The 115,025-nt window shown below is 55.1% G+C and carries 119 protein-coding genes and 1 pseudogene (1 of these 120 running past the window's edge); 4 read left to right on the top strand and 116 right to left on the bottom strand.

What is annotated here, in order from left to right:
* The 6 genes from GZ1_RS02450 to dpaA all read right to left on the bottom strand — a co-directional run.
* Positions 1–352 (bottom strand): MBL fold metallo-hydrolase (locus GZ1_RS02450; protein WP_157074353.1); only part of this gene is annotated, 352 nt, incomplete at its 3' end.
* A gap of 167 nt (positions 353–519) precedes the next feature.
* The gene (gene dapA, locus GZ1_RS02455) at positions 520–1,395 is read right to left on the bottom strand and encodes a 4-hydroxy-tetrahydrodipicolinate synthase (protein ID WP_015374437.1); all 876 of its coding nucleotides are present in this window, start codon (positions 1,393–1,395) and stop codon (positions 520–522) included.
* A 5-nt stretch (positions 1,396–1,400) separates the two neighbouring features.
* A complete protein-coding gene (gene dapG / locus GZ1_RS02460) occupies positions 1,401–2,654 on the bottom strand; it encodes an aspartate kinase (RefSeq protein ID WP_013145719.1) in 1,254 nt (417 codons plus the stop codon).
* 20 nt (positions 2,655–2,674) lie between these two features.
* Positions 2,675–3,718, bottom strand: coding sequence for an aspartate-semialdehyde dehydrogenase (gene asd / locus GZ1_RS02465; RefSeq protein ID WP_013145720.1), 1,044 nt, complete (start codon positions 3,716–3,718; stop codon positions 2,675–2,677).
* Positions 3,719–3,829: 111 nt separating this feature from the next.
* Positions 3,830–4,435, bottom strand: a complete 606-nt coding sequence (locus GZ1_RS02470) for a dipicolinate synthase subunit B (RefSeq protein WP_013145721.1) — start codon at positions 4,433–4,435, stop codon at positions 3,830–3,832.
* Positions 4,432–5,337 (bottom strand): dipicolinic acid synthetase subunit A, encoded by a 906-nt coding sequence (gene dpaA, locus GZ1_RS02475; protein WP_060787821.1) that lies wholly within the window; start codon positions 5,335–5,337, stop codon positions 4,432–4,434. The genes GZ1_RS02470 and dpaA overlap by 4 nt, the downstream gene beginning before the upstream one ends.
* Before the next feature lie 192 nt (positions 5,338–5,529).
* Between dpaA and GZ1_RS02480 the strand changes: the two genes are divergently transcribed.
* Entirely contained in the window at positions 5,530–5,772 is a 243-nt protein-coding gene (locus GZ1_RS02480) for a YlmC/YmxH family sporulation protein (RefSeq protein WP_011230772.1), read from the top strand.
* A gap of 62 nt (positions 5,773–5,834) precedes the next feature.
* Here the strand turns inward: GZ1_RS02480 and GZ1_RS02485 are convergent, their stop codons facing one another.
* The 90 genes from GZ1_RS02485 to GZ1_RS02930 form a co-directional block, all read right to left on the bottom strand.
* On the bottom strand, positions 5,835–7,082 hold the full coding sequence (locus GZ1_RS02485; protein WP_014195480.1) for a M16 family metallopeptidase: 1,248 nt from the start codon (positions 7,080–7,082) through the stop codon (positions 5,835–5,837).
* A complete protein-coding gene (locus tag GZ1_RS02490; RefSeq protein WP_015374435.1) occupies positions 7,069–8,052 on the bottom strand; it encodes a polysaccharide deacetylase family protein in 984 nt (327 codons plus the stop codon). The genes GZ1_RS02485 and GZ1_RS02490 overlap by 14 nt, the downstream gene beginning before the upstream one ends.
* A gap of 87 nt (positions 8,053–8,139) precedes the next feature.
* A complete protein-coding gene (gene pnp, locus GZ1_RS02495) occupies positions 8,140–10,311 on the bottom strand; it encodes a polyribonucleotide nucleotidyltransferase (RefSeq protein WP_015374434.1) in 2,172 nt (723 codons plus the stop codon).
* A 140-nt stretch (positions 10,312–10,451) separates the two neighbouring features.
* The gene (gene rpsO, locus GZ1_RS02500; protein ID WP_011230768.1) at positions 10,452–10,721 is read right to left on the bottom strand and encodes a 30S ribosomal protein S15; all 270 of its coding nucleotides are present in this window, start codon (positions 10,719–10,721) and stop codon (positions 10,452–10,454) included.
* An 87-nt stretch (positions 10,722–10,808) separates the two neighbouring features.
* A complete protein-coding gene (gene ribF / locus GZ1_RS02505; protein WP_060787844.1) occupies positions 10,809–11,789 on the bottom strand; it encodes a bifunctional riboflavin kinase/FAD synthetase in 981 nt (326 codons plus the stop codon).
* Between the two features lie 43 nt (positions 11,790–11,832).
* Positions 11,833–12,741, bottom strand: coding sequence for a tRNA pseudouridine(55) synthase TruB (gene truB / locus GZ1_RS02510; protein WP_013523418.1), 909 nt, complete (start codon positions 12,739–12,741; stop codon positions 11,833–11,835).
* 54 nt (positions 12,742–12,795) lie between these two features.
* Positions 12,796–13,179 (bottom strand): 30S ribosome-binding factor RbfA, encoded by a 384-nt coding sequence (gene rbfA, locus GZ1_RS02515; protein ID WP_015374432.1) that lies wholly within the window; start codon positions 13,177–13,179, stop codon positions 12,796–12,798.
* A gap of 15 nt (positions 13,180–13,194) precedes the next feature.
* On the bottom strand, positions 13,195–13,473 hold the full coding sequence (locus GZ1_RS02520; protein WP_015374431.1) for a DUF503 domain-containing protein: 279 nt from the start codon (positions 13,471–13,473) through the stop codon (positions 13,195–13,197).
* On the bottom strand, positions 13,470–15,689 hold the full coding sequence (gene infB / locus GZ1_RS02525; protein ID WP_015374430.1) for a translation initiation factor IF-2: 2,220 nt from the start codon (positions 15,687–15,689) through the stop codon (positions 13,470–13,472). Before infB ends, GZ1_RS02520 begins: the two co-directional genes overlap by 4 nt.
* A 19-nt stretch (positions 15,690–15,708) precedes the next feature.
* Positions 15,709–16,011, bottom strand: a complete 303-nt coding sequence (locus GZ1_RS02530) for a YlxQ family RNA-binding protein (RefSeq protein ID WP_015374429.1) — start codon at positions 16,009–16,011, stop codon at positions 15,709–15,711.
* Complete coding sequence (gene rnpM, locus GZ1_RS02535; protein ID WP_011230761.1) at positions 16,001–16,291, bottom strand: RNase P modulator RnpM; 291 nt, start codon at positions 16,289–16,291, stop codon at positions 16,001–16,003. Before rnpM ends, GZ1_RS02530 begins: the two co-directional genes overlap by 11 nt.
* A gap of 13 nt (positions 16,292–16,304) precedes the next feature.
* Positions 16,305–17,456: a transcription termination factor NusA gene (gene nusA, locus GZ1_RS02540; protein WP_015374428.1), complete on the bottom strand. Its 1,152-nt coding sequence runs from the start codon at positions 17,454–17,456 to the stop codon at positions 16,305–16,307.
* A gap of 24 nt (positions 17,457–17,480) precedes the next feature.
* Positions 17,481–17,954 (bottom strand): ribosome maturation factor RimP, encoded by a 474-nt coding sequence (gene rimP, locus GZ1_RS02545; RefSeq protein WP_015374427.1) that lies wholly within the window; start codon positions 17,952–17,954, stop codon positions 17,481–17,483.
* Positions 17,955–18,198: 244 nt separating this feature from the next.
* On the bottom strand, positions 18,199–22,503 hold the full coding sequence (locus tag GZ1_RS02550) for a PolC-type DNA polymerase III (RefSeq protein WP_060787845.1): 4,305 nt from the start codon (positions 22,501–22,503) through the stop codon (positions 18,199–18,201).
* 102 nt (positions 22,504–22,605) lie between these two features.
* Positions 22,606–24,309, bottom strand: a complete 1,704-nt coding sequence (locus GZ1_RS02555; RefSeq protein ID WP_011230757.1) for a proline--tRNA ligase — start codon at positions 24,307–24,309, stop codon at positions 22,606–22,608.
* A gap of 23 nt (positions 24,310–24,332) precedes the next feature.
* Complete coding sequence (gene rseP / locus GZ1_RS02560) at positions 24,333–25,598, bottom strand: RIP metalloprotease RseP (RefSeq protein WP_011230756.1); 1,266 nt, start codon at positions 25,596–25,598, stop codon at positions 24,333–24,335.
* Positions 25,599–25,600: 2 nt separating this feature from the next.
* On the bottom strand, positions 25,601–26,749 hold the full coding sequence (dxr, locus tag GZ1_RS02565; RefSeq protein WP_011230755.1) for a 1-deoxy-D-xylulose-5-phosphate reductoisomerase: 1,149 nt from the start codon (positions 26,747–26,749) through the stop codon (positions 25,601–25,603).
* A gap of 20 nt (positions 26,750–26,769) precedes the next feature.
* Positions 26,770–27,564, bottom strand: coding sequence for a phosphatidate cytidylyltransferase (locus GZ1_RS02570; protein ID WP_011230754.1), 795 nt, complete (start codon positions 27,562–27,564; stop codon positions 26,770–26,772).
* Positions 27,561–28,334 (bottom strand): undecaprenyl pyrophosphate synthase, encoded by a 774-nt coding sequence (gene uppS / locus GZ1_RS02575; RefSeq protein ID WP_011230753.1) that lies wholly within the window; start codon positions 28,332–28,334, stop codon positions 27,561–27,563. Before uppS ends, GZ1_RS02570 begins: the two co-directional genes overlap by 4 nt.
* Positions 28,335–28,416: 82 nt before the next feature.
* Positions 28,417–28,974 (bottom strand): ribosome recycling factor, encoded by a 558-nt coding sequence (gene frr / locus GZ1_RS02580; RefSeq protein ID WP_011230752.1) that lies wholly within the window; start codon positions 28,972–28,974, stop codon positions 28,417–28,419.
* Positions 28,975–28,976: 2 nt separating this feature from the next.
* Positions 28,977–29,699, bottom strand: coding sequence for a UMP kinase (gene pyrH, locus GZ1_RS02585; RefSeq protein ID WP_011230751.1), 723 nt, complete (start codon positions 29,697–29,699; stop codon positions 28,977–28,979).
* A gap of 68 nt (positions 29,700–29,767) precedes the next feature.
* Positions 29,768–30,652, bottom strand: coding sequence for a translation elongation factor Ts (gene tsf / locus GZ1_RS02590; protein WP_060787822.1), 885 nt, complete (start codon positions 30,650–30,652; stop codon positions 29,768–29,770).
* 157 nt (positions 30,653–30,809) lie between these two features.
* The gene (gene rpsB / locus GZ1_RS02595) at positions 30,810–31,517 is read right to left on the bottom strand and encodes a 30S ribosomal protein S2 (protein ID WP_013145737.1); all 708 of its coding nucleotides are present in this window, start codon (positions 31,515–31,517) and stop codon (positions 30,810–30,812) included.
* A 162-nt stretch (positions 31,518–31,679) separates the two neighbouring features.
* Positions 31,680–32,297 (bottom strand): hypothetical protein, encoded by a 618-nt coding sequence (locus GZ1_RS02600; RefSeq protein WP_060787846.1) that lies wholly within the window; start codon positions 32,295–32,297, stop codon positions 31,680–31,682.
* An 8-nt stretch (positions 32,298–32,305) separates the two neighbouring features.
* Complete coding sequence (locus GZ1_RS02605) at positions 32,306–32,551, bottom strand: hypothetical protein (protein ID WP_015374422.1); 246 nt, start codon at positions 32,549–32,551, stop codon at positions 32,306–32,308.
* Between the two features lie 16 nt (positions 32,552–32,567).
* A complete protein-coding gene (locus tag GZ1_RS02610) occupies positions 32,568–33,323 on the bottom strand; it encodes a FliA/WhiG family RNA polymerase sigma factor (RefSeq protein ID WP_033005278.1) in 756 nt (251 codons plus the stop codon).
* A 38-nt stretch (positions 33,324–33,361) separates the two neighbouring features.
* The gene (locus GZ1_RS02615) at positions 33,362–33,859 is read right to left on the bottom strand and encodes a chemotaxis protein CheD (RefSeq protein WP_011230745.1); all 498 of its coding nucleotides are present in this window, start codon (positions 33,857–33,859) and stop codon (positions 33,362–33,364) included.
* Positions 33,856–34,488, bottom strand: a complete 633-nt coding sequence (locus GZ1_RS02620; RefSeq protein ID WP_011230744.1) for a chemotaxis protein CheC — start codon at positions 34,486–34,488, stop codon at positions 33,856–33,858. The genes GZ1_RS02615 and GZ1_RS02620 overlap by 4 nt, the downstream gene beginning before the upstream one ends.
* 22 nt (positions 34,489–34,510) lie before the next feature.
* Positions 34,511–34,948, bottom strand: a complete 438-nt coding sequence (locus GZ1_RS02625) for a chemotaxis protein CheW (RefSeq protein WP_011230743.1) — start codon at positions 34,946–34,948, stop codon at positions 34,511–34,513.
* A gap of 83 nt (positions 34,949–35,031) precedes the next feature.
* The gene (locus GZ1_RS02630; RefSeq protein WP_015374419.1) at positions 35,032–37,032 is read right to left on the bottom strand and encodes a chemotaxis protein CheA; all 2,001 of its coding nucleotides are present in this window, start codon (positions 37,030–37,032) and stop codon (positions 35,032–35,034) included.
* 12 nt (positions 37,033–37,044) lie between these two features.
* Positions 37,045–38,094: a protein-glutamate methylesterase/protein-glutamine glutaminase gene (locus tag GZ1_RS02635; protein ID WP_015374418.1), complete on the bottom strand. Its 1,050-nt coding sequence runs from the start codon at positions 38,092–38,094 to the stop codon at positions 37,045–37,047.
* Between the two features lie 9 nt (positions 38,095–38,103).
* A complete protein-coding gene (locus GZ1_RS02640; RefSeq protein ID WP_060787823.1) occupies positions 38,104–38,970 on the bottom strand; it encodes a MinD/ParA family protein in 867 nt (288 codons plus the stop codon).
* Positions 38,964–40,166, bottom strand: a complete 1,203-nt coding sequence (flhF, locus tag GZ1_RS02645; protein WP_060787824.1) for a flagellar biosynthesis GTPase FlhF — start codon at positions 40,164–40,166, stop codon at positions 38,964–38,966. Before flhF ends, GZ1_RS02640 begins: the two co-directional genes overlap by 7 nt.
* Positions 40,163–42,208: a flagellar biosynthesis protein FlhA gene (flhA, locus tag GZ1_RS02650; protein WP_015374415.1), complete on the bottom strand. Its 2,046-nt coding sequence runs from the start codon at positions 42,206–42,208 to the stop codon at positions 40,163–40,165. Before flhA ends, flhF begins: the two co-directional genes overlap by 4 nt.
* Positions 42,209–42,226: 18 nt before the next feature.
* Entirely contained in the window at positions 42,227–43,309 is a 1,083-nt protein-coding gene (gene flhB / locus GZ1_RS02655; RefSeq protein WP_013523406.1) for a flagellar biosynthesis protein FlhB, read from the bottom strand.
* A gap of 1 nt (position 43,310) precedes the next feature.
* Complete coding sequence (gene fliR / locus GZ1_RS02660) at positions 43,311–44,084, bottom strand: flagellar biosynthetic protein FliR (protein ID WP_013523405.1); 774 nt, start codon at positions 44,082–44,084, stop codon at positions 43,311–43,313.
* A gap of 6 nt (positions 44,085–44,090) precedes the next feature.
* Entirely contained in the window at positions 44,091–44,360 is a 270-nt protein-coding gene (fliQ, locus tag GZ1_RS02665) for a flagellar biosynthesis protein FliQ (protein WP_011230735.1), read from the bottom strand.
* Positions 44,361–44,375: 15 nt separating this feature from the next.
* Complete coding sequence (gene fliP, locus GZ1_RS02670) at positions 44,376–45,044, bottom strand: flagellar type III secretion system pore protein FliP (RefSeq protein ID WP_020754637.1); 669 nt, start codon at positions 45,042–45,044, stop codon at positions 44,376–44,378.
* The gene (gene fliZ / locus GZ1_RS02675) at positions 45,037–45,693 is read right to left on the bottom strand and encodes a flagella biosynthesis regulatory protein FliZ (RefSeq protein WP_015374413.1); all 657 of its coding nucleotides are present in this window, start codon (positions 45,691–45,693) and stop codon (positions 45,037–45,039) included. Before fliZ ends, fliP begins: the two co-directional genes overlap by 8 nt.
* Before the next feature lie 19 nt (positions 45,694–45,712).
* Positions 45,713–46,072, bottom strand: coding sequence for a response regulator (locus GZ1_RS02680; RefSeq protein ID WP_013145750.1), 360 nt, complete (start codon positions 46,070–46,072; stop codon positions 45,713–45,715).
* Positions 46,073–46,097: 25 nt separating this feature from the next.
* Positions 46,098–47,279, bottom strand: a complete 1,182-nt coding sequence (fliY, locus tag GZ1_RS02685; protein ID WP_020754640.1) for a flagellar motor switch phosphatase FliY — start codon at positions 47,277–47,279, stop codon at positions 46,098–46,100.
* Positions 47,269–48,273 carry a flagellar motor switch protein FliM gene (fliM, locus tag GZ1_RS02690; protein WP_011230730.1) on the bottom strand — a complete coding sequence of 335 codons (1,005 nt, stop codon included), beginning with the start codon at positions 48,271–48,273 and terminating at the stop codon, positions 47,269–47,271. Before fliM ends, fliY begins: the two co-directional genes overlap by 11 nt.
* 28 nt (positions 48,274–48,301) lie before the next feature.
* The gene (gene fliL, locus GZ1_RS02695; RefSeq protein ID WP_011230729.1) at positions 48,302–48,730 is read right to left on the bottom strand and encodes a flagellar basal body-associated protein FliL; all 429 of its coding nucleotides are present in this window, start codon (positions 48,728–48,730) and stop codon (positions 48,302–48,304) included.
* Complete coding sequence (locus GZ1_RS02700) at positions 48,717–48,941, bottom strand: flagellar FlbD family protein (protein WP_014195456.1); 225 nt, start codon at positions 48,939–48,941, stop codon at positions 48,717–48,719. The genes fliL and GZ1_RS02700 overlap by 14 nt, the downstream gene beginning before the upstream one ends.
* 43 nt (positions 48,942–48,984) lie before the next feature.
* Positions 48,985–49,785, bottom strand: coding sequence for a flagellar basal body rod protein FlgG (flgG, locus tag GZ1_RS02705; RefSeq protein ID WP_060787825.1), 801 nt, complete (start codon positions 49,783–49,785; stop codon positions 48,985–48,987).
* 18 nt (positions 49,786–49,803) lie between these two features.
* Complete coding sequence (flgD, locus tag GZ1_RS02710; RefSeq protein ID WP_060787826.1) at positions 49,804–50,232, bottom strand: flagellar hook assembly protein FlgD; 429 nt, start codon at positions 50,230–50,232, stop codon at positions 49,804–49,806.
* Positions 50,233–50,249: 17 nt separating this feature from the next.
* Entirely contained in the window at positions 50,250–51,440 is a 1,191-nt protein-coding gene (locus GZ1_RS02715; RefSeq protein WP_060787827.1) for a flagellar hook-length control protein FliK, read from the bottom strand.
* A complete protein-coding gene (locus GZ1_RS02720) occupies positions 51,437–52,048 on the bottom strand; it encodes a MotE family protein (protein WP_015374410.1) in 612 nt (203 codons plus the stop codon). Before GZ1_RS02720 ends, GZ1_RS02715 begins: the two co-directional genes overlap by 4 nt.
* Positions 52,049–52,495: a flagellar export protein FliJ gene (fliJ, locus tag GZ1_RS02725; RefSeq protein WP_014195451.1), complete on the bottom strand. Its 447-nt coding sequence runs from the start codon at positions 52,493–52,495 to the stop codon at positions 52,049–52,051.
* Between the two features lie 42 nt (positions 52,496–52,537).
* Complete coding sequence (gene fliI, locus GZ1_RS02730; RefSeq protein ID WP_081132402.1) at positions 52,538–53,848, bottom strand: flagellar protein export ATPase FliI; 1,311 nt, start codon at positions 53,846–53,848, stop codon at positions 52,538–52,540.
* On the bottom strand, positions 53,826–54,605 hold the full coding sequence (fliH, locus tag GZ1_RS02735) for a flagellar assembly protein FliH (RefSeq protein WP_015374408.1): 780 nt from the start codon (positions 54,603–54,605) through the stop codon (positions 53,826–53,828). The genes fliI and fliH overlap by 23 nt, the downstream gene beginning before the upstream one ends.
* Complete coding sequence (gene fliG, locus GZ1_RS02740) at positions 54,589–55,608, bottom strand: flagellar motor switch protein FliG (protein WP_015374407.1); 1,020 nt, start codon at positions 55,606–55,608, stop codon at positions 54,589–54,591. Before fliG ends, fliH begins: the two co-directional genes overlap by 17 nt.
* A gap of 12 nt (positions 55,609–55,620) precedes the next feature.
* Positions 55,621–57,207, bottom strand: coding sequence for a flagellar basal-body MS-ring/collar protein FliF (gene fliF / locus GZ1_RS02745; RefSeq protein WP_015374406.1), 1,587 nt, complete (start codon positions 57,205–57,207; stop codon positions 55,621–55,623).
* Between the two features lie 81 nt (positions 57,208–57,288).
* The gene (fliE, locus tag GZ1_RS02750; RefSeq protein ID WP_011230718.1) at positions 57,289–57,585 is read right to left on the bottom strand and encodes a flagellar hook-basal body complex protein FliE; all 297 of its coding nucleotides are present in this window, start codon (positions 57,583–57,585) and stop codon (positions 57,289–57,291) included.
* Between the two features lie 19 nt (positions 57,586–57,604).
* The gene (flgC, locus tag GZ1_RS02755) at positions 57,605–58,057 is read right to left on the bottom strand and encodes a flagellar basal body rod protein FlgC (RefSeq protein ID WP_060787828.1); all 453 of its coding nucleotides are present in this window, start codon (positions 58,055–58,057) and stop codon (positions 57,605–57,607) included.
* Between the two features lie 3 nt (positions 58,058–58,060).
* Complete coding sequence (flgB, locus tag GZ1_RS02760) at positions 58,061–58,450, bottom strand: flagellar basal body rod protein FlgB (protein WP_011230716.1); 390 nt, start codon at positions 58,448–58,450, stop codon at positions 58,061–58,063.
* Positions 58,451–58,647: 197 nt separating this feature from the next.
* Positions 58,648–59,427: a GTP-sensing pleiotropic transcriptional regulator CodY gene (gene codY, locus GZ1_RS02765; RefSeq protein WP_011230715.1), complete on the bottom strand. Its 780-nt coding sequence runs from the start codon at positions 59,425–59,427 to the stop codon at positions 58,648–58,650.
* A 16-nt stretch (positions 59,428–59,443) separates the two neighbouring features.
* Positions 59,444–60,838, bottom strand: a complete 1,395-nt coding sequence (hslU, locus tag GZ1_RS02770) for an ATP-dependent protease ATPase subunit HslU (RefSeq protein WP_015374405.1) — start codon at positions 60,836–60,838, stop codon at positions 59,444–59,446.
* Between the two features lie 17 nt (positions 60,839–60,855).
* On the bottom strand, positions 60,856–61,398 hold the full coding sequence (hslV, locus tag GZ1_RS02775) for an ATP-dependent protease subunit HslV (RefSeq protein ID WP_011230713.1): 543 nt from the start codon (positions 61,396–61,398) through the stop codon (positions 60,856–60,858).
* Between the two features lie 23 nt (positions 61,399–61,421).
* The gene (gene xerC / locus GZ1_RS02780; protein WP_021321701.1) at positions 61,422–62,324 is read right to left on the bottom strand and encodes a tyrosine recombinase XerC; all 903 of its coding nucleotides are present in this window, start codon (positions 62,322–62,324) and stop codon (positions 61,422–61,424) included.
* A 95-nt stretch (positions 62,325–62,419) separates the two neighbouring features.
* Complete coding sequence (topA, locus tag GZ1_RS02785; protein ID WP_015374403.1) at positions 62,420–64,495, bottom strand: type I DNA topoisomerase; 2,076 nt, start codon at positions 64,493–64,495, stop codon at positions 62,420–62,422.
* A 78-nt stretch (positions 64,496–64,573) separates the two neighbouring features.
* Entirely contained in the window at positions 64,574–65,455 is an 882-nt protein-coding gene (gene dprA, locus GZ1_RS02790; protein WP_015374402.1) for a DNA-processing protein DprA, read from the bottom strand.
* 322 nt (positions 65,456–65,777) lie between these two features.
* Positions 65,778–66,680 carry a succinate--CoA ligase subunit alpha gene (gene sucD, locus GZ1_RS02795; RefSeq protein WP_015374401.1) on the bottom strand — a complete coding sequence of 301 codons (903 nt, stop codon included), beginning with the start codon at positions 66,678–66,680 and terminating at the stop codon, positions 65,778–65,780.
* A gap of 17 nt (positions 66,681–66,697) precedes the next feature.
* Complete coding sequence (gene sucC, locus GZ1_RS02800; RefSeq protein ID WP_011230708.1) at positions 66,698–67,858, bottom strand: ADP-forming succinate--CoA ligase subunit beta; 1,161 nt, start codon at positions 67,856–67,858, stop codon at positions 66,698–66,700.
* Positions 67,859–67,973: 115 nt separating this feature from the next.
* Positions 67,974–68,261 carry an EscU/YscU/HrcU family type III secretion system export apparatus switch protein gene (locus GZ1_RS02805; RefSeq protein WP_033006714.1) on the bottom strand — a complete coding sequence of 96 codons (288 nt, stop codon included), beginning with the start codon at positions 68,259–68,261 and terminating at the stop codon, positions 67,974–67,976.
* Positions 68,258–69,805, bottom strand: a complete 1,548-nt coding sequence (locus tag GZ1_RS02810; protein ID WP_060787829.1) for a TP0910 N-terminal domain-containing protein — start codon at positions 69,803–69,805, stop codon at positions 68,258–68,260. The genes GZ1_RS02805 and GZ1_RS02810 overlap by 4 nt, the downstream gene beginning before the upstream one ends.
* 18 nt (positions 69,806–69,823) lie before the next feature.
* Positions 69,824–70,606 carry a ribonuclease HII gene (gene rnhB, locus GZ1_RS02815; protein ID WP_013523388.1) on the bottom strand — a complete coding sequence of 261 codons (783 nt, stop codon included), beginning with the start codon at positions 70,604–70,606 and terminating at the stop codon, positions 69,824–69,826.
* Between the two features lie 84 nt (positions 70,607–70,690).
* Positions 70,691–71,557 (bottom strand): ribosome biogenesis GTPase YlqF, encoded by an 867-nt coding sequence (ylqF, locus tag GZ1_RS02820; RefSeq protein WP_013145770.1) that lies wholly within the window; start codon positions 71,555–71,557, stop codon positions 70,691–70,693.
* Between the two features lie 12 nt (positions 71,558–71,569).
* A complete protein-coding gene (lepB, locus tag GZ1_RS02825; RefSeq protein WP_013145771.1) occupies positions 71,570–72,124 on the bottom strand; it encodes a signal peptidase I in 555 nt (184 codons plus the stop codon).
* 119 nt (positions 72,125–72,243) lie between these two features.
* Entirely contained in the window at positions 72,244–72,600 is a 357-nt protein-coding gene (gene rplS / locus GZ1_RS02830; protein WP_013145772.1) for a 50S ribosomal protein L19, read from the bottom strand.
* 135 nt (positions 72,601–72,735) lie between these two features.
* The gene (gene trmD, locus GZ1_RS02835; protein WP_011230701.1) at positions 72,736–73,470 is read right to left on the bottom strand and encodes a tRNA (guanosine(37)-N1)-methyltransferase TrmD; all 735 of its coding nucleotides are present in this window, start codon (positions 73,468–73,470) and stop codon (positions 72,736–72,738) included.
* Positions 73,470–73,988 carry a ribosome maturation factor RimM gene (gene rimM, locus GZ1_RS02840; RefSeq protein ID WP_015374399.1) on the bottom strand — a complete coding sequence of 173 codons (519 nt, stop codon included), beginning with the start codon at positions 73,986–73,988 and terminating at the stop codon, positions 73,470–73,472. The genes trmD and rimM overlap by 1 nt, the downstream gene beginning before the upstream one ends.
* Before the next feature lie 15 nt (positions 73,989–74,003).
* Positions 74,004–74,390, bottom strand: a complete 387-nt coding sequence (locus GZ1_RS02845) for a YlqD family protein (RefSeq protein WP_011230699.1) — start codon at positions 74,388–74,390, stop codon at positions 74,004–74,006.
* 88 nt (positions 74,391–74,478) lie between these two features.
* Positions 74,479–74,715 carry a KH domain-containing protein gene (locus GZ1_RS02850; RefSeq protein WP_011230698.1) on the bottom strand — a complete coding sequence of 79 codons (237 nt, stop codon included), beginning with the start codon at positions 74,713–74,715 and terminating at the stop codon, positions 74,479–74,481.
* 11 nt (positions 74,716–74,726) lie between these two features.
* The gene (rpsP, locus tag GZ1_RS02855; protein WP_011230697.1) at positions 74,727–74,999 is read right to left on the bottom strand and encodes a 30S ribosomal protein S16; all 273 of its coding nucleotides are present in this window, start codon (positions 74,997–74,999) and stop codon (positions 74,727–74,729) included.
* 94 nt (positions 75,000–75,093) lie between these two features.
* A complete protein-coding gene (gene ffh, locus GZ1_RS02860; RefSeq protein WP_011230696.1) occupies positions 75,094–76,434 on the bottom strand; it encodes a signal recognition particle protein in 1,341 nt (446 codons plus the stop codon).
* A gap of 17 nt (positions 76,435–76,451) precedes the next feature.
* Positions 76,452–76,784 carry a putative DNA-binding protein gene (locus GZ1_RS02865; protein WP_013523384.1) on the bottom strand — a complete coding sequence of 111 codons (333 nt, stop codon included), beginning with the start codon at positions 76,782–76,784 and terminating at the stop codon, positions 76,452–76,454.
* 172 nt (positions 76,785–76,956) lie between these two features.
* Positions 76,957–77,943 (bottom strand): signal recognition particle-docking protein FtsY, encoded by a 987-nt coding sequence (gene ftsY, locus GZ1_RS02870; protein WP_060787830.1) that lies wholly within the window; start codon positions 77,941–77,943, stop codon positions 76,957–76,959.
* 15 nt (positions 77,944–77,958) lie between these two features.
* Positions 77,959–81,522 carry a chromosome segregation protein SMC gene (gene smc / locus GZ1_RS02875; RefSeq protein WP_033006592.1) on the bottom strand — a complete coding sequence of 1,188 codons (3,564 nt, stop codon included), beginning with the start codon at positions 81,520–81,522 and terminating at the stop codon, positions 77,959–77,961.
* A 228-nt stretch (positions 81,523–81,750) separates the two neighbouring features.
* Positions 81,751–82,491 carry a ribonuclease III gene (gene rnc, locus GZ1_RS02880; protein ID WP_013523381.1) on the bottom strand — a complete coding sequence of 247 codons (741 nt, stop codon included), beginning with the start codon at positions 82,489–82,491 and terminating at the stop codon, positions 81,751–81,753.
* Between the two features lie 179 nt (positions 82,492–82,670).
* On the bottom strand, positions 82,671–82,904 hold the full coding sequence (locus GZ1_RS02885; protein WP_011230691.1) for an acyl carrier protein: 234 nt from the start codon (positions 82,902–82,904) through the stop codon (positions 82,671–82,673).
* 61 nt (positions 82,905–82,965) lie between these two features.
* On the bottom strand, positions 82,966–83,709 hold the full coding sequence (fabG, locus tag GZ1_RS02890) for a 3-oxoacyl-[acyl-carrier-protein] reductase (RefSeq protein ID WP_013523380.1): 744 nt from the start codon (positions 83,707–83,709) through the stop codon (positions 82,966–82,968).
* 4 nt (positions 83,710–83,713) lie between these two features.
* Positions 83,714–84,655: an ACP S-malonyltransferase gene (fabD, locus tag GZ1_RS02895; RefSeq protein WP_013523379.1), complete on the bottom strand. Its 942-nt coding sequence runs from the start codon at positions 84,653–84,655 to the stop codon at positions 83,714–83,716.
* 21 nt (positions 84,656–84,676) lie between these two features.
* On the bottom strand, positions 84,677–85,660 hold the full coding sequence (plsX, locus tag GZ1_RS02900; protein ID WP_015374397.1) for a phosphate acyltransferase PlsX: 984 nt from the start codon (positions 85,658–85,660) through the stop codon (positions 84,677–84,679).
* Positions 85,644–86,240, bottom strand: a complete 597-nt coding sequence (gene fapR / locus GZ1_RS02905; protein ID WP_011230687.1) for a transcription factor FapR — start codon at positions 86,238–86,240, stop codon at positions 85,644–85,646. The genes plsX and fapR overlap by 17 nt, the downstream gene beginning before the upstream one ends.
* Before the next feature lie 298 nt (positions 86,241–86,538).
* Positions 86,539–88,587: an ATP-dependent DNA helicase RecG gene (gene recG, locus GZ1_RS02910; RefSeq protein WP_015374396.1), complete on the bottom strand. Its 2,049-nt coding sequence runs from the start codon at positions 88,585–88,587 to the stop codon at positions 86,539–86,541.
* On the bottom strand, positions 88,584–89,468 hold the full coding sequence (gene sdaAA / locus GZ1_RS02915; RefSeq protein WP_015374395.1) for an L-serine ammonia-lyase, iron-sulfur-dependent, subunit alpha: 885 nt from the start codon (positions 89,466–89,468) through the stop codon (positions 88,584–88,586). The genes recG and sdaAA overlap by 4 nt, the downstream gene beginning before the upstream one ends.
* A 54-nt stretch (positions 89,469–89,522) precedes the next feature.
* Complete coding sequence (gene sdaAB, locus GZ1_RS02920) at positions 89,523–90,185, bottom strand: L-serine ammonia-lyase, iron-sulfur-dependent subunit beta (protein WP_060787831.1); 663 nt, start codon at positions 90,183–90,185, stop codon at positions 89,523–89,525.
* Positions 90,186–90,258: 73 nt separating this feature from the next.
* Entirely contained in the window at positions 90,259–91,929 is a 1,671-nt protein-coding gene (gene fakA / locus GZ1_RS02925; protein ID WP_060787832.1) for a DAK2 domain-containing protein, read from the bottom strand.
* Between the two features lie 17 nt (positions 91,930–91,946).
* Positions 91,947–92,309, bottom strand: a complete 363-nt coding sequence (locus GZ1_RS02930) for an Asp23/Gls24 family envelope stress response protein (protein ID WP_015374392.1) — start codon at positions 92,307–92,309, stop codon at positions 91,947–91,949.
* Between the two features lie 228 nt (positions 92,310–92,537).
* Here GZ1_RS02930 and rpmB point away from each other — a divergent pair, with 228 nt between their 5' ends.
* On the top strand, positions 92,538–92,723 hold the full coding sequence (gene rpmB / locus GZ1_RS02935) for a 50S ribosomal protein L28 (protein WP_011230681.1): 186 nt from the start codon (positions 92,538–92,540) through the stop codon (positions 92,721–92,723).
* 89 nt (positions 92,724–92,812) lie between these two features.
* Here the strand turns inward: rpmB and spoVM are convergent, their stop codons facing one another.
* The 17 genes from spoVM to GZ1_RS03020 all read right to left on the bottom strand — a co-directional run bounded on the left by spoVM (position 92,813) and on the right by GZ1_RS03020 (position 110,334).
* On the bottom strand, positions 92,813–92,893 hold the full coding sequence (spoVM, locus tag GZ1_RS02940; RefSeq protein ID WP_011230680.1) for a stage V sporulation protein SpoVM: 81 nt from the start codon (positions 92,891–92,893) through the stop codon (positions 92,813–92,815).
* Positions 92,894–92,974: 81 nt separating this feature from the next.
* Positions 92,975–93,625 (bottom strand): thiamine diphosphokinase, encoded by a 651-nt coding sequence (locus GZ1_RS02945; RefSeq protein WP_013145787.1) that lies wholly within the window; start codon positions 93,623–93,625, stop codon positions 92,975–92,977.
* A gap of 108 nt (positions 93,626–93,733) precedes the next feature.
* Positions 93,734–94,390, bottom strand: a complete 657-nt coding sequence (rpe, locus tag GZ1_RS02950) for a ribulose-phosphate 3-epimerase (protein ID WP_013523373.1) — start codon at positions 94,388–94,390, stop codon at positions 93,734–93,736.
* A gap of 2 nt (positions 94,391–94,392) precedes the next feature.
* Complete coding sequence (rsgA, locus tag GZ1_RS02955) at positions 94,393–95,274, bottom strand: ribosome small subunit-dependent GTPase A (protein ID WP_015374391.1); 882 nt, start codon at positions 95,272–95,274, stop codon at positions 94,393–94,395.
* A 4-nt stretch (positions 95,275–95,278) separates the two neighbouring features.
* Positions 95,279–97,249, bottom strand: a complete 1,971-nt coding sequence (pknB, locus tag GZ1_RS02960) for a Stk1 family PASTA domain-containing Ser/Thr kinase (protein WP_015374390.1) — start codon at positions 97,247–97,249, stop codon at positions 95,279–95,281.
* 5 nt (positions 97,250–97,254) lie between these two features.
* A complete protein-coding gene (locus GZ1_RS02965; protein WP_033006246.1) occupies positions 97,255–98,004 on the bottom strand; it encodes a Stp1/IreP family PP2C-type Ser/Thr phosphatase in 750 nt (249 codons plus the stop codon).
* A 5-nt stretch (positions 98,005–98,009) separates the two neighbouring features.
* Positions 98,010–99,107 carry a dual-specificity RNA methyltransferase RlmN gene (rlmN, locus tag GZ1_RS02970; RefSeq protein ID WP_011230674.1) on the bottom strand — a complete coding sequence of 366 codons (1,098 nt, stop codon included), beginning with the start codon at positions 99,105–99,107 and terminating at the stop codon, positions 98,010–98,012.
* A 4-nt stretch (positions 99,108–99,111) separates the two neighbouring features.
* Positions 99,112–100,446 carry a 16S rRNA (cytosine(967)-C(5))-methyltransferase RsmB gene (gene rsmB / locus GZ1_RS02975; RefSeq protein WP_060787833.1) on the bottom strand — a complete coding sequence of 445 codons (1,335 nt, stop codon included), beginning with the start codon at positions 100,444–100,446 and terminating at the stop codon, positions 99,112–99,114.
* Positions 100,433–101,392 carry a methionyl-tRNA formyltransferase gene (gene fmt, locus GZ1_RS02980; protein WP_015374387.1) on the bottom strand — a complete coding sequence of 320 codons (960 nt, stop codon included), beginning with the start codon at positions 101,390–101,392 and terminating at the stop codon, positions 100,433–100,435. The genes rsmB and fmt overlap by 14 nt, the downstream gene beginning before the upstream one ends.
* A 6-nt stretch (positions 101,393–101,398) precedes the next feature.
* Entirely contained in the window at positions 101,399–101,872 is a 474-nt protein-coding gene (gene def / locus GZ1_RS02985) for a peptide deformylase (protein ID WP_015374386.1), read from the bottom strand.
* 16 nt (positions 101,873–101,888) lie between these two features.
* Complete coding sequence (gene priA / locus GZ1_RS02990) at positions 101,889–104,294, bottom strand: primosomal protein N' (RefSeq protein ID WP_060787834.1); 2,406 nt, start codon at positions 104,292–104,294, stop codon at positions 101,889–101,891.
* Positions 104,291–105,496, bottom strand: coding sequence for a bifunctional phosphopantothenoylcysteine decarboxylase/phosphopantothenate--cysteine ligase CoaBC (gene coaBC, locus GZ1_RS02995; RefSeq protein ID WP_015374384.1), 1,206 nt, complete (start codon positions 105,494–105,496; stop codon positions 104,291–104,293). Before coaBC ends, priA begins: the two co-directional genes overlap by 4 nt.
* A 49-nt stretch (positions 105,497–105,545) precedes the next feature.
* Complete coding sequence (rpoZ, locus tag GZ1_RS03000) at positions 105,546–105,746, bottom strand: DNA-directed RNA polymerase subunit omega (protein ID WP_011230668.1); 201 nt, start codon at positions 105,744–105,746, stop codon at positions 105,546–105,548.
* A gap of 2 nt (positions 105,747–105,748) precedes the next feature.
* Positions 105,749–106,366, bottom strand: coding sequence for a guanylate kinase (gene gmk, locus GZ1_RS03005; RefSeq protein ID WP_011230667.1), 618 nt, complete (start codon positions 106,364–106,366; stop codon positions 105,749–105,751).
* Positions 106,367–106,377: 11 nt separating this feature from the next.
* Positions 106,378–106,641: an extracellular matrix/biofilm regulator RemA gene (remA, locus tag GZ1_RS03010; RefSeq protein WP_011230666.1), complete on the bottom strand. Its 264-nt coding sequence runs from the start codon at positions 106,639–106,641 to the stop codon at positions 106,378–106,380.
* 56 nt (positions 106,642–106,697) lie between these two features.
* Positions 106,698–107,573 (bottom strand): YicC/YloC family endoribonuclease, encoded by an 876-nt coding sequence (locus tag GZ1_RS03015; protein ID WP_020756039.1) that lies wholly within the window; start codon positions 107,571–107,573, stop codon positions 106,698–106,700.
* 88 nt (positions 107,574–107,661) lie between these two features.
* Positions 107,662–110,334 (bottom strand): cation-translocating P-type ATPase, encoded by a 2,673-nt coding sequence (locus GZ1_RS03020; RefSeq protein WP_060787835.1) that lies wholly within the window; start codon positions 110,332–110,334, stop codon positions 107,662–107,664.
* Positions 110,335–110,648: 314 nt separating this feature from the next.
* On the opposite strand from GZ1_RS03020, the gene GZ1_RS03025 reads away from it, so the two are divergent.
* The gene (locus GZ1_RS03025) at positions 110,649–112,388 is read left to right on the top strand and encodes an Rqc2 family fibronectin-binding protein (RefSeq protein ID WP_060787836.1); all 1,740 of its coding nucleotides are present in this window, start codon (positions 110,649–110,651) and stop codon (positions 112,386–112,388) included.
* A 248-nt stretch (positions 112,389–112,636) separates the two neighbouring features.
* The gene (locus GZ1_RS03030; RefSeq protein ID WP_033005106.1) at positions 112,637–113,197 is read left to right on the top strand and encodes a Uma2 family endonuclease; all 561 of its coding nucleotides are present in this window, start codon (positions 112,637–112,639) and stop codon (positions 113,195–113,197) included.
* 15 nt (positions 113,198–113,212) lie between these two features.
* Here the strand turns inward: GZ1_RS03030 and GZ1_RS19520 are convergent.
* The 3 genes and pseudogenes from GZ1_RS19520 to pyrF all read right to left on the bottom strand — a co-directional run.
* Positions 113,213–113,388 (bottom strand): annotated as a pseudogene (locus tag GZ1_RS19520) (IS1634 family transposase); the annotation flags it as partial.
* A gap of 978 nt (positions 113,389–114,366) precedes the next feature.
* Positions 114,367–114,990: an orotate phosphoribosyltransferase gene (gene pyrE, locus GZ1_RS03040; RefSeq protein ID WP_033005802.1), complete on the bottom strand. Its 624-nt coding sequence runs from the start codon at positions 114,988–114,990 to the stop codon at positions 114,367–114,369.
* Positions 114,987–115,025: the 3' end of an orotidine-5'-phosphate decarboxylase gene (gene pyrF / locus GZ1_RS03045; protein WP_020755317.1), read on the bottom strand. Its footprint extends 681 nt past the window's final position; the window shows 39 of its 720 coding nt (coding positions 682–720); the start codon falls outside the window, past its right edge; the stop codon is at positions 114,987–114,989. Before pyrF ends, pyrE begins: the two co-directional genes overlap by 4 nt.

Here is a 115,025-nt window from a genome sequence, read left to right on the forward strand (position 1 = left end):
GGCCCGACACCCCTTGTTCTTTTAACAGCGCCTCCGCCAACCCGAGCGTCAGCTTCGTTCCGTATACCGGCACAGACAGCTGCTTGAGCACGTAGGCGATCGCCCCCATATGCTCCTCGTGCCCGTGGGTGAGAAAAATGGCCTGAATGCGATGCTGCCGTTCAATCAAATAGGTGATGTCCGGGATCACTTTGTCGATGCCGAGCATTTCGTCTTCCGGAAACATCACCCCGGCGTCGATGACAAAAATGTCCTCGTCCAATTCGACAACATACATGTTTTTGCCGATTTCTCCGACTCCCCCAAGGGCAAAAATGCGTATTTTCTCTACCGGCTTTATTTTCGATTTCAAGGCTGCGTCCTCCCAATTGTGATGCTAACCCGCTCAAAGTCACTTGCTTTTATTATAACGAATCGATGCTGAAAAACACAAGATGGTTCATTCACCAGCCAATGGATTTCACAGCCAAGGCAAAAAAAGGCCCCAACGCGCAAGCAAAGCGTTGGGGAATCGTTTCGTTACGACAGCGCATCGAGCAGGCGGCTTAGCTCCTTCCGCTCTTGTTCGGCAAGCGGCACAAGCGGAAGGCGCACCGAACCAACGTCCAGCCCGCGCAGCTGCAGCGCCGTTTTCACCGGCACCGGGCTTGGGGCGGCAAACAAGCCTTTCATGAGCGGCAGCCATTTTCGATGCAGCGCCGCCGCCTTCTGATGATCGCCCGCTAAAAAGGAACGAATCATTTCCTGCATTTCATTGCCAATGATGTGCGAAGCGACCGAGACGACGCCATTACCGCCGATCGCTAGCACTGGAAGCGTCAAGCTGTCGTCGCCGCTGTAGAGCAAAAAGTCGTCCGGCGTACGCTCAATGATTTCCGCCATGGCGTCCAAATTGCCGCCCGCTTCCTTGACAGCGACAATGTTCGGAACTTCGGACAGCCGGATGACCGTCTCCGGAGCAAGACTCACCGACGTGCGCCCTGGAACGTTATACAGCATCACCGGCAGCGATGTGCTTTCGGCAATCGCTTTGAAATGTTGATACAGCCCTTCTTGGTTCGGCTTGTTGTAATACGGCGCCACAAGCATGACAGCATCGACGCCCGCCTCTTCCGCCTTTTTCGTCAGCTCGATCGACGCGCGCGTATCGTTCGTGCCCGTTCCAGCAATGACCGGCGCCCGGCCGTTGACGACGGAGACGACATGGCGAAAAAGCGCGATTTTTTCCTCGGTCGTCAACGTCGGCGACTCGCCGGTCGTGCCGGCGACAACGAGCGCATCTGTGCCATTGTCAAGCAAATAGTTGACAAGCTCCGTTGTTTTTGCCAAGTCGAGATTCCCTTTTCGGTCAAATGGCGTAACCATCGCCGTTATGATGTTCCCGAACTGAACCACGGTTTTCACTCCTCGCTCCCAATCGCTTCATCTTCGCCCGCATCCGCCTCGGATAAACAGAAGGCGTCATGCAGAGCGTTGACCGCCTTTTCCATATCGTCTTGCTTCACTAGCACCCAAATCGTCGTATGGCTGTCGGCGGACTGCAAAATTTGAATGCCTTGCTCCGACAAGGCAGTGACGATTTTCGCCGTCACCCCCGGTACGCCGGCAATGCCGGCGCCGACGACCGACACTTTGGCGCATCGGGGCGTCACGGCCGGTTCGTAGCCGATGCGGCGCAGGGCGGCCACCGCTTTTTCCGTCATGTCGCCGCTCACGGTGTACACAACACCGTACGGGGAAATGTTGATAAAGTCCACGCTGATCCCTTCATGGGCCATCGCTTGAAACACGTCAGACTGCAGCTCATAGTGGCCTTCTTTCGCCAGCACTTTGATTTGTGTGACGTCGGCGACGTACGTAATGCCGGTGACAAGCCGCTCTTTCACATCGCTTCCTTTTCGGCCGCGCACCGATGAAGTGACGAGCGTCCCGGGGGCATCGGAGTACGTCGAGCGAATGCGCAGCGGCACTTTCGCCTGCATGGCGATCTCCACCGCGCGCGGATGGATCACTTTCGCCCCTTGGTACGCCATGTTGCAAATTTCCGTATACGTAACGACGTCAAGCGGCCGGGCGCTCTCAACGATGCGCGGGTCGGCGGTCATGACGCCGTCGACATCGGTGAAAATATCAACCCACTCCGCGTTTAACGCCGCGCCGAGCGCTGCCGCCGACGTGTCGCTCCCGCCGCGGCCGAGCGTTGTTATGTCGCCGTTTTCCGCCATGCCTTGAAAGCCGGCGACAACGACGACGTCGTATTGCCGAAGCGCCTCAAGGAGGCGGTCGCAGCGCATTTCGAGAATTTTCGCGTTCGTATGATCGCTGTTCGTGCAAAATCCTGCCTGGGCGCCGGTGAACGCCGTCGCTTTGATGCCGTGTTCGTTCAACAAGTTGCTGAACACAACGCTTGAGATGATTTCTCCGCACGCCATAAGCATATCTTGCTCTCGTTTTGTGACATGGTGATGAACGCCGCCGATCAAACTAAGCAGCGTATCGGTCGCATATGGATCGCCGGAACGTCCCATAGCCGATACGACGGCCACGACTTTATAGCCATCTTCCAACGCCCGTTCAATATGGCGGCGCGCCAAGTTCCGCCCGCGCTCGTCGCGGACGGACGTGCCGCCGAACTTTTGAACAATGAGTTTCATGCTAACACCTCGATGCTTTTTCAAATGAGCCCGAGCTTCAACAAACTTTCTGCGATTTGCACCGAGTTCGAGGCTGCACCTTTTAGCAAGTTGTCAGCGACAATCCATAGATGGAAGCCGCGGCGGTTGTCCAAATCGCGGCGGATGCGGCCGACAAACACGTCGTACTTACCGACGCAATTGGCCGGCATCGGATACAACTGTTCGCTCGGATCATCTTGAAGCACGACGCCCGGCGCTTCGCGGAGCACCGCCTGCAAGTCAGAGGCGGTGACGCCGTCTTGTTCAATTTCGATGTACACCGATTCCGAATGGCCGCTCGCCACCGGAATGCGCACGCACGTCGCCGCCACTTTCAGCTCAGGCATATGCATGATTTTTTTTGTTTCATTGATCATTTTCATCTCTTCAAACGTGAATCCATTGTCTTGAAACTTATCGATCTGCGGAATGGCGTTGAACGCAATTGGGTAATGCTTCCGGTCCGATTTCACTGGCAAAATGTTCGCCTCAACCGGTTTGCCTTCGAGCACGGCTTTCGTCTGCTCGTTGAGCTCTTCAATGGCCTGCGCTCCCGCCCCGGAGACGGCCTGGTACGTCGAGACGATGACGCGCTCTAAGCCAAACGCTTTTCGAATCGGCTCCAACGCCACGACCATTTGAATCGTCGAGCAGTTCGGATTGGCGATAATGCCGTTATGCCACGTCAAATCGCTTTCGTTCACTTCCGGAACGACAAGCGGCACGTTTTCCTCCATCCGAAACGCGCTCGTATTGTCGATCACGATCGCCCCGCGCCGCACCGCTTCCGGCGCCAGCGCTTTCGATACGGCGCCGCCGGCGCTGAACAAGGCGATGTCGACCCCGTTAAAGCGCTCGGGCGATGCCGCCTGCACTTCGATCTCCTCGCTGCGAAAGCGCATTTTTTTGCCGGCTGACCGCTCCGATGACAACAAAGTCAATTTTCCAACCGGGAAGTTCCGGTCTTCAAGCGTCCGCACCATTTGCTGCCCAACTGCCCCCGTTGCTCCGACGACAGCGACATGATATTGTTTTTGAGCCATCAACCATTCTCCTTCCACATCGTCACTCTAAGAAGTGAATTCATAGTCTTTATTTTATCACATTCCGCTGTGGACGAGAGAACATTTTTATGCGGAACATTGATTTTTGATTCAGTTGTAGCGGAACCGCTCGATAATGACCGGCTGCAGCTGCTTCCCTTCAAGCGCGGCGAGAATCGTATCGCGCAAAAGCGGCATGTAGGCGACCATGGAGTTCGGCTTCGCCTGCGGGGCGTCTTGGCCGAACGGGATGAAATAAATGTTTTTTGCTGCCATAAGCCGCATTAGATTGACGCCGTTTAAGCCGAGCGCATCGTTCGTGGAGATGCCAAGCACGACCGGGCGGTGGTTGCGCATCGTCGCTTTCGCTGCCATCAGCACGGGGGAATCCGTCATGGCATTGGCCAGCTTGCTCATCGAGTTGCCGGTGAGCGGGGCGATCACCATGCAGTCGAGCGGGATTTTCGGTCCGAGAGGTTCTGCTTTGACGATCGTATCGATCACCTCGTTTCCGGTCAGTTGCTCCAGTTTTTTCACCCATTCTTCCCCTTCCCCGAAGCGGGTGTTCGTCGTTTTCACCGTATAGGTGACGATCGGCAGCACCTCCGCTCCTTCGTTGACAAGCTTCTCGATCTCCGGGAACACCGCATCATATGTGCAATGCGACCCGGTGAGGCCAAAGCCGATCCGTTTTCCTTTCAAGCTGTTTCCGCTCATGCATGATTCTCCTCCCGTTTTTGTAAATCTGCATATAACAGCTGCGCCAAGACGTTGGCGATGATTTGCCCAGCTGTCTTCGGCGCGACGACCCCCGGCAGCCCAGGCGCCAAGATGGCTTTCACTCCGCGCTTTTCAGCATAGCGGAAATCGGTGCCGCCCGGTTTTGACGCCAAATCGATAATCAGCGTATGGGGCGGCATTTTGGCGATGACGCTCGCCGTCACGATGAGATGAGGCACGGTGTTGATGCAGACGTCAATGTCACGCACTTCTTTTTCCAAATCATTTAAATGAAACGGTTCAAGCCCCATTTCCGTAATGCGGGCGAGATGCTCCGACCGGCGCGCCCCGACTTTCACTTTTGCCCCCAAAGCGGCAAATGTCCGGGCGACGGTCATGCCAACGCGTCCAAGCCCCAAGACGGCAACGCATGAGCCGTGGATCGTAAAATCCGTATGCTGAATGACCATCATCACCGTGCCTTCCGCGGTCGGAATGGAGTTGTAAATGGCGACATCGTCGCGCTCAAACAACTGCACGTGCTTGCGCCCTGTTTTTTTCACCAATTCGTCCAAATACGCGTTGCTGATGCCGGAATAAATCGTGCATTGCCGCGCCGTTTTTTGCACCATCTCTTCTGTAAACGGAATCGGTTCGTGGGCAAACACGCTGTTGACGTTTCCGTCCAGCGTCGTGCCGTGAACCGGCAAAATGATCGCATCCAAATCGGCAAAATCGACTTCGCCAATCGGCAGCTTCATCGCCCCGGTGAAATGATGGGCGAGCTGGTCGAAGCCGACAAGCGACAACTTCGCGTCGAGTTCAACGAGTTTGCGGATGACTTCAAGCTGCCTAGCATCGCCGCCGATGATGGCGACATGCATTCCTGTCAGCATCATATGTCCTCGTCACCTTCTTTACTGGCAAACTGCTCCGTTTCTTTTCCCATCTTATGTTGGAAGGAAAATATAGGTGAATATCCTTGCAGGAAAAAATGGGCGATATGCGCCCAAAGCTGACAAGAGGCAGTCATTTTTTCTGTTTTTGTTCCTTACATATAAAGTAAAGAAGCGAAAAAGGAGGAAACCAGCATGAGGCTGAGCGAATTAAGCGGAAAAGAAATTGTCGATGTAAGCCGAGCCGAGCGGCTCGGGGTGCTCGGGCAGACCGATTTGGAAATCAACGAGCAAACGGGGCAGATCGAGGCGCTGCTCATTCCAACGGGAAAATGGTTCGGGTTTCGCAAAGACGGACAGGAAATTCGCGTGCCGTGGAAATATATTCGCAAAATCGGCGCCGATATGGTGATGATCGACGTCCCCGAGGAAGGGTGAAAGAGGCGGAAACGAAAAAGCTAACAACCTAGCGAAAGGTCGTTAGCTTTTTTGAGCTCGGTCTATGAACGGAGCGGGCGCGGCAGCACGCCGTCCGGGCTGATTAAGGCGAGCGCGTAATCGTCCGTGAAAACCGTGCGCGCTAGTTCGTTTACTTTTTCCACCGTGACACTTTCAATCTCTTCAATGATCTCATCAAGCGAGCGGTGGCGGCCGAGAAGGAGTTCATTTTTGCCGTTGCGGCTCATCCGGCTGTTCGTGCTCTCGAGCCCAAGCATCAGGCTTCCTTTCATCTGCTCTTTGCTGTTATGCAACTCTTTTTCGGTCACTCCGTCCTCCTTCAGCTGGCGAATGGTGTGCTGGATCGTTTCGAACAGCACATCAAGCTGGCTGCTTCCTGTGCCGGCGTAAATGGCGAGCAGGCCGCTGTCTTGGTAGGCGGAATGGTACGAGAACACCGAATACGCCAATCCGCGCTGTTCGCGCACTTCCTGAAACAGCCGGCTGCTCATGCTGCCGCCTAAAATATTGTTCAAGATGAGGAGCGGGTACGCGTCCGGATGGCCGATCGGCAACCCGTTGAATCCGATGCATACGTGCGCCTGCTCAGTGTCCTTTTTGCGCGCGATCTTTTGCGGCACAAACGCCGGCGTCCCTGAAGAAGGCGGCTTGCTCTCTGCGGCAAACGAGCCGAAATAGCGCTCGACCTCATCAATAAACCGTTCGTCGACGTTGCCGGCGACCGAAATGACGACGCGATCCGGTGTATAGTAGTCCGCCATATATTGGCGCAGCGTGTCGCCAGTAAACGTGCGCAGCGTCTCTTCCGTGCCCAAAATCGGATAGCCGAGCGGATGACCCGCATAGCACGCTTTGCCGAGCAAATCGTGGACGATGTCATCCGGTGTATCTTCATACATTTTGATTTCCTCGAGCACGACGTTGCGCTCCTTTTGCAGCTCATCCTCCACAAATGTCGAGTGGAAAAACATATCGGCGAGCATTTCAAGCGCCAGCGGCGCGTGTTCATCCAACACTTTGGCGTAGTAACACGTATACTCCTTCGATGTAAAGGCGTTTACTTGCCCGCCGATGCTGTCGAATGCTTCCGCAATGTCCCGGGCCGTGCGCGTCGTTGTCCCCTTGAAAAACATATGCTCTAAAAAATGGGAAATGCCATTGGTTTGCTCCGTTTCATTGCGCGAGCCGGTCCCGATCCATATGCCGATGGCCACCGACCTTACAGTCGGAATTTGCTCGAGCACGATTCGCACACCGTTTTTGCACGTATATTTGTTAATCAACTCCATGTTCCTCCTGTTTGTTTGCCAGTCTTTTCTCATCGAATAAGGCCGTCAAGCTGCCTAGGGCGTAGCCTTTTTGCTTAATCGAGGTGATCAGCTCGTCAAGTGCAGCCGCCGTCGGCATCGTTGGGTGCATCAAAATGATGGCGCCAGGATGAACTTTCGATGTCACCCGTTTCACTATAACAGATGGCGACGGTTTTTGCCAATCAATTGTATCGACGCTCCATAGAATCGTTTTCATGCCGAGTTCCGCGGCGACCTCGACGACCTCGTCGCGGTAGCTGCCGCTTGGCGGGGCAAACCATTTGCATTTCACCGATGTCGCCGCCTTAATCACTTCGTTTGTTTTCTCGAGCTCGCGGCGGATGTCATCGACAGCGAGCGTTTTCATATCGGGATGGCTGTAGGAATGGTTGCCGATTTCATGGCCAGCGTCTGCTATCATTTTTGCCATCTCCGGGTGTTTTTTTACCCATCGTCCTTCCAAGAAGAACGTCGCCTTGACATTGTATTTTTTCATCGTCTCAAGCATGTCGGGGAGGTATTCTTCCCCCCAAGCGACATTGACCGCAAACGCCACCATCGGCTTGTCAGGATGGCCGCGGTAAATCGGCGCCGGCGGCAAATCGTCCAAATGGACGCGCGGGGGCACTTGACGGAACACGAGTTTTCGCTCATCAAACATCCCCGTTTTCTTCATGTTTTGATAGGAGGCGTCAATGTCGACGGCGAGCCCGTTGTAGCCGGGTGTCGCCTTCCATACTTTATCGATGACCGCATCTTGGGCGGGAATTTCATATTGCTTCGCTTGTTTGACGATCGTGTCGTACAGCTTGTCGCGCTCTTTCATCGCGGTTGTTTCCATCGGGCGCCAGCTCGCGATGTAATCGCCAACCGGAGGCCAATGAACCGCCGCCCAGGCGGCAAGAAACATGACCGCTAGCGCCATATAGCGGGCAATTCCGTTGTTCACCCTTGTCCCCCTCCTTTTTTACTACTACAACATATGTCTTAGGGGGACAGGATAGAACATAACAAAAGAGCCTTAAGAAACAAATTCCTAAGGCTTCATGCGATGGCGCTCCGGCCGTCTTCCTCGTTTTTCCCTAGATTCCCGCGGCAGTTCCCCTCCAATGTTGCGGGCATCGCGCAACACCGCTTTGCGCGACAGGTTGACGCGCCCTTGCTTATCGATTTCCGTTACTTTCACTAAAATTTCATCGCCAATCGAAACGACGTCTTCGACTTTGCCGACCCGCCCTTCAGCGAGCTCGGAAATATGGACAAGCCCGTCTTTGCCGTTGAACAACTCAACGAAGGCGCCGAATTTTTCAATCCGTTTCACTTTGCCTAAGTACACTTGGCCGACTTCGACTTCACGGACGATGTCTTCGATGATTTGCTTCGCTTTTTGGTTGGCTGCTTCATCCACAGACGAGATGAAAATCGTGCCGTCTTGTTCGATGTCGATTTTGACGCCGGTTTCGTCGATGATTTTGTTGATCTGCTTGCCGCTTGGTCCGATCACCTCCCGGATTTTGTCCGGGTTGATGTGCATGATCAAAATTTTCGGTGCATATTTGGACAGCTCTTTGCGCGGTTCGCTGAGCGTTTGCATCATATGATCCAAAATCTCGAGCCGCCCTTTGCGCGCTTGCATGAGCGCCTCTTCCAAAATCTCGCGCGTCAATCCTTTTATTTTAATGTCCATTTGCAATGCCGTCACGCCTTTTCTCGTGCCGGCGACTTTAAAGTCCATATCGCCAAGATGGTCTTCGATGCCTTGAATGTCCGTCAAAATCGTGTAATGGTCGTCGTTTTTCACAAGCCCCATGGCAATGCCGGCGACCGGTGCTTTAATCGGCACCCCAGCATCCATCATCGCCAGCGTGCTGGCGCAAATGCTGGCCTGCGATGTCGAGCCGTTCGACTCCAGCACTTCGGAAACGAGGCGGATCGTATACGGGAATTCGCGCTCCGACGGCACGACCGGCTCGAGCGCCCGTTCGCCAAGCGCCCCGTGTCCGATTTCACGACGCCCCGGCCCGCGCATCGGCCCGGTTTCCCCGACGGAAAACGGCGGGAAGTTGTAATGGTGCATAAACCGCTTCGATTCTTCAAGGTCAAGCCCGTCCAAAATTTGCACGTCGCCAAGCGCCCCAAGCGTACAAATGCTCAACACTTGCGTCTGCCCGCGCGTAAACAAACCGGAGCCGTGCGTGCGCGGCAGGACGCCGACCGCCGATGAAAGCGGACGGATTTCATCGACTTTGCGCCCGTCCGGACGGATTTTCTCGACCGTGATCAAACGGCGCACTTCCTCTTTTACGAGTTTATGCAAAATTTCCTGTACTTGCTTGAGCTTCTCCTCATCCGCTTCTTCCGCCTCATATTTGGCGATGACGCCAGCTTTCACATCTTCAATGGCAGCATCGCGCGCCAGTTTCTCCGGCACTTGCACCGCTCGCTTAATGTCCGCTTCAGCAAGCTGGCGGATTTCCGCCTCCAGCGCTGGATCCGGCTCGTAAAGGACGACTTCCATTTTTTCTTTGCCGACTTGGGCGGCGATTTCCTCTTGGAAGGCGATGAGCCGCTTCACTTCCTCATGGCCGAACATGATCGCTTCCAAAATCACTTCTTCCGGCACCTCATCTGCCCCGGCTTCCACCATGTTGATCGCATCTTTTGTGCCGGCGACGACAAGATGCAGATCGCTTTTTTCCATTTGCTCGACCGTCGGATTGATGACAAACTGGCCGTCGACGCGGCCGACGATGACACCGGCGATCGGCCCTTCAAACGGAATGTCGGAAATCGTCAGCGCCACCGACGAACCGATTAAGGCCGCTACTTCCGGCGCGCAGTCTTGATCAACGCTCATGACCATCGAGACGACTTGCACTTCGTTGCGGAATCCTTCGGCAAACAGCGGGCGAATCGGTCGGTCGATGAGACGGCTCACCAAAATGGCTTTCTCGCTCGGGCGACCTTCGCGCTTAATAAACCCGCCAGGAATTTTTCCAACCGCATACAACCGTTCCTCGTAGTTGACGGTGAGCGGGAAAAAGTCAACGTTTTTCGCCTCTCGCGACGCGGTGGCTGTGCTCAACACGACCGTATCGCCGTAGCGGACGAGCGCCGCGCCATTCGCCTGTTTCGCCAGCTCGCCGGTCTCAATGATGAGCGGCCGCCCGGCCACATCGATGGAAAACACGCGTTTCTCTTGTTCCATACAGACGAGTACTCCTCTCTATGTACAGATGAAATTATAGATCCGCTGATGATTAGTATAGACGAATTGGCACCATTGTTATCATCGCCGTGTCAATCACGCCTATAAACTAGCAAAAAAGCGGGAATGCTCCCGCTTTTTTATCGACGTAATCCAAGTTTCTCAATCAATTCACGGTAGCGCGCCACATCTTTCTTGCGCAAGTAGGCCAATAAGTTGCGGCGCTTCCCGACCATTTTCAGCAAGCCGCGCCGTGAATGATGGTCTTTTTTATGAATGCGCAAATGCTCGTTCAAGTTGTTGATTTGCTCCGTCAGGATCGCAACTTGCACTTCCGGAGAACCAGTGTCGTTCTCATGGATTTTAAACTGCTCGATGATTTCGCGTTTGCGCTCCTGCGTCAATGCCATCCTTGTTCACCTCCCTAGTCCTAGATCCCCGATTGCCGAGCGGGCGTCGGTGACTCGCCTAGCCAAGCAATGGTTCGCATACATTGATTAGAATACCTCTTTTTCCGGCAAAATGCAAGTCTTTTCGCTGAAACAGCGGAAATACTGCTCCGCCTCTTTCTTGTCGCGGGCGATTTGCGCCGTCAGTTCATCGACACTGGTAAACTTCTGCTCGCTCCGCAGACGGCGGTGCCACTCAATGGTCATCGTTTGTCCATAAAGATCGCCGGAAAACTCGAATAAGTGCACCTCAATATTCGGCAATCCTTCGCGCGTTTTATGGAACGTCGGTTTGTAGCCGACGTTCGCCACCCCTTCATATACTTGCCCGCCGATCACCGCCTTGACTGCATAGACGCCGACTGCCGGCAAGGCATAATCGCTGTTTAAAGCGATGTTCGCCGTTGGAAAGCCGATCATCCGCCCGCGCCGTTCCCCGGCAACGACCGTTCCTTCAAGCTCATAAAAGCGGCCGAGCAGGCGGGGAAGCTGTTCGACCGCCCCGTCTTCGAGCAGTTTCCGCACCCGGGACGAGCTCACTTTTTCCCCGTCGACCGCGAGCTTCGGAATGACCGTCTGTCCAAAGCGGCCGCGCGCATGAATCGGCATCGTCTCCATCGTTCCTTTTCCGAACCGCCCATAAGTGAAATCGAAGCCGGCGACGACATGTTTCACGTGCAACCCGTCCAAATATTGGTCAACGAACGCTTCTGGCGACAGCGCAGCAAACGTCGGCGTAAATTCAACGATGTACAGCCGGTTGAGGCCAAGTGATGCAATCAGCTGCTCCTTTTTGCCAAGCGGCGTGATCGAGCGCAGCTCGGACTGTTTGCCAAGCACAACGGACGGATGAGGATGAAACGTCATCACCGCGCTTTCGTACCCACGCTCGTTGGCGATCTCGACCGCGGTGCGGATCACTTTTTGATGGCCGAGGTGGATGCCGTCGAAATAGCCCAGCGCCATCACCGTCGGAGGGAGCGCCTGGCGTTCGAGACGGTGGGGATGCGAAAGAAACAGCGTTTCCATGTCCATGACCTACCTTCTTTATTTCCGCGCTGCACCCGCGGCGTTAACGAAACACTTTGAGCGGTTTCATCAAGCCGGGGCGCGCCGGATGCTTCACGTACAGGGCCAGCGCTTCCCGCTCGGGCGAAACAAGCACGACCGGCCCGTCAAGCTTCTCTAAAAAAGCGGGAAGCCGGAGCAGCGCCCCGTTTTTTACCTTCTCTGCTACTTTATCATTGATTTCATATTTCGGCAAATGAAAAAGCGCCCGCTCGATCGGGATGAGCAAGGCATCAGCCGTCCCGTCGGCCGCCCGGCGCTCAACGTCTTCAAACGTTACGCAATCTTCAAGCCGAAACGGCCCGGACGCCGTACGGATGAGGTCGGACATATGCGCCGGATAGCCGAGCCGCTCGCCGATCATCACCGCCAGCGTACGCACGTACGTGCCTTTGCTGCACGTGACGCGAAAGCGAAATGACACCGTTTCCCCAAAGAATTGTTCACGTTCATCAAGCAGTTCGAGCTCATAAATGGTCACGCGCCGCGTCGGACGTTCGACTTCGATGCCGGCGCGCGCGTATTCATACAGTTTTTTGCCGCCCACTTTCACCGCGGAGTACATCGGCGGCGTTTGCTCAATTTCTCCGGTCAAGCTGTCAAACACCGCTTCGATTTCCGCGCGCGCAATCGGCCGGTCAACCGGACGGGCGGCGATGATGTCGCCGTCCGCATCTTCGGTTGTCGTCGCGGCGCCCAGCGTCACTTTTCCTTCATACGTTTTCGTCGTCCCGGTCAAAAACTCGGCGATGCGCGTCGCCTTGCCAAGGCAAATGGGCAACACACCGGACACGTTTGGGTCAAGCGTGCCGGTGTGTCCCGCTTTTTTTACGCCAAGCAGACGGCGCACTTTGGCCACGCAGTCGTGAGACGTCATCCCTTTCGGTTTATTCAGCAGCAATACCCCGTCCATCGACGCACCCTTTCCGTTTCCATGATCATGAATGGAAATGGATAGACGGTTCGTCTATCCATTGTTCGGCTCCCCATCCGCCTCTTTCGCCGGGTGGTCATCGCTTGAAATTTGCCGGATCAGCTGTTCGATGCGGCTGCCGTATTCCATCGTTTCATCGATTTCAAAGAAAATTTCCGGCGTCTTGCGAAGGCGGATGCGCTGCCCGATTTCCGAACGGATAAACCCTTTCGCTTTCTCGAGCGCCTTCAACGTCTCTTCCCGCTGCTTGTCATCGCCAAGGATGCTGATGTACACTTTCGCCTGCTGCAAATCACCGGTGACCCGCACATCGGTCACCGTGACAAAGCCGATGCGCGGGTCTTTCAGCCTGCGGCTGATGATGTCGCTCAACTCTTTTTTCATTTGCTCGCCAACGCGAGTTGCCCGTATATTCATCACCCATCACCTCGGTTACAACCACTCGAATGATGTGGCCGCCCGCTCCAGCTCAGGGAACGAGTCGATCAAAGCAAGCGCCCGCTCGAGCTCCCGTTCGGTCGCCCGGCGGCTGGACGTAATGGCAACAAGGCCGATTTTGGCCCGCTGCCATGCGTCTTGATGATCAATTTCGGCCACAGAGACGTTATATTTTTGCCGGATTCTTGTCATGACCCGCTGCAGGACGGCCCGTTTATCCTTGAGAGAGCGGGCGTTGTAGATGATGCATTCGCACGCGGCGAAGCCGATCATGCCCGGGCCACTTCCTGCATGATGTATGCTTCGATGACATCTCCTTCTTTGATATCATTGAAGTTTTTGATCGTCAACCCGCATTCATACCCTTGCGCCACTTCGCGCACATCGTCTTTATACCGCTTGAGCGAATCGATTTCCCCTTCGTAGACGACGATGCCTTGGCGAATGAGGCGCACCTTGCTGTCGCGGGTAATTTTGCCGTCCGTGACATAGCAACCGGCGATCGTGCCGACTTTCGATACTTTGAACGTTTGCCGCACTTCCGCCTGACCGATCACTTTCTCTTCGTACTCCGGATCGAGCATCCCTTTCATCGCCGCTTCAATTTCCTCGATGACATTGTAAATGATGCGATGGAGGCGGATGTCGACTTTTTCCGATTCAGCGGCGCGCTTTGCGTTTGCATCCGGACGGACGTTAAATCCAATGACGATGGCGTTCGATGCCGTCGCCAGCGAAATATCCGATTCGGTGATGGCGCCGACAGCCGCGTGGATGATTTTCACCCGCACGCCTTCCACATCGATTTTTTGCAAGGCGGCGACAAGCGCCTCAACCGATCCTTGAACATCGGCTTTGACGATCAAATTCAGCTCTTTCATTTCGCCTTGCTTAATTTGTTCAAACAAATCATCCAAGCTGACGCGCGTTTTGGCGCTTCGCTGCTCCTGCAGCTGCCGCTGCGCCCGCGCCTCCGCGATTTGCCGCGCCTTTTTCTCATCCTCAAACACCATGAAGCGGTCGCCGGCTTGCGGCACTTCATGCAGCCCCGTAATTTCGACTGGCATGGACGGAGTCGCCTCTTTGACGCGCCGGCCGCTGTCGTTCACCATCGCGCGCACGCGCCCGTATGTTGTGCCGACGACAATCGGATCGCCGACACGCAACGTTCCCGCTTGAATCAAAAGCGTTGCCACCGGGCCACGCCCTTTATCAAGCTTCGCTTCGATCACCGTACCGACCGCACGCCGGTTCGGGTTGGCTTTTAATTCTTCCATCTCACTGACAAGCAAAATCATTTCCAAAAGATGATCAAGGCCCTCTTTCGTTTTCGCCGACAACTTGCAGAAAATCGTATCGCCGCCCCATTCCTCCGGAACGAGGTTGTATTCCATCAATTCTTGCATGACGCGGTCCGGGTTCGCTTCCGGCTTATCGATTTTGTTGATGGCGACAATAATCGGCACGTTTGCCGCCTTGGCGTGGTTGATCGCTTCCACCGTCTGCGGCATCACCCCGTCATCCGCGGCAACGACAAGAATGACGATATCGGTCACTTGCGCGCCGCGCGCCCGCATCGTTGTAAACGCTTCATGCCCCGGCGTATCGAGGAACGTAATTTTTTTGTCATTGACCGTCACTTGATACGCACCGATGTGTTGCGTAATACCGCCGGCTTCTTGCTCCGTCACTTTGGAGTGGCGGATCGCATCAAGCAACGTCGTTTTCCCGTGGTCGACGTGCCCCATGATCGTCACGACCGGCGGCCGTTCAACCAAATCTTCCGGCGCATCGACAATTTCGATCGCTTCAAAGTTCGTCTCATCGATCGTCACTTTTTCTTCGACTTCAACGCCGTAATCTGAGCAGATGAGCTCGATGGCGTCTTTGTCTAAATCTTGGTTGATTGTCGCCATCACGCCGAGCATAAACAGCTTCTTAATAATTTCCGACGGTTCGCGGCCAAGCTTTTTCGCCAGTTCGGCCACGGTAAGCGAGCCTTCAAACGTAATTTTTTTCGGCAGCTCTTTTTCTTTTTTCGCCGGCTGCGGCGCTTGTTTTGCGGCTGGTGCTGCCTGCTTTTTCCCTTTCGCCGGCCCTTTTCCTTTCTTTTTCGCCGCTTGGAGCAGTTTCTTTTCTTGCTGTTGCGCCTCGGTTTTTTTCGTTTCCTTCCCTTTTGGCGCTCCCTTTTTCTTCGCCGGTTTCATTTTCGCCTCTTCTTTGCTGTCGTCAAACATTTCCTCATCAGCAAAATCGGCCGCTTTCGCCGGCGTCGGCCGTTTCGGCTTCTCCGTTTTCTTTTCCGCTTTTTTCTCTTCTTTTTTCCCGGTGTTCGGGCGATATTGATGGTCGAGTTTTTCGACGACATCAGCCTCCAGCATCGCCATATGGTTGTTCACTTCAATGTTCATTTCTTTCAATTTATGAATGACGTCCTTGCTTGGAACGTTCTGTTTTTTCGCGTATTCATACACACGCATTTTCGACATACATTCACCCCCATTAAGATCAGTCGAGCATCGTTTGCAATTGGCGCGCAAACCCTTCGTCGATGACAGCGACAACGACGCGGGCGTCCTTGCCGATCGCGCCGCCAAGCACATACCGGTCCGGCACTTTGCAAAGCGGGACGCCATAAAACGTGCATTTGTCCGTCACTTTTTTTTCGGTGTTGACCGATGCGTCTTGCGAAAGCAAGACGAGCCGCGCCCGACCCCGCTGCACTTCTTTGACGACAAGCTCCTCGCCGGAGACGACTTTGCCCGCCCGCTGCGCCAATCCAAGCAGCGATGCCCAACGGTTATGCTTCATGTCCGGCCTGTTTCTCCTTTTCCGCCAAGGCGAGCAATTCGTCATAAATCGCATCATCGATGTCTGCTTTTAAATGGCGGGCCAAAATGTTTTTCTTTTTCGCCTGCAAAATGCATTCCGGATCAAGGGTAATATACGCGCCGCGCCCCGCCTTTTTGCCGGTTGGGTCGATCGACACTTCCCCCTCTTTCGAGCGGACGATGCGCACCATCTCCCGTTTCGGCTTCATCTCTCCAGTGACGACGCATTTGCGCAACGGAATTTTCTTTTGCGCTGCCATTTTTCATTCCCCCTCACTCGATTTCCGCTGATTGATCAAACGATGGGCCGTTTTCTTCGCTATTTTCATTATCGGCCGCCGCATCGCTGAAATCAAGCGAAGTGGATGGCGCATGCGGATCAATGCCCATCTCCCGCGCTTCCGATTCGCTTTTAATATCAATTTTCCAGCCGGTCAATTTCGCCGCCAGCCGCGCGTTTTGCCCGCGTTTGCCGATGGCGAGCGACAGCTGATAGTCCGGAACGATGACCGTCGTCGCCTTTTGCTCCTCGTTGACAATGACGCGCAACACTTTCGCCGGGCTTAACGCGTTGGCGACAAACTCCACCGGATCGGCCGACCAGCGGACGATATCGATTTTTTCTCCGTTCAGCTCATCAACAATGGCCTGCACGCGTTGCCCTCTCGGTCCGACGCATGCGCCGACCGGATCGACTTCCGGGTTGTCGGAGTGGACGGAAATTTTCGAACGGTCGCCGGCTTCGCGGGCGATCGATTTAATCTCGACCGTTCCGTCGTAAATTTCCGGCACTTCGAGCTCAAACAGCCGTTTCAACAGTCCCGGGTGGGTGCGGGAGACGAAAATTTGCGGCCCTTTTGTCGTTTTTTCCACTTTCGTAATGTATACTTTCAACCGGTCGTGCGGCTTATATGTTTCATTCGGCATTTGTTCGTTTGCCGGCAGGAGCGCCTCCGCCTTGCCGAGGCTGACGTAGACAAAGCGCGGGTCGACGCGCTGAACGATGCCGGTCATAATGTCCTCTTCACGGTCGACAAATTCGGCGTAGATGATGCTCCGCTCTGCCTCGCGCACGCGCTGGGTGACGACTTGCTTCGCCGTCTGTGCGGCGATGCGCCCGAAATCGCGCGGCGTCACTTCGAGCTCGACGACGTCGCCGATTTGATAATTCGGATTGATCCGCTGCGCCTCCTCAAGCGAAATTTCAAGGCGCGGATCGGCCACCTCTTCGACGACATCTTTGCGCGCGAACACGCGGATCGTGCCGGTGTCCATATTGAGATCGACGCGCACGTTTTGCGCCTGCCCGAAATTGCGTTTATACGCCGAAACGATCGCCGCTTCGATCGCTTCCATCACGACTTCTTTGCTGATGCCTTTTTCCCGCATCAGATCGGCTAACGCCTCAAGCAATTGCGTGTTCATGCAACAAAAATCCCCCTTTTGCGATTAGAAGAAAATGACGGCTAATCGGGCGCTTGCCACTTTTTCATACGGAATGGCGACCGTTTTTTGCCGTCCGCGGTCTTTGACCAACAGCGTCACGGTCGTTCCGTCAAAAGCGGTTAGTTCGCCTTCAAACTGCTTTTCTCCTTCAATGGGCTCATACGTTTTGATATATACATGTTTCCCAATGGCCTTGGCAAAATCTTTTGCCTTTTTCAGCGGCCGCTCCGCTCCGGGCGATGATACTTCCAAAAAATAGTTATGCGGAATCGGATCGACTTCATCGAGCTTTTCGCTCAATTTTTCGCTGACAGCACCGCATTGTTCAATATCGACGCCATCGTCAGAGTCAATGAAGACGCGCAAAAACCAATTTTTCCCTTCCTTCACATATTCAATATCGACGAGTTCAAGCCCCATTTCGTCTAAGATCGGTGTGACGAGTTGTTCGACCGTTTCTGTCACCTTTTTGCTCATTGTGTTCCTCCTTACCGAGCAAACGTGCATGCGTGGCATAATGAGAAAATCCCCTGCACAAGGCGGGGAATGAACGAGAGATGGGTGCCCATTCAAGACGAAAGAGTGGGTTTCCCCACTCTCTGCTTGCCATTATCTTTGCCAATTCCACTAAAACTATAACACATTGGGAAATATATTGCAACGGGAAACTGCCGCTCGGGCGAAAGAGCGCTGTCCGCTTCCTTCAGCGGCGGCGTTTCCACTAAAACAGCGACAGCTGGTTATGGTCTGGAAGCGAGTCAAGGCAGCCGCGGCTTTCTAGATACTCGAGCAGCGTTTTCGACAATTTGCCGCGCTGTTGCAAATCCTCCTTCGACAAAAACTCGCCTTCCTCGCGGGCGCGCACGATCGCCTGCGCCACGTTCGTCCCAAGCCCCGGAATGGCGTTGAACGGCGGAATGAGAGAATTGCCGTCAATGACGAATTCCGTCGCCTGCGAGCGGTACAAATCGATATTTTTAAAGGAAAAGCCGCGCTCGCACATCTCTAAGGCCACCTCAAGAACCGTGAGCAAGCTTTTTTCTTTCGCCGTCGCCTGAATGCCTTTGGCGTTGATTTCCTCAATCCGCTTGCGAATGGCGGCTGATCCTTTGATCATGGCGTCAAGATCAAAGTCCTCCGCCCGCACCGTAAAGTACGACGCGTAATACAAAAGCGGATGGTGCACCTTAAAGTAGGCGATGCGCACCGCCATTAACACGTAGGCGGCGGCGTGCGCTTTCGGGAACATGTACTTGATTTTTTTGCATGAATCGATGTACCACTCCGGCACGTCATGTTTGCGCATTTCTGCTTCAAACTCCGGCGTTAAGCCTTTTCCTTTGCGCACGGATTCCATGATTTTAAAAGCGAGCGACGGCTCGAGCCCGCGGTAAATCAAATAGACCATAATGTCGTCGCGGCAGCCGATGACTTCCGATAACGTACACGTGCCGTTTTGAATGAGCTCTTGCGCGTTGCCGAGCCACACATCGGTGCCGTGCGACAAGCCGGAAATTTGCACGAGTTCGGAAAACGTTTTTGGCCTTGTCTCTTCCAACATTTGCCGAACGAAGCGCGTGCCAAACTCCGGAATACCGATCGTGCCGACATTGCACATGATTTGCTCCGGCGTAACGCCAAGCGGCTCGGTGCTGCTGAAAATGCCCATCACATCCGGGTCGTCGGTCGGGATCGTTTTCGGATCGATGCCGCTTAAATCTTGCAGCATGCGAATGACCGTCGGATCGTCGTGCCCGAGAATATCGAGCTTCAACAAATTGTCGTGGATCGAATGGAAGTCGAAATGAGTCGTCCGCCATTCAGAGGACGTGTCATCGGCCGGATATTGAATCGGCGTAAAATCGTAAATTTCCATATAATCCGGGACGACGATGATGCCGCCCGGATGCTGCCCGGTCGTCCGCTTCACCCCGGTGCAGCCAGCCGCGAGCCGGTCGATTTCCGCGCCGCGCAGCTCTAAGTTATGGTCGCTCGCATACGCTTTGACAAATCCGTACGCCGTTTTGTCAGCGACCGTGCCAATCGTCCCGGCGCGGTAGACGTTGTCTTCGCCAAACAGCACTTTCGTATAGTTGTGGGCGCGCGGCTGGTATTCGCCGGAAAAGTTCAAGTCGATATCCGGCACTTTGTCGCCTTTAAAGCCGAGAAACGTCTCAAACGGGATGTCGTGCCCGTCTTTCTTGTATTTCGTTCCACATCGCGGGCAGTTTTTATCCGGCAAATCAAACCCTGAGCCGACTGAACCGTCGTTAAAGAACTCCGAATGCTTGCAGTTTGGGCAAACGTAATGCGGCGGCAGCGGATTGACCTCGGTGATTTCCGTCATCGTCGCGACAAACGACGAGCCGACCGATCCGCGCGACCCGACAAGGTAGCCGTCATCGAGCGATTTTTTCACAAGCTTGTGCGAGATCAAATAAATGACGGCAAAGCCATGGCCGATGATGCTTTTTAGCTCCTTCTCAAGCCGCTCTTCAACAAGTTTCGGCAACGGGTCGCCGTAAATTTCCTTCGCCCGCCGGTAGCTCATTTCCCTGATTTCCTCGTCCGCCCCTTCAATGCGCGGCGTATACAGCTCATCTTTGATCGGCTTGACATCGCCGATTAACGAAGCGATTTTTTGCGTGTTGTCAACGACGATTTCCTTCGCTTTTTCCGGCCCTAAAAACGAGAAGCAGTCAAGCATTTCATTCGTCGTACGGAAATATACATCCGGCAGTTCATGGCGGTTGAGCGGATTCGCCCCGCCTTGCGAATGGATTAAGATTTTCCGGTAAATTTTATCTTCTGGGTTCAAGTAATGGACGTTGCCAGTGGCGACAACCGGGATGTCAAGCTTCTCACCAAGGGCGACGATGCTGCGGATGATGTTTTTGATCATCTCTTCGTCTTTCACATAATCCATCTCGATGAGCGGCTTGTACACGTCCGGCGGATGCACTTCAAGAAAATCGTAAAAACGGGCGATGTCTTCGACTTCTTCCGGCGCCTTTTGGATCAAGTTGTCAAACAGCTCTCCTTTGTCGCAGCCCGAGCCGACAAGCAGGCCGTCGCGGTGCTTGACGAGCACGGAGCGCGGGATGCGCGGCACACGGTGAAAATATTGAATGTGCGACAATGACACAAGCTTGAACAAATTTTTCAATCCAGTCTCGTTTTGCGCCAACAGCGTCACATGGAACGGGCGCGCAAGCCGATAGGACGCTTCGCTGTGCGTGCGGCTGTTTAATTCGTCATGAAACAGTATGCCGCGCTCTTCCGCTTCCTTCAACAGCCGCATAAGCAAATGCCCGGTCGCCTCCGCGTCGTAGATGGCGCGGTGATGCTGCGTCAATTCAATGTCAAATTTTTTGCACAATGTATTGAGCCGATGGTTTTTCAAATCCGGGTATAAAAAACGGGCCAGCTCGAGCGTATCGATGACTGGATTCGCGATTTTGCCGCGCCCCATGCGAGCGAGGCCCGCGTTTAAAAAACCGATGTCAAAGCTGGCGTTGTGGGCAACAAGCGTCGCATCGCCGGCCCAGTCAACAAAACGGGCTAGCACCTCGTCCGGCTTCGGGGCGTCTTTCACCATCTCATCGGTGATCCCAGTCAGCTCCATCGTTGTCACTGACAACGGATGTCCAGGGTTGGCAAACGACATGAACCGGTCGATGATCTCGCCGTCTTTCACTTTCACCGCCGCCAGCTCAATGATCGTATTGTACACAGCCGACAGGCCCGTCGTCTCGACGTCAAAGACGACGTACGTTTCCTCCGAAAGACGGCGGTGCGTTTCATTGTAGGCGATCGGCACGCCATCGTCGACGATGTTCGCCTCAAGGCCGTAAATGACCTTCATGCCGTGTTTTTTCGCCGCGCTGTAGGCCTCCGGAAACGACTGAACAACGGCATGGTCGGTGACGGCGATCGCCGGATGCCCCCATTTTTTCGCTTGCTCAATGAGTTTTGTCACCGAGGTGACCGCGTCCATTTGGCTCATCGGGGTATGCAAATGGAGCTCGACCCTCTTTTCCCCTTCCGGCGCCGTATCTTGCCGTTCGTTTGCGGCGATTTCGTTCAAATCGTTGGCGATGATGACCAAATCACGGACGAACGTATCGTTTTGCACGCTGCCGCGCACTTTCACCCACATGCCTTTTTTGACGCCGCTCATGAGCTCGGCGTCCTCTTTGTCGCGCGAGAACATTTTGACTAAAATCGAGTTCGTGTAATCTGTGATTTTCATGGTCAACAGCGTGCGGCCGCTTTTTAATTCGCTCACTTCGGCGTCAAATACATAGCCTTGCACAACGACGCGCCGCTCTTCTTCGACGATCGTTTCAAGCCGCCGCACCGGCTCCTCGTCGCGGATCGGATAGCCGATGACAAGCGGACCGGACGGCGGCGCAGACGCGGCCTTTTCTTCTTCCCTCGCTAAATCGGTCAGTACAGCAAGCGCTCGCTCTTCGTCCTCTTGCTGTTTTTGCGCCAAAAACTGTTCCATTTCTTGCTTGGACGGCTCGACGCTGACGTCAAGCTGAAGGGGGGGGAACCCAAACGAAGCGTACACATCAGCGATTTTTTTGGCGAACCGCCGTTTGATCGCCAGCGCTTCCGCTTCATGGCGGGCAACGACAAGTAGCTTGTTTCCTTTCAGCTCGGGCGTCTGCCGGCTGAGCCAATCGACAAGCGGCGACATGCCTTCTTGCAGCTCGGCAAGGCAAAGCGGCCAATACGCCTGCACATCCGCCTCAGTTACGCGCGGCGCTTCGACCTCCATCGTATGGCGGACGGCGGCGATATGGCGGAACGCCGTCTGCAGTCGATCGGCAAACGTTTTGTATACATGAACCGGCAGCACGTTGTCGAACTGAAAATAAAAATGCCAGCTTTTCTCCTCTTTATCGATCACGACTTTGCGAATGGCTGCCTCACGAAAATGCGGCATCCATTCGTCCGACGTCATCTTCAACTGCTCAAGCAGGATGAGAAACCGCTCTTTTTGCTCTTTTGTCACCATGACGTCCGTTTGTTCCCCTCTCAACATCATTCTCTTTCTATATCATACCATAACAAAAGCGCCGGCGAAAAAGACAGAATTCTTTTTCGCCAGCGCCGGCACTCATGATTGAAGGAGACGGCGCGCAGTGTCGACAAGCTCGCTGACCGGCACATCGAACGTCTCGCCCGTTTTCCGCACTTTTACTTCCACAACGCCTTCGCCCGCTCGCTTGCCGACGGTGACGCGGAGCGGAATGCCGATCAAATCGCTGTCGGCAAACTTCACTCCGGCCCGTTCGGGGCGGTCGTCATACAACACTTCAAACCCAGCCTGTCCGAGCTTTTCATACCACTCTTCCGCCAACGCGCGCTGTTCATCGCTTTTTGCGTTCGCTGTAAGCAAATGGATGTGAAACGGTGCGACCGAAGCCGGCCACACAAGCCCGTGTTCGTCAGCAAACTGTTCGGCGATTGCGGCCACCAATCTTGATACGCCGATGCCGTAGCAACCCATGATCATCGTCTGCGTTTGGCCGTTTTCATCCAAATAGACGGCGTTCATCGCTTCGCTGTATTTTGTCCCCAGCTTAAACACATGCCCGACTTCAATGCCGCGGGCAAAGCGGATCGTCCCTTTGCCATCTGGAGACGGGTCGCCTTCTTTTACGAAGCGCAAATCGGCGTATTGACTGACGGCAAAATCGCGGCCCGGGTTGACTCCGATGTAATGGTATCCTTCCTCGTTCGCGCCGCAAACGCCGTTCGTGATGGCGGCGACAGCATGGTCCGCGATCACAGTGACGTCTTCGCTGACGCCGATCGGGCCGAGCGAACCGATTGGAGCGTTCATCACCCGCTCCGTTTCTTCCGGCGTCGCCAATTCGACGACCGTCGCGTCGAGCACGTTTTTCACCTTCACCTCGTTCGCTTCATGATCGCCGCGGACGAGAACGAGCACATAGCGGCCGTCCACATTGAACAAAAGCGATTTGATGCAGCGCTCCGGCGATATTTGTAAGTGCGAAGCGACTTCAGCGATCGTTTTTTGCCCCGGCGTCGCCACTTTTTTCAATTCGGCTGGCGGCTCATCGCTTTTTTCGTACGTCGCCACGACCGGCGCCATCTCGATGTTGGCGGCATAGTCAGACGCATCGGAGTAGGCGATCGTATCTTCGCCGATGTCAGATAACACCATAAACTCATGCGTATCTTTGCCGCCAATCGCCCCCGAGTCGGCGATGACGGCGCGGAAGTTCAATCCGCAGCGGCGGAAAATGTTCGCATACGCCTCATACATGTTGTTGTACGTTTCATCCAAGCTTTCTTTCGACGTATGGAACGAGTAGGCGTCTTTCATCATGAACTCGCGGCCGCGCAACAGCCCAAAACGCGGACGCTTTTCATCGCGGAATTTCGTTTGGATTTGATACAAGACAAGCGGCAGCCGCTTGTACGTTTTCACCTCGTCGCGGACGATCGCCGTGATCATTTCCTCATGCGTCGGCCCGAGGGCGAAATCGCGCTCGTGCCGGTCTTTTAAGCGCATCAGCTCCGGCCCGTACGAGTACCAGCGGCCGGACTGCTGCCAAAGCTCAGCTGGCTGCAAGGCCGGCATGAAGAGCTCCATCGCTCCAATTCGGTTCATTTCCTCGCGAATGATGGCTTCCACTTTTTGCAAAACACGCTGCCCAAGCGGCAAAAACGTATAGACGCCGCTTGCGCTTTGACGAATGAAGCCGGCCCGCAGCAGGAGCTGATGGCTTTTCACTTCCGCATCCGCCGGCACTTCACGCAACGTCGGAATAAATGCTTGACTTTGTCTCATCCATTAGCCACCTCGTTTTCTCTCTATAGGAAAAATTTTTGAATGTCATTCCATGTCACCACAAGCATCAGCAACATCAGCAAGGCAAAGCCGATAAAATGAACCATTCCTTCTTTTTGCCGGTCGACCGGCTTGCCGCGCACCGCTTCAATGGCGAAAAAGAGGAGCCGCCCGCCGTCTAGCGCCGGCAATGGCAACAAGTTGACAATCCCCAGGTTGATGCTTAAAATCGCGCCCCATTTCATCAAGTAGTAGATCCCAGACTCCGCCACTTTGCCGGTCGATACAGCGATGCCGACCGGTCCGGACAGCATGTCAAGCTGAAACTGGCCGGTGATCAATTGGCCGAGCCCCGTTACAATTTCCCGCGTCCAGTAATACGTCTCAACCAGCCCCTGCTTGATCGAGCCCAACACCGATTTTTCCATCGGCTGATAGACGCCGATCAAGCCGATCGTCTCCCCTTGCACCGTTTTCGCCTCCGGAGTGACCGTCACACTCCGTTCTTTCCCATTCCGCTCAATTTGAAACTGAAGCGGTTCTCCCGGATGGGCGCGAATCGTGTTGACGATTTCCGTCCATGTTTCCATCCGTTCGCCGTTAATGGCGATCACTTTATCCCCTTGCTTCAAGCCGGCGGCGCGCGCCGCTCCTTCCGGCGTCAGCTCGCCGATCACCGGCTTGTCGACCGGATAGCCTTGCAAAAGACCGATGATGATAAAGACAACGAGCGACAAGAGAAAGTTGGCGAGCGGTCCGGCCAAAATCGTCATCGTTCGCTGCCCGAGCGTTTTTGCCGCAAATTGGCGATGGTACGGAGCAATTTGAATCTCTTGGCGGTCGACGACGAAAAACGCCGGCTCCTTGACCGTAAACCGCTCGAACCGCTCGCCGTCCGTATAGCCGGTCACATACATGCCATGCTCTAAATCGGCCTCTTCCACTTCCACTACGCGGATATTCGGATAATCGTCCTTATGGTTGAGGACGATTTTTTCCACTTGGCCGCTCTCATCAAGCAAAAGACCGACGACTTGCCCACGCTTCAATTCAATCGTCTCCGGGTCTTCACCGGCCATGCGGACGAAGCCGCCAAGCGGGAGCAGGCGGATCGTGTACACCGTTTCGTTTTTCTTGAACGAAAACACTTTCGGCCCGAAGCCGATGGCAAATTCGCGGCACAAAATGCCGGCCCGTTTTGCTAGCAGCAAGTGGCCGAGCTCGTGAAAAAAGACGAGGGCACCAAAGACGACGATAAATGAAATGATCGATTCCAACGTTTCAACCACCTTTATGATAGTAGTGAGCGGACGTAGGCGCGCGCGTCCGCATCGATTTCACGAATGTCCTCAAGCTGCGGATTGCTCACTGGCCGATGGCGCTCGAGCGCGCGTTCAATCCACTCCTCGATGGCCAAAAACGGTATGCGCCCGGCTAAAAACGCCGCCACCGCCTCCTCATTGGCCGCATTCAACACCGTCGGCAGCGAGCCGCCGCGCTTGCCAGCCTCATAGGCGAGACGCAAACAGCGATAGCGGTCGAAATCAACCGGGGCGAAATGGAGCGCCCCAAGCGAGATGAAATCAAGCGGCTTGGCGGATGGGAGCGGCAACCGCTTTGGATACGCAAGCGCATATTGGATCGGAACGCGCATATCCGGCGTTCCAAGCTGCGCCAATACACTTGTGTCACGGAACTGAACGAGCGAATGGATGATGCTTTCTCGATGCAAAACAACCTCAATCCGCTCATACGGCAGCCCGAACAGCCAATGAGCCTCAATGACCTCAAATCCTTTATTCATCATGGTCGCCGAATCAATCGTAATTTTTGCCCCCATCGACCAGTTCGGATGGCAAAGCGCCTCCTCAACCGTCACATGAGCGAGCTCTCGGCGCGTCTTGTCGCGGAAGCTGCCGCCGGATGCGGTCAGAATGAGTTTGTCAACGTGTTCCATCCTTTCCCCTTGCAGACATTGAAAAATGGCGGAATGTTCACTGTCAACTGGCAACAGCGGCACACCGCGCCGCTTGGCTGCAGCCATGACGAGATGTCCGGCGACAACGAGCGTCTCTTTGTTGGCGAGGGCGATCGCTTTTCCCGCTTCAATCGCCTTCAGCGTCGGCACAAGGCCGACGCTGCCGACGACAGCGGTGACGACAACATCGGCTTGTGGGCAAACGGCTGCTTCAATCAATCCTTCCTCTCCGTACACGATCGTCGTCCGCCCGCGGTACTCGCGATAAAGAACTTTATACGCATCACGGTCAGCGACGGCGACAAGACTTGGGGAAAATTCAGCGATCAGCCGCCTCGCCGCCTCGATATTTTTCCCGACCGATGCGGCGGCCAAGCGGAATTCGTCCGGATGGGCGCGGATGACATCGAGCGTCTGTGTGCCGATCGATCCGCTCGCCCCTAATATACTAATATATTTCAATCGTTTCACTCCTCACCCGCTTATCGTGCGATTTCAAGCAATATGTACAATATCGGCAGCACGAACAGCAAGCTGTCAAACCGGTCTAAAATGCCGCCATGTCCCGGCAAAATCGCCCCGGAATCTTTGACGCCGTAATGGCGCTTAAATGCCGATTCGATCAAATCGCCGAGCTGACCGAACACCGACAGCAGCAGCGCGACGCCAAGCGCGGCCGCCAAACTGCCAAACGGCGCCGCCGCCCACTCGTAAATCGCGGCGACAACAGCCGCGGAAGCGATGCCGCCGATGGCGCCTTCCACCGTTTTTTTTGGGCTGATCTCCGGCCATAGCTTGCGCCGGCCAAACGCGCGGCCAAAGAAATACGCCCCAATGTCAGTCGCCCAAATGACAAACAAGGCATAAACGAAGTACACGAACCCAACCAAACGAACAGCGCCGAAACAGAAAAACCCTACGCCGACATAGACGACCGCCAAAACGACAAACGCCGCCTCATCGAACGAGAGCGCATTTTTCGTCACGACCGTACCGACAAGCAACAAAAAAGCCAAAGCGGCGAGCACGCCAAATTTGGCGGTCCCAGACGCCAACCACTCGCCGCCGTAACGGGCGGGAACGAGCAACAGCCAAAGGGCGATCAATCCAGCCGCCCCGACAAACGACAACGGGTGCATCCCTTTCATCCGCAACAATTCAAACAGCCCAATCGTGGCCAATATATATGTTACTATTATAAACGGAAATCCGCCAAAAATAACAATCGGCAAAAAGAGCGCCGCCGCTATGACTCCGGTGATGATTCGCTGCTTCATCGCGCTGACACTCCTCCAAATCGGCGGTCGCGCCGCTGGTAAGCGGCAATCGCCTCTAAGAAATGTTGCTCCGTAAAATCCGGCCATAAGACATCCGTAAACCAAAGTTCCGTATACGCCAACTGCCAAAGCATGAAATTGCTCAAGCGAATCTCCCCGCTCGTACGGATGAGCAAGTCAGGGTCAGCGAGCCCGCTCGTCATCAAGTACGAGGAAATGAGCGGCTCGGTGATGTCTTCCGGCGCGAGCATCCCGCGTTCGACGTCTTTGGCGATCTGCTTTACGGCGGCAGCGATTTCCGCCCGGCTTCCATAATTAAGGGCAAAGTTTAACACAAGGCCGGTGTTGCCGCTTGTTTCCTTCACGGCTTTCTCGACCGCCCGGCGCGTATGATCGGGCAGCGCCTCCGTATGACCGATCACTTGGACTTTGACATTTTCGGCGACGAGCTCGGGAAGAAACGTCGTCAAAAACTGTTCCGGCAGCTTCATCAAATAATCGACTTCACTTTTCGGACGTTTCCAGTTTTCTGTCGAAAACGCGTAAAGCGACAAAATCTGAATCCCCAGCTCATTCGCAAAACGAGTGATTTTGCGCACAACTTGCATGCCTTCGTAATGGCCGGCCGCCCTCGGCAGCGCCCGCTTTTTCGCCCATCTCCCGTTTCCGTCCATAATGATGGCGACGTGGTTCGGCATCGGATGCCTGAGCACCTCTTCTTTCGTCACCGGGACGTCTTTCTCTTTTGTTTTTCGCATTTTATTGAACATACGAGTCCTCCGGGATCGTGTTTTGCCTTTCCATTATAGCAAAAAAACCCTCCATCAACATAGAGGGTTTGCATCGTTTTGCCTATACTTCCATCACTTCTTTTTCTTTTTCTTTTGTGATGGCGTCAATTTTGGCGATGTGGTCATCGGTCAGCTTTTGCACTTCGTCCGTGTAGCTGCGGAGCTCATCTTCCGTAATCTCGCCGTTTTTCTCGAGCTTTTTCAATTCATCGTTCGCATCGCGGCGGATGTTGCGCACCGCGACTTTCGCGTCTTCTGAATACTTTTTGACAAGCTTCGCGAGCTCGCGGCGCCGTTCCTCGGTGAGCGGCGGAATGACAAGACGAATGACGGATCCATCATTCGATGGCGTCAGCCCTAAATCCGATGCTAAAATCGCTTTTTCCATTTCTTTAATGGCCGATTTGTCGTACGGCTGAATGACAAGCAGCCGCGCTTCCGGCACGCTGATGGAGGCCAGTTGGTTGATTGGCGTCGGCACGCCGTAATAGTCAACGGTTACTTTCTCAAGCAGCCCTGCGTTCGCCCGTCCGGCGCGAATGCTTGCCAGCTCGCGGGTGAACGCTTGCACCGCTTTATCCATCTTTTCTTTCGCCTGTTGGATCACTTGCTTTGCCATCATTATTTCCCCCTTACGATCGTTCCGATGTTTTCACCTAACACAGCGCGTTTAATATTGCCTTCTTCCATAATCGAGAAGACGATGAGCGGAATGTTGTTGTCCATGCAAAGCGAGGAAGCAGTCGAATCCATGACGCCGAGCCCTTGCTTAATGACGTCCAAGTACGACAGCTCATCGTATTTGACCGCATTGGCGTCGACGTTCGGGTCGGCGCTGTAGACGCCATCGACGTTGTTTTTCGCCATTAAAATGACGTCCGCCTCGATTTCCGCCGCCCTTAAGGCCGCGGTCGTATCGGTCGAAAAGTACGGGTTGCCTGTGCCGGCGGCGAAAATGACAACTCGTTTTTTCTCAAGATGGCGAATCGCCCGGCGGCGAATGTACGGTTCGGCCACTTGCCGCATTTCAATCGATGTTTGCACCCGCGTTTCCACGCCGAGCTGCTCAAGGCTGTCCTGCAAAGCGAGGGCGTTCATCACCGTCGCCAACATGCCCATGTAATCAGCCGTCGCCCGGTCCATGCCCATTTCGCTTCCCGTTTTTCCACGCCAAATGTTGCCGCCGCCGACGACGATGGCGACCTCGACGCCCAGTTCAACAACTTCTTTCACTTGTTTGGCGATCGACTGAATGACCGCCGGTTGAATGCCAAACCCTTGCTTTCCAGCGAGCGCTTCCCCGCTCAACTTTAACACGACGCGTTTGTATTTTGGCTGTTCCATGTCCAACCTCCATGATGCGAATCACTTTGAAAAACAGGGAACACGCGCGTGTTCCCTGTTGCGGTCCGTCATTGTTTTCTGACTTGGCTCATGACTTCTTCTGCAAAATTGTCTTGGCGTTTTTCGAGCCCTTCGCCGACTTCGTAACGGATGAACTGCTTGACTGTTGCTCCGTTCGATTCGACGTATTGGCGCACCGTCACATCCGGGTTTTTCACGAACGCTTGCTCGAGCAGGCAGACGTCTTCGTAAAACTTGTTCAGCCGGCCTTCGACCATTTTTTCAACGATTTTCTCCGGCTTGCCTTCGTTTAAGGCTTGCTGCTTCAACACTTCACGCTTATGCGCAATCTCTTCCTGCGGCACGTCGTCGCGCGAGACGTATTTCGGATGAAGTGCGGCAATGTGCATGGCCACATCTTTGGCGACGTCTTCGCTCGCATTGCCGGCTAATAACGTTAATACGCCGATGCGCCCGCCCATGTGCAAGTACGCACCGAACGTTTCGCCGTCCGCTTTATTGACGACGGCAAAGCGGCGAAGCGTAATTTTTTCACCAATTTTGGCGATCGCTTCGTTGATGTAGTCTTGGACGGTCGAGCCGTTGTCCATCGTTTGACCGAGCGCTTCATCAAGCGAAGCCGGCTTTTGTTTCAGCAAGTGGGCGGCCAGCTCTTTGACAAGCGTTTGGAATGCTTCGTTTTTCGCAACGAAGTCCGTTTCCGAGTTCACTTCCAAAATGACGGCGGTATTGCCTTCCACCGCAATGTACGCCATCCCTTCGGCCGCGATGCGGTCCGCTTTTTTCGCCGCTTTGGCAATTCCTTTTTCGCGCAGCCAGTCGATCGCTTTCTCCATGTCACCATTTGTTTCGGTGAGCGCCTTTTTGCAGTCCATCATGCCTGCGCCTGTTTTTTCGCGCAGTTCTTTCACCATTTGTGCTGTAATCGCCATAAAAAAATCCTCCTTCTCATTGTCCCGTATATGTATCGGTGCCGGCAGCGGCTTCCCGTTTTGCCCTTATTCGTTAGTATAGCCAAAAGTTGCTCATTTCTGTCTCAAAAAAAGGTGATAAAAGGCTTTCCCCTCTTATCACCTTTCTTGTGCATCGTTACTCTGCTGCGACGGCCGCTTCTTCGCCTTGTTTCGCCTCAAGCACGGCGTCGGCGATTTTCGAAGTCAACAGCTTAACAGCGCGGATGGCGTCGTCGTTGGCCGGAATGACATAGTCAATTTCATCCGGATCGCAGTTCGTGTCGACGATGCCGATGATCGGGATGTTCAGCTTGCGCGCTTCCGCCACCGCGATCCGCTCTTTGCGCGGGTCAATGACAAACAACGCATCCGGCAGCTCTTTCATGTCTTTGATGCCGCCCAAAAACTTCTCAAGACGCTCTTTTTCTTTTTTCAAGCGAATGACTTCTTTTTTCGGCAGAACGTCAAATATTCCATCTTCTTCCATTTTTTCAATTTCACGCAGCCGTTTGATCCGCTTTTGGATCGTAGCGAAGTTCGTCAGCGTGCCGCCGAGCCAGCGTTGGTTGACATAAAACATGCCGCAGCGTTCCGCTTCTTCCTTCACCGACTCTTGCGCTTGTTTTTTCGTGCCGACGAACAAAATTTTGCCGCCATTCGCCGCCAATTCGCGAACGAAGTTGTAGGCTTCCTCGACTTTTTTCACCGTTTTTTGCAAGTCGATGATATAGATGCCGTTGCGCTCCGTGAAAATGTATTTTTTCATCTTCGGATTCCAACGGCGCGTCTGATGTCCAAAGTGGACGCCAGCTTCAAGCAGTTGTTTCATCGAAATAACCGACATGTATGCTCCTCCTGTTTCCTTAGTGGTTTTTGGTCCTCCGCCTGCCTCATCTTTCAGCAAGACTGGCGTTGCCAGCACCGTTGCTGAAATCACCAGGCGTGTGTATTCACACCATGAAAAAATATATCACAACTGCAAGCGGCAAATCAAGCTGTTATTCGCCTATTGATTCGTTTTTTGCGCAAATTTGAGCCATAGCTCGACTTCCGTTTTCCCTTTGCCGAGCTGTTTGGCAATTTCCTCGACTGTCTCTCCTTCCGCATATAGGCGGCGAGCAAGCTCACTCGCGTCGGCCGGTCGGGCGTGTGAAAGTTCGAGCACATCCTTGACCGCTTCGATGTCTGGGAAATAGCCCGGAGCGGCGCTTGGACGGTTTGTTTTGGCGCGTTTTTCGGTTTCTCCCCGCTCCGCCGGCTCGTTTTCCCCCTTTTTTGCTTCCGCTGTTCGCTTTTCGAACCCCGCTCCGATTTCACCGCCTCCTGCCCCCGGCATGGACGCCGTCTCTTTCCCGTTCGCGCCCCGTTGCCCACTGGGCGCATCGTTCGTTTCCGGTGCAGAAACGAATGGAGCCGCGCCGCTATTAAGCAACGAGTCAAGTTCAGCCAAAAAGCGCTCGTTTTCTTCCTTCCAGGCAGCGAGATAAGCGGTCATGGCTTCCTCGAGCTCCTCGGCCCGCCTCTCCGCCTCGCCAAGCCGCGACAGGCGAAGGAAAAGCACAATGATCAACCAAAACGACAAGGCGTGCAACAGCAAACTGATCGTTAGCCAAAATGCCATCATGATGTTCACTATCCTTGAATGTCGATCGTTTTTCCTTTATAAGGGTGTCCTCCAAAACGGGACGCCTCCTGCTCAAGACGGGCGCTCGTTCGTTTATCCGTCACCCGACGACGCGCACGCTCCGCCCGCTTTTGGCCGGCAGCTGCCATTTGCGCCTGCACGGCATAGGAATGTTGTTGCGTTGAGGTTTGAAGCCTTTCCGCGTCGGGCGCTTTCGGCATGACGCTTTGCAACGCTGGAAGCTGGATGTCCATCGCGTTTTCTCTCCCCTCATGGCTCTTTTTCAAAAAAGCGGCGCAGTTTCCAAAGCGCTTTCGCATGAATTTGCGAAATTCTTGATGTCGACAAATGCAAAAGGCTCCCGATTTCTGTAAACGTCAGCTCCTCTTTATAAAACAAACTGATGACGAGCTGCTCTTTTTCATTCAGCTGTCCGATGGCTTCAGCCAGCTTTTCGATCATTTCCTGCTTAACGATTTGCTCCTCGGGAAGCGGAGCGCGGTCGTCGCGAACCGAAAGCAGTCCTTCATCTTCGTCGACGGTCGTCTGCCCGAGCGGCAGCCAATGGGAAAAAAACGTTTCACTCGCCGCCGCCTGCACTTCCTCTTCCGTCATCCCGAGCTCAGCGGCGATCTCTTTCGCCGTTACCGATCGCATGTGCCGCTGTTCAAGCCGCTCGATCGCTTCCTCAATTTTTTTTGCCTTATCGCGCATGCTGCGCGGCAGCCAGTCTTCTTTGCGCAAACCGTCTAAGATGGCGCCGCGGATGCGGAACGAGGCGTACGTGTCGAACTTCAAATCACGCGATGGGTCAAATTTCTCCAACGCATCGTATAAGCCGACGAGTCCAAGGCTGACGAGCTCATCCTTCGGCACGGAGCTCGGCAGCGTCGCCGAAAGCCGCTGCACGTGGTAGAAAACAAGCGGCATATAGCGCTGCACCAGCTCCTCGGCCGCGTGACGGTCGCGGCCATTGATCCATTCATCCCAGTATTTCCGTTCTTCTCCTTTTAGCGCGCTTCCCATTCTTCTCCCCCTTGCCTTGCGGAAACGGCGCATCCCGGTCATATTTCCTTGATTTCTTGAGCGGCGGTGCGGATGGAGAGCACGCCCGTCTGCGGATTAAATTCGATCGTGCGGCCGCTATGGCCCCCGACATCTTCGGCGACGACCGGAATGTGAAGCCGCTCGAGCTGCTTTTTCACTTCCTCCACATTGCGCGCGCCAATGCGCATCATATCGCCGCCAACTGTCGAAAACGAAAACATTTGCGCCCCGCCGGCCAGCTTCGCTTTCAGCATCCCTTTCCGCCCGCCAGCGGCAATGACAAGCTGAACGAGCGCCTCGACCGCCGTATCAGCGTATTTGGCCGCATTGATGACTCCGCCGCGCGCCATCGAGGAATGCGGAAGCATGACATGCGCCATGCCGGCAACCGCCTTGCCTGCATCGTAAATGACGACACCGACGCACGACCCAAGCCCGCACGTGCGGATGACATTCGGCGCTATGACGACCTCCATTTCCGCAATGCCGATTTTGACAGCCTGCGCTGTGCTCATAGACCATCCACACCTAACGCTCGAAAGATGGTGGAAAACGACTCGGGGTCAGGTAGAAGAAAGAAATGGCCGTTGATGCTTTCGTCCGGGCGCCGTTCATCGTAAATGGCAGTGTCAATCAAAATGGCGTAATCGCCAACACGCGACAGCTCAAGCAATCCGAACGACAGCACAGCTCCAATCATGTCGATGGCCAATGCCGGCACGGACGGGTGCAAGTTGAGCCGCGTAAAGTCAGCCAATGCCGACAAATACGAGCCGGCTAAAATATTGCCGAGCTCCTGAAGCGCCGAGCAGCCAAGCTCATGGGCTTCTCCTTGAAACGAAAACGAGTCATCGCCAATCATCCGACGGACAAACCGCTCAGCCTGTTCCGGCGGCAACACGAAAAACATGTTTCCCGGCGCTTCTCCTTCGATGCGCAAATAGACGCACGCCACTACTTGTTCCGGTCCACCGATTGATTCCATCATTTCGGCAAACGTCGCAATTTGAACGCGCGGCACCGCCATTTCAATTTTTTTGTTTAGCAACGTCGACAAAGCCGTCGCCGCGTTGCCGGCGCCAATGTTGCCGATTTCGCGCAAAATGTCAATATGCATCCCCGTCAAGTTGCGAATATCGTCCAAGGTCAATGCTCCTCTCTACAGGTTATCGGTCGAGCACTTTCGCCAAATCGAGCAAAATGAGGAGCCGATTCTCCACTTTCGCCACGCCGTCGATGTAACTTGCCTCAACGGAGCCAATTGCCTCTGGCGGCGGTTCGATGCTTTCCGCCGGCAGATCAAGGACATCATTCGCGGCATCGACGATGAGCCCAACTTCCATATCCTCAAGAGCAACGATAATGATCCGCGTCTGTTCCCCATATGGTTCGGGGGCAAACCCGAACCGCTCGCGCAAATCGATGATCGGCGTCACAACACCGCGCAAGTTGATGACCCCTTTTACATAATGGGCCGTCCCCGGCACGCGCGTGATCGGCTGCATTTTCTCGATGGAACGGACATGCTGCACCGGCAGAGCATATTCTTCTTCTTTCAGGCGAAACGCAATCACTTTCCAGTCTGCTTGCACGCTGGCCGTCATCCAATCCTCCCCCTTTTTTTCGACATGCCACTGAAAACGGCAGATCAACGCCATAGGCGCCCCCGCACCGACACGGCCATCTCCTACTTCACGAGCGCGTTGCAGTCGATAATCAGCGCCACTCGGCCGTCTCCCAAAATCGTCGCCCCCGAGATGGCGAAAACCGAAGATAAATAGTTTCCTAGCGATTTCAACACGACTTCTTGCTGCCCGATAAACGAGTCGACCGCCAGCGCCGCCAGTTTTTCCCCTTTCCGGACGATCACGACCGCCACCGCATCTCCGTCATCGGCTGCTCCAGGAACAGCGAAGACGTCTTTCAGGCGGACGAGCGGCACGATTTTGCCGCGAAAATCGATGACCGGCTGGTTGTGGGCGGAAAAAATCTCTTCTTTTTTCACCAGCGCCGTCTCAATGATCGATGACAGCGGAATCGCGTACGTTTCCTCAGCGATTTGAACGAGCAACACCGAAATGATCGACAATGTGAGCGGCAGCTGAATGGAAAAGAGCGACCCTTTTCCAGGCTGCGAATCGACCGAAACGGTGCCGCCGAGCGATTCAATCGTGCTTTTGACGACATCCAAACCGACGCCGCGGCCGGAAATGTCCGAAACTTTTTCAGCGGTCGAAAAGCCGGGAGCGAAAATAAGCTCGTAAATTTGCTGATCGTTCAAATGCTCCGCCGCCTGCGGCGAGACAATGCCGCGGCTTTTCGCCTTTTGCAGCACCTTCTCCCGGGAAATGCCGGCGCCGTCATCTTCGATTTCAATAAAGACATGGTTACCGCTATGGTACGCTCGCAATTGAATGATCCCTTCTTCTGGCTTTCCGCGCGCCGCCCGGACGTCCGGCGCTTCGATGCCGTGGTCGAGCGCATTGCGGATCAAATGGACAAGCGGGTCGCCGATTTCATCGATCACCGTCCGGTCAAGCTCGGTATCCGCGCCGATGATGTCAAGACGCACCTTTTTGCCGAGCTCGCGGGCGAGTTGGCGCACCATGCGCGGAAAGCGGTTGAACACCGTTTCGACCGGCACCATGCGCATATTTAAAATGATCGTCTGCAAATCGCTCGAGATGCGAGACATCCGCTCGACCGTTTCCGTCAATTCGGCATGGTTCAGCTCGCGGGAAATTTGCTCAAGCCGACCGCGATCAACAACCAATTCTTCAAATAAGTTCATCAACCGATCGAGCCGTTCAATGTTGACGCGGATCGTTTTCGTCGCCTGTTTTACTGTTTGTTTTTCCGGCGCCTCTGCTTCGGCTTGAACGGCCGCGGCCTGCTCCATAGCGGCCGGTTGTTGGGGCGCAGCCGCTTTCTCACTTTCTGCCGACGGTTCATCGCTCGATAGCCTAGACACCTTGACGTCATCAATTTCCGAAATGCCCATCAGCCGCTTTTGCAACTCATCGGCTGGCGCTTTGGATACGACCGTAACGAGAAACTCCCGGTCAAACTGTTCTTCCTCCAGCATCTCGACCGGCGGCGTTGCTTTCACAATTTCTCCGACTTCATTCAGCTGTTCAAACACCATATAGACGCGCGCTGCTTTCAACAAGCAATCATCGCGAAGCCGAACGCGGATTTCGTAGACGGAAAATCCCTGCTCCTTCGCCTGCTCGAGCACATGGTATTCAAATTCCCCATACGCATGTTCAAGGGGCGGTTCTTCCCTTGCTGCCTGCTTGTTGGGCATCTCCCCTTGCTCGATTCGTTTCAGCTGTTCGACTGTTCTCCTTACATCGCGCGTTCCGTCGCCGCCTGCAGCGATGGAACTGATCATCGCCTCCAAATGGTCGACGGCCTCAAAAATGACGTCAAGCAATTCCGGGGTAACGGAAAGCCGCCGATTGCGTATGCCATCGAGCACGTTTTCCATTTGGTGCGTCAAATTGGCCAAATCTTCAAACCCCATCGTGGCGGACATGCCTTTCAACGTATGGGCCGAACGGAAAATATCATTCACCACAGACATGTCCTCCGGCGTTTTTTCAAGTTCCAACAGCCGCTCGTTGATCGCCTGCAAATGCTCTTTGCTTTCATCAATAAATAAATCCAAATATTGGCTCATGTCCATGCCGTTTCCCCCTCACTCCCCGATCGATTGGACGATGGCAGCGGCGATGCTGTCAAGCGGTGCGATGACATCAACGACGCCAGCCTCGATCGCCGCTCTTGGCATCCCAAAGACAACGGCTGTCTCGCGCGCTTCCGCGATCGCTTTTGTGTTCCCGCTTTCCTTCAGGATTTTCAACCCTACTGTTCCGTCGCTTCCCATGCCGGTCATAATCACCGCGATTTTCCGACAGCGGCGAATGGCAGCAAGCGACTCAAATAATACGTCAACAGCCGGACGATGGCCGGCGCGCGGCGGCGATTCGTCGAAACGGGCTTTAAGCGCGCCGCCTTCTTCACGAACGATGAGATGGACGCCGCCTGGCGCGATATAGGCGGTGCCATTTTGCAGCACTTCCCCGTCTTCCGCCTCCTTGACCGTGATCGCGGCAAGCGCATCAAGCCGATTGGCGAGCGACGCCGTAAACCCTTTGGGCATATGCTGGACAGCGACGACCGGAGCGGCTAGATCGGGCGGAAGCTGCGTCAGCACCGTCTCGAGCGCACGCGGGCCGCCGGTGGAAGTGCCGATCGCAACGATGGCCTGTTGCGGGCGCGCCGCCGCTTTGAACGATGGGCGCCAAGACGGACGTTGGCGGCGCGGAGCAGTCAAGGCAGCCACGTTCGCTTCGCTCGCGTGCAGCACTTTGCCAATCAGCTCGTCTTTCACTTTGTACAAATCGAGCGAAATCGGTCCGGACGGCTTGGCGACAAAGTCGACCGCCCCGTACTGCATGGCGGCGATCGTGTTTTCCGCCCCTTCGGTCGTCGTGCTTGACACCATGACGACCGGCACGGGATGATCCCGCATGATGCGCTGCAACGTTTCGAGCCCGTTCATGACCGGCATTTCCACATCAAGCGTCACGACATCCGGCCTTAGGGCAGCGATTTTCTCGAGCGCCTCCCGGCCGTTGCGAGCTGTTCCGATGACTTCGAGGCGCGGATGCTCGGACAAAAAATCACTGATCCATTTGCGCATAAACGCCGAGTCATCGACGACAAGCACCTTGATCGTCTTCATGTTCCGTCTCTACCTTTCTAGCAAAAGTTGACGCAGCTTCGCAAAAAAGCGGGGAGCCCGCTCCGGCTCTTTTTCTCCTCCCGCCGCATAGCGGCACGCCATTTGACGCACTGCCCGGCTCGCCTTCGCCGCCGGATCAAAGAGAACAAACGGCGTTTGCCGGACGACACAGCGCGCCACAGTCCGGTCTTCAGGAACGACGCCAAGCAAGGCGATGTCTTTATGGAAAAACCGACTGGCGGCATGCTGCAGGCGCGAAAAGACGCCATATCCTTCCCGCTCGCTGCCGGCGCGGTTGACGATGACGGAAAACGGAGCCTCGCTGCCGGCGGTGTGCATATATTTCATCATGGCGTACGCATCCATCATCGCGGTCGGCTCCGGCGTCGTGACAATAAACACATCGTCGACGGACTTTAAAAAATACAATCGTTCTTCTGAGGCACCCGCCCCCATATCGAAAATGAGATAATCATATCGCGACGCCACCGTCTGCAGCTCGGCCAACAAATAGTCGATAGCGGATCGATCGACACTCAACCATTGCGCGGCGCCCGTCCCCCCAGCAATATACGATAGATGCTCCGGTCCGCTTTTTACCAGCTCGGAAAGCGGCAACCGCGCGGAAAACCAATCCGAAAGCGTCATTGGCGACGACTGGCCGAGCAAAATGTCGATGTTGCCCATGCCGATGTCCATATCAAGCAGCAAGACGCGAAACCCGAGCTTCGAGAGCGACAGCGAAAAATTGAGCGAAAGGTTTGACTTGCCGACTCCGCCTTTCCCGCTCGTCACCGCGATGGTCCGCGGCCCCGCCGCCGGCGTCAGCCGGCGGCCCAGCTCATAGCGCAGCCGTTCTGCTTGATCGCTCACCATCGCTCCGCCCCAAACAGCAGATGAACGAGCCGGTCTGCGGACGCTTCCACCATGTCGTCCGGCACATTTTGCCCGTTCGTGAAATAGGCGGCGGCAAGCCGGCTGTCAAGCAACACATTGACGATCGTTCCAAACGAGTCCGTCTCATCGAGCTTCGTCACGATCAGCCGATCGATCGGCAGGTGGGAAAAGTGGTTGTAAATCGTTTTCATATCGTCATACTTTCCCGTGGCGGCGAATACAAGAAACGTTTCCGTTTCGCTGTCAAACTCGAGCGTTTGCTGCAGTTCATCCACGTATTGCGGATTGCGGAAGTTGCGGCCAGCCGTATCGACGAACACGAGATCGCAGCCGGCCAATTTCCGCTTCGCCGTCCGAAAATCGTCGGCATTGTAGCATACTTCCAACGGAGCGTGCAAAATGTCGGCATACGTCTTCAGTTGGTCGATGGCGGCGATCCGGTACGTGTCGGCCGTGATGAACCCGACTTTTTTCCCTTGCTCGAGGACGGCGCGCCCTGCCATTTTGGCGAGCGTCGTCGTTTTTCCAACCCCGGTCGGACCAAGCAAAATCATATACTTTTTTTGCTCCGCCGTTTTGACAAACGGAAGCGTCGACAATAGATCGCGCACCGCTTCTTTCGTCCAGGCGGAGACCGCAGCGGGCGACCGGCCGTCTTTGTCGGCATACCACCGTTCAAGCAGGCGATCCATCACTTGGCGGACGTACACATCCGCCATCCCTTGCCGAACGAGGCGCCGTTCCGCTTCCGCAAGCGGTGGAGGATACAAAAGCGAAGACGAGCGGGCGTTGAACTGACGGATGAGCGCCTTGACTTCCTCGATCTCACGGGCAAGCGAGCCGTCTTCCTCCCGCTCGGCCGCCGGCAAAGGGGCAAAGGACGCAGCAGCACTCAGCTGACGCGTCAAAGACGCGGCGGCACTCGGCTGACGCGTCAAAGACGCGGCGGCATCCGGCTGACGCGTCAAAGACGCGGCGGCATCCGGCTGACGCAGCGGCAGTGGATCCGGATCAACGCCGGCCAACACTTCGATCTTTTTTTTCGCAAACAGACCGAAAAATCCGCCGGTCTGCACGACTTTCGAGTGCAAAATGACGGCGTCGCGGCCAAGTTCGGCGCGAACCATTTTCATCGCTTCGTTCATGGACGGGGCGACAAATTTTTTCACTTTCATTCGATTTCCACCATCCCCACGCTTTGAACTTCGACATCCGTTTCAAGCTCGTTGTACGACAGCACCGGAACAGTCGGAAAATGGCGCTCGGTCAGCTGTCGGACGTACATGCGCACCGCCGGGGAGCAGAGCAAAATCGGCGTCTGGCCGGCGAACGGATAGCGTTCAAGCGCCGCGGCGACCGCTTCCACAAATGCCTGCGCCCGCGCCGGCTCGAGCGCCAAATAGCGGCCGTGTTCGGTTTGCTGCACGGCGTCGGCGATCGTTTTTTCCGCCCTGCCCGACAGCGTAATGACGCGCAGCGGCTCGCCCGGCACGGCGTACTGCGAGGTGATTTGCCGCGCCAACGCTTGGCGGACGTATTCCGTCAACAAATCGGTGTCGCTGGTCAGGCGGGCAAAATCGGCAAGCGCCTCAAAAATGAGCGGCAAGTTGCGGATCGACACTTTCTCTTTCAGCAGCTTGGCGAGCACTTTTTGCACGTCGCCGACAGACAACGGATTCGGCGTCACATCGTCGACAAGCACCGGATACGATTCTTTTAAATGATCGATCAGCTGTTTTGTTTCCTGACGCCCCAGCAGTTCGTGGGCATGGGCTTTCAGCACCTCCGTTAAGTGTGTCGAGACGACCGATGGCGGGTCGACGACTGTATAGCCAAGCATTTCCGCCCGGTCTTTGACGGTCTCGGAAATCCATTTCGCCGGCAGACCAAACGCCGGCTCGATGGTGTCAATGCCATCAATCGAATCATCGTCAACTCCGGGGCTCATCGCCAAATAATGGTCAAGCAGCAGCTCGCCGCGCGCCACTTCCTCTCCTTTCACTTTGATCCGGTATTCATTCGGCTGCAACTGGATGTTGTCGCGAATGCGCACAACCGGGATGACAATGCCAAGCTCGAGCGCGAGCTGACGGCGAATCATGACGATCCGGTCAAGCAAATCCCCGCCTTGATTGGCATCAGCGAGCGGAATGAGCGCATAGCCGAACTCAAATTCAATCGGATCAATATGCAGCAGTTGGATGACGCTTTCCGGGCTTTTCAATTCGTCGGCGGCCGCCGCCTCCTCTTCCGGAGCGGCCAATGCCGCTTCTTCTTGCTTTTGCCGCTCGATAAATCGGTAGCCGCCAAGCGCCAGCAGCCCGGCAATCGGCATCGTCAACAAGTCGTTGATCGGCGTAAACAAGCCGAGCAGGAAAATCGTTCCTGCCGTGACGTACAACATTTTCGGAAACGCGAACAGCTGGCGCATAATATCGCCGCTCAAGTTGCTGTCCGACGCCGCCCGGGTGACGATGATGCCGGTCGCCGTGGAAATCAACAGCGCCGGAATTTGGCTGACGATGCCGTCGCCGACCGTCAAAAGCGTGTAGCGCTTTGCCGCCTCCCCTATATCCATTCCTTTCTCCACAACGCCGATCACCATGCCAAACAACATGTTGATGACGACGATAATGATGCCGGCGATGGCGTCGCCTTTCACAAATTTGCTTGCCCCGTCCATCGCTCCGTAAAAGTCGGCTTCTTGCGCCACTTTTTCCCGCCGCTTTCGGGCTTCTTGCTCCGAAATCATGCCGGCGTTCAAATCGGCGTCAATGCTCATCTGTTTGCCGGGCATCGCATCGAGCGTAAAGCGGGCCGCCACTTCCGAGACGCGCTCCGCCCCTTTGGTGATGACAACAAACTGGATGATGACCAAAATCAAAAACACGACAAACCCAACGACAACATCGCCGCCAACGACGAACGTTCCGAACGTTTCAACGACGCCGCCCGCCTCCCCTTTGCTTAAAATCGAGCGGGTGGTTGACACATTCAGCCCGAGCCGAAACAGCGTCAGCACTAAAAGCAATGACGGAAAAATGGAAAACTCAAGCGGCTCTTTCGTGTTCATCGCCGTCAGCAATACAAGCAAGGCAAGGGAAATATTGATGATGATCAAGACGCTCAACAGCCATGTCTGCAGCGGGATGACGAGCATGGCGACGATGAGCACGACAAGAAACAATACGGATAAATCTTTGATTTGCGCTTGCATGGTTTTCTCTCCTTGTTGCTACACGTTTCCTTTGAGCCGATAGACGTACGCCAAAATTTCCGCCACTGCCTTAAAAAACGCCTCTGGAATCATGTCGCCGACTTCCGTCTGGCGGTAGAGCGCCTGCGCAAGCGGGCGATTTTCGACCGTCACGACGCCATGGGTTTTCGCCACTTCCTTGATTTTCAACGCCATATAATCCGCCCCTTTCGCGACGACGACTGGCGCTTCCATCTTGCCGTCTTCATACTTGAGGGCAACGGCGTAATGCGTCGGGTTGGTAATGACGACATCCGCGTTCGGCACTTCCTGCATCATCCGCCTCATCGCCATCTCACGCTGTTTTTGCTTGATGCGCGATTTGATGAGTGGATCGCCTTCCGTCTTTTTGTATTCATCTTTAATGTCCTGTTTGGACATGCGGATGCTTTTTTCAAATTCAAACCGCTGATACAAGTAATCAAACAGCGCTAAAAACAAGAGCGCCCCCGCGGCGTACAGCCCCATTTTCACCGTCAAGCCGCCGACGACAGTCAAAGCCTCACCCGGCGTCTTGGAAACGAGCGCCGCAAGCTCGCTTCGTTCGGCCAACAGCGCCGCAAACACGACCGCACCGATGATTCCAGCTTTTAACACGGATTTCAACAGCTCGACCAAGGCGCGCAACGAAAACAGCCGTTTCATTCCTTGCACGGGATTGAGGCGGTTCCCATCCATTTTTAACGGTTCAACGGTGAACAAGGCGCCGATTTGCAAAAAGTTGGCCAACCCAGCCGCCAGCACTGCGGCGGCGAACAGCGGCGCCAAAAGCAAGGATGCATGGGAAAGCCAGTCAAGAAACAGCCGGTGAAGCGAGTCAACCGTCAACGAAGGGGAGGCAGAATCGGACAAGGCGCGGGCGAACAACCGCAGCAGACCGTCCCGCTCGTACGCCCCCGCCAAGGACAAAGCAAGAAATGAAGCAAGCAACACGGAAGCGGAGACGACATCACCGCTTTTGGCCACCTGTCCTTTTTCCCGCACTTCTTGCCGTTTGCGAGGCGTCGCCTTTTCCGTTTTTTCCCCAGCGAAAAATTGCAAATCGAGCCGCCACTCGCCCATCTTATCCGCCCCCCAACAGCCGCATCAACTCGCGCAACGAGGCAAACATGAAGTGAAATACACTGCGCGCCGCAAGCAATATCGTCCCAATCCCCGCCAACAGGAGCAAAAACGCCGCTGCCGTTTTGGCGGAAAAGCCGACCGCAAAAATGTTCATTTGCGGCACCGCGCGGGCGATGATGCCAAGCGCCACGTCGACTAAAAAGAGCGATCCGACAAGCGGGGCCGCCATTTGGAAAGCGGCGGCGAACATCGCAGCAAACGCCCGCACCGCGTATTCCACCGCCCGACCGTCAGCAACGTGCGGCAGGCGGTCAAGCGGCAACCAATGATAGCTGTAAAACATGCCGTCAAGCAGCAAATGGTGGCCATCGAGAGCGAGCAAAAGCAGCAGGGCGAGCAAATGAAGATATTCGCCAAGCAGCGGGCTTTGCGCTCCAGTTTGCGGGTCGATGACGTTGGCGATGGCAAACCCGATTTGAAAATCGATCAAGCCGCCGGCGATTTGCATCGCCGCCATGAGGATCGCTGCCAGCAGCCCGAGCGCCAATCCGACGAGCGCTTCTTTTACGACAAGCAATACATACACACCGTCAAGCGCCAACACCGGTTTGGGCATCGCCAAAAACAACAGCCAGCTGAACAAAAACGCCAATCCGGCTTTATACGAAGCCGGCACGGTCCGATAGGAAAACAACGGCATCGCCGCGAAAAACGAAGCGGCGCGGACAAAGACGAGCAAAAACGCCGGAAAATAAGTCCATGCTTGTTCCATCGCCGATCAGCCTATAAACGAAGCAAGATTGTTGAAAATATCGTGCGCGTACGACACCATTTTCGAGAGCATCCACGGCCCAAAAAACACAAGTCCAAGCAAGACGGCGACGATTTTCGGCACAAACGCGAGCGTCTGCTCTTGAATTTGCGTCGCCGCCTGGAAAATGCTGACGACAAGCCCGACGGCAAGGGACAACAACAAGAGCGGCCCGCAGACGACAAGCACGATATACACGCCTTGTTCAGCAAGGCGGATGATGAAATCGGCACTCATAAACGCCACCTATCTTTATTGAAAACTTTGCAACAATGATTTGACGACCAAATGCCAGCCATCAACAAGGACAAACAATAAAATTTTAAACGGCAGCGAAATCATCACGGGCGGCAGCATCATCATCCCCATCGACATTAAGACGCTGGCGACGATCATGTCGATGACTAAAAACGGAATAAAAATCATAAAGCCCATTTGAAACGCCGTTTTCAACTCACTGATGGCAAACGCCGGCACGAGCGCGGTCATCGGGATGTCGTTGACCGTTTTCGGCTGTTTGGCGCCGCTGTATGATAAAAACAGCGCCAAATCTTCCTGCCTGGTGTATTGGCTCATAAACTGCTTCAGCGGAACAGCCGCCCGTTCATACGCCTCCTCCAAGTCAATTTTGTCGGCAAACAGCGGCTGCAATGCCTGATCGTTGATGTCTTTCCAAGTCGGCGCCATAATGAAAAACGTTAAAAACAAGGCGAGCCCGACGAGCACTTGGTTCGGCGGCATCTGCTGCGTGCCGAGCGCCGTGCGCACAAACGACAAAACGATGACGATGCGGGTAAAACATGTCATCATAATGAGAATGCCGGGTGCGATCGACAACACGGTGAGCAACAGAAGAAGCTTCACCGCTGTCGACACGTGCTCGGGAGCCATCGAATCAAACATATGGACAAATTCACTCATCGTCCGCCGTCCCTTTCTTCTTCAACCGATTGAGCCACTCGTTTCGCTTTTCGGCCATTTGCTTCATCTCCTCCGCCAACAGCGCCGAAAACGACGGCGGCAAACCGTTTTTCCGCTTTGATTTCCCCGTCCACTCGCCTCGAAGGAAGGAGCCAAGCCGGCCCAACTCCGCCATTCGCTCCAACCGTGCGCGATGTTGCTCCAACAGTTCATTCATTTCTTGTTCGTCTTCAATTTCTTTCAGAAGCTGAATCGAATCACCGACACCGATGACGAGCAGCCGACGGCCGACTTTAATGAGCTGTACAGAGCGGTTCGTCCCGACGCTCGTCCCGCCGAGATGCTCGATGACGCCCTTTTGGCTTGAAACAAACGACTGACGGCGGGACATCCACCTTAACACCGCATAAAGGAGAATGAGGACAAAGGCGGTCGCGCCGATGAGCCGAAGCACATCGGAAGCGGAAACCGCATCAGCGGCTTGATTCGCTGTTTGGTTTGTCTGCTGCCCGGAAGGAGCTGACGGCCCGCATGAATCGGGATGCTGCAGACAGTCGGCGACCGTGGGGCTTTGGGCGGCCGATGCCGGCGTCGGCCCCAAAGCAATGGCTGCTGCCAGCAAAACGGCCGCCCAGCGCCAAATTGCCATCGTTTCCACCTCTGATCGCTCACCCGATCGTTTTGTTGATCGCTTCGATGACGCGGTCGGCTTGGAACGGCTTGACCACAAAATCTTTCGCCCCGGCTTGAATGGCATCAATCACCATTGCCTGCTGCCCCATCGCGGAGCACATAATGACTTTGGCATTGCTGTCGATTTTTTTAATTTCCTTGAGCGCCGCAATCCCATCCATCTCCGGCATCGTAATATCCATTGTCACGACATCGGGCCGCGTTTCCTTGTATTTCTCGATCGCCTGCCGTCCATCGGCCGCTTCGGCGACGACTTCATGTCCGTTTTTCGTCAAAATGTCTTTAATCATCATGCGCATAAATGCCGCATCATCAACGACAAGCACTCTTGCCATGTCCCCTAACCTCCCAAACGCCTGTTTATTTTAACTTTGTCAGCCGATCGCTTTGGCTGATGATGTCCGTGATGCGGACGCCGAAATTTTCATCGATGACGACAACCTCGCCTTTCGCGATCAGCTTGTTGTTGACAAACACATCGACCGGTTCGCCGGCCAGTTTATCGAGCTCAATGATCGATCCAGTCGACAGCTGCAAAATTTCCTGCACCGACCGCTTCGTCCGCCCGAGTTCAACCGTCACCTGCAGCGGCACATCAAACAGCAGCTCCAAATTGCGCGCCTCCGTTGCCGCAAGCGGCGGGGCATCGAACTCGACGAAATCGGCGGTTTGAATATGCCGAGCGGCTGCACCCTCCCTCTCCTTGTCCGCCCGCCCAGCCGGCGGTCCATCCGTCGAGCGGCTCGCCGCTTCTGAAGCGGCCGCACCGCCGTTTGCCTGAACGTCAATTGGAACAGGCTGCGGCTCGCGAAACGGCCGGTCGTCCGCCGACGACTTAAGGCTCACTTCCGCTGCCCCCGGCTCCTCAAGCGGCGAGCCGAGCAATTGGGCAACCAATTCTTTCGCGAAATCGATCGGCAACAGCTGCATAATGCTTGAGTCGATCAACTCGCCAATTTTGAGCCGAAATGACACTTTAATGAAAAAGTCTTCGTCCGGCAAATATTCCATCCCTTTTCCTTCCGCTAAATCAAGCAGATGGAGCGTCGGCGGGGAAATATCAACCCGCTTGCCAAAGACGGTCGACATCGACGTCGCCGCTGAACCCATCATTTGGTTCATCGCTTCTTGAACAGCGCTCAGCTGAATCTCTCCGAGCGGACCATCGGCCGCCGTTCCGTCGCCGCCAAGCATTAAATCAGCGATAATCGCCGCGTCTTGCTGTTTAATGACCAACAAGTTTGTCCCGAGCAGCCCTTCCGTATAGTTGACTTGGATGGCGACATATGGCTGCGGAAATTCATCCGCGACGCTTGTGCGCTCGATAATGGACACGCTTGGCGTCGTAATTTCCACCTTTTGGTTCAATAACATCGACAGGGCAGTGGCCGAACTGCCGAAAGAAATATTGCCGATTTCCCCAAGGGCGTCCTGCTCAAGCGGAGAGAGAAGATCATGAAGCGCCGGAATAGGTCCGTCGCTGTCCATTCCGCGCAACAAAGCATCAATTTCATCCTGCGACAACATTCCATCATTCATCATGGTCGTCTTCGTCCCCCTCGATCATCGCTAAAATTTGCACCGCCAGCTTTTTGTTCCGCTTCCCCGGCTGGCCGATAAACTTTGGAATATGGCCGATTTTGACCACGAGCGGCTCATGAATCGACTGCTCGAGCTGAATGACATCGCCGGCCTCGAGTTGAAGAAATTCATTGACCGTGATGACCGCCGTTCCCAGTTCAGCGATAATCGGCAATTTTGCCGCGCGGATGCGCTGTTCGATCCGTTTCGCTTCCTCGGGGGAACGCTCCTTTTTTTGCGCCTGCATCCAGTAATGCACCGACAGCCGCGGCATAATCGGCTCCAAGACGACATGCGGAATGCACACATTCATCATGCCGCGCGCTTCGCCGATTTGCGTGTTGAGCGAAATGACGACAACGGTGTCGTTCGGCGCAATCATGCGCAAAAACTGCGGATTGACTTCAAAATCGACAAAGAGCGGGTCGACTTCCGCCACCGATTCCCAAGCGTCGCGCCAATGGACAAACGCCTTGTCAAACAAATTGGACATGATGCGTGTTTCAATCTCCGTCAAATGCTCCACTTTATCCATCCCGACGCCGCGCCCGCCCATCACCCGGTCAAGCATGGCGTAAGCGATGTTCGGGTTGACTTCCAAAAGGACATGCCCGCCGAGCGGCGGCACCTCAAAGACATTGATGATCGTCATTTTTGGGATGGAGCGGACAAATTCTTCGTATGGAATTTGGTCGGCCGATGCGACCGAAATTTGCACATATGTTCGCAGCTGGGCGGAAAAAAACGTTGTCAGCAGACGGGCGAAATTTTCATGAATGCGCGTCAGGCTGCGGATTTGATCTTTGGAAAACCGGAGCGCCCGCCGAAAATCATACGTTTTGACGCGTCGGCCTTCCTCCTCTTTTTTCAGCTCCTCCGCGCTCATCTCCCCTGCAGAAAGCGCCGCGAGCAACGCGTCAATTTCGCTTTGCGACAATACTTCCCCGGCCGTCATTTCATCTTCCCCCCTTCCAATGACAGGGCTACTGGAGGATAAAAGAGGTAATGTAGACGTTCTCCACTCTCCCTTCTTGCATCAATCCGTTGATCTCGCGCTTCAGCCTCTCTTTCAGCGCCGTCAGCCCTTCTTTTCCTTTAAAGTCGGCCGCTTTCATCTGCGAAAGTTGCTCGATGATCACGTCTTTCATCTGAAAATCGCGTTTCTCCGCCTCTTCTTTTCCTTGATCGCTGTCTGTTTCAATTTTAAATGAGATTTTAATATAACGTCCGTCTGCTAAATTGGTGGTCATTTCCGGAATATCGATCGATCGTTCCGCCAGTTCGTCAGCGCTTGGCGCCCCTTGTTTTTCCGCATGCCCCATCTTCATCACCGCGACAAGCGCCGCCGTTCCAGCCAAAGCGATGACCGCCAGCACAATGATCATCGTTTTGATTGCTTTATTCCCTTTCACGGTCCAATCCTCCTGCTTTCGGTAAGCGAAACACACCAAGCTGCTGGTAAAATTCGCTCGCTCGCGCCGCCACTTGCTCGACCGTTTCGCGAACGACGAATTTTTTTCCGTTCGTCAGCGTCACGGTCGTATCAGGAAACGCTTCAATTTGTTCGATGTACAACGCATTGAGCACAAACCGTTTGCCGTTGAGCTTCGTTAACGAAATCATCGGGCAACAGGCGCAAGACGCCGCTCACGCCCTACCTCCTATTCTATTTTTTCAAGTTGACAAGCTCTTGCAAAATTTCATCCGATGTCGTAATGATGCGCGTATTCGCCTGGAAGCCGCGCTGGGCGACGATCATCTCCGTGAATTCCTCGGCAAGGTCGACGTTGGACATCTCAAGCGCGCTGGAGACGATCGTTCCGGTTCCGTTCGCTCCCGGCGCCCCTATCGTTGGCGCTCCAGAGTTGGTCGTTTCGCGGAACAAGTTGTTGCCGGCTTTTTCTAATCCGTCATTGTTGGCAAATTTCGCGAGCTGAATCGTGCCGATTGTCTGCAAGTTGCCGGATGCGTTCACAATAGTCACTTGGCCGTCCGCTCCGATGCTTAAGCTTTTCGCATCTGTCAGAACTTGAAGGCGGCTATTTCCAACACCGAGCAAATATTGGCCATCGGCATTGACAATATAGCCTTGCGAATCGAGATAAAAATTCCCGGCTCTCGTATACATGCGATTGTTGCCGGACGCATCGCCGACGACGAAAAACCCGTCGCCGGAAATGGCCAAATCGAGCACGCGGCCGGTCGTTTGCAAACTGCCTTGCGTATGGACGGTGTCGATCGCCGCCAGCTGCGAACCGAGCCCGACCTGCTTTGGATTCGTCCCGCCGCGGCCGGCAGTGCCAGGAGCGCTGGCGCCGGAAATCGTCTGGCTCATCAAATCTTTGAAAATCGTTCGTCCTTTTTTAAACCCGTACGTATTGACATTGGCAATGTTGTTGCCGATGACATCCAACTTCGTTTGAAAGTTGCGCATGGCGCCGATTCCGGAATACATGGAACGAAGCATCGGTTTCCTCTCCCCTTTTTATCCTTTTTGTTCGACTTTCACGACCGCATCCGCGGCAATCGTTGTCCCGTTATCAAGCCCAAGAGTCACTTGGCCGTCTTTTTGCATGACCGATTGAACGACGGCGCTCATCGTCGTCTCGCCGTCTTGCCAGTGCACCGTTTTGCCGATCCATTCGCTGTAGCGCAAAAGCGCATCGTGGCTTGACGCTTGCATCCATTGCTGCATCAAATTGGCGATGTTCATCATTTGCTCAAGCGAAGAGAAGCTCGCCATTTGCGCGATAAAGTCTTTATCTTCCATCGGATTGAGCGGGTCTTGGTTTTCGAGCTGAGCGAGCAAAATTTTGAGAAAATCGTCTTTTCCTAAAATTTGATTGCCCGTTTTCCGTTCCGGCTGAACCGCGTTTGTCAGCCATAAGCTCCCGTCAATCGCATTCGTTGTCATCCTCGTTCTTTTCCCCCTTATGCGTCAGCTTCGATCCCGTCTAGCGCAAACGGGAAGGAAGATGATGGCTCCCGCTTTTGTTTTTGCCGCGATTCGCCCTGCTGCTGCCCTCCTTGGCGGTTTCCGGAATATGGCGGCATCGCGGGGCTGTCATAATCCGACCAAACGGTCCATTTTTCGACCGTGATGGAACTCGCATCAAGCTGCTGAGCAAGCTGCGGCAAATGAGCGTAGAGCAACTCTTTCACCGCGTCGTTCGCCACGAGCAGCTTGGCGGCGAGCTTTCCACCTTCCTCTGTCATTTTCACCGTCACCGTCCCGAGATGTTCCGGATGCAGACGGATGACAAGCTGCATGACACCGTTTGGAAGCTTCATCCACCGCGCCGACCTTAGCGCGTGGGCGACTTGATCAGCGACGCTTCCGCCAGCTGACGCCGGCATCTCGCCGACCAACCCGACAGATGAAAAGGAGGGTGATAAAAGCGCAGGAGGAGTAGTGAACGAAGGAGCGGCCTCGCCGCCCTGCCCCTTGTCCCCCCTTTTTGGCAGCGAAACGTCTTTTTCGCCAGCCGGTCGCACAGAAGAAACTCCGTTCGGCAGCGCGACAACCGCCCTGTTGCCTCCCTGCTCACGGAACGGGCGCTGGTCGCCGTCGCTCAGGAGCAGTGGAAACATCCCGGTTTTTCCGCTGGAAGGCGAACCCGATTCAGCATCGATATGACCACGTTTTTGTCCGTCGGTTATGAACGCACGTTCCAATCCCGCTTCATCGGCCGCCGGCTGAGCGGCAATCTTTTCTTCACCATTCATCGCACCGACAAACGGAAATGTCCAATGATCACTCGTTTTCCCTTCCGCCTGCTGATCCGCCGCTAAAAGCGGCGCGCCTGCAGCTGCCGAAATTGGAGCGACAGCCCAAGCAGCCACGAGGGAAGGGGCAAGCCACAATGATTCGATTTGCGCCGGCTTCTTTTCCGCTGAAGATGGTTGTCCGGCTGCGCCCGTTTCCATTCCGCCATTTTGCCAATCTGGCTCTTTGTTTTTGCTCGACTCCTCTTGAAGCAAGCTAGTCTCTGCCCCAGCGGGCAATAACTCTTGTTGCTTATCAGCAAGCAACGCCGCAAACACGTTTGCGTTTTCCGCCTCTTTTTTCACCGCCATAGCGCCTGCCGATAGCGGCGCGTTTGCTGTGATCGTTACTTTCATTCGGCCGCCTCCTTCCCCATCGCCCTTTTACTTAACGATGCCAACAGTTTCGCCGCCTGCCCAGCCGGCATTTGTTCCAAAATGGCTGCCGCTTTGTCGCCGTCAATCTGGCTCAGTACACGGAGCGCTTCGCTCTCAGGCAGTTCCGCTAAAATCGCCGCCGCCTGTTTTTCCGACATGGCGTCATACATGCCGACGACATCTTCTTCCGTCAAGGCCGGCTCGTCAACAGGCTCAGCCTGAGCGTCCGTTTTCCCGCTTGGCGCAGACAGCTGGGCGATTTCCTTTTCCTTTGCCGCCAATTCGTTTTTCAACTGCTTGATTTGCTTTTGTTGGTCGGCGATCGTTCGTTTTTGCTGGTTGATCGTCTGCTGCTGAGCTTCAATCGTTTTTTGCAAAGCTTTCTCCCTTTTGCTCCAGTTGATCCACTCGGAGACAAACGGCGCCTTTATGGTCCACTGCTTTGCCGCCTTGGCCACATCAACGCCGGCAATGTTTAAAATCAACAACAGAAAGGAGGCGGCAAACGCACTCGGAATGACAATGACAAACAACAGCCATTGCCACCAACTCGCCTGCATTTCCTGTTCAACTTTGCTCTCCGCCATCTATACCTCTCCTTGCCTTGCAAAACGTTGAACCGCCATTTCATCGAGCAGGCGGCGTTCCGCTTCCCTCTCAAGCTGCTCGGCCCACCGCTTCATGCGCTCGCGCATTTTTTCGTATTTTTTCACTTCGATATTCAATTCCATCAAACGCTGCTGCCGGCGCTGCATCTGCTCGCGCGCCTGCATGACGACGAGCTGATAATGGTCGATCATCCGCTCTAAATTCGCCATATATTGCAGCCTAAGGCGAATGTCTCCAACGGACAGGCCGGCTTGAAGCTGTTCATCCCGAGCCGCCGCGCATTCTTCTTTTTCCTTGAGCAGGCGGTAAAGCGTTTCGGCTGCCTGCTCAAACCGGCGGACCGCCTCCTCGTATTCGCCAAGCGCCTTTTCTTTTTCTTTTTCTTTCATCGCCAGCACTTTTTGCAGCCGAAACGTCGGCGTCACATTTGTTCACCCTTTCATCGTCTGAACATGGCGCGCGATTTCTCACCGAACCGACAGCAAGCGCAACAACCTATCAATGCTTTCGGCGCGCGTCGTTTTTTCATCGATGTTTTGGCGGCAAAACGCCATCATTTGCGGATAAAATTCGATCGCCTCATCAATTTCTTGGGACGACCCCCGTTTGTACGCCCCGATTTGAATCAAATCCTCCGAATCGATATAAGTGGACAGAAGGCGGCGGAACCGGTTTGCCGCTTCGCGGTGCTCTGCGCTGATCATGTGGGGCATGACGCGGCTGACGCTTTTGAGCACGTTGATCGCCGGGTAATGCCCTTTGTTCGCCAGCTGGCGTTCCAACACAAAATGGCCATCCAAAATGCCGCGCACCGCATCAGCGATCGGCTCATTCATGTCATCGCCGTCAACAAGCACCGTATAAAACGCGGTGATCGTGCCGGAAGCGTTCGTTCCAGCCCGTTCAAGCAGCTTTGGCAGGAGGGCGAAGACCGATGGCGTATAGCCTTTCGTCGTCGGCGGCTCACCGACGGCAAGGCCAATCTCCCGCTGCGCCATCGCGACGCGGGTGACCGAGTCCATCATGAGCATGACATCCGCCCCTTGGTCGCGAAAATATTCGGCGATCGCCGTTGCCGTATAGGCGCCTTTGACGCGCATCAGCGCCGGCTGGTCGGACGTGGCGACGACGACGACCGAGCGGGCCAAGCCGTCTGGGCCAAGGTCGCGCTCTAAAAACTCGCGCACTTCGCGGCCACGCTCGCCGATTAAGGCGATGACGTTCACATCAGCCGACGTATGGCGGGCAATCATTCCCATGAGCGTGCTTTTGCCGACGCCCGAGCCAGCAAAAATGCCGACGCGCTGCCCCTTGCCGACGGCAAGCAGGCTGTCGATGACGCGGATGCCGACTTCAAGCGGTTCGACAATCGGCGGCCGAACGAGCGGATTGGGCGGATCGCGTTCGACCGAAACCGGCTTCAGCCCGGGCGGCAACGGGCTCCCGTCAAGCGGTTGGCCGAGCGGATCCAGAACCATGCCAATGAGCGCATCGCCGACGTGCACTTCAAGCGGTCGGCCGGTCGCTTCGACAAAACAGCCGGGAGCGATATGGGTCGTGGCGGAAAACGGCATAAGCAAGACGTGCTGTTCATGAAAGCCGACGACTTCGGCGGGAATTTTCCGGCATCCGCTCTGTTCATGGATGTAACAAAGATCCCCAATCGAGCTTTTCGGTCCTTTCGATTCCATCATCAAGCCGATGACGCGCGACACTTTGCCAAACCGTTTATACAAGTCGACAGCGTTGATTTCATCAAGAAGCGCCTGCCAGTTCAGAAAACGCCCCCTCCTTCAATCGCCGGTAGAGCGCCTCGCGCAGCCGCTCAAGCTGTACATCGACGCCCGCCTCGATGCGTCCAAACGGCGTCTCCACGACACATCCATATTCAGGAAGCGCATCGTCCGGGTAGATGAATAGATCAACGCGATGCGGAAACAGAGATTTCAGCAGCTCTTTTTGTTCTGCCACGATTTCGTAGCCGTGCGGATGCACATAAACGGCCACTTCCGTTTGCTGGCGCACTTCCTGCAACGCTTGGTGCACGAGCGGCAAAAAAGCGTTTCGATCGCCCTCAAGCGCGGCGCCGAGAATGCGTTCGGCCGCTTTTAACGCCACCTCCAGCATCGCCTCAGCCGTCGATTCGATGCGAGCGTAAAATTCGGTGTTCGCTCGCTCCGCCAAGCGGCGGGCTTGCTCAATCAACGCGCGGTGCTCGCTCAAAGCCTCCTCGCGCCCAGCCGCATAGCCGTCTTCATACCCGCGGGCGCGCGCTTCCTCGATGAGGCGCTCTTTCTCACGCTGCCATTCCTCTTTGTCGCGGGCCAACTGCTCGCGCACCGATTCGTAATATTGCTCTGCCTGGCGGCGAAGCTCGGCTGCTTCTTCCTTGGCGGCGGCGACCGCTTCCATCTCCCGTTGCCGATCGTCGCCGGACGATGGAAGATCGGAAACATGGCGCTGCACGACGATCGTCTTTTTCCCAGAGCGCACCGCCAATTTTGGCGCTTTAATGACGTTAGACAATAATATCATCTCCTCCCCCGCGCGCGATGACGATTTCTCCAGCCTCTTCGAGACGTCGGATCACGGCGACGATGCGCGATTGCGCCTCCTCGACATCACGCAGCCGGACTGGCCCCATATATTCCATTTCTTCTTTGAACGTCTCCGCCATTCTTGTCGACATGTTGCGGAAGACGATGTCTTTCACTTCATCGCTCGCCACCTTAAGCGCCAGCATCAAGTCATTGTTATCCACTTCGCGGATGACGCGCTGAATGGCGCGGTGATCGAGCGTCACGATATCTTCAAAGACAAACATCCGTTTTTTGATTTCCTCGGCCAGTTCCGGATCTTGGATTTCCAAGGCATCCAAAATCGTCCGCTCCGTGCTCCGATCGACTTGGTTCAGCACTTCCACGACCGCCTCAATGCCGCCGGCTTGCGTGTAATCTTGCACGACGGTCGCAGACAGCCGCCGCTCCAAAATTTGCTCGACTTCGTTGATAATCTCCGGCGATGTGCTGTCCATCAGCGCGATGCGCCGGGCGACATCCGCCTGCATTTCCTGCGGCAGCGCCGATAAAATTTGCCCTGCCTGCGCCGGCTCCAAATACGAAAGAATCAGAGCGATCGTTTGTGGATGTTCATTTTGGATGAAGTTTAACAGCTGCATCGGGTCGGCTTTGCGGGCGAAATCAAACGGCCGCACCATCAGCGCTGATGTCAGGCGGTTGATGATCTGCATTGCCTTATCCGGGCCGAGCGCTTTTTCAAGCACTTCTTTCGCATAGGCGATGCCGCCTTGGGCGATGTAATCTTGCGCCAGGGCGAGCTGTCGAAACTCTTCAAGCACTTCCTCTTTTTGTTCCGTCGTCACTTGACGGACGTTGGAAATTTCCAGCGTCAGCTTCTCGATCTCTTCCTCGGATAAATGTTTATAGACAGAGGCCGACACATCCGGGCCGAGGGAGATAAGCAGGATGGCTGCTTTTTGCCTGCCCGACAGCCCGCCTTTTCGTTCGCGCTTTGCCATACGCCGTTCCCCCTACTCTTCCGATAGCCACGTTTTTAATAGTTTGGCAAACTCATCCGGCTTTTCTTTCGCCAGACGCTCAAGCTGTCGACGGCGCAACGCTGCCTCCGTCTCCGGCGGCTCCGGCAAATCCGGCTCCGTCGAAAGCGGCGGAGCAAACAAGCGTTCTTCTTCCTCTTCCTCGTCTTCACGGCGGCGGCGCAGCCAGAGGAACAACAGCAAGGCGACGAGCAACAGCGCTCCTGCGCCGGCCGCATACCACCACCACACCGGCCGGTCCGGCGTCGATTGGGTGAATGTCGGCTTGCCGTTGAATTTTTGCACCGAAACGACGATGCGGTTGTTGATGTCTTGATCCGTGAGCGTTTGCGCCTCGCTTTTGTCAATTGACGTCCGAACGATTGTGCCTAGCAGTTTTTGAATATCATTGACCGTCTCGGGCGGCAGCGAGTTCGGATCATTAGGGTCAGGCGGCTCGACCATCACTTGGATGCCTAGGTCGCGGATTTTATATGGGCTTTCGACGATTTGCTTTTTGATTTTGTTTACCTCGTTGTTGATCGTCTCTTCGGTTCGTTCATAGTTGCCGTTTGTTGCGCCGTTTGCGTTTTGGTAGCCCGGCACTTCGTTCGCGCCTGTTCCAGCGGCGCCTCCGGGCGGCGCACCGCTCCCGGAGTACGTCTCTTTAATGCGCTGAACGCTGACGGCAATACCTTGCTTCGTTTTCTCGTCCACTGGAGAAACCAAATTTTCTTCTCGTTTCTCCTGCGTAAAGTCGACATCCGCCGTCACGGAGACGACGACTTTATCCTGCCCCATCATCGTGCCGAGCAGTTGCTGCACTTGGCGTTGAATGTCGCGCTCGATCTGCTTTTTGATTTGCTGCTGTGAGGCGAATGTCGCCCCTGTCGAATTTTCCCCATCATTTTTTAGGTCATAATACTCAAAAAACTGATTCATAATGACGATATTATCTGTAGAGAGATTCGGAACACTTTTGGCAACGAGATGATACAAGGCCCGAATTTGCTCGTCGCTGAATTGATAGCCCGGCTTCGTCTTCAGCACGATCGAAGCCGAGGCTTCACCTTTTCCATCGGAAACAAATACGCTTGGCTGCGGAAGGTTGATCATGACTTTGGCGTCCTCGACGCCGTCGATCGTCTTGATCAAGTTGGCGAGTTCCGTTTGCATCGCCTTCAGCTTCACCATATTGAACTCATTGTCCGTCATGCCGAAGCTCGCGTTTTGGCCGAAAAATGAATAGTCAATGACTCCACTGTTCGGGATGCCTTCAGCAGCGAGCTCGACTTTCAGCGCGTCCACTTGCTCTTTCGGCACTTTAATCGTCGTCCCGCCGTCCGCCACTTCGGCCGGAACGCCGCGCTGGTCAAGCGTTGCTTTAATTTGCCCCGCTTCTTGCGGCGACAAATTGCTGTAGAGGGGCACCATTTCCGTCCTTGTGGCGAAAAAGACGCCGACGCCAACGGCCAAAAGCACGGCCGCTGCCGCAGTGAGCACGAGCCATTTCTGCTTTTTTGTCCGTTCCTGCCAAAACGCGCGAGCGCGGCTCCACCACTCTTTCCATTTCCTTCTCATACAATTCCCCCGATGATCCAATACCTGCCGCCATAGCGCAACAATGGCGGCGGCTTCCGTATGTATTGCGATTCATTGCTGCTACAATGGCATGCGCATCATTTCCTGATACGCTTCGATCGCTTTGTTGCGGATCTCCAGCGTCAGCTGCAACGTGATGCTCGCTTTTTGCGCGGCGATCATCACATCATGCAACTGAACGTTCTCCCCGCGAACGAGCTTTTCCGTCAGCGCATCGGCTTGAATTTGCGCTTCGTTCACGCGGTTGAGCGCCTCTTTGAAAAATGCGGCGAATTGCTTTTGCGCCTCAGCCGGCTTCGCTGGGGGCGAAACGGCGGAAGACATCGTCAGCCCAATGCGGCTTGCTCCATCAATCATCGTTTATCCCCCTCGCATGCTATTTCCCGATCTCGAGCGCCTTCATGAGCATTCCTTTCGAAGCATTCAACACCGTAACGTTCGCCTCATACGAACGCGTCGCCCCGATCAAGTCCACCATTTCTTTCAGCGGGTCGACGTTTGGCAGACGCACATAGCCGTCGGCGCCCGCATCCGGGTGATTCGGGTCGTAGACGAGTTTAAACGGCGCCGGATCATCGACAATTTCGCGCACCCGCACTCCGCCGTCCACCGCGTCGGCACGGCCGAGCGCAACCTGCAAATAGCCCGAAAACGACCCGCTCTGCGGTTCGATGATGACCATTTTGCGACGGTACGGCTCCCATTCGCCGTTGACAAGGCGGGCGCGCGTCGTATCGACGTTAGCGATGTTGGAGGCAATCACGTCCATGCGCAACCGTTGGGCGGTCAACGCCGAAGCCGAAATGTTTAGACTTTGAAACAAAGACACCCGTTATTTCCCTCCTTTAATCACGGTTTTCAACGTGGTAAATTTGCCGTTGAGCCGCTCGATTAAGGCATTGTAATAAATTTGGTTTTCTGCTAGTTTTGACATTTCTTGATCAATATCGACACTGTTTCCATTATGATTGTAACTCACCGTTGTGTCCGTCGTCACGATGATTTTTCCATTTTGTTCGTTTGGAAACGAAAAATGCTTCGGATTCGTCCGTTTGGCCTCAAGCCGAAACGCCCGTTCCAATTCAGCCTGAAAGCGCACATCTTTCGCCTTATAGCCCGGCGTATCGGCGTTGGCGATGTTGTCGGCGATCGCCTGTTGGCGAAGCGCAGCGTAGCGAAGCCCTTGTTCAAGCCAACCGATCGTCGCTGAAAAGAGCGCCAATGGAATCCCCTCTTTTCTCCTATTTTTCGACAATTTCTGCTAGTTTTCATTTTACGGGAAAGAAAACCTAATGTATAGACGGAACTTGGTACTATTTTTCGACGATGCCATGACAGAAAAACGATGCCAAAGATGTTTGCCAACAACAAAAAACCCGCCGGGCCAAAATACCCAGCGGGCTTAGGCGGCTACGCCGTTCAGCTCGATTTCAATTTTTCCAGTTCGCTTAAAAACTTGTCGTTCAATACTTTAATGTACGTTCCTTTCATGCCGAGCGAGCGCGATTCGATCACGCCGGCGCTTTCTAGTTTGCGCAGAGCATTGACAATGACCGAGCGGGTGATGCCGACGCGGTCGGCGATTTTGCTCGCGACAAGCAGCCCTTCCGTTCCGTCAAGCTCCTCAAAAATATGTTCGATCGCCTCAAGCTCGCTGTAAGAAAGGGAGCTGATCGCCATTTGCACGACCGCCTTGCTGCGCGCTTCCTCTTCAATTTCTTCCGCCTTTTCACGCAGAATTTCCATGCCGACGACCGTCGCACCGTATTCAGCCAAAATGAGATCGTCATTGTCAAACTCGCGGTCAAGGCGCGATAAAATGAGCGTGCCGAGCCGCTCGCCTCCGCCGTTGATCGGAACAATCGTCGTCAAGCCGGTTTTGAACAAGTCACGATTTTCCACTGGAAACGCCGTATATTCGCTATTAATATCAATATTAGGAGACGTTTCCGTAATGTTGAACAAGTTTTTCGTGTATTCTTCCGGAAACTGGCGCTCCTCCAGCATCCGCTTCATCCGTTCGTTTTCAATCGATTGTTTAATGGCGAATCCAAGCAGTTTGCCGCGGCGGCTGACGACAAACACATTGGCTTCAATCACTTCGCAAAGCGTTTCTGCCATTTCTTTAAAATTGACCGGCCGCCCGGCCGCCTTTTGCAACATGGCGTTGATTTTCCGCGTTTTCTCTAGCAAGTTCATGGATTTCATCTCCTCCTCATAAAATAAACTCGCTTAAATCTTTGTTTTTGACGATGCTGCCGAGTTTTTGCTCGACATATTGCGGTGTGATGACGACCTTGTCGATTCCGATGTCCGGCGCCTCAAACAGCAAGTCTTCCAGCAGTTTTTCCAAAATCGTGTGCAACCGGCGCGCACCGATGTTGTCGGTCGTCTGGTTTACTTCAAACGCCACCTCGGCAATCTTACGAATAGCATCGTCAGAAAATTCAAGACTTATACCTTCTGTTGCCAAAAGAGCTTGATATTGTTTAATGAGCGCGTTATTCGGCTCGACTAATATTCTTACGAAATCGTCGACCGAAAGTTTCGCAAGCTCGACGCGGATCGGGAAACGGCCTTGCAGCTCAGGGATCAAATCCGACGGCTTCGCCATATGGAACGCGCCGGCGGCGATGAATAAAATATGGTCTGTTTTCACCGGTCCGTACTTCGTCATGACGGTCGACCCTTCGACAATTGGCAAAATGTCGCGCTGCACCCCTTCGCGCGAGACGTCGGCCGAGCCGGACACCGCTCCGCTGCGGGCGATTTTGTCGATTTCATCGATAAAAATGATGCCGGACTGCTCAGCCAGGCGGACGGCCTCTTGCGTCACTTCATCCATGTCGATCAGCTTTTGCGCTTCCTCGTTGATGAGCACTTTGCGCGCTTCACTCACTTTGAGACGCCGCTTTTTGCGCCGCTTCGGCATGAGGCTGCTCAAGGCGTCCTGCATGTTCATCCCCATCTGCTCAATGCCTGCCCCTTGCAAAAAGTCAAACCATAACGGCGTCTGTTCCTCGATTTCAATCGTCACCATCTCGTTTTCCAACTGCCCGTTTGCCAGCTGCCAAGCAACTTGGCGCCGCTTTTGTTCCACCTGTTCATCCTCATGGCTGTAGCTGTTGTCCGCTTGGGCTCCTTGGCCGCCAAACAGCAGCTCAAGCGGATTTTTGATTGTCTGCTTTGGCTTGCCCGGAACAAGCAGTTCAACAAGCCGCTTGTTCGCCTGCTGTTCAGCCCTGTCTTTCACTTCGTTCATTTTTCGTTCTTTCACGATCCGAACTGACGTTTCCACCAAATCGCGCACCATCGATTCGACGTCGCGCCCGACATAACCGACTTCGGTGAATTTCGTCGCTTCGACTTTGATGAACGGGGCGCCGACGAGTTTGGCGAGCCGGCGGGCGATCTCCGTCTTCCCGACCCCGGTCGGGCCGATCATTAAAATGTTTTTCGGCATCACTTCATCGCGCAATTTTTCATCGAGCAAACTGCGGCGGTACCGGTTGCGAAGCGCGATCGCCACCGCCTTTTTTGCCTCTTTTTGCCCGACGATGAACTGATCGAGCTTTTCGACAATCTGCCGTGGAGTCAACGTTTCCGCCATCATCGGCCTCCTCCTTTTTACAGCTCTTCAACAATAATATGGCCGTTCGTATAAACGCAAATGTCAGCGGCGATCTCGAGCGCCGCCTTGGCAATCTCTTTCGCGGTCATCGAGCCGCCGGCGTACTTCTTCAACGCACGCCCAGCAGCCAACGCATACTGACCGCCCGAGCCGATGGCAAGCATGCCATCATCCGGCTCAATCACTTCGCCCGTGCCGGAGACAAGCAACAAATGCTGTTTGTCCATAACAATGAGCATCGCCTCGAGGCGGCGCAACACTTTATCGCTCCGCCACTCTTTCGCCAGCTCAACCGCCGCGCGCGGCAAGTTGCCATTCCATTGTTCGAGCTTGCCTTCAAACATTTCAAACAGCGTAAACGCGTCAGCGACGGAGCCGGCAAAACCGGCGAGCACGTTTCCTTGGAACAGCCGCCGCACTTTTTTCGCTGTATGCTTCATGACGACCGCATTGCCGAACGTCACTTGGCCGTCTCCAGCCATGGCGGATGCGCCGTTATGGCGGATGGCAAAAATTGTCGTCGCATGAAAGGCTCCCATCATTTCCCCTCCTTGCCTGCGGGTTACGCCCGCGGATGCGCCTGCAAATAAATATGCCGCAGCCGGTCTTTCGTTACATGTGTATACACTTGCGTCGATGACAAATGCGCATGACCGAGCAGTTCCTGCACCGAACGGAGATCGGCCCCTTCGTTGAGCAAATGAGTCGCAAACGTATGCCGAAGCACGTGCGGGCTGATGTTTTGCGTCAGCGCAGCGGCTTCGACAATCCGATCCAAAATATGGCGCACTCCCCGAGGCGTGAGCGGATTGCCTCGGGCGTTGACAAATAAATAGCGGTGGTCCGCCGGCAGCTTTCTTGTCAGTTCGCGTCGGCCCCTATGGATATACCGTTCAAGCGCTTCGCGGGCCGGACGGCCGAACGGAACGTAGCGCTGCTTGTTTCCTTTGCCGTGAATGAGCACGGTTTCCGCAACAAAATCGACATCAGACAGCTGTATGTGACAACATTCACTAACCCGAGCGCCAGTCGCGTACAACAACTCAAGCAGCGCCGCATTGCGCTGGCCTAGGGCCGTATTTTCATCATTGACAAGAAACAATGCTTCTAATTCTTTTGGGTATAAAAAATTAGGAATTTTTTGCTCTTTTTTCGGCAGTGTCGCGAGCGCAAACGGATTTTCGGCCGCCCGCCCTTCGCGCAACAAAAACTTGTAAAAGCTGCGCAGACTCGAAATTTTGCGGGCGACCGAACGGCTGGCCAACTGTTGCTCGTATAGTTTCGTCAAATATAAACGAACGTCGCTGTAGGACACTTCATTGAGCGCGCCGATTCCTTCCTCATCCATAAACCGGAAAAACTGCTCAATGTCACGCCGGTAACACACAATAGTATATTGTGAATAATTTTTCTCGATTTGTAAATATTCCATGAATAATTGTAACGCAAGTTTCGAATTCTCCATCGCCTCACCCCGCAACGGCTACTACATCGTACCATATTCATCCGCATGAACGCAACTGTTTTTTTATAAAATTCTGAATTGTATCCGATGCCTTTTCAAGCTTCTAGCCGCTCTTCATAGTCGCACGCCGTGCATTGCACTTGCACACCTTTTTTCAGCTCTTTCTCCACAAGCAGCCCCGCGCATTTCGGACACGGGCGGGCGAGCGGTTTATCCCACGAGACGAAGTCGCAATCCGGGAAACGGTCGCAGCCGTAAAACACCCGCTTTCTTTTCGTGCTGCGCTCGACGATGTTGCCCTCGCGGCATTTCGGGCACTTGACGCCGATTTCTTTGACAATCGGCTTCGTATGGCGGCATTCCGGAAAATTCGAGCAGGCGATAAACTTGCCGAAACGGCCCATTTTGTACACCATCGGACTGCCGCACACCTCGCAGTCAATGCCGGCCGGCTCATCCTTAATCTCAACTGCGCGCATTTCTTTTTCCGCCACTTTCAACCGTTTTTCAAATTCGCGGTAAAACTCGTCGACGACTTTGATCCATTCCACTTTCCCTTCTTCAATTTCGTCCAATTCTTTTTCCATTTTCGCCGTAAACTCGACATCGATAATTTCCGGGAAAAATTCGAGCATCAGCTCGACAACGATTTCGCCGAGCTCGGTCGGGACAAACCGCTTGTTCTCAAGGACGACATAGTTGCGTTTTTGGATCGTATCAAGCGTCGGAGCATACGTCGACGGGCGGCCGATGCCGAGTTCCTCCAACGTTTTGACGAGGCGGGCTTCCGTGTAGCGCGGCGGCGGCTGCGTAAAGTGCTGCTTCGATTCGATCGTTTCGCTCTCAACTGTTTCCTCTTCTTCCAAATCCGGGAGGATACGGTCCTGCTCTTCCGCTTGATCGTCCGTTCCTTCAATATACACTTTCATAAACCCTGGAAATTTCACCTTCGAGCCGCTGGCGCGGAACACGACACCGTTGTTTTCCAACTCGACGCTCATGGTGTCAAGCACGGCGGCCGCCATTTGACTGGCGATGAACCGTTCCCAAATGAGTTTATACAACCGAAACTGGTCGCGCGTCAAATACGGTTTCACTTTGTCCGGATCGCGAAATGCCGATGTCGGGCGGATCGCTTCATGGGCGTCTTGGGCGTTCGTGCTTTTCTTCTCTTTCCGCTTTTCCTGGTTGACATACATAGCGCCGAACGTCGCCTCGATATATGCCGCCGCCTCTTGCTGCGCCGTCTCGGCGACGCGCGTTGAATCGGTGCGCATATACGTGATCAAACCGACCGTCCCTTCGCTGCCAAGATCGATTCCTTCGTACAGCTGCTGGGCGATCATCATCGTCTTTTTCGTCCGGAAATTCAGTTTGCGCGCCGCTTCCTGCTGAAGCGACGACGTCGTAAACGGCGGCACGGGGCTGCGCTTGCGCTCTCGTTTTGTCACCGTTTTCACCGCAAATGCCGTTCCGTTTAAGCGGTCCAGCACGGCTTTCACATCCGCCTCCGTCTTTAAATCGCGCTTTTGTCCGTCAATACTGTAAAACGAGGCGGCAAACGTCTCTCCTTCTTTTTGAAACGTCGCTTGAATCGTCCAATATTCTTCCGGCTGAAATTCGCGAATTTCTCGTTCCCGATCGATGATGAGGCGCAGCGCCACCGATTGGACGCGGCCGGCGCTTAATCCTTTTTTCACCTTTTTCCATAAGAGCGGGCTGATGTTATAGCCGACGAGGCGGTCGAGCACGCGCCGCGCCTGCTGGGCGTCAACAAGATTCATATTGATCGCGCGCGGCTTTTGAAACGATTGCTGAATCGCATCCTTCGTGATCTCATGAAAGACAACGCGGCAATCAGAGTGAATGTCCAGATCGAGCATGTGGGCCAAATGCCAGGCAATCGCCTCTCCTTCGCGATCGGGGTCGGCGGCAAGAAACACTTTTTTCGCTTTTTTCGCCGCCGTTTTCAACTCTTTGATCACCTGGCCTTTGCCGCGGATCGTAATGTATTTCGGCTCGTAGCCGTGGTCTATATCAACGCCCATTTGGCTTTTTGGCAAATCGCGGACGTGGCCCATCGACGCTTTGACTGTATATTTTTTTCCCAAGTATCGTTCGATCGTCTTCGCTTTCGTTGGCGATTCGACGATAACTAAGTAGTCTGACATCCATCTTCCACCCCTAGGAGGTAAATTGAAATCTTCATTATTATTAATGATTATTGCCGCATTTGTCAAACATGTGCATTACACGTACGGGAATTCATCCAAAATGTCCGCCGCTTCTTGCACTAGTTTTGCCCCGTGCTGAATGAGCGTATTCGGCCCAGCGGATTCCGCCAAACCGATCGGGCCGGGGACGGCGAACACTTCCCGCCCTTGCTCAAGCGCATACGCGGCGGTAATGAGCGAACCGCTTTTTCGCTTCGCCTGCACGACAAGCGTGCCGAGCGACAGCCCGCTGATGATGCGATTGCGCGCGGGAAACTGCCATGCCTGTGGGCGCGTTGCCGGCGGATGCTCAGCGATGACCAACTGTTCGTTCATCAGCAGGGCGGCGAACGGTCGATGTTCTTTCGGATAAATGTGGTCAAGTCCCCCAGCGATGACGGCGATCGTCGACCCGCCATGCTGGACGGCGAGTTGGTGGGCGCACACGTCAATCCCAAACGCGAGCCCGCTGACGATCGTAAAGCCGGCGGCAACAAGCGGCGGCACCAATTTGTTCAACGCTTCGATTCCTTCTTTCGTCGGCCGCCTCGTGCCGACGATGCTGATCAGTTTCCGCTCCTGAAGCAAAGCGGGGGCCCCCTTTGCATACAGCACCCACGGCGGGGCATAAATATGCCGAAGCAACGGCGGATAGTCATGATCAAACACGGTGACCACATGAATGCACCGGTCCATATATGTTTTTATCACACGTTGCACATCGATGGAATGCAAATCATGGAAAAAAGCGGTCCATTGAGCGTCGGAAAGCGGAACGAGCGGGCGGAGATCATGAGGAGGCAGAGAAAATGGAGCGGTGAGCGTCGGATCAACCTTCAGCAAGGAATGAATCGTCTTCCATCCTGCCCCGCGGCAATGATGGAGATGGATAAGTCGGTCGCGGACCGTATCGTACATACTGATCCCCTTTCTTTTTTCACTTTCAGCATGGATCGATCGGTGCAACGAAAACGTTTAACATATCCTTGACGGAAAAGTCGCCTGTCTATTTTTTCGACTGTCGGAGGCAAGCCGCAGGCTTCCCCGTCACGCCTTGGCGTGACGGAAGACCGAACAGCCACCCGCTTCACAGACCCATACATGGGTCTTTAAGCGGCGTTGTTCGGTCGCCCGACAGCCGATCCAATTGCTCTGTAAAAGCGGCAAATGGGAAAGCTTCAAATTGCATCTATAGACATGATATGCAACACCCCGCACGGCAACGTGCGGGGCCAAACCATTAGTGCGTTTTGCATTTCTCGTACAAGCCGCGTTCTTTCAGCACAGAAATGAGCGTTTCGCCGATCACGGCCGGCGTTTCCGCCACTTTAATGCCGCATTCGGTCATTTTTTTGATTTTCTCTGCGGCCGTGCCTTTGCCGCCGGAAATGATCGCGCCCGCATGGCCCATCCGTTTGCCCGGAGGCGCCGTTTGCCCGCCGATAAAGCCGACGACCGGCTTCGTCATGTTCGCTTTCACCCATTCGGCCGCTTCTTCTTCCGCCGTGCCGCCGATTTCGCCGATCATAATGACCGCGTACGTCTCCTCGTCTTCGTTAAACGCCTTCAGTACATCGATGAAGTTCGTGCCGTTGACCGGGTCGCCGCCAATGCCGACCGCCGTCGATTGGCCGATGCCGGCTTGCGTCAATTGGTGAACCGCTTCATACGTCAGCGTGCCGGAGCGCGAGACGATGCCGACGTGCCCTTTTTTATGGATGTAGCCCGGCATAATGCCGATTTTGCACTCTTCCGGCGTAATGACGCCCGGGCAGTTCGGACCGATGAGGCGCGTCTTTTTGCCCTCCATGTACCGTTTCACTTTCACCATATCAAGCACCGGAATGCCTTCGGTGATGCAAACAACAAGGTCGAGTCCCGCGTCGACCGCTTCCATGATGGCATCCGCAGCGAAGGCCGGCGGAACGTAAATGACCGAGGCGTTCGCGCCTGTTTTTTCGACCGCTTCGGAAACGGTGTCAAACACCGGCACGCCTTCGACTTCCGTGCCGCCTTTGCCCGGCGTGACGCCGCCGACGATGTTCGTCCCGTACTCGATCATCTGCTTTGTATGGAACAGCCCTTGCGAACCGGTAATCCCTTGTACGATCACTTTCGTATCTTTATTGACAAAAACGCTCACGTGTCTCCCTCGCTTTCTTAACGTACTAGCTCGACGATTTTTTGTGCTCCGTCCGCCATCGATTCGGCCGCAATAATGTTTAAGCCCGACTCTTGCAAAATCTTTTTCCCAAGCTCAACGTTCGTTCCTTCAAGTCGGACGACAAGCGGAAGCGTCAAACCGACTTGCTTCGTCGCCGCGACGATGCCGCTCGCGATGACATCGCATTTCATAATGCCGCCGAAAATGTTGACGAAAATGCCTTTGACGTTCGGGTCGGACAAAATGATTTTGAACGCTTCCCTTACTTTTTCCTCGCTGGCGCCGCCGCCGACATCGAGGAAGTTGGCCGGCTCGCCTCCGTAATATTTGATGATGTCCATTGTCGCCATCGCCAAGCCGGCGCCGTTGACCATGCAGCCGATGTTGCCGTCAAGAGCGATGTAGTTCAAGTCGTATTTCGACGCTTCGACTTCTTTCGGGTCTTCTTCATCCAAGTCGCGGTATTCAAGGATGTCCGGATGGCGGTATAAGGCGTTTGAATCGAAATTCAGCTTCGCATCAAGCGCCATCACTTTGCCGTCGCCGGTGACGACAAGCGGGTTGATTTCGGCGATCGAGCAGTCTTTATCGACAAACACTTGGTACAAGCCCATCATAAATTTGACCGCTTGGTTGACGAGATGCTTCGGAATGTTGATGTTGAAAGCCAATCGGCGCGCTTGGAACGCTTGGAGCCCGACGGCTGGATCAATGTATTCTTTAAAAATTTTCTCCGGCGTTTTCGCCGCCACTTCTTCGATTTCCGTTCCGCCTTCTTCCGACCCCATTAACACGACGCGCGAGGTGGCGCGGTCGACGACAAGGCCGATGTAGTATTCTTTTTGGATGTCGCACCCTTCTTCAATCAACAGCCGTTTCACTTCTTTTCCTTCCGGGCCGGTTTGATGGGTGACGAGCACTTTGCCGAGCAATTCGCTGGCGTATGTACGGACTTCCTCGAGGCTTTTTGCCACTTTCACCCCGCCCGCTTTGCCGCGCCCGCCGGCATGAATTTGCGCTTTGACGACACACACCGGCGCGCCGAGCTCTTTCGCCGCTTCGACCGCTTCATCCACCGTGAACGCGACGCGGCCGTTCGGCACGCTCACACCATAGCTTCGCAAAATTTCTTTTGCTTGGTATTCATGAATGTTCATGCGCCAACCTCCTATGTATAAAATCAAAAAAGTCTTAGCGCTTTCATTTTATACCTAACATTTCGCGCTTGTCCACCGTTTCGCCGCAAAATTAAGAAAGCGGGGAATAGGAAAATTACCCCTTCCCCGCTCTTTCTCCTTTCGCTTCCTGATCAAGCTGATACAAAAACGCGAACAATTCAGCCACTAAGGCGTACAGCTCCTCCGGGATCATTTCGTTGATCTCCACTTTCCCCAGCAGCTCAACAAGCGTCGGATCTTGGCGAATCGGCACGCCGTGCTCGCGGGCGGCGGCGATGATCGCTTCGGCGACCTTGCCAACCCCTTTCGCCTTGACGATCGGAGCTGCGTCAAGTGCCGCATCGTAAGACAAGGCGACTGCTTTTTTCCGCTCCTCGTTCATGCTTGGCAATCCACCTCGCTGCAACTGTCGGCAAACAGAAAAACGGAAGGCGGAGGAGGGGCGGAACGCGTTGCCTTTACATCAATGCCTGAAAGCGCATAGCCGTGCGCCTGAAACCGCTCTTTGACAAGCGGAGCCATCCGCGCGGCAGCAACCGCCAACCGCGGATCATCGTGAAAAATGGAGATGTGGACGATCCGTCGTTGCACGCGCATATCAACGATCACCTCTCCCAGCTCTTCAAGCGTCAGGCAACAAACAATGCGGTTGTAATCGGCATCAAGCGGCCCGCCTTGTTTCCTCCTTCCTTGCCAGCACACAGCAAAATCGCTGCTGCGGCCGCCAAGCGGCAATGGAAACGAAATCCATACGTGCTCAATGAGCCCATCGCCGCCAGCAGCGATGGCCATGCCATCGAGCTGGTCGAGAATCGCTTCGGCCGCCCTCTTGGCCCCTTCGCTCCCCGATTCATGAAGAAAGCGAAGAAGCAGCCGTTTCAACGACGGGGCGGAAGGCAAATCCTCGATTTTCCCGACACGGACGAGCGCCGCCTCATCCTCAAGCCCAAGCCGCACGGCCGCTCGCCTCAGCCAGCAAAACAGCGACAGCGCCGGATCTCTCGTCGCTCGAGCGGCCGCCCACAACTTCGCTTCCGCGGCGGGCAGCGCTCCGCTTTGATAGGCAGCATCGAGAGCGGCCCACCGTTCCACAAACGCCTCCTCGTCCGTCAAGCCGAGCTGCCGAATGATATCGGCAAACCGGCGGCATTGCACCGCCTCCCGAAGCGCCAAGCGGCGGTCCTCCGGCAACGGGGCGAGCCCAAGGCGGGCAAGAAGCGCGCGGGCCGTTTCGGCCTCTTCCTCCCCTGACAGCAACAAACGCACGGCCGCCTCGTAAGCGGACAGCGGCGGTGAAAGAAACTTCTCCATCGCCCGGCTGAGCTCAAGCGCCGCCGGATGGGCGGAAAGGGCGGCAATGGCCGCTTTCAGTTTCCCCAACCCCTCAGCGAGCGGCACCCCGGTTTTGGCTGCCCATAGCGCGCGAAACACGGCTGAAGAGAACGGCAGCCGGCGGCGAAACAAATGGGCGAGCACGTCTTCGGCCGCGTCCGGCTGGCCGGTCTCTTTCACCGCTTCAGTCAGTGCGGCAATTTCCTCTTTCGTTGCAGCCGCGCCAGCTTTCAGCGCTTGGCGGAGCACCGGCAGCGCCGCATCCGGCAGTTTCCACGCTTTTTGCCACCGGCGCACCGCCTCTTCACCTGACGGAGCAGACGCCGGTTCGGAAAGGGGAATGGCTTTCCAATAAATTGTTCCTTGTCGTTCGTGAATTTCAAACAAATACAAACGTCCGACGGCAAGCGGCGCCTCCAAACGGGCGCGCACAAGCTGTCCGCCAGCGCGGACGAGCGCCGCCCGCTCCTCGGTTTCCATCTCCTCGACCCGCTCCACTCGGCCGACGACGGCCTGCCCCGGCTGAAACCGCCGGCTGGATGTCGCGTCGCGGACAGCGGTCGTTGGCATCGTCCGCTCCATGCGCTCGACCATTTCGTCCCATCCCTTCTTCTAGAGCTGCTCGCTCGCCTCGAGCACCTCCCTCACCGGTGCGAACGAACGACGGTGCTCAGGCGTAACGCCGTAGCGGCGGATCGCCTCGAAATGTTCCGGCGTTCCGTAGCCCATATGGCGCGCGAACCCGTATTGTGGATAGCGGCGATCCAGTTCTTTCATCCACCGGTCGCGCGTCACTTTGGCGATGACCGACGCAGCAGCGATCGAAGCGCTGTTGGCGTCTCCTTTTATGAGGCGCTGTTGCGGCAGTGGGCACGGCACCGCCATCGCATCAACAAGCAAATGTTCAGGCGGCGGGGAAAGGGCGTTCACCGCTTTCGCCATCGCTTGCCTTGTCGCTTCGTAAATATTCCTTTCATCGATCTCCGCCGCGCTGACGATGCCGATGCCGATGGCGACGGCGCACGCTTCAATTTGCGCAAACAATGCCTCGCGCTTTTCCGGCGTCAGCCGCTTCGAGTCGTCAAGCCCCGGCAAATAGGCGTCTTTCGGCAAGATGACCGCGGCGGCGACGACCGGGCCGGCCAGCGGGCCGCGCCCGGCCTCATCAATGCCGGCGATCCGTCTAACGCCAGCGGCGTATAGTTCCCGCTCATAACGCATCAGTTCTTCCCACCGCTGCTCGATGGCGTGCCGGCGCGCTTTCTGCCTTTCAAAACGGGCAAGAAGCGCCTGCACGCTTTTTCGCTCATCCTGCCGCAGCATCTCCCAGCGCGGGTCGTCCTCGCCAAGCTTCGGAAGCAGCGCTTCAATGTCTTTCACCGTATACCGCTTCATGCTCCTCTCCCTCTTCTACTTATACTATCGGCTCTGTTTGGCCGACCGTAAAGCGCCGCCGGCAAAAAACGCCCGCCGGACGCGCTACGTCCGTGAAGCGGGCGTTTCAAAGCTTAAGCGGCCTAATTTTTCCGTGCGGATGTCATACAAAACGATGTCAGCCACTTTATCGTAGTCAACAGCGCCGCCTGACGTCAAGCAGCCGCGCCGCCTTCCGATGGCGTCAAACAAGGCGACAATGTCATCCGGAATGTCATCAAGGCCGTAGCGCTCCGCAAGCCGGTTGGGATAGTGGGTCGACAAAAAGCGGAGCGCATAGACGGCGACATCCTGCAAGTTTAAAATTTCGTCCTTAATGGCCCCGGTCACCGCCAACTTGTAGCCCACGTCCTCATCCTCAAATTTCGGCCATAGGATGCCTGGGGTATCAAGCAGCTCCATTTCTTTGCCGACTTTAATCCATTGCTGCGCTTTTGTCACCCCCGGCTTGTCGCCGGTTTTCGCGATATGGCGGCCGGCGAGCCGGTTGATCAGCGTCGACTTGCCGACGTTCGGGATGCCGACGATGAGCGCCCGAACCGGGCGCGGGTTTTTAATCCCTTTCGCCCGCATTTTCTCGAATTTGTCTTTCACCATCTCTTTCGCTGCCGCCGCGATTTGCCGGACTCCTGTTCCGCTTTGAGCATCGATGGGCAAAGCCAGCCGCCCTTGATCGTGGAAATAGCGGATCCACTGTTCGGTCACCGCCTCATCGGCCATATCAGCCTTATTGAGCAAAATGAGGCGCGGCTTTTGTCCGAGAATCTCGTCGATCATCGGGTTGCGCGAGGACATCGGCACACGGGCGTCAAGCAGCTCAAACGCTACGTCGATCAACTTTAATTTTTCTTGCACTTCCCGCTTGGCCTTCGCCATATGGCCGGGGAACCATTGAATCACTGTCATTGGCATCACCTGCCTCGTTTATTTCACAATCCGGGCGTCAGAAAGCGGCCAATACACAAGATTCGCCTTGCCAACGACTTTTGACATCGGAATGAAGCCGATATGGCGGCTGTCTTTGCTGAAACGGCGATTGTCGCCCATGACAAACAAATGCCCCGGCGGCACCGTGCTTCGCCCGGTCAGTTCCTCCAAAGTGAACGATTCCGTCAGTGGACCGCCGTCGGACAACTGCTTTTTATACTCGTCCAAATACGGCTCTTCATACGGCTTGCCATTGATATAGAGCGTATCATTTTTGTATTCAATTCGGTCGCCCGGCAGGCCGATGACTCGCTTAATATAGTCTCTCCCTTCTTCAGCGTGAAAAACAATGATATCGAAACGGTGCGGCATGCCGATTTTATACGCCAGTTTATTGACGATCATCCGCTCATGGTTATGTAATGTCGGCATCATCGAATAACCGTCGACGATGATCGGAGCGAAAATAAAGTAGCGGATGCCCCCGGCGAGCAAGACGGCAACGACGATCGCTTTCATCCATTCGCGCCATTCGCTTTTTTTCTGTTCCATTGTCCACCCACCTAAATCAAAGTTTGCAGTCGTGGATCACGACCGTAATCATCATTGGCGGTAGTGAAAAAAGGAGCTTGAAAGCAAGCTCCTTTTCCGCTGTGATCCACCGTTGTCCATTATTGCGCTGCGTTCGTATTTTCCTTGATGCGCGCCGCTTTGCCGCGAAGTTCGCGCAAGTAGTACAATTTCGCGCGGCGGACTTTCCCGCGGCGGATGACTTCCAGCTTGGCGATTTTCGGCGTATGCACCGGGAATGTGCGCTCAACGCCGACGCCATAGGACACTTTGCGGACCGTGAACGTTTCGCTGATGCCCGCTCCGCGCCGTTTAATGACGACCCCTTCAAACACTTGGATGCGTTCGCGGTTGCCTTCGACGACTTTCACATGAACGCGCACCGTGTCGCCCGGGCGGAAATCCGGCAAATCCGTCCGCAGTTGTTCTTTCGTAATCTCTTGGATTAAATGATGCATCATGATCCACTCCTTCCACAGATGTTCATGCCAATGATCTCTTCATTGCAGCGGAACATCGTTTTCCATCCTCAAGCCAATCGCTTAAGGTCACACAAAAGACATGATAGCATAAACGGTTGACTCAGGCAATAGCTATTCGCGCTCCTTTTCCCACTCTTTCAGCCATTGCTTTTGCTTGTCTGTAAGCGGATATTCATCGAGCAAGTCCGGACGGCGCAAAAACGTGCGCCGGAGCGATTCCTTCTCGCGCCACTCGGCGATGAGCTGATGGTTGCCAGAAAGCAGAATATCCGGCACTTTCATGCCGCGGAAATCGGCCGGTCTTGTGTATTGCGGATACTCAAGCAGCCCGGAGCTGAACGAGTCATCGACCGGCGACGCCTCATTGCCGAGCACCCCGGGGAGAAGACGGACGACGCTGTCGACAATGACCATGGCGCCGAGTTCCCCGCCTGTTAAAATATAGTCGCCGATCGAAATTTCATCGGTTGCTAAATATTGGCGGATGCGTTCGTCATACCCTTCGTAATGGCCGCAAATGAGCACCAAATGCGTTTCTTTCGCCAGCTCTTCCGCCTTTTTTTGCGTGTAGCGCTCGCCTTGCGGGCAAAGCAAAATGATGCGGGCGCCAGGCGATCCAGCCGTCACGTGTTCCACCGCGTCAAAAATCGGCTGCGGCTTGAGCACCATGCCGGCGCCGCCGCCATACGGATAATCGTCGACCGTTTTATGCTTGTTGTCGGCAAACTCGCGAAAATCAATAAGGCGGATGTCGACGGCCCCTTTTTCTTGCGCCTTCTTTAAAATCGACTCGCTCAACACCCCGGAAAACATGCCGGGAAACAACGTTAAAATATCGATCCGCATCACTCGAGCAGCCCTTCCATCGGCCGGATGATGATCGTTTTCCGATCCGGATCGACGTGCAAAACGACCTCGTCAATGTACGGAATGAGCGCTTCCGATCCGTCTTCGCGCCGGACGACCCAGACGTCGTTCGCCCCTGGAGTCAAAATTTCCTTTACCGCGCCGATGGTCTCCCCGCCTTCTGTCACGACAGTGCAGCCGATGATCTCATGGAAATAATATTCCCCTTCCGCGAGTTCGCCGAGCTGGCTTTCCGGCACCTTCAGCATCGCTCCCTTAAACCGTTCCACATCGTTGATGCTGTCATAGCCTTCAAACGACAACAAGTCAAACGATTTATGGACGCGGTGGCTTTTCACCGTGACTTCAATCGGTTCCGTGTCCCGTTCGCGGAAAATGTACAGCTTGTTTCCTTTTTTATACCGTTCTTCAGGAAAGTCGGTGCGCGAAATGACGCGCACTTCGCCGCGAATGCCGTGCGTATTGACAATTTTTCCGACATTAAACCATCGTTCCATCGCGTTCATCCCTTCTTAGCGAATCTCTTTGACGACGCCGTCTTCAATGATGATGGCGCGCGTTTTTGTCACCTCTTCCCAACGGTCGCCGACGTTCACCTCAACGAGCGCCTCGACTTCCCGCTCTTTCAATTCGCTCCCTAACGGTAGCATATGTAATTGTTCGAGCTGAAACTCAAGCAGTTTCATTTTCTCCATCCGCTCGTCGATCTCTTTGGCAAAATATTGTTTCACTAAAGCGGGCGGATAGTTTCCGCTTTTCTCCATTCGTTTCTGTTCAAAACGAAGCTGGTCGCACTCGCGCTCGAGCTGCTGCTTGCGCGCCAAAAACGCGGCGGCAAGCTCTTGTTTGCTCCGTTCGGTGACGATTTGCCGCACCTCAACCGTTTGAATGAGCTTCATCCTCTTCCCCCTTTTGACACGGAATGAACGGCACCCGGGCCATTTTTGCGCCCTTTGGCATCATATCAAAAAAGGGAGAGGAACATCCTCACCCTTTGTCTTTCACTTGCACAACAACCCGCTTTGGCGATCCGGCCGCGGCGGCGGCAACGACCGTGCGAATCGCCTGGATCGTCCGCCCTTGTTTGCCGATCACTTTGCCAGTGTCGTCTTCATGCACGGACAGCTCATAGATGACGGCCGTCTCTTCTTCGCGGCGCTCAACCGCCACCGCCTCCGGATGATCGACAAGCGCCTTGACGATCGTTTCAATGAGCGGCTTCATGTGCATCCCGCTTATTTGCCGTATTTCAAGTTATGGAACTTCTCTAAAATGCCTTGCTTCGACAGCAAGCTGCGCACCGTATCCGATGGTTTGGCGCCGTTTTGCAGCCATTTGAGCGCCAATTCCTCATCAATTTTCACTTGCGCCGGCTCAGCGACCGGATCGTACGTGCCGATCGTTTCGATAAAACGACCGTCGCGCGGCGAGCGCGAATCAGCTACCACGATGCGATAGAATGGTTTTTTCTTTGTTCCCATGCGTTTTAAACGAATTTTTACTGCCATAGTCAGTACGCACCTCCGTATAGAGTTCACACAAGATAGTATATTAACAATTCTTTTTCCGTTTGTAAAGGTTTTTCGCTTAACAGATCTTCATTTACATAAATGGAAAACGGAATCCTTTCTTTTTCCCTTTTGGCATATTCGTCATCATTTTCATCATTTTTTTCATCTCGTCAAATTGCTTCAAAAGCCGGTTTACTTCCTGCACCGTCGTGCCGCTTCCTTTGGCGATCCGCTTTTTGCGGCTAGCGTTGATGATTTCCGGATGCGTTTTCTCTTCTTTCGTCATCGAGCGGATGATCGCCTCAACGCGGGCGATTTGCTTTTCATCGACTTGGATGTTGGCGAGCCCTTTGATTTTGTTGGCGCCCGGCAGCATTTTAATCAGTTCGTCAAGCGGTCCGAGCTTGCGCACTTGGCCGAGCTGCTCCAAAAAGTCGTCAAGCGTGAAGGTGGCCGTGCGCATTTTTTGTTCGAGCTCCTTCGCCTTCTCTTCGTCGACGGCCGCCTGCGCTTTTTCGATGAGCGTCAGGACATCGCCCATCCCTAAAATGCGGGACGCCATCCGCTCCGGATGGAACGGCTCCAAAGCGTCAAGTTTTTCGCCCATCCCAGCAAACTTGATCGGCGCTCCGGTGACGGCGCGAATCGACAGCGCCGCCCCGCCGCGCGTGTCGCCGTCCAGCTTCGTCAAAATCACCCCGGTGATGCCGAGCTGCTCATGGAAGCTTTGTGCGACATTGACGGCATCTTGCCCGGTCATGGCGTCAACGACGAGGAAAATTTCATCCGGCTTGACCGCTTCTTTCATTTGCTTCAGTTCATCCATGAGCGCTTCATCAATGTGGAGGCGGCCGGCTGTGTCGATGAGCACGTAATCATAATGCTCTTCTTTCGCCCGCTCGAGCGCCTGTTTCGCGATTTCAACCGGATTGGCGTGCTCGCCTAACGAAAAGACAGGCATGTCGAGCTGCTTGCCAAGCGTCTCAAGCTGTTTGATCGCCGCCGGGCGGTAAACGTCGGCAGCCACCAGAAGCGGCTTCCGGTTATGCCGTTTGCGCAGCAAGTTGGCCAGCTTCCCGGTGGTCGTCGTTTTCCCGGCCCCTTGCAACCCGACCATCATCACAACGGTCGGCGGTTTCTTCGCGACAGCGATTTGGCTTTGCTCACCGCCCATTAACGCCGTCAGCTCTTCCTTGACGATTTTGATCACTTGCTGGCCCGGCGTTAAGCTTTTCATCACTTCCTGCCCGACAGCCCGCTCGCTCACCTGTCTGATGAAATCTTTGACGACTTTAAAGTTGACGTCAGCTTCCAAAAGCGCAAGGCGCACTTCGCGCATCATCTCTTTGACATCCGCTTCGGTGACTTTCCCTTTGCCGCGGATGCGGTTCATCACCTGCTGCAAACGTTCAGACAGTCCTTCAAACGCCATGGCGGCCACCCCCTTTTTTAATCAAGTTCGTCAAGCTCGCGGACAAGCGCCGCCAATTCGGCGTCAGCACCGTAGTGCCGGCTGATGTAGTCTTTCAGCCGCTCGATGATCTGCCGCCGCCGTTCATATTTTCGCAGCAGCCCGAGCTTCTCTTCATACTGCTCCAGCATCGCTTCTGTACGCCGGATGTTATCGTACACCGCCTGGCGGCTCACCTCATATTGTTCGGCAATTTCCCCGAGGGAGTAGTCGTCCAAGTAGTAAAGCGCCATATAGTTGCGCTGTTTCGGCGTCAACAGCGCTTGGTAAAAATCGTATAAATAGTTCATGCGCATCGTTTTTTCCAGCACCGGACTCTCCCTCCCTCATTGTTAAGTAAAATACCTTTACAAAAATGTAGTGTACCTTCTTTTCGGCAAGGTGTCAAGGGATGGAACGGACAAAGGGCTTATCGGTTACACTCCCGTGGACGCAACAACAAAGGGCGCTCCATTGGTTTTGGAGCACCCTCTGTTGACTTTTTTATGATTCCAGCAAATCAGCAAACAATCCGTAGACGTACTGTTCTGGATCGAACACTTGCAAATCGTCCATCTTCTCGCCGAGGCCGACGAGTTTCACCGGGATGGCCATCTCGTTGCGAATGGCAAGCACGATGCCGCCTTTCGCCGTTCCGTCGAGCTTTGTCAACACGATGCCGGTCACATCGGTCGCTTCTTTAAACAGCTTGGCTTGGCTCATCGCGTTTTGCCCGGTCGTCGCATCAAGCACAAGCAGCACTTCATGCGGAGCGCCCGGGATTTCGCGGCTGATGACGCGTTTCACTTTTTCAAGCTCTTTCATTAAGTTCACTTTGTTTTGCAGCCGCCCGGCTGTGTCACACAACAACACGTCAACGCTACGTGCTTTTGCCGCCTGAATGGCGTCGTACATAACGGCCGCCGGGTCGGAGCCGGCCGCCTGCTTAATGACATCGACCCCAACGCGTTCGCCCCATACTTCCAACTGCTCGATCGCTCCGGCGCGGAACGTGTCGCCTGCGGCCAAGAGCACCGATTTCCCTTCCGATTTCAGCTTATGCGCCAGTTTTCCGATCGTCGTCGTCTTGCCAACGCCGTTGACGCCGACGAACAATATGACCGTCAGCCCTCCTTCTTGCATATTCAAGGCGGAAAGCTCGTTGTCATCGGCGCCGGCGCGGTAAATGTCAATCAGTTTTTCCGCGATCACGTCGCGCATTTGCGCCGAATCTTGAATGTTGCGGCGCTTCACTTCCATTTTCAGCTCATCGACAAGTTCCATGACGGTCGTGACGCCCACATCGGCGGCGATCAAAATTTCCTCAAGCTCTTCAAAAAACTCTTCATCCACTTTCCGATAGCGGGCGATGAGGTCGTTCACTTTCCCGGCGAGCGAATTTCGCGTTTTTGACAGCCCTTCTTTAAACTTTTCGGTTACGGCATCCGCCTGTTTTGTCCACTTTTCTTTCAACTTTTGAAAAAAGCCCATCGAGGCTCCTCCTTTCTATGACGACACGAGTTGCTTGGAGTCTTCCAAACGGACGGAAACAAGCTTCGAGACGCCCGATTCTTGCATCGTGACGCCGTACAGCACGTCCGCTTCTTCCATCGTCCCTTTTCGATGGGTGATGACGATAAACTGCGTGTCGCGGCTGAACCGTTTTAAATATTGGGCATACCGCTGCACGTTCGCTTCATCAAGCGCCGCTTCGACTTCATCAAGGACGCAAAACGGCACCGGACGCACCTTTAAAATCGAAAACAAGAGGGCGATCGCCGTCAGCGCCCGTTCGCCGCCGGAAAGCAAGCTTAAATGTTGCAGCTTTTTCCCCGGAGGCTGAGCGACGATGTCGATCCCAGTCTCAAGCAAGTCGTTCGGGTCGGTCAGCCGCAAATCGGCGCGCCCGCCGCCGAACAGCTCGCCAAATACCTCGCCAAAATGGGCGCGGATTTGTTCAAACGTTGTGAGAAACCGTTTTTTCATTTCTTCATCCATTTCATCGATCACTTGGTGGAGCGTCGCCTTCGCCTCTTCCAAATCGGTTTTTTGCTCGCTTAAAAAGCGGTGCCGTTCGGAAACACGTTCGTATTCATCGATCGCCCCCAAGTTGACGGTGCCGAGCTCCTCCATGGCGCGCTTGATCAGCTTCACCCGCTTGCGCGCCTCATCGGCGCCGATCTCAAGCGGGTACGCGGAGCGAGCCGCTTCAAACGACAGCCCATACTCTTCGCGCAGACGGACAAGCAGATTCTCCAGCTCCACATCAAGCCGGTTCAACTTTACTTCTTCGTCTTTCACGACATCGGCGAGCTGTTTATGCTGCCGCTTCGTCTCTTTCCATTCCTGTTCCAAATGTTCAAGACGGCGTTGGAAATCGAGCCGCTGTTCGCGACGGCTCGCGATCAGCTCCAATGTCTTTTGCTTGTCCTCAAGCTTTTGCTTTCGCAGCTGCTCAATCTCTTCCTCGTTCCATTCCGGCGCCTCCATTTCCGCATCCAAAGCGGCTCGTTCGCGCTCTGCTTCTTTGAGCCCACGGATCGTTTCGGCAAGCTCCGCTTCCCATTCTTCCACTTTCCGGCGTGCATGTTTCACGCGCTCTTTCGTTTCCGCCAAGGCGATTTTTTGCTCCGTGATCGCTGCCTGGAGCGCCTCTTTCGTCGTTTGCTCCGTCTGTTTTTGCGCCTGCAGCCGGCTGATGTCGTCATCGATCGCCTGCAGTTTCTCGGCAAGCTGCTCAAGCTGCCTGTCAATGGCGCCGAGGCGGCGGTTGAGCTCTGCCATTTCGCGCTCGTCGTTCGCCTTTTCTTCATCATACAGTGCGAGCCGCTCGTCGATCCGTTTTTTCTGCCATTCGAGCTCGCGTTGCTCGTCCTTTTGTCTTTGCAGGGCCTCCCGAAGCGCCGCAACCTCTTCTTGCAGCGCGGCCGCCTGCGCTTCCTGCTCCGCCAGCTCGTGTCGTTTTGCGGCAACAGCCCGCTCAAGCCGAGCGATCGTTTCATCCATTTCCTGCAGTTTGGCCGAAAGCGTCTCAAGCTCGCGGTTTCGACTTAATAGCGACGCGGTCTTTTTCGCCGCCCCGCCGCCGGTCATCGCCCCGCCAGGGCTGACGACATCACCGTCCAATGTCACGAGGCGATAGCGATAGTGAAGAAGCTTGGCCAGCTCATTCGCGCCTTTTAAATCGGCTGTCACGATGACATGGCCGAGCAAATGAGCGATCGCCGCCCTATAGGCGCGGTCGTATTCGACGAGCTCGCTCGCAATGCCGACAAACGCCGGATGGCGGTCAATCGCCGCCCGCTCCCGTTCGGAAAGCGCGCGCGCTTTTATGACGTCAAGCGGCAAAAACGTCGCGCGCCCGTAGCCGTTCGTTTTCAAATAGTGAATCGCTTGCCGCGCCGCCTGTTCGCTGTCAACGACGATATGCTGCATCGCCCCGCCGAGCGCCGTTTCAATCGCCGTCTCATAGCGGTCCGGCACGCGGATGAGCTCAACAATGGCGCCATGAATGCCGGGCAGAAGGTCGCGCGCCTTTAATACTTCCTTTACTCCTTGGACAAAACCGGAATAATCATGTTGCATCTCTTCCAACCATTGCTGGCGCGCTTTGGTTTGCTGCCGGTATTGGCGCGCCTGATGCAGCAACGCTTCATGCTGCTCGAGCTCCGTTTTTTGCGCTGCGAGCGCCGCGGCGAGAGCGGCTTGTCTGTTATGCGCTTCCGTCAGCGCCTGTTCGAGGCGGGTCTGCTCGGCCCATAAGGCCGCCCGCTTCTGCTCGAGCTGTTCACGTTCGGCGAGATGGCGGCGGTTCGCTTCATCGAGCGCCGTCCGTTTGGCATGCAGCTTGCTGATGGCCTGCTCCACATGTGCGCGTTCGTTTTTCAACGCCGCCTGTTCATGAACAAGGTCGATGTAATCACCTTTTCGCCGCTCGATTTCTTCTTCAATGTCGGCTTCATGCGCCGAAAACAAAGCCTGTTTTTCTTTCAGCTCCCGCTCGAGCGCTGCGGCGCCCGCCTCAAGACGGGCGAGTTCCTCCCGCTCGGCATGCAGCTGCTCCGTCAAGCGGCGCCGTTTCGCAGCCAGTGCAGCCGTTATGTCGTCCAGCTGCGCTTTTCGCCTCGCGGCATGCTTTTTTCTCTCTTTCAATACTTCTTTCCGCCCTTCGAGCTTCTCAAGCTCTTCGCTGGCTAAAAGCAGCACTTGCTGCAAACCGTCGATCGATTCGTCAATGGCGGTCATTTGATCGCGCAGCTGTTCGATTTGGGCTTCCATTTTCTGCAACGCCGCCGCCAGCGCCACTTCGTCCCGTTGGTGCCCATCAAGCGCTTCCTTCAACTCATTCCATTGCCCGCGCAACTGCTCGATGTCGTGAACCATCAGCGCCACTTCAAATCGCTCGAGCTCTTCGCGTTTTTCCAAAAACTCTTTGGCGAGCGACGCCTGCATGCGGAGCGGCTCAAGCTGCTGTTCGAGCTCGTGCAAAATATCGTTGACGCGGTGCAAGTTGTCTTGCGTCTCCGCTAGCTTCGCCTCCGCCTTTTTTTTCCGCAGCTTGTACTTCAACACGCCGGCCGCTTCTTCAAAAATCGTGCGCCGCTCTTCCGGTTTGCTGCTTAAAATCTCTTCGACCCGGCCTTGGCCGATGATGGAAAACGCCTCCTTGCCGAGCCCGGAATCGAGAAACAAATCGACGATGTCTTTCAAACGGCACGGCTGGCGGTTGATGAAAAACTCGCTCTCCCCCGAGCGATAGACGCGCCGGGTCACGCTCACTTCCTGGTACTCAAGCGGCAAAAAGCCGTCTTCATTGTCGAGTGTGATCGTCACTTCAGCCACATTGAGCGGCTTGCGCGATTCGCTGCCGGCGAAGATGACGTCTTCCATTTTCGCCCCGCGCAACGATTTTGCTGATTGCTCACCGAGCACCCAACGGATCGCATCGGTAATGTTGCTTTTGCCGCTCCCGTTCGGACCGACGACCGCCGTCACACCAGGGACAAACTCGATCGATACACGGTCGGCGAACGATTTAAAGCCGATCACATCCAATCGTTTCAGGAACATGGTATGACGCCTCACCATCTTTCCACTGTGATCCAACACAAACACCCCGGAGCCCTTTTGGGAAACCGAGACGTTCGATCTTTTCATCCTACCATATGAGCTATCGAAAAAAACGCCTTTCTTCCCCCGCTCAAGGCGCGCATGTTCATCGAAACACCCATGAGCAGCGTTTGCTCTCCATCCCTTCGCACGTTCACAGAAAAAAGACTGACGTAACAGCGCCAGCCTTCACTGCTGATCGGCAGCCCGCAACGTTTCGAGCGCCATTTGCGCCGCATGCTGTTCAGCTTCCTTTTTCGAGCGGCCGACGCCGATGCCAAGCTCTTGGCCGTTTAACGCTACGCGGGCGACAAACTCCTTGTTGTGGGCCGGACCTTTTTCCTCCAAAATGGCGTATTCAAGCGTTCCGCTGCCGTCCCGCTGCACCAATTCCTGCAGCTGGCTTTTAAAATCCATCACATGAGAAAAAGCACCTTCATCAATTTTCGGAAACATCGTTTTCTCCAAAAAGCGGATGACCGCGTCCATTCCTTGATCCAAATACAAAGCGCCGATGAACGCCTCAAAGACGTCTGCCAAGAGCGCCGGACGCGTCCGCCCGCCGGTCAGCTCCTCGCCTTTGCCGAGCAAGACGAGCTCGCCGAACGACAGGGCGTTGGCAAATTTCACAAGCGACGGCTCGCAGACGATGGCCGCCCTCAGCTTCGTCAATTGCCCCTCGCTCATATGCGGGAACTTTTGAAATAAATATTGAGAAACGGTCAGCTCCAGCACGGCATCGCCTAAAAACTCAAGCCGTTCATTGTCTTCGTGAAGCCGCCGCCGATGCTCATTCACATACGATGAATGGGTGAACGCTTGAATCAACAGCTTTTCGTTTCGAAAGGTGATGCCGATTTTTTTTTGCAGCTCTTGAAACTTCGCCCGCCTCTTTTCATGGATGCGCTCTTTATCTTTTTGTTTTGACATAAAAATGCCCTCCGACTTCGTTCCAGAACAAAATGGCCGTGTCTTCTTCTATTATATCCGTTCTCCGGTCCGCTACGCGAGCGGGAATCGTGCGCTTTTTTCCGCAAGACCCGCCGAGCATCCCTGAAAAAGCAGAGAAAGCCCCGTTCGAAGCAACGGGACTTTGCAAAAAAGCGGCATTACAGACGACTTTTTATGTAGTTCACAGCGTCTCCGACTGTGACGATTTTTTCCGCCTCTTCATCGGAAATTTCCATGTTGAATTCGTCTTCAAGTTCCATGACGAGTTCGACGATGTCGAGCGAGTCAGCGCCCAGGTCGTCCTTAAACGACGCTTCGAGCGTCACTTGCGATTCGTCAACCCCCAGCCGGTCAACGATGATTTTCGTTACACGTTCCAATACATCGGCCATTGCGTTCACCTCCCTTCATGATTATAGTCGATTGGCAGAAAAAATACTAGCGCTGTTTTTCTTACGGCATCACCATGCCGCCGTCAACATGAAGCGTCTGTCCGGTCATGTAGCTCGCGGCGTCGGAAGCGAGGAAAGCGACGACGCGGGCGACATCATCCGGCTCGCCAAAGCGGGCGAGCGGAATTTGCTTTAACATTTCCGCCTTCAGCTCCGGGCTGAGCGCTTCGGTCATATCGGTCGTAATGAATCCTGGTGCGACGGCGTTAACGGTGATGTTGCGGCTGGCGAGTTCGCGCGCCGCCGTCTTCGTCAGCCCGATGACGCCGGCCTTGGCGGCGACATAGTTCGCCTGCCCCGGATTGCCGATCACGCCGACGACCGAAGCAATGTTGACGATCCGCCCATAGCGCTGCTTCATCATCGGGCGCGTTGCCGCCTTCGTACAAAGAAATACCCCTTTTAAATTCGTGTTAATCACGGCATCCCATTCTTCTTCTTTCATCCGCATCAATAAATTGTCGCGTGTAATGCCGGCGTTGTTGACCAAAATATCGAGGCGGCCAAAATGGTCAATCGTCGTTTTCACCATGCGCTCAACATCTTCAGCGCGGGCGACGTCCGCCTGCACGGCGATCGCTTCGCGGCCGAGCGAGCGGATGGCCTCGACAACTTCATTCGCTTTCGCCTCGCTGCCGGCGTAATTGACGGCAACGTTCGCCCCTTGGCGGGCAAGCTCCAGAGCGACCGCCCGGCCAATGCCGCGCGACGCCCCGGTCACAAGAGCAATTTTTCCTTCGAGCATCGCTTTATTCCCCTTTCAGCGCCGCAACGGTCGCTTCGAAGGAAGCAAGATCGTTCACCGCATAAACGCGGGCGTTGCGGTCGATTTTTTTCACAAGGCCGGACAACACTTTTCCCGGACCGATTTCGACAAACGTGTCGACGCCAAGCGAAAGAAGCGTGCGCACCGACTGCTCCCAACGCACCGGCGAGTACAGTTGTTCAATGAGAAGGCGGGCGATGTCCTCTTTTTTCGTCACCGGCTCAGCCGTCACATTGGCGACGACCGGAATGACGGCGTCACGAATCACCAAACTGTCAAGAACCGCTTTCAGTTTTTCTGCCGCCGGCTTCATGAGAGCGGAGTGGAACGGACCGCTCACCTCAAGCGGAATGACGCGTTTGGCGCCGCGTTCTTTCAAAAGCTGCGCCGCTTTTTCCACTCCGGCTTTCGAGCCGGAGATGACAATTTGCCCCGGGCAGTTGAAGTTGGCCGGCTCGACCGGATCGCCTTGGGCGGCGATTTCATTTGTCACTGCTTCAAGCGCATCAGCGTCCATCCCAAGCACCGCCGCCATCGTCCCTTCACCGGCCGGCACCGCTTCATCCATCAGCTCACCGCGGCGGCGCACCGCGTAGACGGCATCGGCAAACGACATGGCGCCGGCGGCGACAAGCGCCGTATATTCGCCCAAACTATGGCCAGCGACATAGTCCGCTTTCAGCCCAGCGCCGTCGACAAGCTGGAGCAAGGCGATGCTGGCGGTCAAGAGCGCCGGCTGGGCGTTATATGTCAACGTCAGCTCTTCTTGCGGTCCGTTGAACATGAGCTTGGAAAGCGCGAATCCAAGCCGCTCGTCAGCCTCCGCGATGACGGCGCGGGCGCGGGCGTCATGCTCGGCAGCGTCTTTCGCCATGCCGACCGTCTGCGATCCTTGGCCAGGAAATAAAAAGGCGATTTTCCCCATTTTTGATTCCTCCTTTACCGATTATGCCCGTTCCAGCTCCGCTCTGATCGTGCCGATGACATCATGAACCACCATCTCTCGTGCCTGGCGGATGGCGTGGAAGATGGCGTTCGCATCGGACGACCCGTGCGCTTTAATGACCGGAGCATTTAAGCCAAACAGCGCCGCGCCGCCATACTCCGAGTAGTCCATCATTTTTTTCAGCCCGGCGAGCTTTGGCTTGAGGACGGCGGCGGCCAGCTTCGCCGCGACGCCGCTTGTCAGCGTCTGCTTGAGCAAGGAAAAGAGCGCCAGCGCCGTCCCTTCAATCGTTTTTAACGCAACATTGCCGGCAAAGCCGTCGGCGACGACAACATCAGCCACTCCTTGCAGCAGATCGCGCGCTTCGACATTGCCGATGAAATGAAGGTTCGTTTCCTTGAGCAAGGCAAACGCCCGTTTCGTTGTTTCGTTTCCTTTTTGGTCTTCCGTTCCGACGTTCAGCAAGCCGATGCGCGGTTTTTCGACGCCGCGCACGTTCTTTGCGTACGCATGTCCCATCAAAGCGTATTGCTGCAAATGTTCCGGCTTTGCATCGACGTTGGCGCCGACATCCAGAAAGACAAAGCCGCGCCCATCCAACGTCGGCAGCGTCGGGGCGAGCGCCGGGCGGTCGATGCCGGCTGCCCGCCCGACGACAAACAGTCCGGCTGCCATGAGCGCCCCGGTATTGCCGGCGGAAATGCACGCCTCGGCGCGCCCTTCTTTCACTTCTTCCGCCATGCGCACCATCGACGAGTTCTTTTTGCGCCGCACCGCCCGCACCGGCTCATCATCTGCTTCGATCACTTCGTCGGTGTGGATGATCGAAATGCGCTCTTCACCCGCCACATGCGGGCGAATTTTCGCTTCATCGCCAATCAGCGTAATCTCGATGTCAGGGAAATGGGCGGCGGCCATAAGCGCCCCGCGCACGATTTCGCCCGGGGCATGGTCTCCGCCCATGGCATCAACCGCGATATTCATTGCTGTCCCCATCCTTTTTCTCTATGTTTGAACGATACATTTCAAACGTACCAGAAAAGACGAGCTCCTGGCCGACGTAGCTGTTCACCTCGACGATTGTGCGCCCGTGCGCCGTTTTTCCGGTCACTTTCGCTTTGGCTACGACCCGCTCCCCTTCTTTCACTTGACGCACAAAACGAATGGTCGCTTTCGCTGTCAGCGCCAGTTCATCATGGATGACAGCGACGGCAAGCGAGTTGGCCTGAGCGAACAAATGATGGCCGCGGGCGATGCGGGTGCGCCGAAAGACGTGCTCCTCTTTCACATCGAAAATCGAAATGGCGCTCGCATCCGGCTCGATGTCAATAATGTCGCCGATTACTTCTTCAAGCGGCAACGCCCGCACTTTATCAGCGAACGACTGGCGGGCGACATTCTTGATGCGCTCACGCAGTTCGGGAATCGACAGCTCAAGCCGATCAAGGCGGATCGTCTGCACGCTGACCGAAAATTTTTCGGCGAGCTCTTCATCGGTGATAAACGGGTTTTCCCGGATCGTCTCCTGCAACAACCGTTGCCGTTCGCGTTTGCTTTTTCTCATCGATTCGTGACACCGTCCGATTTTATGACTAGGTACTAAAAGTAATATATAATATCAAAAAACGAAATGCAAGCACAAAAAATGAACAGCGCCACAGGCTGTCGGCCGCTGTGGATCCGACGCCCCCTCGCCAAACGGCTTTCTGCTTCATCCTCGAGGCCCACAAACGAAATAGTGGGACAGGCATCTCCTGCCTCCTCCGTCCGAGCAATGAAAATATAGGCTTCCACTGGCAAAAAAATCAATTACCATAAAAAACAGCGGGGCGCGAATGCGCCGGCCGCCTCCTCCCTGTCTATTAATCTAGCTTTTCCCCGTCGAGTAGGCCGGACGCTTCCAGCTCGGCGCGCAGCCCGGCGTACGCCTCATCGCGCCAAAACGCGGCCGAGGAAACGAGCTTGGCGGCATCGCGGCGGGCGACTTCCAAAATGCGGTAATCATGCACTGGATCGCCGTAGCGGAATTCCGGGAGCCCGCTTTGTTTTGTACCGAAAAAATCGCCCGGACCGCGCAGCTCCAAATCTTTTTCGGCCAACACAAACCCATCGGCCGTTTCCGTCATGATGCGCATTCGTTCTTTGCCGACTTCCGATTTCGGGTCGGCGATCAAAATGCAGTACGACTGGGCGTCGCCGCGCCCGACCCGCCCGCGCAGCTGATGGAGCTGGGCGAGGCCAAACCGTTCGGCGTCGTAAATGACCATCACCGTCGCATTCGGTACATTCACGCCGACTTCAACGACCGTCGTCGAGACGAGCACATGGATGCGGTTTTCGCTGAACGCCCGCATGACGCGTTCTTTTTCGTCGGCCGACAGCCGGCCGTGCATCAAGCCGATCTCATATTTCCCGCGATAATAATGGACAAGCTGGCTATGGACATCGATGGCGTTTTGCACATCCAATTTGTCCGACTCCTCAATGAGCGGACAGATGACATACGCCTGATGACCACGGCGCAATTCCTTTTCGATAAAATCGAGCACGCGGGAGAACTGATGATGCTTCACCCAATACGTCTCGACTTTTTTTCGTCCGGCCGGCATTTCATCGAGCACCGATACGTCCATGTCGCCGAACGCTGTAATGGCGAGTGTGCGCGGAATCGGCGTCGCCGTCATCATCAATACATCCGGTGCATGCCCTTTCTCACGCAAAACGCGGCGCTGTTCGACGCCAAACCGGTGCTGCTCGTCCGTAATCACGAGGCCGAGCCTGTGAAACTGCACTCCTTCTTGAATCAAGGCGTGCGTGCCTACGACGATATCAATTGTTCCTTCTTCCAGTTCGGCAAGCACCGCTTTGCGCTGCTTTCCCTTCACTGAGCTTGTCAAGAGCGCAATCGTCACATCCGTATCGGCAAACAGCTCGGCGAGCGAGCGGGCGTGCTGTTCAGCCAGAATTTCCGTCGGCACCATCAGCGCTCCTTGAAATCCGGACAAAGCGGCGGCGTAAAGAGCGACAGCGGCAACGACCGTCTTGCCAGAACCGACGTCGCCTTGCAAAAGCCGGTTCATTTGCCGCGGCGAGCGCATGTCCGCCAAAATTTCGCCGATGACGCGGCGCTGGGCGTTCGTCAAGACAAACGGCAATCCGGAAAGAAAGGACGAAAGCCGCTCTTCAGAAAACGAATGAACGACGCCGCGCCGCTCATCGCGCATCAATCGACGGAGCGCCTGCATTTTCAGCTGGTACAACAAAAACTCCTCATAGATGAGCCGGCGCCGCGCCTGATGCAACTCTTCGCGCGTGCGCGGAAAATGAAGGGCGCGGAGCGCTTCTTGTTTGTCGACAAGGCGATAAGCACGGCGCAAAGCGGGCGGCAGCGGGTCGGGGATGTGCTCGCCAAACTGTTCGAACGCCGCTTTCATCAACCGGCGCATCGTTTTCACCGTCAGCGGGCTGCGAACGGAGTAAACCGGCTCGATGCCGGTGGTCTCCGGAGCCGGTCCGAACCGAAGCTCGTAGGCGTTGATCGTTTGCCGATGCCGGTCCCATTTGCCGATCACCGTCACCGTCTCGTTCAGGGCGATTTTTTCCTTCAAATAGGGACGGTTGAAACAAACAACGGTGATCAAGTAGCGATCGGCCAGCATGCGGAAGGAAAGGCGCGATTTTTTCTTTCCGTAATACGTCAACAGCGGGGCGCTGTATACTTTTCCTTCCACTGTCACTTTTTCTTCATGGCGGACGACGGCCAAATCTTTTTGTTCGTAATCATCATAGCGGTACGGGGCGTACGCAAGCAGCTCACCGACCGTCGCGATGCCGATGTCGGCAAGCGCGGCCGCCGTCTCTTCACCGATGCCTTTGACCGCCGTCACCGGCTGCTGCATCGCTTCGTTCACTTCGATGCCGCAGAAGCGCCGAAAATGCGAGCCGCAATGGCGCGGCCAGTCGGCGTCGCGGCCACCCCCCCTTGCGCCGTTTCTTTGAGCGCCACCGGCATGGCTGCACCGATGCGATACATCGCTTCAATCACTTCATCGCACGGGATGCGGCTTTTAATGCCGGCTAGCGCCATATCCGCAGCGATCATGGCGTTCGCCGCCCCCATCGCGTTCCGCTTGACGCACGGCACTTCGACCAGGCCAGCAACCGGGTCGCATACTAATCCCAACATATTTTTTAGGGCGATGGCCATCGCTTCGGCCGCTTGGCTCGGCGTCCCACCGGCCAGCTCCACCAACGCCGCGGCCGCCATGCCGGCCGCCGACCCGACCTCGGCCTGACAGCCGCCGGCGGCGCCGGAAATCGAGGCGTTGTTCGCGACGACGTAGCCAAACGCCCCGGCTGTAAACAAAAACTCGATCATTTCCATCCTTGTCGGCCGCAGCTTCTCTTTCACGGCAAACAACGTCCCTGGAACGACGCCGGCCGCCCCTGCCGTCGGGGTGGCGCAAATAACGCCCATCGCCGCGTTCACTTCGTTCGTCGCCATGGCTTTGCTGACGGCGTCCAAAATCGTCTCCCCAGACAAAAAACGGCCGCCCTCAATATAACACTGCATCCGCACCGCATCGCCGCCCGTCAGCCCGGAGCGGGACACAACCCCTTCGAGTCCCCTCTCGACGGCGCGCTCCATGACCGACAAATGGTGATCCATTTGCGCGATCACCTCTTCTCGACTTCTTCCGCTTACCTCCACTTCTTGGCGAATCATCACTTCAGCGATTTTGATGTTGTCCTTTTCTGCCATCTCCACGAGTTCAGCTACATTGCGAAACATATCATTTCCCACCTATCCTCTCTCTATCATGGTGCATCTGAAACCGATTTCTTTTTAATCCACAAGCTTCGCCACTTGAATGATGTTCGGCAGCTGCTCTAATTCTTGAATCAGATCATCGGTCAACGGCTGGTCGACTTCGATCGCCATGAGCGCCTCTTTCCCTTTCTCCTTGCGCGACACTTCCATGTGGCCGATGTTGATCTTCCACTTCGCCAACACGGAAGCCACCGCTCCAATCGTCCCGTACCGGTCGTTATGCATAATGAGCAGCGCTGGATGATGGCCGGACAGCTTCAAGGCAAACCCATTCAATTCGACGATTTCGATTTTGCCGCCGCCGATCGAAATGCCGACGAGCTCAAGCTCGCCTTCATCATCGCCAATCCGCAGGCGTGCCGTATTCGGATGATGCGGAACCGCCTCCTCAGCGGAAAACGACACATCCACACCTTCCGCTTGGGCGATCTCAAGCGCATTCGGAAGACGTTCATCGAACGTGTCAAACCCAAGCAACCCGGCGACAATGGCAACATCGGTGCCATGCCCCCGATACGTTTCGGCAAATGAACCGTAAAACGAAATGCGCGCCCACGTCGGCTTTCGGCCAAACAACTTGCGCGCAACCAAACCGATGCGCACCGCCCCGGCCGTATGTGAACTTGACGGCCCGACCATCACCGGGCCAATGATATCAAAGACGCTTTTGTATTTCATCTCCGCTATTCCTCCACAAAACAGAAAAATAAGAAAAATAGAAGGGAATGCTCCCTTCTATTATTCTAACATATTATTCGACGGAAATGATAAATGGATACAGCGGCTGCTTTCCGTTATGCACTTCCACTTCGACCCCGTCATGTTTCGTTTCCAAATAGGCAACGACTGTTTCCACATCGATCTCCGTTGCGTCTTCGCCGTACAAAATGGTCACGATTTCGCTTTCTTCATCAATGAGCGCATCAAGCAGCCGCTTCGTTACGGTGAGTTTGTCTTTGTCAGCGGCAATAATGCGGTCATCCCATAACCCCATGTAATCGCCCTTTTGAATCTCGATGCCGTCAATCGTCGTATCGCGCACGGAAAATGTCACTTGCCCCGTTTTCACTCGCGACAGCGCCGCCGTCATCGCCCGCTCATTTTGCTCGGCCGATTGCGCCGGATTGAACGCCAAGAGCGCCGCCAGACCTTGCGGAACCGTTTTCGACGGGATGACGACAACCCGCTGTTCGGAAAGCTCCGCCGCTTGTTTTGCCGCCATTACAATGTTTTTGTTGTTTGGCAGCACAAACACCGTTTCCGCGTTGGCGAGGCGGATGGCGTCAGCGATTTCTTCCGTGCTCGGGTTCATCGTTTGCCCACCTTCAATGATGGCGTGGGCACCGATGCTCCGAAACAGTTCAGCCACGCCAGCGCCCATGGCGACGGCGACGATGCCGTACGGCTTTGCTTCCTCTTTGGCAACAGCAGTCAGCGTTTTGGCCTCCTTGCCGACGATGTTGGCATGTTGTTCGCGCATGTTTTCAATTTTAATATTGATCAAGCTGCCGTAGCGTTGACCGTATGTCAGCACCTCACCCGGCGTTTCCGAATGGATGTGCACCTTAACAAGCTCGTCATCCGCGACAACAAGCAACGAGTCGCCGAACTGGCTTAACTCGCGGCGGAACGTTTCTTCGGAAAACGGGTGCTCGGCCAGCTTTTCCGGCTCAAAACGGACCATGAACTCCGTGCAGTAGCCAAACTCGATCTCATCGGCATGAATATGACTTTGCGCGCTTTGATGGTGCACCATTTTCACTAAATCGTCCATCCGCGCCTCAGCGCGTGCGGCGCTCACGATTTCTCCTTTCAGAGCAGCAAGAAACCCTTCATAGATGTATACGAGCCCTTGACCGCCGCTGTCGACGACACCGACTTCCTTTAAGATCGGGAGCAATTCGGGTGTGCGCTTAAGCGCCGCTTTCGCCTCGGCGAGCGCCGCTTCCATCACGGCGATCACGTCGCGTTCTTTTTTTGCCGCCTCCACCGCCTTGCGCGCCGCTTCTTTGGCAACGGTGAGGATCGTCCCCTCAACCGGCTTCATCACCGCCTTATAGGCTGTGTCCACCCCCGCCTGCAAAGCGGCGGCGAATTCGAAGCTGTTCACCGCTTGTTTGCCTTCGACTGCCTTGGCAAATCCGCGGAACAGCTGCGACAAAATGACGCCGGAATTGCCGCGCGCCCCCATCAACAGCCCTTTCGCCAGCGCCGCGGCGACGTTGCCGATATGGTCGGAGGCATTCGCCTTCACTTCTTTCGCCCCGGACGTCATCGACAAGTTCATGTTCGTTCCTGTATCGCCATCTGGAACCGGAAAGACGTTCAGCGCATCGACCGTCTTGGCGTTGTTCGCCAAATGTGCGGCCCCTTGCTGCACCATATCGGCAAATCGTCTTCCGTCAAGCGTCCTCATTGTCACCGGCTAACTCCTCCTTACTACGGGTTTGACACCCGAACCCCTTGAACGTAAATATTGATCGACTGAACCGCCAGCCCGAGCGTCTGATCGAGCGTGTACTTCACTTTCGACTGCACGTTATGGGCAACTTCGGAAATTTTCGTTCCGTAGCTGACGATGATGTACATATCGATATGTATCTCGCCGTTTTCTTCGCGGACAATAACCCCTTTGGAAAAATTCTCCCGGCGCAAAATTTCCGACAGCCCATCGCGAATTTGGTTTTTCGACGCCATTCCGACAATGCCGTAACAATCGACGGCTGCTCCCCCCGCGATCATCGCAATGACTTCATTGGCGACTTCGATGCGCCCGTATTTCGTTTGCCATTCAATCGACATGCTCGTTCCCCCTTTGCGTATCTCGCACAGCTACCCCTATTGTACTATAACGCTTTCTGTTTTCAAAGCGCTTCCCGTCCGCCCACTAGTATTATTTAGCCGAAAACTGAAATAGATGTCAAGGACAGTTTCTTGAAAGAAAACCGCACGTCTATTGCAATCCCTACGGTTGTATGGTAAATTATAATAGTGTTTTTAGAGGGATGTGAAAGCAAGGAGGGAAAAACGATGGCGAAGTGCTTCATTACCGGCAAGAAGAAATCGTTCGGCAACTCGCGTTCGCATGCCATGAACGCCAGCCGCCGCACATGGAAAGCCAACTTGCAAAAAGTGCGCATTTTAGTTGACGGCAAACCGAAACGCGTCTGGGTTTCGGCGCGCGCGCTGAAATCTGGAAAAGTGAAACGCGTCTAACGGCCTAACGAAAAGAAGCCGCCCCAAAAGGTTGCAACCCTCCTTTTGTTCGGCGGCAACAAAAAAGCACCAAAAATGGTGCTTTTTTCTTATCCTTTTTTAAATGCGTTCAACACCGCCCGCACGATTCCGCCTAAAAATCTCGGCAGCTTGATCGTATAAAACTTCATCCCGATTCCCTCCTCACACCGATCATCACGAGCTTCCCGCCATTTCCTTATCCATTATATTCCGTCATAAGCCAAGCGCGACTACGGGCAGCCGGCAAAATCGCTGCTCCTTATCATCATTAATATGCCTTCTGAAAACGAAAAAGTACCGGAAGATTGGATAAGTTCATTACTAATACATAATGTCGAACCGCGGGAAATATGACAGTTTGTTAACGGATATTTAAATCCCATCAGCGTAAGTTCTGCCACCGTTTCGGAAATCGGGATGTATGACACATAACGGTATCGATCGTCGCGCGCGACCGTATGCACGCCGGGCAGATGGACGGTGAGCACGTTTTGCCGGTCGATGAGTTCAATGGGCCGCCCGGCGTACTTTAACAGCAGCTCAACGTTGCCAAACAAATGGTCAAGCCGCCCGCCGGTCGCCCCAAACAGACGGATGGCCCCATCTGTCTGCCTAACCGCCCAGTCAAGGGCGATCTCCATATCCGTTTTGTCTTTTTCCGCCGGCCAAATGTCAAGCTCCGGCAGCATCTCCCTTAGCCGCTTGACCTCCTCAGCCGGCAAGGAATCAAAATCGCCAAACGCCCGCACCGGGCGGAGTCCGAAATCCAAGAGCGCTTTCGTGCCGCGGTCGACGCCGACCCACTGCACATCGCTCCCATCATACGAGCGCAAATCGGGAAGAAGGTGGGGCGGACCGCCGCCGACAATATGAATCAACACATGCGTTTCCCCCTTTCGGCAAGGGCCGAGGCAGCCATCTTCCGTTCTTTTCTTTGCTCTCATCACCCTGCGGCTCAATAAGATGGCAAAAGCGGCGCTGCCTTTTGGCTAGTTGGCGCACGCTTTGCGAAGCGTGCGAATAGCGGCGGCTCGATCCCGTTCATTGTAGATGGCCGAGCCGGCGACAAGCACGTTCGCTCCGGCTTCCACGCAAAGCGGCGCCGTTTCCGCATTGATGCCGCCGTCGACCTCAATATCGACCTCTTTATTTTGTTCACTGGCCATCCGGGCGACCTCACGGATTTTTGGCACGACCGCCGGAATGAACGCCTGTCCGCCAAACCCTGGATTGACCGTCATCAACAAGACGAGATCGACATCACCGATCACATGGCGGATCATCTCGACCGGTGTATGCGGATTGAGCACCACCCCGGCTTTGACGCCTTGTTCTTTGATAAAATGAATCGTCCGATGCAAATGCACGCACGCCTCAACATGGACGGAAATCACATCCGCGCCCGCTTTCGCAAACGCCGGAATGTATCGGTCCGGGTCGGCGATCATCAAATGGACGTCAAGCGGCAGCTTCGTCACCGGTCGAATGGCGGCCACGACCGGCGGCCCGAACGTCAAATTCGGCACGAAATGCCCGTCCATGATATCGACATGAATCCAATCCGCCCCGCCTTCCTCGACCGAACGAATTTCCTCAGCCAGGCGGGCGAAATCGGCTGATAAAATCGATGGCGCAATTCGAATCATGTTCAATACCTCGGCTTTCGTTCTTTCATTTCGGCAACAAAACTAACGTAGTGGTCATAGCGGTACGATGGAATCTCCCCGGCCTCGACCGCCTCACGCACAGCGCATTTCGGCTCGGCGATATGAAGGCAGCCGCGGAACTTGCACCCTTCCCCGTACATCCGGAATTCCGGAAAATAATGCGGCAATTCATCAAGCTCGATCTGGTCGAACTCAAGCGCGCCAAACCCTGGGGTGTCGGCGACAAGTCCACCGGCGACCTCAAGCAGTTCGACATGGCGGGTCGTATGCTTGCCGCGCCCTAAATGGGTGGAAATGTCGCCCGTTTTCAACCGCAAATCCGGACGGAGCGCGTTTAATAAGGACGATTTGCCGACGCCGGACTGCCCGGCGACGACGGAGACGCGGCCGCGAAGGCGCAACGCCAGTTCATCGAGGCCGCCCTTGGTCACGGCTGACGTTTCAATCACGTCGTAGCCGATGCGCCGGTAATCATGCACGTAGCGGGCGATCTCTTCTTTCGATTCGCCATCTAACAAATCGATTTTGCTGATGACAATGATCGGCGCGATGCGTTTCGATTCAACCAAGACAAGAAAGCGGTCGAGCAGCTTGGCGCTGAAGTCCGGGCTTACAGCCGAAAAGACTAAAATCGCCTGTTCGACGTTGGCAATCGGCGGCCGCACAAGCTCATTTTGCCGCTCGCCAATCTCCAAAATATAGCCTTCCGTTTCGCTCGTCGCCTGAAAAACGACGCGGTCGCCGACGAGCGGCGTCACGTTTTTCTTGCGGAACACACCGCGCCCGCGGCATTGGAACACGCGGCCTTCGGACAAGACGTAATAAAATCCGCTTAATGCTTTAATGATTTGTCCTTCCGCCATAGCCTCACCCCTTTTTTTCGTTATGTTCTGGGTACGGGATCGATCCTTCCTCTTTGACGACATTGTTGACAATGACGCGGTAATAAGCGGTCTCCCCATATGGAATTTCAAACTCGACCATCTCGGTCGCTGGCGCCGTCAGCCGGTATGTTTTGTATGGCGTTGACATATTGTGGTTGGCATCTTGGATGTAAAGCTGAGCTTCAACCATTTGCCCCGGCATCGCCGGTTCATACGGGATCATAATCTCTTTCACTACCGTTTTGGACGGCTTCGGCTCGGGCCCGCGGGAAATGACGACCGTGATGGTTTCCCCTTTTTTTACCTGCTCGTTCGCCGCTGGAGTTTGCGAAATGACAAGCCCTTCTGGCACCTCGTCCGAATACTCGTACTTCACGTCAATGCGCAACCCTTGATCCGCGCCGTAGTCGCGCACGCTTTTTTCCGTATAGCCAGTCAAATCTTTAACGGTGACCTTCTCCGGCCCGAGGCTGACGGTAAAGATAACTTCCGTTTCATCAGGCGCCACTCGATCGCCGGCGTACGGGTATTGATCCAAAATCGTCCCTTCCGGCTTGTCGCTGTGGCGGCCATTGCGCGTAATGCGGGTGAATCCTTCAGCGCGCAGCTCCTCCTCCGCCGCAGCAATATCATCGCCAATGAAGCTTGGAAATTCGATTTTCTTTTTTCCAATGCTTTTATAAATGATGACGCCGGCCCCTTTCTTCACCGTCATGCCGGCTTCCGGATCGGTGCGCACGACTTTTCCTTCTTCGATTTGATCATCTTCCACATCAATCGTATCTTTGATTTCCAAACCGAGCGACGACAGCTGTTCAACAGCGTCATCATAGTTTTTGTTGACCACGTTCGGCATCGTCACTTCTTTTGGAAAAATGAGGTCCGGAATCCATGTGACCGCGCTGACGCCGGCAGCTCCAATGAACAGCAAGGCAGCCACAAGCCAGGCAATCCATACCCGTTTCCGCTTTGGTTTCGGTTCGCCCGTCGTATGAACCGGTTCGCTCGTTTTTTCCTCGTACACAAGCGTCTCTTGCTCCAACGCCGCGCTTTCCGCATGTTTGATCATCGGAATGGCTTTCGTCGCTTCCTCATCGTCATCGGGTATGGTAAATTTCGGCTCGTTGCGCCGCCTTGGATCCAGCGCTGTCCGAATGTCCTCGTTCATTTCGCGCGCGGATTGGTAGCGGTAAAACGGGTCTTTCGCCGTCGCTTTTAAAATAATATTTTCGACGCTTTGCGGAATGTCGGGGTTCCACGCCTTGGGCGACGGCGTTTCCGCCTGCAAATGCTTCAGCACGATCGAAACGGCCGATTCGCCGGAAAACGGCAGCCGACCGGTGACAAGTTCAAACATGACGATGCCAAGCGAATAAATGTCCGACTTTTCGGTGGCAATGCCGCCGCGCGCCTGCTCCGGCGACAAATAATGGACCGAACCGAGCACCGAGTTGGTCTGCGTGATCGTCGTGCCGCTCATCGCCACAGCGATGCCGAAGTCGGTCACTTTCACATTGCCGTGCTCATCAAGCAAAATGTTTTGCGGTTTAATGTCGCGATGGATGATGCCGTTCTCATGGGCATGGGCGATCGCTGATGTCAGCTGGTCCATAATGCCAAGCGCCCGTTCGACCGGAAGCGGAGCGTGCTGCTGGATGTATTGCTTCAGCGTCGCGCCGCGCACATATTCCATGACGATGTAATAGACGCCTTCCTCTTCGCCGACGTCATAAATGGAGACGATATGTTCATGGTTTAAGCTCGTCGCCGCTTGCGCCTCGCGGCGGAACCGTTTGATGAACTGATCATCATTGGCAAAATCAAGGCGGAGCACTTTCACGGCGACATCGCGCTCCAAAATGATGTCGCGGGCCAAATAGACATTCGCCATGCCGCCGCCGCCGATAAGGCTGATGATTTTATAGCGGTCATTCAATCGCTTTCCAATGAGCACGCCGATCACCCACCTTCACGTTCCGCTGAAACATCGATGACCGCCAGCGAAATGTTGTCTTCTCCGCCCCGCCCGTTGGCGAGCTCAATAAGCGCCTCCGCCTTCTCTTCCAGCGTGCCGGCACCCGTCAAAATATGTATCATGTCCGCTTCCGGCACTTTATTGGACAACCCGTCCGAACATAACAACAACATGTCGCCCTCGTCGAGCGCCACTGTTTTCACGTCGATTTTCACCGCCGGTTCCGTGCCGAGCGCCCGCAACAGCACGTTTTTGCGCGGATGATGCTCAGCCGCTTCTTTCGAAAGCTGCCCGCTTTTGACGAGCTCATTGACCAACGAATGGTCGTCGGTCAGCTGCTGAATTCCGCTTTTGTTGAGCACGTAGCAGCGGCTGTCGCCGATATGGGCAACCGTCGCAAACGAATTAGCGCAAACGGCGGCGACGACCGTCGTCCCCATTCCTTGACATTCCGGGTGGGAAAGGGCATGGCGAAACAGTTGTTCGTTCGCCGACGCAATTTGCGTCTTGAGCCATTGCTCCGCCTCAGCCGGTGAAGCAAGGCCACTCTCTTTCTCCCATCGCTCCTGCAAATACGCCACCGCCATGGAACTGGCTACATCACCGGCGCGATGACCGCCCATCCCGTCAGCGACAACCGCTAAATATTGGCCGCTTTGATTGACAAATACGCCGCCATTGTCTTCGTTATGTTCGCGAATTTGGCCGATGTCAGTTCGGAAAACGGCTCGCATCCGATTCACCTCGTCTCCTCTTTTCGCTCCTTCGCGCGAAGCTGTCCGCAGGCGGCATCGATGTCGTGTCCATGTTCGCGGCGAATGGTGACATTGATCCCATGTTTTTTCAACGCCCGTTCAAAGGCGAAAATTTGGCTGCGCGGCGTGCGCACATAGTTGCGCTCCGGCACGTAGTTAACCGGAATCAAATTCACATGGCATTTCAGCCCTTTAATCAGCTCGGCCAACTGCTCGGCGTGCTCAAGCTGGTCGTTCACCCCGCCGAACAATCCGTACTCGAACGTCACGCGCCGGCCGGTTTTTTCAATGTAATACCGAACCGCCTCCATGAGCTTCGGCAGCGGGTACGCTTTATTGATCGGCATGAGTTTCGTCCGCAGCTCATTCGTCGGTGCATGCAACGAAATGGCGAAGTTGATTTGCATTCCTTCATCGGCAAACTGGTAAATTTTTGGGATGATGCCGCTGGTGGAAACGGTGATATGGCGGGCGCCAATGTTCAACCCTTTTGGGTGATTGACGATGCGCAAAAACTTGATGAGCGCATCGTAGTTGTCGAACGGCTCGCCGATGCCCATGACGACGATGCTGCTGACGCGTTCATTCGTGTCATCGAGCGCCTTTTGCACTTGCACGACTTGGGCGACGATCTCGCCCGCCTCTAAATGACGCTTCAGTCCGCCGAGCGTCGAAGCGCAAAACGTGCAGCCGATGCGGCAGCCGACTTGCGTCGTGACGCACACCGAATTGCCGTAGTTATGACGCATGAGCACCGTCTCAATCGAATAGCCGTCATGGAGCTCAAACAAAAATTTGATCGTTCCGTCTTTAGAAGTTTGTTTGACCACGGTTTTCAACGTCGTGATCGAAAACGATGACGCTAGCTGTTCGCGCAGCCGCTTCGGCAAATTCGTCATGTCGGCAAAATCGGTGACGCGGTTTTGATACAGCCACTCGTAAATTTGTGTGGCCCGAAACGGCTTTTCGCCTTGAGCGACAAGCCATTCCTTCAATTCGTCTAGCGTGAGCGAATAAATCGATGGCAACGGAGGCTGCGTTTCGCCGACAGAGCGGCGGGCAGCCGGACGAACCATTTCCATGCTTTTACACCTTCTTTCGCAGTCGGGCGATAAAAAACCCGTCAGAGTCAAAATGATGCGGCAAAAGCTGCAACATGCCGCCTTTCACATGCGGCCGCACCGGTTTCGGCATCCGCTCGGCAAGGCTGGCGTCGAGGAAAAAGTCCGGATGATCCGCTAAAAAGCGGGCGATGGCTTCTTCATTTTCCTCGCGCTCCACCGTGCATGTGCTGTAGACAAGCGTACCGCCTTTTTTCAAAAGCGGGGCGGCCGCCCGCAAAATGGCTTGCTGAATCTCGACAAGCGCGGCGATGGCGTCTTTCCCTTTCGTATATTTGATCTCCGGTTTGCGGCGAATGACGCCGAATCCAGTGCACGGCGCATCGACCAAAACGCGGTCAAACGATTCCGGGGCAAACCGCTCGCCGAGCCGGCGGCTGTCAAGGGCGAGCGTCGCAACGTTGTCAAGCCCGAGCCGCTTGGCCTGCTGTTCGATCAGCATTACCTTATGTTCGTGGATATCAACAGCAACGACCTCGCCGCGCCCGCCCATCCGTTCGGCGATATGGGTCGTTTTCCCGCCCGGCGCCGCGCAGCAGTCAAGCACCCGCTCGCCGGGGGCTGGGTCAAGCGCTCGAGCGACAAGCATTGAGCTTTCATCTTGAATCGTCAGCCAACCGGCGCGAAACGTCTCCGTATGAGCCAAATTCCCTTTTTCCGCCCGGATGGCCTCCGGAGCGACATGGCCAGGGATTGCCTGCATCCCTTCAGCGCGCAGCCGCTCAAGCGCTTCTTCGACAGTCGCACGCAGCCGGTTGACGCGGGCCGTTGATTGCGGCGGGCGCAAATTCGTCTCGCACATGCGCGCCGCTTCTTCATAACCATATTGCTGGATCCAGCGCCGAACGAGCCACTCGGGATGGCTGGTGGCAAGGGCGAGCCGCTTGCCCGCGTCATCAACCGCCTCGATCGACGGCAGCCCCTCGCGGCCGATGGCCCGCAATACGCCGTTGACAAGTGAAGCAATGCCGCGATGGCCGCGCCGTTTGGCGATTTCAACCGCTTCAAAGACGGCGGCGCGGTCGGGAACACGATCCAAATACACCATTTGATACAGCGTCAACCGAAGAAGCACGCGCACCCACGGCTCAAGCCGGCGCGCCTTGCGCAAAAACGGCGCCAAATAATAATCGAGCGTGTCGCGCCGTTGCACCGTGCCGTAGACAATCTCGGTCAACAGCGCCGCATCGCGCCCGTCAAGGCGTCCTTTTTGAATGGCTTCGTTTAATTGCAAATGACTGTACGCTCCTTTTTGTTCAATGGCTAACAGCGTATCTAAAGCAAGTTCACGTACGTCCATGATCCTCTCCTAGCTTCATGCCGACCGAAAGACGGCTGCCGGCGCCGCGCAAAAATTCGCCCGCCGCCATCCGTTTTTTTCCGGCCGGCTGCAATTCGGTGATGCGAATGGCTGTCTCATTGCCGGTGGCCACGACAATGCCGTTTTCCTCAAGCGCCAAAATCGTGCCCGGCGGCGCCGAACGGGGCGCCGGCACTTTTTCACCCCACCAAACCTTCCAAATGTGCCCATCCTGCGTTGTATACGTGACCGGCCACGGATGGAAGGCGCGAATATGGTTGTAAATGGCTTCGCCGGGCTGCGTCCAATTGATCCGCTCCTGCTCGCGGCGAATGTTCGGCGCATACGTCGCTTTCTCCTCATCTTGCGGAACGGGCGTAATGTTTCCTTCCAATAAAAGTGGAAGCGTTTCTGATAGTAGTTTAGCCCCGGCGGCACTCAATTTATCATGGAGCGTGCCGACCGTATCCGTTTCGGCAATCGGCACTTCGACTTGCGCTAACATGTCGCCGGCGTCCAACCGCTCCACCATATACATGATCGTGACACCCGTTTTCGTTTTCCCTTGCCAAATGGCGTAATGGATCGGCGCCCCGCCGCGCAGCTCGGGCAGAAGCGAGGCATGGACATTGATGCAGCCGTATTTTGGTGCATCAAGCAGCGCTTTCGGCAAAATTTGCCCAAACGCCGCCGTGACAATCAAATCGGGCGCAAACGCCAACACTTGTTCGTATTGCTCCGGCTCGCGAATTTTTGTCGGCTGCAGCACCGGGATGCCGCGGCGCTCCGCTTCCACTTTCACCGGGGGCGGAACGGGCTCGCGCTTCCGCCCTTTTGGCTTATCCGGCTGGGTGACGACCGCTGCAACGCGGTAGCCGTCATGAAGAAGCTGGCGCAAAATCGGCACGGCAAAGTCAGGTGTTCCCATAAACACAATGTTCGTCATTGGCATCTATCCTTCCAATTCTTCAAGATCGCAATACCGAATCACTTTCGACGTAAACAGCACACCGTGCAAATGGTCGATTTCATGTTGCAACGCGCGCGCCAAAAAACCGGTCGCGGAAAGCGTAAACGGGCGGCCGCGCCGGTTTTGCGCCCGCACTTTCACAAATTTCGCGCGCGGCACTTCGCCAAACAAGCCGGGAAAGCTCAAACAGCCTTCCACATCCACTTGTTCGCCGCGCGCCTCGATCACGACCGGGTTGATGAGCTCGATCCGACCGTGTTCATCACCGACATCGATGACGGCGATCTGCTTGGCGACGCCGATTTGCGGGGCAGCTAGGCCCACCCCGTCAGCGGCAAGCATCGTTTCATACATATCGTCAAGCAGCCGCCCGAGCCGACGGTCAAACGCCGTCACCGGCGCGCACGGCTGTTCCAAAATCGGGTCAGGATACGTGACAATCGACAAAACAGACAACGTCATTCCCCCAAGTTCACATCATCATGTATGGGTTTGTATCAATGGTGACCATCACTCCGCCATGGGCGGCATCGGCTTGGTAGCGGTCGATGACCGCCTTGAGCGCCGCGGTCAAATTCGGCTCCCGTTTGTATTTTATCATGCATTGGTAACGATATCTATCGTGAAGACGGGCGATTGGCGAGGCAACGGGGCCGAGAACGACCGCTTCGTGCGACAAATGCTTGCGCAAATAGGCGGCGATTTTCTCCGCCGCTTTGGCTGCAGCCGGCGCTTCCTGGTGGGCGACCGTGATGAGCGTCAAGTAGTAGTACGGCGGATAGCCGTGCGCTTTGCGCAGCGCCATCTCCCGCTGGTAAAAGGCGCGGTAGTCGTGGCGGGCGGCCAGTTCAATGCTGTAGTGCTCAGGCGTATACGTCTGAATGATCACTTCGCCGGGCAGCTCGTGCCGTCCGGCGCGCCCGCTCACTTGCGTCAACAGCTGGAACGTTTTTTCCGCGGCGCGAAAATCGGGCAAATGAAGCATCGTGTCGGCCGCGAGCACACCAACAAGCGTGACATCCGGAAAATCAAGCCCTTTGGCGATCATTTGCGTGCCGAGCAAAATATCGGCTTCCTTGGCGGCAAAACGGGAAAGCAGCTCTTCATGCGCCCCTTTGCGGCCGGTCGTATCGACATCCATGCGGATGACGCGCGCTTTCGGCAGCAACCTCGTCAGTTCTTCTTCCACTTTTTGCGTGCCGGTCCCGAAAAAGCGGATATGTTCGCTGCCGCATGACGGACAGCGAGGGGCAAGCGGCTCTTCATGCCCGCAATAGTGGCATTTCATCCGTTCCCCGGCACGATGGTACGTCAGCGAAATGTCGCAGTGCGGACAGCGGATGACATAGCCGCAGCTGCGGCACATGACAAACGTCGAATAACCGCGTCGATTCAACAGCAACACTGCCTGCTCGCCGCGCTCAAGCCGGCGGCGCAATTCGTCAAGCAATCGGCGTGAAAACATCGAACGGTTGCCGCTTCGCAGCTCCTCGCGCATATCGACGACATGAACGTCCGGCAGGCCGCGGTCGCTGATGCGCTCCGGCAGCTCGAGCAGCTCGTACACCCCTTTGGCGGCGCGGGCGAACGTCTCAAGCGAGGGGGTGGCGCTGCCAAGCACGACCGGGCAGCTGTGGCGGCGAGCGCGGTAAATGGCGACATCGCGCGCATGATAGCGCGGCATTTCTTCTTGCTTGTAGCTCGTCTCATGCTCCTCATCGATGATGATCATTCCCAAGTTTTCAAACGGGGCAAACACCGCCGATCGCGCCCCGACGACAAGCTGCACTTCTTTCCGGTGAATTTTCCGCCATTCGTCATATTTTTCGCCGACCGACAGCCCGCTGTGAAGCACCGCTACTTTCGAGCCGAACCGGCTTTTGAAGCGCTCGACCATTTGCGGCGTCAGCGAAATTTCCGGCACGAGAACGATCGCTTCCTTTCCTTGGCGCAACGCTTCATCAATCGCCTGCATATACACTTCCGTCTTCCCGCTGCCGGTGACGCCATACAGCAAAAACGTGCGATGCTCCCCGGCGCGCACCGAAGCGGCGATCTTCGCCAATGCCGCCTCTTGCGCCCGAGTGAGCGCCGGCGGCTCACTCGGCTGAAACGTGCGATGCTCGTACGGGTCGCGGTACACCTCGACATCGTTCAGCACCACCAATCCTTTGTCGACGAGCGCTTTCAGCGGCGCTGAGGAGACGCCAAGCACCGCTTGCAGCTCGGCAACCGGCGCCGCTTCCTCTTTTTCCAGCAAAAAGGAAAGCACCTCTTTTTGCCTTGCCGGCAGCGACCCGAGCTCCTGTTTCGCTTGTTCCGATGGAATGGCCAAAGCGGCGTGCTTCACCGTTTTCTTGCCCGCTTTTTCTTTCACCTTGTAGACCGCCTCGAGCACACCTTGCTGCACCGCTTTTTGCGCCGCCCGCCATAAACCGGCCGCCTCAACCTCTTTCCAAGGCGCTTCCGTCCGCCCGGCAAACAGCGGCTTTACCTCATCCGGCAACCTCCCTCTCTTCTCTTCATCCGTCAAGCGGAGCGTTTTTTCATATTTCGCCCGCATCGCCGCCGGCAGCATCGCCTGGTACGCCGAAATGGCAAAACAAAGCGTCGTTTCCGTTAAATAGCGGCCAAGATCAAGCAGCTCTTCGTTTAACACCGGCACGACATCAATCACATGCTCAATCGGTTTCAGTTGTTTGATGTCGGAATGGTCTTTCACATCAACGACAAACCCTTGCAAACGCCGCGCCCCAAACGGCACCGTCACCCGCATGCCCGGCTGGATGACGCCTTGCCAGCGCTCCGGAATCCAATAATCGAACGGGCGGTCCGTCTGCCGGGACGGGACATCGACAATCACGGATGCTACTTTCATCGAATCGCCTCGATATACGCGTGAATTTCTTTTAAAATTTCCTCGGCCGCCTCGCGTTTCGTCATGAGCGGCAGCGGCCGAACGACGCCGTCGCGGCGGAAGATGGTGATGATGTTCGTATCGCCGGCAAACCCTGCCCCTTCTTCGGTGACATTGTTGGCGACGACCATATCCAACCGCTTTTCTTCAAGTTTTTTTAACGCATACTGCTCGAGGTTGTCCGTCTCAGCGGCAAATCCAACCAAAATCTGTCCCGTTTTCCGCTCGCCAAGCGCTTTCAAGATGTCCACCGTCCGCTCCATCTCGACGACATAACCGCCCGGCTGCTTTTTAATTTTGGAAGCCGCGACATATTTCGGCCGATAATCGGCGACCGCCGCCGCCTTGATCACGATGTCCGTTTCCGCAAACCGAGACAAAACCGCTTCATACATCTCTTCCGCCGATTCAACCGCCACCGTCTCGACGCCATCGGGTGAAGAAAGCGCCGTCGGTCCGGAGACAAGCGTCACCGAAGCGCCGAAGCGGGCCGCCGCTTCGGCGATGGCGTAGCCCATTTTGCCGCTCGAATAGTTGGAGAAATAACGGACTGGATCAAGCCTCTCCCGCGTCGGCCCAGCGGTGACAAGCACACGCTTCCCGCGAAACAGCGGCGGATCACCGGCAAAAAAGCGCTCGATATGGGCGATGATGTTCTCCGGCTCCTCGAGCCGCCCTTTGCCGATGTAGCCGCACGCCAAATAGCCTTCCGACGGCTCGATGAACCGGTAGCCGAACTTACAGAGCCGCTCCATGTTCGCCTGGACGGCCGGATGCTCGTACATATGAACGTTCATCGCCGGAGCAATCCAGACGGGCGCTTTCGTCGCCAAAATCGTCGTCGTCACCATATTGTCGGCGATGCCGGCGGCCAGCTTCGCCATCGTATTGGCCGTCGCCGGTGCGACCAAAACGAGATCCGCCCAGTCCGCCAAATCGATATGGGCGATGACAGCCGGATCGTTTTCGGCAAACGTATCGACATACACTTCCTGGCGCGACAATGCTTGAAACGTGAGCGGTGTAATGAACTGGCACGCCCCTTCTGTCATGATCACTTTTACTTCAGCGCCGCGCTGGACGAGCTGGCTGGTGAGCGCCGCCGCCTTGTACGCCGCCACCCCCCCGGTCACACAAAGCAAAATATGTTTTCCCTTGATCATGTTGGCCACCCCCCGACATTGAAAAAAATAACAACCTAAAGCTAGGTTGTTATTTTTCCTCCTCCACTAATTCGACCTTGTCACCGGCAATTTCCTCGAGCGCCTGGCCGACAAATTTTTTCGACACCGGCTTTTTCACCATCAGCTCCGCACCGTCCTGCAGCTCGCGCGCCCGTTTGGCCACCACCGTGACGAGCTTGTATTTCGAATCGACTTTTTGCATCAGCAAATCGATGGAAGGATACAGCATCGTCATTCCACCCCCAACATCCGTTTATATCGCTCGGCGACGCGTTCGCGCCGGCAATGTTCGGCGATGACGATCGCCTTGATCCGCTCGCAGGCGAGCTCCACTTCATCATTTTCCACGACATAGTCGTACTCGTCCATCATTTCAAGCTCCTCTTTCGCCGCCCGCAGCCGATTTTCAATCAGCTCTTTCGACTCGGTGCCGCGTCCCATGATCCGCTTTTCAAGCTCCGTGAGGCTTGGCGGGGCCAAGAAAATGAAGAGCGCCTCTGGAAACGCCCGCCGCACTTTCATCGCTCCTTGCACTTCGATCTCTAAAAACACATCTTTCCCTTCGGCAAGCGTCTTCTCCACGTAGTCGATCGGCGTGCCATAGTAGTTGCCGACGTATTCCGCCCACTCGAGCAGCTTGTTTTCCCGAATCATTTGTTCAAACTGCTCGCGCGTGCGGAAGAAGTAGTCGACGCCTTCCACTTCGCCTTCGCGCGGCTTGCGCGTCGTGACCGACACCGAATAATGAAGATTGATGTCCGGCTGCGAAAACAGCGCCTTGCGCACCGTTCCTTTGCCAACGCCGGACGGACCCGACATGACGATCAACAACCCACGTTCGTTCTTCAACGCCCAAAACCCTACCCTTCCTCGGAGAAATCGTCGCTTCCATATAAGCGGTTCGCCACCGTTTCCGGCTGCACGGACGACAAAATGACGTGATCGCTGTCCATGATGATGACGGCGCGCGTCCTCCGCCCGTGCGTCGCGTCAACGAGCTTGCCGCTTTCGCGCGCATCTTGAATGATTCGTTTGATCGGCGCCGAATCAGGGCTGACAATCGTAATGATGCGGGCGGCTGACACCATGTTTCCGTACCCGATATTGATAAATTTCATCATCATGACACGCCCACCTGCCATATCCGATATTGTTGCCGCCAACAAGTCGTTTTAAACCGTTATTCCACGTTTTGCACTTGCTCGCGCATTTTCTCAAGCACGCTTTTCATCTCAACGACTTGCGCGGCAATCAGGCTGTCGTTTGCCTTGGCGCCGATCGTGTTGACTTCCCGGTTCAACTCTTGCACCAAAAAGTCCAGTTTCCTCCCGATCGGTTCGTCCATTTCTAAGGCGTCTGCCATTTGCGCCAAATGGCTGCGGATGCGTTTCAATTCCTCATGAATGTCCGCCTTTTCGGCAAACACCGCCACTTCTGTGAGCAGGCGCGCCTCATCGACCGGAGCGGGCGCCCATTCGCGCAGGCGGCGCGCAAGCCGCTCGCGGTATTGTTCAATCACAAGCGGCGCCCGCTGTTCAATAGCTTCCACCCCGGCTTCGACTTCATGAAGACGGGCGCGCAAATCCGCGGCAAGCGCCTCCCCTTCGCGCCGGCGCATGGCCACAAGTGCCTTTGCCGCTTCATCGACAGCGGCCAAAAGCAGCGGCTCGACCTCCTCGTTCGCTCCTTCCTCTTCCACAACTTCGACCGCCCCATCAAGCCGAAGCAGCTCGGCCGCCGTCACGCTGCCGTCAACGGCAAATCGCTTTGCGGCTTCCTGCACTCCGGCCCAATACTGGCCAAGCAAATCCCAATCGATATGTACGCTCCGTTTCACAAGCCCTTCTCCGGCGATCGTGACGAACACTTCCACTTTTCCGCGCCGCACGTACGGTGAAATTGCTTTTTTTATTTTATCCTCAAACACGAGCCATTGTCTAGGGAGGCGAATGGAAATTTCACAAAACCGGTGGTTGACCGATTTCATTTCCACCGCCACCATCAAACGATCCGTTTTTTTCGTGCTTGCGCCAAAACCAGTCATGCTGTAAACCATATCATCACATCCGTTGTTGCCTTGATGAAAAAGAAAAGGTCATAGAGCGTTGCTCTATCACCTTTTTTATTATAACATATCCATCCTTTTATTTTCTCATAAAAAGCGAGCCAGCAAACAAAAATGTCGGCAGGGCGGACAAGCCAATGATGAGCAGCCAATCGACCGCTGCGAGCGGCTTCGTATGGAACACTGCGGCAAGCGGTGGGTAATAGATGACGACAACGAGCAAAAGCAGCGACACGATCACCGCCGCGACAAGGTATATGTTCCCGAACGGACTGCGGTCAAAAACCGAACGATCGCAGCGGCAGTCGAACACATGGATCAATTGGGCCAACACAAGCGTCGCAAACGCCGCCGTCTGGGCGTAAACGAGATCCTCGCCGCTCCGTTCATAGGCGGTCAGAAACGCAGCCAGCGTAACAACGCCGATCAAAAAGCCGCGGCTTACGATTTTCCAGCCGAGCCCGCGGGCGAACACCCCTTCATCGGGACGGCGCGGCGGCCGCTTCATCACGTTTTCTTCTGGTTGGTCGAGCCCGAGCGCCATGGCTGGCAAACCGTCGGTGACAAGATTGACCCATAAAATTTGAATCGGCACGAGCGGCAGCGGCAAGGCAAGCAGCATCGCAAACAACATGACGAGAATTTCCCCGACGTTCGAGGCGAGCAAGTAGCGGATAAACTTGCGAATGTTTTCGTAAATGTTGCGCCCCTCTTCGATCGCGGCCTCAATCGTCGCAAAGTTGTCATCCAACAAAACGAGCGACGCCGCCTCTTTCGCCACTTCCGTCCCCGACCGGCCCATCGCGACGCCGATATCCGCCGCTTTCAACGCCGGCGCGTCGTTCACCCCGTCGCCGGTCATGGCGACAATATGACCGCGGCGCTTAAAGGCGTTGACAATTTTCAGCTTATGCTCCGGGGAGACGCGGGCAAACACGTAAATATTATCGACCTCGCGTTCGAGCTCATCGACCGACAGCTTCGACAACGTCGCCCCATCCATCACTTTTCCGCCAGGCGGCAGCACGCCAAGCTGTTTGGCGATGGCGGTGGCTGTCAACACATGGTCGCCGGTGATCATCACCGTTTTCATGCCTGCCTCTTTGCATCGCGCCACTGCTTGCTTCACCTCAGGGCGCGGCGGATCGATCATGCCGGCGACGCCGAGAAACCGAAGCTTTGTCTCCGCATCCTTCTCCGACTCGATCCGTTCCGTTTCCGCAAGCGGCCGATACGCGACGGCGATCGTGCGCAAGGCGGAAGACGCCATGTGGCGAATCGCCTTCTCAATCGTCTCTTTCCACGCCGGGGTCAGCGCCTGCTCGCGCCCGTTCCATTCCAGGCGGTCCGCCCGCTCAAGCAGCACATCGGGCGCCCCTTTCGTCACAACGAACCGCCGCCCGTTCCGGTCGCGAATGATGACCGTCATCATTTTCCGCTCGGAATCAAACGGAAACTCCTGTTCGATCGTGTACTCACGCAAAAGCATTCCTTTCGCCAATCCAGCTTTGGCCGCCGCGACCAGCAGCGCTCCTTCCGTCGGATCGCCGTCGACGTAACGCCGGCCGTTTTCCTCTTTCAACTCCGAACTATTGCAAAGCACCCCCATTGTCAATAGGCGAGCGAGCTGGGGAACGCGGTTCGGATCAACCGTCCGGCCGCGTTCAGAAAACTCGCCATCCGTTTCAAGACCAACGCCGCTTACCGCAAATGTCCGCCCGCCTGCCCATACTTGCGTGACGGTCATCATGTTTTCCGTCATCGTCCCCGTTTTGTCGGAACAAATGACCGAAGCGCAGCCGAGCGTTTCCACCGCCGGAAGCTTGCGGACGATGGCGTTCCGTTTGATCATCCGCTGCACGCCAAGCGCCAACACAACCGTCACAATGGCCGGCAACCCCTCCGGAATGGCGGCGACCGCGAGCGACACACCAGCCAAAAACATTTCATACAGGTCGTGCCCTTGAATGACACCTACGGCCACGACCGCTGCCGTCAGCACCAATGCGACGACAAGCAAAATTTTCCCAAGCTGCTCGAGTCGGCGCTGGAGCGGGGTTGCCCCCGCATCCGCCTCTTCGAGCATCGTCGCGATTTGTCCCATCGCTGTTTTCATCCCAGTGGCGATGACAATCCCGACCCCATTCCCTCTTGTCACGAGCGTCCCCATAAACGCCATATTGTGCAAATCGCCGAGCGACGCCTGTTTCGTATGAAGCGGGGCGGCCGATTTGGCTACGGGCACCGATTCGCCCGTCAAGGCGGATTCCTCGATTTCCATCCCGCTCGTCTCAATCAAGCGGATGTCGGCCCCGACCCGGTCGCCGCTTGCCAGCCTCACGACATCACCGACGACAAGCTCGCGCGCCGGAATTTTCACCCACCTGCCATCGCGCCGCACAACCGCTTGCGGAGCGGACAACCGTTTTAAGGCGGCAAGCGACTTTTCCGCCCGCCGCTCCTGGATAAACCCCAGGATGGCGTTCATGATCACGATGACGACAATCGCCACCGCATCCACATACTCGCCTAAAAACGCGGAAATCACCGTCGCCAAAAGCAACACAAGCACCATAAAATCTTGAAACTGGCGAAAAAAGACAACGATGGCCGACTCCTTCTTCCCTTCCGCCAGCTCGTTGTACCCGAACTGCCGCAGCCGTTTTTCCGCCTCCGCCGCAGTAAGCCCGGTCTTGACATTCGTCTTCGTCTCGTGCGCGACATCGCTTGCCGCGAGCGTATGCCATTGCATCTGTCTCCCTCCGTCCTTCCATTTTTTCGCACGCCGTTCCCGCTTCTCTATGCTTATTCATACATGTCCCAAAAAATGATAGTCCCCGCCATGATGTTTAGCGACACAAACATAAGGAGTCGTGGGGCCCTTTGCCACGCCATCTCCCCCATAAGGGAAAAAATCGTGTCAAAAAAGCGGGCCTCCCCATTTTATGCAACATGTTCGTCGGGCATCTTCGTCCGTCTTCAGGTAATATTCAAAGAAATGTTCAAAACGGCGGGTCGTATGGTAAGATCGAAATAGCAAACAAACGAAATAGAAAGGTGTTTTCCATGTCCTTTGACGGAGTGTTTACGTACGCCATTGTCGGTGAACTCGAAGAGGCGCTTGCGGGCGGGCGGATCACGAAAATCCACCAGCCGTCGGCGTATGAGATCGTGCTGCTTGTGCGCGCCCGGGGCCATAACCATAAAGTGATGCTGTCGGCGCATCCGACGTACGCCCGCGTCCATTTGACAAACGAAACGTACAACAACCCATCCGAGCCGCCGATGTTTTGCATGCGGCTGCGCAAACAGTTGGAAGGAAGCATCATCGAGTCGGTCCGTCAAGTCGATTTCGACCGCATCATCGTCATGGACACAAAAGGCCGCGATGAACTCGGCGATCTGCAGACGAAGCGGCTCATCATTGAAGTGATGGGCCGCCATAGCAACATCATCCTCGTTGATGCATCGACCAACACGATCATCGACAGCCTGAAGCATTTGCCGCCGTCGGTCAACCGCTACCGGACGGTGCTTCCCGGGCATCCGTACGTCGCTCCGCCGACGCACGGCAAGCTGAATCCGCTTGAAGCGACGGAAGAAACGGTGCTGAAAAAACTTGATTTTCACGCCGGCAAGCTCGCCCAACAGCTTGTTTCCGCCTTCAGCGGCATTTCGCCGCTATTTGCCAATGAGGCGGTGTTCCGCGCTGGACTCGCCAACCGGACGACGCTGCCGAAAAGCTTCCTCGCGCTCATCGATGACGTTCGGCGCCGCCGCTTTGCCCCGATGATGTACACGAACGGGGAAAAAGAATGGTTTTACGTTTTGCCGCTTAAGCACTTACAAATCGAAGGCCAACCGTTTGCGAGTGCAAGCGAGCTACTCGACCGCTTTTATTTCGGCAAGGCCGAGCGCGACCGCGTCAAGCAGCAAGCCCATGACATCGAGCGGCTCATGGCGAACGAAAAGGCGAAAAACGAGAAAAAGCTCCTAAAGCTCGAACAGACGCTCGAAGAAGCAAAGAAAGCCGACGTTTATCGACTGTACGGCGAACTGCTCACCGCCCATTTGTACGCCGCAAAGCGCGGCATGACGGAAATCGAGGTCGCAAACTACTACGACGAAAACGGAGGCACGGTCACCATTCCGCTCGACCCGCAAAAATCGCCGTCCGAGAACGCGCAGCAGTACTTTCAAAAATACCAAAAAGCGAAAAACTCGTTCGCCGTCGTGCAACAACAAATCGAGCGGACGAAAGAAGACATCGCCTATTGCGACACGATTTTAAGCCAGCTCGAAACCGCCTCGCCGAAAGATGTCGAGGAAATCCGCGACGAGCTCATTGAACAAGGCTATTTGCGCCCGCGCGCGGCGAAAGGAGCAAAAAAGCGCAAACCAACCGCGCCCGAGCTTGACCGCTACGTCGCAAGCGACGGCACGGAAATACTCGTTGGCAAAAACAACAAACAAAACGATTATCTCACAACAAAGCTGGCCCATAAGGACGATGTTTGGCTGCATGTGAAAAACATTCCCGGCTCGCACGTCGTCATCCGGAACAAGCAGCCGTCTGACGAGACGCTCTTGGAAGCGGCGAATCTCGCCGCCTACTTCAGCAAAGCCCGCCACTCCGGATCCGTGCCTGTCGACTACACGCGCATCCGCTATGTAAAAAAACCGAGCGGCGCCAAGCCGGGATTTGTCATTTACGAACACGAGCAAACGCTCTACGTCACACCGGATGAAGAACTCGTCCGCGCCATGAAACAACGGCAAAAAGAACAAGCGGCGAAACCATCGTAAACCCGCCCCAATGACCGCCCAACACGGCATCGGGCGATTCGCGCGAACTCCCGCAAACCGAAACAGTCTAGTGCCGCATCAAAGACAACGGGCTGTCTGTAAGACCAGCTGCATTGGCCTTATGGACAGCCCGCTTTGCAAACTTGTCGAGTCAACCACAAGCCGCCATCGCGAATGCAATTTGTTATCTTCAATCATCGTTGCCGTTTTGGATATGGTATAATAATGAAAAAAGCGAGGGAGATCCGATGAATCCAGAACCATCCAAACTGTATACGTATGCCGATTATATTCAATGGGATGGGCGTTGGGAGCTTATTGATGGAAAAGCTTACAACATGAGCCCTTCACCAACGTGGGAGCATCAGTTTACCGTTATGGAACTATCGTTCGCATTTCGTTCGTACTTTCAAAATAAAGATTGCTACGTTGCCATTGCTCCGTTTGATGTTCGTCTCTCCGAAAACGATGACTACACATATGCAAAACATGTCGTTCAACCCGATATTTCTGTCATTTGCAATCGAAACAACTTAACATCAAACGGCTGTTTAGGCGCACCAACACTCATTGTCGAGGTTCTTTCTCCGTCTACAGCATTAAAAGATCGAAATGAAAAATTTAAACTATACGAACAATTTGGTGTAAAAGAATATTGGATTGTTGACCCTTTGTATAAAACGATTGAAGTATTTGGGTTAGAAGATGGATTTTTTAAAAAAAGAGAAGCGTTTGGGGAAAATGAAACCATCATCTCTTTTCTATTTACCGATTTTTCTCTCGAGGCGAGGCGATTATTTTTTCAATAAAAATATCCGTATGACTTACACGTCAATGCTCTCATCCATGCCCAATCCCTGCAGAATCCTTCGCTGATCAGGGGTGGTCTCCCTAGCCTGCGTTGGATTTGCCCATCCGGCAGTTCCAACAGAACGATTCTCACATACCAAAACCATTGAAAAATCGCTTGTCCGGTTGGTCGGGTCCGTTTCCGGCCGCCGTACCGACCGAAACGCTTTCCACGAGGCCGCGGTCATCATACGTAAAAGTAGCGCCGGCTCCGTTTCCTGTCGTGAAGTTTTGATTTTATTTCCGTTGGCATCATAGTCATTCGTGGTCACATCATGGAGCGGATCGACGGTTTTGATGAGTTTGCCGGTCGCATCATAAGAGTAGGTAAACTCTTGTGACTGGCCATCGCTTGTACGAATGACTTTCGAAGTCATATTGTCATTCGCGTCATATTCATAGTTGACGGAAGTGCCGTTTGCTAACAACAGCTGTTTGAAGCGATCCGATAAATCATTGTTCCACTCCAATTCGCTGTGGTTCCTTCAAAGCTGCTATTTACAACTGGGGTGTAGGTGGAAGAAACCTGTGATTGGCTGCTTCATCCTATTTCGCGCAGGAGACTCCCACTTCAACGACCAAAGGGAGTAAGTGGGAGAGGAATGCGCGTTCCCCTTTTCTTTTGTGTATGATATAATAAAGGCGTGGAGAAAACCGTTTAATAAAGGCACTCCAATAACTGCTACTCGATGTATGGAGTTGGTTACAGGAAACGTTGTAACCGTAAAACATCGAGCGTAGATCCGTCTGTTGTGTGTGGAAGCCAAGTACTGCCAACAGACACACCGAGAGAATCGGTAACGATGCAGGCATGACCTGCGTCGTTGGGTAGTTGTCAACCTGCCCTGATGCAACCCCAAGTCAAGGAAGGAGGACGAAGTCCGCTTGTACTTCTGGGGAGTTGCAAGCCCCCACTTCAAGCGTTCGCGAAGTGGGGGTAGTTGACTAAAGATACACTGAATTTTACGGCCATTCGGAACAGACAAAGTTCGACATGTTTTTTCGTTTTCTTGTAGAAGCTTGCATGAGTAAAAGATTTGTCGTCAAAATGGAGAAAGAATCCTAGTACTTCGGTGAACTTTCATCAAAAAGGGGCTTTTGCGTCAGCCCCTTTTCCCTTGCGTTGATGTTAGTTCCCCCACTCCTCCGGATTCTCCCGCCATTTTCGCAATGTCGCCAAGTCGTGCTCGCTGACGGCGCCAAGGCGGACGGCCGTTTCGATGAGGGTGTCGTAGTCGGTGAGCGTGTAGACAGGCAAATTCTCTGCCGCAAACGCCTGCTTCGCTTTGTCGAGCCCGTACGTGAAAATGGCGGCGACGCCCAGCACCTCACAGCCCGCTTCTTTCAAGGCACGGACGGCCGCAAGCGAGCTGCCGCCCGTCGAGATTAAGTCTTCGATGACGACGACGCGCTGACCCGGTTCGGCTTGGCCTTCGATTTGTTTTCCTTTGCCGTGCGCTTTCGCCTGGCTGCGGACGTAGCACATCGGCAGCCCGAGCCGTTCGCTCACCCAGGCGGCGTGCGGGATGCCGGCGGTTGCGGTGCCGGCGATGAGATCCGCTTCGGGAAACTGGGTGCGGATGAGCTCGGCGAGGCCGGCGGCGATCAGGCGGCGCACGTCGGGGTAAGCGAGCGTCAGGCGGTTGTCGCAGTAAATCGGCGATTTCAAGCCCGAGGACCAGGTAAACGGTTCGTTCGGCTGCAGGGCGACCGCCCCGATTTCAAGCAATTTGGCGGCGATGTCGTGTTTCATTCTTTCTCTCCTCCGTTCCATTCGTGCTGCAGGCG

This window comes from Geobacillus zalihae NBRC 101842 (assembly GCF_001544135.1).
Lineage (GTDB): Bacteria > Bacillota > Bacilli > Bacillales > Anoxybacillaceae > Geobacillus > Geobacillus zalihae.

Bases quoted from the DNA above. Each gene is read 5' to 3' on its own strand.
- dapG (WP_013145719.1), bottom strand. From the start codon at position 2,654: ATGAAACTCATTGTTCAAAAGTTCGGCGGCACGTCCGTCCGCGACGAG.
- asd (WP_013145720.1), bottom strand. From the start codon at position 3,718: ATGGCTCAAAAACAATATCATGTCGCTGTCGTCGGAGCAACGGGGGCA.
- GZ1_RS02470 (WP_013145721.1), bottom strand. From the start codon at position 4,435: ATGAGCGGAAACAGCTTGAAAGGAAAACGGATCGGCTTTGGCCTCACC.
- dpaA (WP_060787821.1), bottom strand. From the start codon at position 5,337: ATGATGCTGACAGGAATGCATGTCGCCATCATCGGCGGCGATGCTAGG.
- GZ1_RS02480 (WP_011230772.1), top strand. From the start codon at position 5,530: ATGAGGCTGAGCGAATTAAGCGGAAAAGAAATTGTCGATGTAAGCCGA.
- GZ1_RS02485 (WP_014195480.1), bottom strand. From the start codon at position 7,082: ATGGAGTTGATTAACAAATATACGTGCAAAAACGGTGTGCGAATCGTG.
- pnp (WP_015374434.1), bottom strand. From the start codon at position 10,311: ATGGAACAAGAGAAACGCGTGTTTTCCATCGATGTGGCCGGGCGGCCG.
- rpsO (WP_011230768.1), bottom strand. From the start codon at position 10,721: ATGGCATTGACGCAGGAGCGCAAACGCGAAATCATCGAGCAGTTTAAA.
- ribF (WP_060787844.1), bottom strand. From the start codon at position 11,789: ATGGAAACGCTGTTTCTTTCGCATCCCCACCGTCTCGAACGCCAGGCG.
- truB (WP_013523418.1), bottom strand. From the start codon at position 12,741: ATGGACGGGGTATTGCTGCTGAATAAACCGAAAGGGATGACGTCTCAC.
- rbfA (WP_015374432.1), bottom strand. From the start codon at position 13,179: ATGAATATACGGGCAACTCGCGTTGGCGAGCAAATGAAAAAAGAGTTG.
- GZ1_RS02520 (WP_015374431.1), bottom strand. From the start codon at position 13,473: ATGATCGGCTTCGCCGCGTGCGAATGCATCATCTACAACGCCCGCTCT.
- infB (WP_015374430.1), bottom strand. From the start codon at position 15,689: ATGTCGAAAATGCGTGTGTATGAATACGCGAAAAAACAGAACGTTCCA.
- GZ1_RS02530 (WP_015374429.1), bottom strand. From the start codon at position 16,011: ATGAAGCATAACCGTTGGGCATCGCTGCTTGGATTGGCGCAGCGGGCG.
- rnpM (WP_011230761.1), bottom strand. From the start codon at position 16,291: ATGGCAGCGCAAAAGAAAATTCCGTTGCGCAAATGCGTCGTCACTGGA.
- nusA (WP_015374428.1), bottom strand. From the start codon at position 17,456: ATGAACACGCAATTGCTTGAGGCGTTAGCCGATCTGATGCGGGAAAAA.
- rimP (WP_015374427.1), bottom strand. From the start codon at position 17,954: ATGAGCAAAAAGGTGACAGAAACGGTCGAACAACTCGTCACACCGATC.
- GZ1_RS02550 (WP_060787845.1), bottom strand. From the start codon at position 22,503: ATGGTGACAAAAGAGCAAAAAGAGCGGTTTCTCATCCTGCTTGAGCAG.
- GZ1_RS02555 (WP_011230757.1), bottom strand. From the start codon at position 24,309: ATGAGACAAAGTCAAGCATTTATTCCGACGTTGCGTGAAGTGCCGGCG.
- GZ1_RS02570 (WP_011230754.1), bottom strand. From the start codon at position 27,564: ATGAAGCAGCGAATCATCACCGGAGTCATAGCGGCGGCGCTCTTTTTG.
- uppS (WP_011230753.1), bottom strand. From the start codon at position 28,334: ATGTTCAATAAAATGCGAAAAACAAAAGAGAAAGACGTCCCGGTGACG.
- frr (WP_011230752.1), bottom strand. From the start codon at position 28,974: ATGGCAAAGCAAGTGATCCAACAGGCGAAAGAAAAGATGGATAAAGCG.
- pyrH (WP_011230751.1), bottom strand. From the start codon at position 29,699: ATGGAACAGCCAAAATACAAACGCGTCGTGTTAAAGTTGAGCGGGGAA.
- tsf (WP_060787822.1), bottom strand. From the start codon at position 30,652: ATGGCGATTACAGCACAAATGGTGAAAGAACTGCGCGAAAAAACAGGC.
- rpsB (WP_013145737.1), bottom strand. From the start codon at position 31,517: ATGTCGGTTATTTCGATGAAACAACTGCTTGAAGCTGGCGTCCACTTT.
- GZ1_RS02600 (WP_060787846.1), bottom strand. From the start codon at position 32,297: ATGATGGCATTTTGGCTAACGATCAGTTTGCTGTTGCACGCCTTGTCG.
- GZ1_RS02605 (WP_015374422.1), bottom strand. From the start codon at position 32,551: ATGGACATCCAGCTTCCAGCGTTGCAAAGCGTCATGCCGAAAGCGCCC.
- GZ1_RS02610 (WP_033005278.1), bottom strand. From the start codon at position 33,323: ATGGGAAGCGCGCTAAAAGGAGAAGAACGGAAATACTGGGATGAATGG.
- GZ1_RS02615 (WP_011230745.1), bottom strand. From the start codon at position 33,859: ATGAGCACAGCGCAGGCTGTCAAAATCGGCATTGCGGAAATGGAGGTC.
- GZ1_RS02625 (WP_011230743.1), bottom strand. From the start codon at position 34,948: ATGACGGCCAGCGTGCAAGCAGACTGGAAAGTGATTGCGTTTCGCCTG.
- GZ1_RS02630 (WP_015374419.1), bottom strand. From the start codon at position 37,032: ATGGACATGAGCCAATATTTGGATTTATTTATTGATGAAAGCAAAGAG.
- GZ1_RS02635 (WP_015374418.1), bottom strand. From the start codon at position 38,094: ATGAAGACGATCAAGGTGCTTGTCGTCGATGACTCGGCGTTTATGCGC.
- GZ1_RS02640 (WP_060787823.1), bottom strand. From the start codon at position 38,970: ATGGTGAGCGATCAAGCAGAACGGCTGCGCTATGAGCTGGGCCGCCGG.
- flhF (WP_060787824.1), bottom strand. From the start codon at position 40,166: ATGAAAGTGAAAAAATTTGTCGCCCCGTCCATGAACGAAGCGATGAAA.
- flhA (WP_015374415.1), bottom strand. From the start codon at position 42,208: ATGCAAGCGCAAATCAAAGATTTATCCGTATTGTTTCTTGTCGTGCTC.
- flhB (WP_013523406.1), bottom strand. From the start codon at position 43,309: ATGGGCGAGTGGCGGCTCGATTTGCAATTTTTCGCTGGGGAAAAAACG.
- fliR (WP_013523405.1), bottom strand. From the start codon at position 44,084: ATGGAACAAGCATGGACTTATTTTCCGGCGTTTTTGCTCGTCTTTGTC.
- fliQ (WP_011230735.1), bottom strand. From the start codon at position 44,360: ATGAGTGCCGATTTCATCATCCGCCTTGCTGAACAAGGCGTGTATATC.
- fliP (WP_020754637.1), bottom strand. From the start codon at position 45,044: ATGAGTGAATTTGTCCATATGTTTGATTCGATGGCTCCCGAGCACGTG.
- fliZ (WP_015374413.1), bottom strand. From the start codon at position 45,693: ATGGCAATTTGGCGCTGGGCGGCCGTTTTGCTGGCAGCAGCCATTGCT.
- GZ1_RS02680 (WP_013145750.1), bottom strand. From the start codon at position 46,072: ATGGCAAGAGTGCTTGTCGTTGATGATGCGGCATTTATGCGCATGATG.
- fliY (WP_020754640.1), bottom strand. From the start codon at position 47,279: ATGATGAATGATGGAATGTTGTCGCAGGATGAAATTGATGCTTTGTTG.
- fliM (WP_011230730.1), bottom strand. From the start codon at position 48,273: ATGACGGCCGGGGAAGTATTGTCGCAAAGCGAAATTGACGCGTTGCTC.
- GZ1_RS02700 (WP_014195456.1), bottom strand. From the start codon at position 48,941: ATGATTTCGTTAACGAAGCTCAACGGCAAACGGTTTGTGCTCAATGCG.
- flgG (WP_060787825.1), bottom strand. From the start codon at position 49,785: ATGCTTCGTTCCATGTATTCCGGAATCGGCGCCATGCGCAACTTTCAA.
- flgD (WP_060787826.1), bottom strand. From the start codon at position 50,232: ATGACAACGAATGCGATTGACGGGAGCTTATGGCTGACAAACGCGGTT.
- GZ1_RS02715 (WP_060787827.1), bottom strand. From the start codon at position 51,440: ATGAAAGTAACGATCACAGCAAACGCGCCGCTATCGGCAGGCGCTATG.
- GZ1_RS02720 (WP_015374410.1), bottom strand. From the start codon at position 52,048: ATGGCGGAGAGCAAAGTTGAACAGGAAATGCAGGCGAGTTGGTGGCAA.
- fliH (WP_015374408.1), bottom strand. From the start codon at position 54,605: ATGATATTATTGTCTAACGTCATTAAAGCGCCAAAATTGGCGGTGCGC.
- fliG (WP_015374407.1), bottom strand. From the start codon at position 55,608: ATGGCAAAGCGCGAACGAAAAGGCGGGCTGTCGGGCAGGCAAAAAGCA.
- fliF (WP_015374406.1), bottom strand. From the start codon at position 57,207: ATGAGAAGGAAATGGAAAGAGTGGTGGAGCCGCGCTCGCGCGTTTTGG.
- fliE (WP_011230718.1), bottom strand. From the start codon at position 57,585: ATGATTGATGGAGCAAGCCGCATTGGGCTGACGATGTCTTCCGCCGTT.
- codY (WP_011230715.1), bottom strand. From the start codon at position 59,427: ATGAACTTGCTAGAGAAAACGCGGAAAATCAACGCCATGTTGCAAAAG.
- hslU (WP_015374405.1), bottom strand. From the start codon at position 60,838: ATGGCGGAAACGTTGACTCCACGGCAGATTGTCGAAAAGCTCGATCAG.
- hslV (WP_011230713.1), bottom strand. From the start codon at position 61,398: ATGGGAGCCTTTCATGCGACGACAATTTTTGCCATCCGCCATAACGGC.
- xerC (WP_021321701.1), bottom strand. From the start codon at position 62,324: ATGGAGAATTCGAAACTTGCGTTACAATTATTCATGGAATATTTACAA.
- topA (WP_015374403.1), bottom strand. From the start codon at position 64,495: ATGTCAGACTACTTAGTTATCGTCGAATCGCCAACGAAAGCGAAGACG.
- dprA (WP_015374402.1), bottom strand. From the start codon at position 65,455: ATGTACGATACGGTCCGCGACCGACTTATCCATCTCCATCATTGCCGC.
- sucC (WP_011230708.1), bottom strand. From the start codon at position 67,858: ATGAACATTCATGAATACCAAGCAAAAGAAATTTTGCGAAGCTATGGT.
- GZ1_RS02805 (WP_033006714.1), bottom strand. From the start codon at position 68,261: ATGAACGAGGAGCGGAAAAAAGCAGTCGCCTTGTCTTACGATGCGGCA.
- GZ1_RS02810 (WP_060787829.1), bottom strand. From the start codon at position 69,805: ATGGTCGAGCGCATGGAGCGGACGATGCCAACGACCGCTGTCCGCGAC.
- rnhB (WP_013523388.1), bottom strand. From the start codon at position 70,606: ATGAAGCGGTATACGGTGAAAGACATTGAAGCGCTGCTTCCGAAGCTT.
- ylqF (WP_013145770.1), bottom strand. From the start codon at position 71,557: ATGCCAATGACAGTGATTCAATGGTTCCCCGGCCATATGGCGAAGGCC.
- lepB (WP_013145771.1), bottom strand. From the start codon at position 72,124: ATGGAACAGAAAAAAAGCGAATGGCGCGAATGGATGAAAGCGATCGTC.
- rplS (WP_013145772.1), bottom strand. From the start codon at position 72,600: ATGCATCATTTAATCCAAGAGATTACGAAAGAACAACTGCGGACGGAT.
- trmD (WP_011230701.1), bottom strand. From the start codon at position 73,470: ATGCGGATCGATATTTTAACGTTGTTTCCCGGCATGTTTTCCGGGGTG.
- rimM (WP_015374399.1), bottom strand. From the start codon at position 73,988: ATGGAACGATGGTTTAATGTCGGAAAAATTGTCAATACGCACGGCATT.
- GZ1_RS02845 (WP_011230699.1), bottom strand. From the start codon at position 74,390: ATGAAGCTCATTCAAACGGTTGAGGTGCGGCAAATCGTCACCGAACGG.
- GZ1_RS02850 (WP_011230698.1), bottom strand. From the start codon at position 74,715: ATGAAGCCGCTCATTGAAACGATCGTCAAGGCGCTTGTCGATCATCCG.
- rpsP (WP_011230697.1), bottom strand. From the start codon at position 74,999: ATGGCAGTAAAAATTCGTTTAAAACGCATGGGAACAAAGAAAAAACCA.
- ffh (WP_011230696.1), bottom strand. From the start codon at position 76,434: ATGGCGTTTGAAGGACTGTCTGAACGTTTGCAGCAGGTGATGAACCGC.
- ftsY (WP_060787830.1), bottom strand. From the start codon at position 77,943: ATGGGCTTTTTTCAAAAGTTGAAAGAAAAGTGGACAAAACAGGCGGAT.
- smc (WP_033006592.1), bottom strand. From the start codon at position 81,522: ATGTTCCTGAAACGATTGGATGTGATCGGCTTTAAATCGTTCGCCGAC.
- rnc (WP_013523381.1), bottom strand. From the start codon at position 82,491: ATGTCAAAACAAAAAGATAAAGAGCGCATCCATGAAAAGAGGCGGGCG.
- GZ1_RS02885 (WP_011230691.1), bottom strand. From the start codon at position 82,904: ATGGCCGATGTATTGGAACGTGTAACGAAAATCATCGTTGACCGGCTG.
- fabG (WP_013523380.1), bottom strand. From the start codon at position 83,709: ATGCTCGAAGGAAAAATTGCTCTTGTGACCGGGGCGTCGCGCGGCATT.
- fabD (WP_013523379.1), bottom strand. From the start codon at position 84,655: ATGGGGAAAATCGCCTTTTTATTTCCTGGCCAAGGATCGCAGACGGTC.
- plsX (WP_015374397.1), bottom strand. From the start codon at position 85,660: ATGAATATCGCGGTTGATGCCATGGGCGGAGACCATGCCCCGGGCGAA.
- fapR (WP_011230687.1), bottom strand. From the start codon at position 86,240: ATGAGAAAAAGCAAACGCGAACGGCAACGGTTGTTGCAGGAGACGATC.
- sdaAA (WP_015374395.1), bottom strand. From the start codon at position 89,468: ATGTTTCGCAATGTAGCTGAACTCGTGGAGATGGCAGAAAAGGACAAC.
- sdaAB (WP_060787831.1), bottom strand. From the start codon at position 90,185: ATGAAATACAAAAGCGTCTTTGATATCATTGGCCCGGTGATGGTCGGG.
- GZ1_RS02930 (WP_015374392.1), bottom strand. From the start codon at position 92,309: ATGTCGATTGAATGGCAAACGAAATACGGGCGCATCGAAGTCGCCAAT.
- rpmB (WP_011230681.1), top strand. From the start codon at position 92,538: ATGGCGAAGTGCTTCATTACCGGCAAGAAGAAATCGTTCGGCAACTCG.
- spoVM (WP_011230680.1), bottom strand. From the start codon at position 92,893: ATGAAGTTTTATACGATCAAGCTGCCGAGATTTTTAGGCGGAATCGTG.
- rpe (WP_013523373.1), bottom strand. From the start codon at position 94,390: ATGATTCGAATTGCGCCATCGATTTTATCAGCCGATTTCGCCCGCCTG.
- rsgA (WP_015374391.1), bottom strand. From the start codon at position 95,274: ATGGCGGAAGGACAAATCATTAAAGCATTAAGCGGATTTTATTACGTC.
- GZ1_RS02965 (WP_033006246.1), bottom strand. From the start codon at position 98,004: ATGCGAGCCGTTTTCCGAACTGACATCGGCCAAATTCGCGAACATAAC.
- rlmN (WP_011230674.1), bottom strand. From the start codon at position 99,107: ATGGAAATGGTTCGTCCGGCTGCCCGCCGCTCTGTCGGCGAAACGCAG.
- rsmB (WP_060787833.1), bottom strand. From the start codon at position 100,446: ATGGACGTACGTGAACTTGCTTTAGATACGCTGTTAGCCATTGAACAA.
- fmt (WP_015374387.1), bottom strand. From the start codon at position 101,392: ATGACGAACATTGTGTTTATGGGAACACCTGACTTTGCCGTGCCGATT.
- priA (WP_060787834.1), bottom strand. From the start codon at position 104,294: ATGAAAGTAGCATCCGTGATTGTCGATGTCCCGTCCCGGCAGACGGAC.
- coaBC (WP_015374384.1), bottom strand. From the start codon at position 105,496: ATGATCAAGGGAAAACATATTTTGCTTTGTGTGACCGGGGGGGTGGCG.
- rpoZ (WP_011230668.1), bottom strand. From the start codon at position 105,746: ATGCTGTATCCTTCCATCGATTTGCTGATGCAAAAAGTCGATTCGAAA.
- remA (WP_011230666.1), bottom strand. From the start codon at position 106,641: ATGATGATGAAATTTATCAATATCGGGTACGGAAACATGGTGTCAGCC.
- GZ1_RS03015 (WP_020756039.1), bottom strand. From the start codon at position 107,573: ATGGTTTACAGCATGACTGGTTTTGGCGCAAGCACGAAAAAAACGGAT.
- GZ1_RS03020 (WP_060787835.1), bottom strand. From the start codon at position 110,334: ATGCAATGGCATACGCTCGCGGCAAGCGATGTCGCGCACGAGACGAAG.
- GZ1_RS03025 (WP_060787836.1), top strand. From the start codon at position 110,649: ATGTCCTTTGACGGAGTGTTTACGTACGCCATTGTCGGTGAACTCGAA.
- GZ1_RS03030 (WP_033005106.1), top strand. From the start codon at position 112,637: ATGAATCCAGAACCATCCAAACTGTATACGTATGCCGATTATATTCAA.
- pyrE (WP_033005802.1), bottom strand. From the start codon at position 114,990: ATGAAACACGACATCGCCGCCAAATTGCTTGAAATCGGGGCGGTCGCC.